The sequence below is a fragment of the Nocardia fodinahabitans genome (assembly GCF_052983615.1).
Genome location: NZ_JBRJJC010000001.1, coordinates 4,630,221 through 4,744,953, shown reverse-complemented (window position 1 = coordinate 4,744,953; position 114,733 = coordinate 4,630,221). Strand labels below are relative to the sequence as shown.

Sequence of the window (114,733 nt, the reverse complement as noted above, 5' to 3'; positions counted from 1 at the left end):
GTACCTGGCCAGCGCGGCGCGCACGGCACTCTCACAGTCCAGTGCCGAACGTAGGTCACCGGCCACCACCAGGGCTGATCCGCCCACCGCCCGGCACTGGTCGGCGGTGGATTCCAATTGACTGCTGGTGCCGAGCGCGTAGGGCACGCCGTCGATGTCCGCGCAGACATCCATGACCGTGAGGTCGGCGCCCTCGGCCGCGCACGCGATCGCGCAGGCCCGGCCGAGACCGCGCGCGGCTCCGGTGACGAGGACCGACTTTCCCGCCAGCAGCATCTACGCCACCGTCTCGGTCGCGGTCTGTTCGCTGACCAGCCGCACCACCTCGACACCGCGGTCCGCGAGATACATGTGGCCGCCGTCGATTTCCTCGAACGACACCGACGACGAGGTCGCACCCGACCAGCCCGCGACGGCCGCTCGCGAGACCAGCTCGTCCTTCTTCCCCCGCAGCACGGTGATCGGGGCGCGGACCGATCGGGAGCCCTCGGCCCGGTAGGACTCGTGCATGGTGACGTCGGCACGCAGGACCGGCAGGATCAGGTCGCGCAACTGCGGATCCGCCAGCGCCGGGTGGTCATATCCCGCGAATTGCTTGACTCTGTCGATGAATTCGGTGTCGGACGCGGCCAGCGCCGAGGTCTCGCGGACCTCGAAAGGGGCGGGCGAGCCGCTGACGAAGAGCCGGTGCACCGTCGCGCCCGTCTGCTCGATCGCGATGGCGAGTTCGAAAGCCAGGACCGCGCCGAGGCTGTGACCGAACAGGGCTACCCGCCGCTGCCCGATATCGGCGGGCAGCTGCCGGACCAGATCGGGCACCGCCGCGGCCACCGAGGTCTGCGGCGCCTCCGCGAATCTGCGCTCCCGACCGGGCAATTGCAGCGCGACGACCTCGACGGTATCGGCGCAGATCCGCCGCCACGGGTGGAAGAAGCTGGCTCCGCCGCCGGCGAACGGGACGCACAGCAACAGGGTTTGTGACATGTCGAACTCCATCTCGAACGGGTTGGGCCGGTCGGTTCCCGAGTCAGCCCTGGTGGCTGTCGGCACCGAGGCCGTCAGCTAGCTGCCGCAGCGAACGCGCACGCAGCAACTGGGTGGTGGTGATGTCGACGCCGTAGTGGGCCGAGAGCCGGTTCTTCAGTTCGATGACGCTCAGCGAATCGAAACCGTTGGCGAGCAGGCCCGATTCGGGGGTCAGGTCCGCGTGGGCGGGGCCACCGCCGGTCAGGTACGGCATCGTTCGATCCACGATCGTGGTCGAGCTGCTGACCGTGCGGCCGGCGAGCTCGCGTCGCAGGATCTTGCCCGCGGGGCTCTTGGGTACGCGGTCGATGAACTCGACGGCGCCGAGCCGCTTGTATTCCGCGACGTGCTCGGCAACGAAGGCGCGGACATCGGCCGCGGTGAGGTCTTCGCCGGTGGTGACCACCCAGGCGCAGGGCAGCTCGCCACCATTGCCGTCCGGCACCCCGGTCACCGCCGCGTCGGCGATCCTGTCGTGTGACAACAGCAGCGCCTCCAGCTCGGCCGGGGCGACCTGGTAGCCGCGAACCTTGATCAGCTCCTTGCGGCGACCGACGATCGTCACGACACCCCGCGGGCCGATCGTCGCGAGGTCGCCGGTGTGCAGAAAGCCGTCGGCGTCGACGATCGCCGCGGTCGCCTCGGCGTTGCCAAGGTAGCCGACCATCCTGTTGGGCCCGGCCACCAACAGTTCGCCGGGTCGGCTCGCCTCGTCGACCGGCGGCGCGATCTCGGCTCCGGTGTCGATGTCGATCAGCTTCTGGCGGGCGTTCGGAACCAGGATTCCGACGCTGCCGGCCGGCAGGTCGGGCTGGTCGGCGGGAACGAGATGGCTGACCGGACTCAATTCGGTCATGCCGTAGCCCTGCCGCACCACACAGTTCAGCCGGCGTTCCAGCGCCGTCGCCAGGTCGCCGTCCAACGGCGCCGCACCCGAGAAGATCGTGTGCACACTGCTCAGGTCGTATCGATCGACGGACGGATCCTTGGCGAGAATGATCGCGATCGGGGGCGAAACGAAAAGGAAGGTGCAGCGGTACTTCTCGATGGCCGACAGGTATTCGGCCAGGTCGAACCGTGCCATGGGCACCAGCCGCGCGCGGTTGCGCAGCGTTGTACACAGCACCAGGGACAGGCCGTAGATGTGGGCGAACGGAACGACGGCGAGCACCGTGTCCGTCGCGTCCACGCCGAGCAGATGCTCGGTCTGCGCCACATTGGCCACGATGTTGCGATGGGTGAGCATGACGCCCTTGGGGCCACCGGTCGTCCCGGAGGAGTACGGCAGCAGCGCGACCTGGGTGGGGTCGGGCTCGCGTCGCGGCCTTCCCGGCGGAGGCTCCGTCGCGCCGGGTGCGTCCAGGTCCGGGACGGACAGCACCTCGGTCGAGGCGATCCCGGCTCGGGCCGCCGCCGCTACCGCGACGCTGTGCGAGGCGGCGTCCGCCACGAGGTACCCGGCTCCGGCATCGATGAGCTGGTGGGTGACCTCGGCCGCCGTGTAGGCCGCGTTCACGGTGGTGACGGTCGCCCCGGACTCCAGAATCGCGTACAGCACAACGGGATACGCCCAGGAGTTCGAGAGGAATACCGCGACGGTGTCACCGGGACCGATGCCCCTGGCCGACAGCAGTGCGCCGTAGTCCGCGATCCGCGCCAGCAGCTCGCGGTAGGTCAGCTCGGTTTCCGTCGGGTGGTCCACCAGCGCCACGCGGTCGAGTGAATCCGGCCGGAGATCGCCCAGGATGTACTGGTGCAACAGCTGGTCGGGAATCTCGACATCGGGAAAGCTGCTGCGCATCACTTCACCTCTTCGAACGCGCCGGCGTCGATCAACGCGGCGACGGCCTCGATGTCGCCGTCGAGCGGCCGGTCGGAGTCGACGAACGACGACACCTCCCGTACCAGCGTGTAGACCTTGCGCGTCGGCGTGGTGAGCACGTCGACGCCCCGGATGTCCGCGGCCTGGCACAGCGCCAGCAGATGGATGGCGGCGACCTTGGTGACGAGGTCGATCACGGTGCGGGCGTCGCGGGCCGCGATCGTGCCCATGCTGACCTTGTCCTGGTTGTGGGCTTCGGTCGAGCGGGAGAACGAGGTGGCGGGCATCGTCGCCTTCAGCGCCTCGGCGGTCAGTGCCGACGCGGTGATCTGCATCCCCTTGAAGCCATGGACCACCCCCGCTCGAGGGTCCGAAGGATCCAGGCGTGGAATGAGATTCGGCGTCAAGCCGTTGTTGAACTTCTCGTCCACGACGAGCTCGAGCTGCCGGTCGAGCATGTCACCGACGCTGGCGACCGCGGTCTTGAGGGAATCCATGGCGACGCCGACATGACCACCGTAGAAGTTGCCACCGTTCCAGATCCGGCGGGATTCGGTGTCGAACAACGGATTGTCGTTCGACGAATTGATCTCGATGGTCAGCCATTCGGTGTTCCAGGCCAGGGTGTCCAGGAGAACGCCGACGATCTGCGGTGTACAGCGCACCGAGTACCGATCCTGGAGTGGATGTTCCAGCTGGCGGACCTCCGCCGGATGATCGATGCGATCCAGCTGTGGTGAACGGGCATCGGCCCGTTCGAGGAGCGCCCGCATGTGGGCAGCGCATTCCACCGATCCGCGGTGCGGCTTCTGATCGACCAGGAACTCGGAATAGTGATCGGGATTGCCTCGCAGCACTTGGCTCGCCAGCGCACCGCAGATGGTGGATACCGTCGCCAGACGCCGAGCCGACCGCACCGCGAGCGCGGCGAACGCGGCCATGAAGGAGGTGCCGTTGACGATCGCCAGCCCCTCCTTCGCGTCCATGGTGAGCGGCTCCAGCCCGCTCTCGGCCAGCGCGCTCGCCGCCGAGCGTCGAACTCCCCGGTGCAGCACGTCGCCGCGACCGGTGAGCATGGCGCCGATGTAGCTGAGCGGCACCAGATCGCCACTGGCGCCGACAGATCCGAGTTCCGGGATCAGGGGCAGGATGTCGCTGTTCAAGCAGTCGATCAGCAGCTCGATCAGATCCGGGCGCACCCCTGACCACCCGCGCGCGAGGCAATTCGCGCGGATCAGCAAGGTAGCTCTGGTCACCTCGGGTGTGGCGATGGGGCCGACGCCCGTCGTGAGAAAGCTGATGAGATTCTGCTGGAGCGCCTCCGCTTTGCGACCCGGTATCTGCCGGGCGCTGCTGTCGCCGAAACCCGAGGTCACGCCGTAGATCGGGACTCCCGCGGCGACATAGTCCGCTTTCATCGCGTTCGACGCGGTGGATCGCTTGTTCGCGGATTCGGCGAGTTCGACCCTTCCGGTGGTCTGCTGTGCCACCCCGGCGACCTGTTCGAGAGTGAGATTGTGTCCGTCGAGAAATACTTCTGGCACTCGATGTTCCTTTGGATCTAGTTTTCGGTAGCGAATGTTCGCGGCTGCGCGGAGGTCGCTTCGGCGGCCCGGAGTCGTCGTTCCACCGACTTCCCCACGGCGGCGAGCGCCAGTGGCCGGTCGAATTCGTCGTGGGTGCAGGCGATCACTTCGGAATCGAGACGGCCGAGGATGTTCTTGACCCAGTGGTCACGCAGGATGTCGACCGACTGCCGGTCACCGTCGCGATCCAGGCCGGCGTGGAAGAGCACCGCGTCGCCGCGATACGACGGCACCGTGAAGTCCGCGAGCATGCGGACGTTGTTCCGGCTCACCCCACCGATCCGGTCGACCAGGTCGGTGATCTCGTGTCGCGTCCCGATGACGTCGTACTTCGACCACAACGCCGCGGCGAGTTCTTCGTGCACCCGTTCCTGCGCCCCGGCGGCGGCCAGCTCACGGACGACCGGCCAGCTGTCCAGCAGGACCAGCAGCCCCACCTCATGACCGAGCTCGCCGAGCCGCACCGCCACGGCCTGGGCGACGACGCCGCCGAACGACCAGCCGAGCAGGTGGAACGGGCCACCGGCCTGCTTGTCCAGCAGCCGTTCGGCGTAGTCCTGGACCATCGTCTCGAAGTCGGCCGCCCACGGACCCGCGTCGAGTCCGTCGGACTGCAACGCGTAGATCGGTCGATCGGTGACATGGCGTTCCAGGCCGAAGTACGGCCAGCCGACACCGCCCGCGGGATGGATACACCACAGCGGCGCACGGGTTCCCGCGTCGCGAATGGTCAGGATCGGCGCGAACGGCGATTCGACCTCAGGCAGCCCGTCGGCGATCCGGGCCGCCAGCGCTGCCACCGTCGAACATTCGAAGATCACCCGGATCGGCAGTTCCACGCCGAGCGACCCGCGCACCAGCGCGACCACGCGTGTCGCCAGCAGGGAATGGCCGCCCGATTCGAAGAAGTCGTCGTCGGCCCCCACGCGAGCTACGCCGAGCACCTCGGCGAAAATCGCCGCCAGCAACTCTTCGGTCTCGCCAGTGGGAGCACGGAACGCTCTCCTGGACACGAGATCCACCGCCGGGAGCGCCGACCGATCCACCTTCCCGTTCGCCGACAACGCGAATCCATCGACCACCACGACCACCGGGACCATGAACTCCGGCAAGCGTCCTGACACGAACCGCCGGACATCGGCCGACAATTCGGCGGGCACCGAGCCGAACCCCTTGTCGGCCACGACGTACGCCACCAGCCGCCGATCACCGGCGTGCTCTCGTGTCACGACCACCGCCTGGGTGACACCGGGGTGGGCCGCGACGGCCGCCTCTACCTCGCCGGGCTCGACCCGGAAGCCGCGGATCTTCACCTGATCGTCGGCGCGACCGACGAACTCCAGTGTCCCGTCGGATCGGCGGCGGACCAGGTCGCCGGTGCAGAACATCAGGCGGCCGGAGCCCTCGAGGTCGGCCACGTACCTGGTGGCGGTGGTCGCGGGTTGTCCGCGGTAGCCGCGATTCACCTGGGCTCCGACCAGGTAGAGCACACCGGCCACCCCGGCCGGGACCGGGCGGAGCCGGGCATCCAGTACGCGCACCCCGACATTCGGCACGGGACGGCCGATCGGGATGTCGCCGCGGCAGCGGGTCACGTTCGCGTGCACGGCGTCGCTGACCTCGGTCGAACCGTAGAAGTTCCAGATGTCCGCGGTCTTGGTGGCAGCGCGGAGCGAGTCGAGAACCGGCCGCGTGACGGGCTCACCGGACAGAATCCATCGTTCCAGCACCGACGAGCCGGGGAACTGCCGCGCCGCGAGCACCGAGGCCAGTGCCGGAATGGTCATCACCTCGGTGACCCGGTACCGGTCGATCGCGTCGATCATCGCGCGCGGGTCGCCCACGGTATCCGCGTCCACGACCACGACCGTCCCGCCACGGGTGAGCAGCGAGAAGATGTGGAAGCTCGAGTCGATGAAGCCCGGCGCGGTGTTCGTCATGCCCACCGGTGTCGGCCCCAGCAGCTCGGCGCACCAGGTGAGCCGGTTGACCAGCAGCCGATGTTCGCCGGCGACGCCTTTGGGCACACCGGTCGAGCCGGAGGTGTAGATGACGTAGGCCAGCCCGCCGGGGTGAGCGCTCGGCCTTCGGTCGACGCTCGCGGGCTCCGCGCTTCCGGCATCGCTGCCGGAAAGCCGCAGGCAGGGCAGAGAATTCGGTACCGGTGCGCCAGGAGCCGCCAGCCCGAGCACCGGTTTCGCGTCGGCGAGGATGTAGGAAATCCGTTCCTGCGGATAATCGGGATCGATCGGCAGGAAGGCGCCACCGGACTTCGCGACGGCGAGCAGGGCGACCACCAGCTCGATGGACCGTGGAAGAATCAGCGCGACAACCGATTCCGGCCGGACGCCGCGTTCCACGAGGCGCCGGGCCAGTCGATGTGCGCGCCGATCCAGTTCGGCGAAGGTGAGCTGTTCCTCGCCTGCCACCAGCGCTATCGCGTCGGGCCGGGCGGACACGACCGACTCGAACATCTCCGCCACAGAGCCCGCGGTAGTGGCCAGTTCGCCGCCATCGGCCCAGGCGAGCATGGCGGCCCGGTCGTCAGGAGTCAGGATGTCGATGTCGCCGACGGGTGCGGCCGGGTCGGCCAGGACCCGTTCCAGCAGGAGCACGAACCGGTCCGCGAGCTGTCGCGCGGTGGATCGGTCGAAGAGCTCGGTCGCGTACTCCAGGGTGCAGGAGAATCCGTTCGATCCCGGATCCGCCACGACATTGACCAGCAGGTCGAAGCGCGCGGAGCTGGTGGGAACGGACACCATCGTGGTCTCGACACCGGGGAGGTCGAGAGTCGGTGTCTCGTTGTTCTGGAAGGCCAGCGACACCTGGAACAGCGGATGATGCGCGGTCGACCGCACCGGATTGAGTTCCTCGACCAACCGCTCGAAGGGCACATCCTGATGCTCGTAAGCGGCCAGTGCCCGGTCCTGCACGCGTTCGAGGAGATCCGCGAACGACATACCCGGGTCGATGCGGACACGCAGCACCCACGTATTGATGAAGAAGCCGACGAGATCTGCCAGCTTGTCGTCCAACCGCCCCGCGATCGGGGAACCGATCGGAATGTCGTCGCCGGCGCCGAGCCGATGCAGCAACACCGCCAGCGTCGTCTGCAGGAGCACCGACGTCGTGCTGTTGTGGCTCAGCGCGAGGGACTCCAGGCGTCGGCGCAGGTCCTCCGAGATCCCGAATCCGATGGTCTCGCCCCGGTAGTCGGCGACGGCGGGGCGTGGTCGATCGAATGGGAGGATCAGCTGATCCGGCAGATCGGCCAATTCCGCTCGCCAGTACGACATCTGATCGGACAGCACGCTGGCGGGGTCGGCCGCGTCGCCGAGGTATTCCCGCTGCCACAGCGCGTAGTCGGCGTACTGGACCGGCAAGGCATTCCAGGTAGGAGCGTCGCCGACAACCCGTGCCCGGTATGCCGCGCCCCAGTCCCGCAGCAGCGGCACCAGGGACCAGCCGTCACCGGCGATGTGATGCAGTGCGACAGCGACGATCAGCTCGTCGCCATCGGAGCGGAATACCCGGCACCGCAACGGGATATCGCGGCTCAGCTCGAATATCCCGCTCGCGAATTCCCGCACCGCCGCGGCCACGTCGACGTCGCTGCCGTCGACCACCTCCACCGCAGGCGACACCCCTTCCAGCACGCGCTGGGCAGGCACGCCCGCCACCTCGTCGAAGACCGTGCGCAGGGCCTCGTGCCGCTCGACGACGTCGCCCAATGCCGTTGCCAAGGCGGCCACGTCGACCGAGCCGCGCAGGCGCAGGCCGAACGCGATGTTGTAGGTCGCGGATCCGCCTTCGAATCTGTCCACGAACCACAGGCGCTGCTGGGCGAACGACAGCGGAATCGATGCCGGCCGTTCCATGATGCGCACGTCACCGCGAGCTCGTGTGCCCTCGGCCAATCGCGGTGCGAGCAAGGCCACCGTGGGACATTCGAAGACGATCCGGATCGGTAGCTCGATACCGAGCGACGCCCGGACGCGCGAGACGACCCGGGTCGCCAAGAGCGAATGACCACCCAATTCGAAGAAGTCGTCGTCCGCGCCCACCCGCTGCGCGCCGAGTACCTCGGCGAAGATCCCCGCCAGCAGCTCCTCGGATTCGCCGACCGGCGCCCGATACGCCACGCCCGAGACGAGATCGACCGCGGGCAGGGCGGACCGATCGACCTTCCCGTTCACCGTGAGTGCGAATCCGTCGACGACCACGACGGTGACCGGGACCATGAACTCCGGCAAACGGCCCGCCACGAACCGGCGCACCTCGGCCGGGTCCAGGCTCGACGCGGTCCTGTTCGAGTAGCGCCCGCCGGTTGTCGATCGAAGGGGCCGGTCGAGGACGAGAGTGGGCCCGCTCGCCCGATCCTGTGCGACGAAGACGGCATCCATGTACCCGGCGGTGGGTGCCCAGGTGACCATCACGCGGTAGCCGAATCCGGCGGCGAGCTCATGACAATCCTCGGGCAGCAGACCCGAGGGAATCGGCCGGGGCGCGTCGCCGGTGATGCGGTGGACCACCGAAAGATCGTCGGCGAGGCCGCCGTGCGGAATGTCGATGATCTCGATGATCGGCGCGGCACCAGATCTCAGCAGTTCGGTCATGGCGTCGACGTCGACGAATTCGACGACCGGACGATCGCCGACCGGCACGACATCGGTCGCCGCCTTGAACAGCGTCACGTCGTAGCGATATCGGGTGAGCTCGTTCATCTTGCGCCCGCGCCGCAGCGCCACGTCGACGGCGGCGAATTGTGGCAGCGCGCCAGGATCGGCGAAGAAGTCCGGCGACAGCAGCAGTTCGTTCTCGCGACGCCGGACCTCGTCGGCGACCGCGGCCACGTAGGCATCGTCGGAGTGCCTGGCCGCCAGCGTCGCGATCGTGAACTCGCGGTGCAACGCCAGATTCCTGATGTCGCCGAGGAACAGCGATCCGCCGGGTGCGAGCAGCTCGGCCGCGAGGGCGAGCACCTCCCGGAGGTACTCGACGCTCGGGAAGTACTGGATGACCGAATTCAGGACGACGGTGTCGAAGTATGCCTTCGGGTAGTCGGCGAGCTCGTGGGCGGCGCAGGATTCCAGGCGAATGCGATTCCGCCACGGTGCCCCGGCCTGATCCAGCCCCCTGCGGACGCGGGTGATGATCTCCTGGGAGATATCCGTGCCCCAGTATTCGGCGCAGGAGGGGGCGATCTCGGACAGCAACAGGCCGGAGCCGACGCCGATCTCGAGCACCCGGGTGGGTTGGAGGGCACGAATCCGGTCGACCGTGGATCCGCGCAGCTCGCGCATGTCCTCGACGGGGATGGGGAGCCCGGTATAGCTGCTGTTCCAGCCGTCGAAGTCCGCGGCGGATTCCGCACCGGCCGCCACGGTCTTCGCGTCCTGCTGGACATACAGGTCGTCGTAGAAGGCTTGCCAGTCGTCCAGCTCGGCGTGTTCGGCCGGCCGGTCACGGTCGGTGCCCGCGGTGTCGGCGACGACGAAGGCGACCAGTTGCCGCTCGCCACCCACGCCGTTGAGTTCGCGTGGCACCACCACCGCCTGGGCGACCCCGGGGTGCGCGGCCAGCGCCGCTTCCACCTCGCCGGGCTCCACCCGGAAACCCCGGATCTTCACTTGATCGTCGGATCGGCCGACGTAGTCCAGGATTCCGCCATCGCGCCAGCACGCGATGTCACCGGTGCGATACATCCGCCTGCCGCCGCCTGCCGGGTCGGCGACGTACCGGGCCGCGGTCGCGGCGGGGTGGCCGCGGTACCCGCGTCCGAGCTGAGCTCCGGTCAGGTACAGCTCGCCGGGCACCCCGACGGGGACGGGACGCAGGCGCCGGTCGAGGACCCGGACGCCGAGATTCGGTACCGGGACGCCGATGGGAACGGACCGGTTGTCAGCGGTCACGGAGCTCGTATCGAAGCGGCTCGCGCAGACCGTCGACTCGGCCGGACCGTAGCCGTTGACCACCGTGGTGGCCGGATAGTGACGCTGGAAGCGAAGACAATCGGCGACCGGGAGGGCTGCCCCGCCGACGATGATCCGGTCCACTGCGGTCAGCCGGTGCTCGAGGAAGGCCGGGTGTTCGGTCAGCGGTCCGAGCAGTGGCGTTGTCAGGAACATCGCCGCGACGCGGTGCCGCGCGATCAAGTCGGTGATCTCGGTCAGGTCGGTTCGCGGGGCGGTCGCCACCACGACCGTGCCGCCGCCGAGCAACGTCGGCCACAGTTCGAGGATGGAGGCGTCGAATGCCGTCGACGCGTGCATGAGCGTCACCTCGCCCGCACCGATCGGCCAGACGACCGAGGCCAGGTTCACGATGTTCGCGTGCGTCACCGCGACGCCCTTCGGCGCTCCGGTCGAACCCGAGGTGTAGATGGTGCACGCCAGAGCCGCACCGTGTCGCCGGGACCGGTCGGACGCGGTCGTGTCCGATCTCGCCGCATCGGCGCTGCCCGCCACGGAATCGACCTCGTCGAGGAACAGCAGCCGCCGGGAATCAGGGAGCGCGAGGGTTTCCGCGGTGGCGTGGTCGGTGAGCACGAGGGCCGGATTCGCGTCGGCGAGAATGTGCGCGATCCGGTCGCTCGGATAGGCGGGGTCGACCGGGACATAGGCGGCCCCTGCCCGCAATACGGCGAGCAGCGCCACGATCAGGTCCGCCGAGCGCGGCAGCGCGACGGCTACCGTCGCCTCTGCGGGGAGGCCGAGATCGATCAGTAGGTCGGTCAGCGCTGCCGCTCGCAGCCGCAGCGCGCGATAACCGATCCGGTCGGCACCCGCGATGACGGCGATCGCGTCGGGGTACGCCGCGGCGATCTCGTCGAATCGCTCGACGACCGTTCGATCGGGGACCTCGATGCGTTCGCCGGTCCCCCAGGTGCGCAGTCGCGCGTATTCGTCGTCGGCCATCAGGTCGAGGTCGTCCACGCGGATCGTCGGATCGGCGGCGAATTGTTCGAGGAGGCCGACGAATCGCCGAGCGAAGGACGCCACGGTGGCTCGGTCGAAAAGGTCCGTCGCGTACTCGATGAAGCAGGAGAATCCACCCGTCGCGGGGTCGTTCGCCACGTCGAAGAGCAGATCGAAGCGGGACGCGATATGCGCGATCGTCGCGACGGTGGTCTCGATGCCGGGTAGCTCGAGCGTCGGTGTCTCGTTGTTCTGGAACGCCAGCGACACCTGGAACAGCGGATGATGCGCGGTCGAGCGCACCGGATTGAGTTCCTCGACCAACCGCTCGAAGGGAACGTCCTGGTGCTCATACGCCGCCAGGGCCTTGTCGCGAACACGCGCGAGAACATCGGCGACCGACTGCCCCGGCGCGAAGCGGACGCGCAGAATCCAGCTGTTGACGAACAGGCCGACCAGATCCCGCAGTGACTCGTCGACCCGTCCCGCGAGCGCCGAGCCGATCGGGATGTCGTCCCCGGCGCCCAGCCGGTGCAACATGACCGCCAGCGCGGTCTGCATGACCATCGACATCGTCGTCGCGGCCGGGCGGTGGCCGCCGCGACTCGAGTCGGACGAATCCGCGGACAGCATTCGCTCCAGGCTTTGCCTGAGCTCTGGAGAGATATCGAAGGAGACCGCATCGCCGCGATAGCTGGCGACGGCGGGGCGAGGCCGATCGAACGGAAGGACCAATTGATCCGGCAAGTCGGCCAATTCAGCACGCCAGTACGCCATTTGGCCGGACAGCACGCTTTCGGGGTCTTCGTCGTCGCCGAGGTACTCCCGCTGCCACAACGCGTAGTCGGCGTATTGGACCGGCAATGCCTCCCAGATCGGGACGTCGCCGATGATCCGCGCCCGATACGCCAGGCCCCAGTCCCGCAGCAGCGGCACCAACGACCGGCCGTCTCCGGCGATGTGGTGCAGTGCGACGGCGGCGACCAGCTCGTCGTCGTCGATCCGGAATACCTTGCACCGCAACGGGATATCGCTGCGCAGATCGAACACGCCCCGCGCGAATTCGCGCACCGTGGCGGTCACGTCGACGCCCGTGCCGTCGACGACCGTCACCGCGGGCGACACGCCCACCAGCACCCGCTGGGCCGGTACCCCGGCCACCTCGTCGAAGACCGTGCGCAAGGCCTCGTGCCGCTCGACGACATCGCCCAGTGCCGTCGCCAAGGCGGCCACGTCGACCGGACCACGCAGGCGCAGACCGAACGCGATGTTGTAGGTCGCGGATCCGCCTTCGAATCTGTCCACGAACCACAAACGCTGCTGGGCGAACGACAGCGGAATCGATGCCGGCCGTTCCATGATGCGCACTTCACCCCGGGCCTGTGGCCCTTCGGACAATCGCGGTGCGAGCAAGGCGACGGTGGGATGTTCGAACAGCGTCCGGATCGGTAGTTCCACGCCGAGCGACGCGCGGACGCGGGAGACGACCCGGGTCGCCAAGAGCGAATGCCCACCCAATTCGAAGAAGTCGTCGTCGGCGCCCACCCGCTGCGCGCCGAGCACTTCGGCGAAGATGTCCGCGACCAGCTCTTCGGATCGGCCGACCGGTGCCCGGTATGCCACCCCCGAGACGAGATCGATGGTGGGGAGGGCGGTTCGATCCACCTTCCCGTGCACCGTCAGGGCGAATCCGTCGACGACTGCGACAGCCACCGGGACCATGAACTCCGGCAAACGATCCGCCACGAACCGGCGGACATCCGCCGACAGCTCGTCGGCCGATCCCGAGTATCGCGCTTCGGCGACGATGAATCCGACCAGCTGCTGGCCTCGCTCGCCGAATTCGCGTGCCACCACCGCGGATTGGGCAACCCAGCGATGGGCCGCGATCGCCGCTTCGACCTCGCCCGGCTCCACCCGGAAGCCGCGGATCTTCACCTGATTGTCGGCACGCCCGATGAATTCGAGCAATCCGTCGGCGCGCCGACGCACGATGTCACCGGTGCGATACAGGCGAGTACCGCTCCCACTCGGGTCGGCGACGAAACGCGACGCCGTCTGCGCGGCTCGGCCTCGATAGCCGCGACCGACCTGGGGACCGGCGAGATAGAGCTCGCCGGGAACGCCCACCGGTACCGGACGCAGCCGTGCGTCCAGAACCGACAGGCTCGTGTTCGCGACGGGTTTGCCGATCGGCACGGAGACGTCGGTCGGAGTGAACCCCGCGGGCGTCGACGTGGCGAAGGTCGTCGTTTCGGTCGGTCCATAGACGTTGGCGAAGGTGAGCTCCGGATAGATCCGCTCGGCCGCGGCGAACAGCATCGGTGACATGACCTCCCCGCCGGCCAGCAGGGTCCGCAGGCTGCCGAGCCGCCCGTCACGGAAGGCGGGGTGCTCGACGAAGTCGCGCAGCAGCGGGGTCGTCAGGAACAAGGTGGTGACGGCGTGCTCGGTGATCAGGCCGGTCAGTTCGGCGAGATCCGAGCGTGGTTCCGAGGCGATCACGACGGCACCGCCACCGACCAGGGCGGACCACACCTCGTAGGTGGAGGCGTCGAACGCGGTGGACGAGTGCATCAGTACCCGGTCCGCGGGCCCGGCCGGCCACACGCCGACCGCCAGATTGGCGATGTTGCGATGCGTGACCGCAACGCCTTTGGGCGTTCCGGTCGAGCCCGACGTGTAGATGACGTAGGCGAGGTCGTCGATACGGGACGGGTCGGTGAGCGTCGGCGCAAGTCCGGCGGTCGGCGCGCCGTCGATGTCGTCCATCAGGACGCGGTCTACCGTCGGCGGAACGATCCCCGCGGTCGCGTGATCTGTCACCGCGACTGCCGGCGCGCGTCGGCCAGGATGTAGGTGATCCGGTCGCTCGGATAATTCGGATCGATCGGTAGATAGGCGCCGCCCACGCGCAGCACCGCGAGCCACGCGACGATCAGCTCCGACGAGCGCGAAAGCGCTACCGCAACCACTGATTCCGGCCCTACCCCGGCGGCCGCGAGCACCCCGGCCAGCCGCTCGGCCCGTGCGAGGAGTTGCCCATAGGTCAGCCGGCGTTCGCCGTGGATGACCGCGATCGCCTCGGGATGCCGAGCGGCCCGCGCCGCGACCATCCTGTCGACCCGCGTGGCGGGGACAGCACAGACGTCACCGTGCGACCACTCCAGCGCACGGTGCTGGTCGGCCTCGATCAGAATCCCGAATTCGTCCGCGCGCGTGGTCGGGTCGGCCACTGCCTGCTCGAGCACTCCGACCAGCCGTCGGCCGATATCCCGGACCGTCGATCGGTCGAAGAGGTCGGTCGCGAACTCCAGCGAGCAGGTGAATCCGGCATCGGCTGCGTCGCCACCCACATGGAGCAGCAGATCGAAGCGTGACGACCGCACCGGCACCGTCATCATCGATACGTCGACGCCGGGCAGATCGAGGGTCGGTGTCTCGTTGTTCTGGAAGGCCAGCGACACCTGGAACAGCGGATGATGCGCGGTCGACCGCACCGGATTGAGTTCCTCGACCAACCGCTCGAACGGCACATCCTGATGCTCGTAAGCGGCCAGCGCCCGGTCCTGCACACGTTCGAGGAGATCCGCGAACGACATACCCGCATCGATGCGGACACGCAGCACCCACGTATTGACGAAGAAGCCGACGAGGTCGTGCAGCGATTCGTCGAGACGCCCGGCGATCGGCGATCCCAGCGGAATGTCGTCCCCGGCACCGAGTCGATGCAGGGTGATGGCGAGCGCGGTCTGCCAGAGGACCGGCATGGTCACGCCGTGCGCGGACGCGAGCCGCTCGAGATCTCGACGCAGCGGCCCACCGACCTCGAACGCGACCTCGTCACCGGCGAAACTCGCCACCGCGGGGCGCGGGCGATCGAACGGCAGCACGAGTTGGTCGGGCGCTCCGGCCAATTCCTCGCGCCAGTACCGGATCTGAGCGGCGGACAGGCTGTGTGCGTCCGTGTCGTCACCGAGGAACTCGCGTTGCCACAGCGCGTAGTCCGCGTATTGCACCGGGAGCGGTTCCCACTGCGGTTCCGCTCCGCGGCAACGCGCGGCATAGGCCGTGCCCAGGTCCCGCAACAGCGGACCGAGCGACCACCCGTCACCGGCGATGTGATGCGCCACCAGGATCAGGACGTGCTGGTCAGGGTGCGGATCTCCGGCCGGGCGAGACCAACGTCGCCCGCAGCGGTATCTCCGACGACAGGTCGAACAGATGGTCCCCGGCGGCGCGCACCGCGCTGTCCACCGCGTCGGAGCTGAAGTCGAGGGGCACCGAAGTCGCCGAGGACGCGAGCACGCGCTGGACGGGGGACCCATCGATCTCGCCGAATACCGTGCGCAGCGACTCGTGCCGATCGACCAGGTCGTTCAGCGCGCCGGCCAGCGCGTCGGTGTCCAGCGCGCCGCGCAGTCGCAGCGCGAAGGTCATGTTGTACGTCGTCGACGGGCCCTCGAACCGGTACACGAACCACATTCGGCGCTGGGCGTAGGACAGGGGCAGCTGCTCGGGCCGTTCCATCGCCCGAACCGGCGCTCGCACAGCCACTTCGGTGTCCAGTCGCGCGGACAACGTCGCGACAGTCTGGGTTTCGAACAACGTCCGGATCGGGACCTCGATGCCGAGCACGTCGCGAATCCGGTTCGCGATCTTGGTCGCCAGCAGCGAGTTTCCGCCGAGATCGAAGAAGTTGTCGTCGACGCCGACCGAATCCGTGCCGAGCGCTGCGGCGAAGATCTCGGTCAGGGTCCGCTCGCGGTCATCGGTCGGTGCCCGGTATTCCACGATGTCCGGGCGCGGGGTCTGCGCGGGTTGCCACAGTTCGAGCGGATCGGCCTGCGCCTTCGGCACCGAGTCCAGTAATGCGCGTGGATCAATGGCCAGATCCGGTAGCCACACCAACTGTTCGAGGATCGCGGTGATCGTGTCGGCGTATCGCCGCAGATCCACGACGTCGAAGTATCGCCCGTCGGCTTCCAGATGCAGGACCGTCGGGGCGCCGTCGTGTACCAGGAACGTGATCGACAGATAGTCGAAGGGGCCGATCGTGACCGGCCGCAATGTCGCGGGACCGCCCAGCTCGATGGCATCGAGGAAGGGGACGACATTGACGATCGGGCCGAAGAAGTCGCCGGACTCCGCCAGGATTCCCGCTGCCCACCGTATTCTCGGAATCTGCAGTCTGCCGTGCTCGATGACGGTGAGCATCTCGGAGAAGACATCCCCGACCCAGTCACCGAACGACCGGTCCGGGGACAGGTCGATCGCCATCGGCACCTTGTTGGCCTGCAGATTGGGGCGGTTTCCTGCGGCGTTGTCGCGGTTGGCGGTCGGCAATTGCAGATAGAACCGCTGCCGGCCGGCGCTGTGGTGCACCGTCAACGCGCTCACCGCGGTGAGCAGACAGGGCAGCGTCACCGCCGCCGACGCCGCGATCTTGCGGGCGGCGCCGACCAGATCGGCAGGCAGCTGTACCTCGTAGCGCAGTTCCTGCGGCTCGGTCGCCGGGCTCGCCACCGTGCCGGATCCCGCCCAGCGCCCGGTCGACGTACCCGCTCCAGAACCTCTCGTCCACACCTATCGCGGGCGAGGTTGTGTACTGCTCCTCAGCTCGCACCGTGACTTCGAGGTCATCCCCTGCTGCGAGATCGTCGAGCTCGTCGCCGGCGTACCGCCGCGCGACCCGATGCAGCAGGATCCCGAGCCCGGCGGCGTCGAGGACGACGTGACTGAAAGCGACCGCGATGAAGTAGCGGTCCTCGGCCACCTTGATCACGGCTATCCGGAACAGCCGGACCGCGGTCGGCGCGATCGGAGCCTCGCATACCTGGCGCACCAATTCCGTGGCGGAGCCCAACGGATCGTCCGCGCCGGAGCAGTCGTGGTAGTCCGGCGTCCAGTCGCCGATCGGCTGTCGGGTCTGGACCGGCCCATCGGCGCCCGTTTCGATCCGGACCAGCAGGGCGTCGCTGCGCACCAGGGTCTCGCGCAATGCCGTTCGCAGACAAGGGATATCGATCGCGGCTGGGATGTCCAGGTATGCCGAGAGGTTCCGAATCGCGGCGGTCTTCACCTGCTGTGCGAACCACACAGCCTCTTGGGGTGAAGTCAGCGGGATCTCGCCGTTCGTCCTGGACACTCGACCTCCTGGGCTGGCAATTCTCGGCCGCTGTCCGCGAAATCGTGACGGTGGCCGAAGAGTCGCCTGGATGTCCGAAGAACCCACTGAATCCGGGTTCGATCCGGCTGTCGACGCGGCGGCGGTCCGGAGACGCGCAGCGCGGCCCTTCGGCCGGACACCGACCCCATCGGGTCACAGCGACCGTACATTGCAGTAACACGTTCTAGTTTTTTTAGTTAACCACAAGATCGATTCGGACGCTCGGGTTGGATGTTGCATCACGTTGGGGCCCAAGCACATCCGCGATGTGAGTCACGCGAGTGCGGTGGCACACACGCGATAACGTGTTCCACTCAGCTACAGGAGTGTGTGCGCGGCGAGGCGGGCCAGACAGGAGTCGACGACGTCGGCGGCCGAGTCGGACCCTGCTTCGGCGGCCCACCGTTCGGTACCCAGACGCACGGCCGTATTGGCCATGGCGGCGGCGAGCGCGACGTCCAAGTCGTCGGGCGAGCGGCCGGTACGGGCCGCGATGATGGGGATCAGGCTGATTTCACAGTCGTGCTGGACGCGCAACCAGGTCGCCCGCAGGGCGGGGAGTTCGGTGACGGCACGCAGCAGGGGGTGCAGAAGCTTGCCCGCGATACCCCCGTCGGCCAGGGCGGCGGCGGTGGCGGTGCGGTAGGAGCGGCTCAGCGCCTCGCGCAGCGGGAGCTCCGGCGGGCAGGCGGCGAGTTCGTCGGCCCAGGCCTGGGTGCCGATGGCCAGTAGCGGGGCGACGACGTCTTCCTTACCGGCGAAGTACCGATAGAAGGTCCGCAACCCCATCCCCGCGGATGCGGCGATGTCCTCGACCGTCGTTGCGGCATAACCATTTTCGGCAAACAGGTGGGCAGCCACCATGGCCACCTCCCTGCGGGTGGCGGCACGGCGGATCTCGCTGAGCGCCGGTCGCCCAGGGCTGGTCGCCGCCCGGTTTCGCTGCCTGGTCACGGGCGCACTATACCCACCTCGATCTGATTCATTGCACGTCCTGCCATTTATGGCATATCGTGTCAGAAACACCCTGCACGACGAGGAAGAGATCCCATGAACCGTCTCGAACAGCGCCGCATCCTGGTTACCGGAGCCGGATCCGGAATCGGCCAGGCCACCGTCCTCCGTCTGCTGTCCGAAGGCGCGGTCGTCGTCGGCGCGGATGTCAACGCCGACGGCCTGCAGATGACCCGCAAGCACGCCGCCGAAGCGGGCACCGATACCAGGCTCACCACCCTCGAGATGAACATCGGCGACGAGTCCGACGTCATCGCCGGGGTCGAGAGCGCCGTCGATTCGCTCGGTGGCCTGGATGCCCTCGTCAACGCCGCGGGCATCCTGCGCGCCGCCCATACCCACGAGACGTCCCTGGATCTCTGGAACCAGATCATCAACGTCAACCTCACCGGCACGTTCCTGGTGATCCGCGAGGCCCTGCCCGCCCTGCTCGCCAACGCCAGCAGCACCATCGTCAACTTCAGCTCCACCTCGGCGACCTTCGCCCATCCGTACATGGCCGCGTACTCCGCCAGCAAGGGCGGCATCCAGTCGCTCACCCACGTCCTGGCCCTGGAGTACGCCAAGCAGGGCCTGCGCGCGGTCAGCGTCGCCCCCGGCGGCATCAAGTCCGGCCTCACCGACGCCACACCCGGCTACCTCCCGCAGGACTCGGACTGGTCGCTCTTCGGCCGCCTGGTCGCCGTTCTTCCGCAGGACAACCCGGCGGAGCTGGCGGGTCCCGAGAATGTCGCCGGCGTCATCGCGATGCTCGTCTCCGACGACGGCCGCTTCATCAGCGGTACCGAAATCCGCATCGACGGCGCCGCCCACACCTGACCACCGGCGAACGGCGACCTGGTGTCGCCAGGACCCCCGGAAGCCACCTCGGCTCCGGGGGTTTCGTCGTTTCTAGGAACCGCCGAGGCGCAGTGTCCAGTTGCCGCGGTAGTGCAGCCGGGTAACGCTCGCGGGCGGAACATCCATGCGCCAGAACGACTTCGGCGGCGCGTCGAGCACCACCAGCAGCATCGCCCTGACCACCGCGGGATGGGTCACCGCGACCGTGTCGCGCCCGGCCGAGGCGATCTCGGCCAGCCAGAACCGCGCCCGGTCGACCAGGTCGGTCACCGATTCGCCACCGTGCCCACGGAATTCGGGATCGGTGAGCCACGCGAACAGCTGATCCTGCGCCAGACTGCCCATCTCGGTCCCGCGCCACGATCCCGCGTCGAGATCCCGTAATCGCACATCCAGCTCCCCGACCACCCCGAGCGCCTCGGCCGTGTCCCGAACCCGTCGTTCCGGCCCGGTCCGTACCTGCGCGTCGGCGGGCACCGAGTACGCGCGCAGCGCACCCCTACCCGACTCGTCCAGTGGTTCGTCGACAGGGAATCGCGTCTTACGTACCGCCTCGGTCAGGCCGTGGCCGACGAGGTCGACTCTGAGCACCGTTTGCACGAGAGCCCAGAGTAGCGTTGGCGCGATCGACAGTGTGACGCAGGTCATCGGCCGACGGCTCCTCGACCATCCCTGTCGAGCCACGCACCGGTGATGGGCTGACGGGTCCAGCCTTCGAACTCGGTGCACACACCGGCGTTGTTCCCGGTCCAGGTCTCGATCGTGGCCAACGTAGCCGCGCGGCTCGCATCGAGGGGATTGTCGGTGGGCCGGTGCACACTGAATGCTATGGACCGGTTCTCTCCCGCTACCGCGCAGTGGTTCGACGGGGCCTTCGCCGGGCCCACGTCGGCCCAGCTCGGGGCGTGGCAGGCGATCGCGGACGGGGAGCACACGCTGGTCGTCGCGCCGACCGGGTCGGGGAAGACGCTGTCGGCGTTCCTGTGGGCCATCGACCAGCTGGCGACGCGGCCCGCGCCGGAACCGGGGACTCCCCGGGGGACGTCGGTGCTGTACGTCTCCCCGCTCAAGGCGCTGGCGGTGGATGTGGAGCGTAATCTCCGGGCGCCGCTGGTGGGGGTGACGCAGACCGCGAAGCGGCTGGGGCTGGACCCGCCGGAGATCTCGGTGGGGGTGCGCTCCGGTGACACCACCCCCGCGCAGCGGCGGGCGATGCAGCGCACGCCACCGGACATTCTCATCACCACGCCGGAGTCGCTGTTCCTGGTGCTCACCTCGGCGGCCAGGGAGAGTCTGGCCCAGGTCGGCACGGTGATCGTCGACGAGGTGCACGCCATCGCGGGGACCAAGCGCGGCGCGCATCTGGCGTTGTCGCTGGCCCGGCTGGATCAGCTGACCGCACGGCCCGCGCAGCGGATCGGCCTGTCGGCGACGGTGCGCCCGCCCGAGGAGATCGGCCGGTTCCTGGTGGGGTCGGCGCCGATCACCATCGTGCGCCCGCCCGCGCCGAAGACCTTCGACCTGTCGGTGCGTGTCCCGGTGGCCGATATGACCGATCCTGGTGATTCCGAACAGCCGGGATCGATCTGGCCGCACGTCGACGAGGCCATCGTCGATCTGGTGCTCGAGCACCGGTCCTCCATCGTGTTCGCGAACTCGCGCAGGCTCGCCGAACGGCTGACCGCGCGGCTCAACGAGGCCTACGCGGCCCGGCTCGGCGAGCCGGTGGACACCGAGCACGCGCCACCCGCCCAGCTCGGCCCGTCCACCGAGGTGATCCACGGTGCCGATCAGCTGCTGGCCAGGGCGCATCACGGCTCGGTCAGCAAGGAGCAGCGCGCGATCATCGAGGACGACCTCAAGAGCGGGCGATTGCGCTGCGTGGTCGCCACCAGCAGCCTCGAGCTCGGCATCGATATGGGCGCGGTCGACCTGGTGGTGCAGGTGGAGGCACCGCCGTCGGTGGCCAGCGGGCTGCAGCGGGTCGGCCGGGCCGGGCACCAGGTCGGCGAGGTCTCGCGCGGCGTGCTGTTCCCGAAGCACCGCACCGATGTCATCCACTGCACCGTTGCGGCGCAGCGCATGCTGGCCGGCGAGATCGAGCTGCTGCAGATCCCCACGCATCCGCTCGACATCCTGGCCCAGCAGACGGTGGCCGCCTGCGCGCTCGAACCGATCGATGTCGACGGCTGGTTCGATATCGTCCGCGCCACCGGCAGTTACGCGAACCTGCCCCGCTCGGCCTACGAATCCGTGCTGGACCTGCTCGCGGGCCGCTACCCGTCCGACGAGTTCGCCGAACTGCGCCCCCGCGTGGTCTGGGACCGCGACGCGGGCACCCTCACCGGTCGCCCCGGCGCACAACGCCTCGCCGTCACCTCCGGCGGTGCCATCCCCGACCGCGGCATGTTCGCGGTGTTCATGGTGGGCGAAAAAGCCTCCCGGGTAGGCGAACTCGACGAGGAGATGGTTTACGAGTCGCGGGTGGGCGATGTCTTCGCGCTCGGTGCGACCAGCTGGCGGATCGAGGAGATCACCTTCGATCGGGTGCTGGTCTCGCCCGCCTTCGGGCTGCCCGGCCGGCTGCCGTTCTGGCACGGCGACAGCCTGGGGCGTCCGGCCGAATTGGGCACCGCACTGGGCGAATTCGTGCGGACGGCGGGTCAGGTGTCCGCCGACGAAATGTCGCGGATCGTCGCGGATATGGGCACCCGGCCACTCGGAACCACTGCGTCACAGGACAATTCGACAGCACCGGCCAACCCTGTCGAGCCCGCGAAGAAGACCGCCCACGCACGCTCGACGAAACGCGCCGAGAACCCCGACACCGCGTCCGCACGCCTGGAACAGCTGGTCCGCACCGCCGGACTCGACCAGAACGCGACGGCGAACATGGTCGGGTTACTCGAGGAACAGCGCGCCGCCACCGGCCAGCTGCCCACCGACCGCACCTTGATCGTCGAGCGGTTCCGCGACGAGCTCGGTGACTGGCGCCTGGTCCTGCACTCCCCCTACGGCACCCCGGTGCACGCGCCGTGGGCACTGGCCGTCGGCGCCCGGCTCCAGGAACGGTTCGGCATCGACGCGGCGCCGACCGCGTCCGACGACGGCATCGTGGTGCGTCTGCCCGACACCACCGACGACCCGCCCGGCGCCGAACTGTTCGCCTTCGAACCCGACGAGATCGACGACATCGTCACCGAACAGGTCGGCGGTTCGGCGCTGTTCGCCTCCCGGTTCCGCGAGTGCGCGGCCAGGGCCCTGCTGCTGCCGCGGCGCGACCCGGGCAAGCGCGCACCGCTGTGGCAGCAGCGCCAGCGCTCGGCCCAATTGCTGGATGTGGCACGCAAATTCCCGGACTTCCCGATCCTGCTGGAGACCGTGCGCGAATGTCTGCGCGATGTCTACGATCTGCCGTCCCTGCGCGACCTGCTGACCAGGGTGGCCCGCCGCGAGGTGCGGCTGATCGACGTCGAGACCGCCAGCCCGTCCCCGTTCGCCAACGCCCTGCTGTTCTCCTATATCGGCCAGTTCCTCTACGACGGCGACAGCCCGCTGGCCGAACGCCGCGCCGCCGCCCTGGCACTGGACTCGAGCCTGCTCGCCGAACTGCTCGGCCGCGTCGAACTGCGCGAACTGCTCGACCCGGCCGTCATCGCCCTGACCGAGCGCGAACTCCAGCGCCGCACCCCCGAACGCTGGGCCCGCGACGCCGAGGGCCTGGCCGACCTGCTTCGTCTCCTCGGCCCGCTCACCCCCGCCGAGGCCGCCGCCCGCTGCGTGCGGCGCGGTGGCGCTGACGGCCCGGGTACGCCGGGCACCGGGCCGACCGATGCTGCTCCGAGCGGCCTGGCCGACGCCGACCGCCGGCCGCCGATCACGGATGCCCCCGGCGAAGGCGACACGGCCGAGAACGCGGACGACGTGCTCGCCGACTCCGACGCGCCCACGTGGTTCGCCGCACTGCGCGATGCCCATCGGGCACTGGAGGTTTCGTTCGCGGGCCGCACCTGGTGGGTGGCGATCGAGGATGCCGCGCGCCTGCGGGACGCGCTGGGCGTGCCACTGCCGATCGGTGTACCCGCCGCGTTCATCGAGCCCGTCCCCGACCCGCTCGGCGACCTCGTCGGACGCTATGCCCGCACCCACGCACCGTTCAGCACCGCCGATGTGGCCGCCCGTTTCGGTCTCGGCTCGGCGGTCGCCGCCACCGCCCTGCATCGGCTGCTGGCCGAGAAACGCGTGGTGGAAGGCGAATTCACCCCCGCGACGGCGGGCACCGAATGGTGCGACGCGCAGGTGCTGCGCCGCTTGCGCCGACGCTCGCTGGCCGCCGCCCGGCACGAGGTGGAGCCGGTGCCGACGGCCGCCCTCGGCCGCTTCCTGCCCGCCTGGCAGCACATCGGTTCCGGCGAGCTGCGCGGCATCGACGGCGTCGCCACGGTGGTGGAACAGCTTGCGGGCGTACCCATTCCGGCGTCGGCGTGGGAGTCGCTGATCCTGCCGATGCGCGTGCGCGACTACTCCCCCGCGATGCTGGACGAGCTGATGGCCGGCGGCGAGGTGATCTGGTCAGGCCATGGCGCGATCACCGCCCGCGACGGCTGGATCGCCTTGCATCTGGCCGATCAGGCCCCCTTCACCCTGCCGCCCCCCGACGACATCGACCCCACCGACATCCAGCTCGGCCTGCTGGCCGCCCTCGGCGCTCCGCTGGAGCCCTGGCCCCCGCGCGCCGCGCAGCCACCGACGGTCGACCTGGACGCACCAGCGGCATCCGGACCCGAGGCCGCGCCGACCAGCAGCGCCACCGCCCACCTCGCCACCGATACCGACACCACCCGAAAGGCCCACGGAAACGGCAGCTCCGCGGGCGATTCATCCGCGACCGCAGGCCCGGACAACCCCCGCCGGCTACCACCCACCCTGCACGGCGGCGGCGCCTACTTCTTCCGCCAGCTCTCCGACGCCACCGGCCTGCTCGACGACAAGGCCGTGGGCGACGCGCTCTGGCAACTGGTGTGGGCCGGTTACGTCTCCGGTGACACCTTCGCCCCCGTGCGCGCCCTGCTCTCCGGCACCGCGCGCAGCACCACCGCCCACCGCACCCCGCGCCGGGCCCCACGCGGCCGCGCCTACCTCCCGCGCCCATCGATGCCGACCCGCAGCGGGCCACCGACCCTGGCCGGGCGCTGGTCGATCCTGCCGGAACGGGTGCGGGACAACACGCTTCGCGCCCACGCCACCGCCGACCAGCTCCTCGAACGCTACGGCGTGCTGACCCGCGGCTCGGTCCAGAACGAGGGCGTGCCCGGCGGTTTCGCGCTGATGTACCGGGTGCTCACCGAGTTCGAGGACCGTGGTCGTTGTCGCCGTGGGTATTTCGTCGATACGCTCGGCGGCGCCCAGTTCTCCACCACCGACACCGTCGACCGGCTGCGTTCCTTCGACACCGATCGCGATACCGCCCAGCCGGGCGTCGCGCTGGCCCTGGCCTCCTGCGATCCGGCCAATCCGTACGGCGCCGCGCTGCCGTGGCCGAAGGGCGATGCCGAGGGCGGCCACCGACCCGGCCGCAAGGCGGGCGCCCTGGTGGTGCTGGTCGGCGGCGAGCTGGTGCTCTACGTGGAGCGCGGCGGCAAGACCCTGCTCAGCTTCACCGAGGACCCCGGCCTGCGGCGGATGGCCGCGACCGCGCTGGCGGGGCTGGTGCACGACCGCCGGGTCGACGGCCTGGTGATCGACAAGATCAACGGGGAGACCGTGCACGGCAACACCTTCGCCGATGTCCTGGTCGAGTCGGGCTTCTCGATGACCCCGCGCGGCCTGCGGCTGCGCAGGCAGGTGTAGCCGAATGCCAGAGGGCGACACCGTCTTCCGCACGGCCGCGCGCCTGCGCACGGCGCTGGCCGGGAAGACCCTCACCCGCAGCGACTTCCGCGTCCCCCGGTACGCGACGGTCGACCTGGTCGGTGATCTGGTGACCGAGGTCGGCAGCTACGGCAAGCACCTGTTCATCCGCACCGACCGCGTGAGCGTCCACACCCACCTGAAGATGGAAGGCGAGTGGCGGGTGTTCCACCGCGGCCAGCGCTGGACGAAGCCGCCGGTCACCGCCCGGCTGGTGCTCGCCAACGACGAATTCGAGGCCGTCGGCTTCGCCCTCGGCAAGGTGCAGGTGCTCCCGCTCGCCGACGAGCACACCGTCGTCGATCACCTCGGTCCCGACCTGCTGGGCCCGAACTGGGACGCGGCCGAGGTCCTGCGCAGGCTCACCGCCTACCCCCGGCGCCCCGTCGGCCTGGCCCTGCTCGATCAGCGCAATCTGGCGGGCATCGGCAATATCTACCGCAGCGAGATCTGCTTCCTGCGCCGCGTCCACCCCGCGACCCCGGTCGGTGCCATCGGCGACCTGCCCGCCCTGGTCGACGAGGCCCATCGTGTGCTCGGTAAAGCCGCGCACCAGCCGCCCTGGCGCCCGATGGCCTACGGCCGTACCCGCCGCCCCTGCCCGCGCTGCGGAACCGCGATCGTCTCGCGTCTGCTCGGCGAGGACGACCCCGCCGATCGCATCACCCAGCGCGAACGCGGCATCTACTTCTGTCCCCGCTGCCAACCCGAGCCAACTAACTAGACCGGTCGTCATACTCGAGCTACGCTGAGGCGGTGACCCCACGCACGGACTCCCGGCAGCGTTTCCTCGACGCCGCCGCCGACCTGTTCCACACCCAGGGCTACCACGCCACCGGCGTCAACCAGCTGGTCAGCGCGGGCGGCGCGCCCAAGGGCTCGTTCTACTTCCACTTCCCCGGCGGCAAGGAACAGCTCGCCGCCGAGGCGATCGTCCAGTCGGCCGACGCGCTGCGGGACGTGCTCGCCGCCGCGCTCGACGCCGGCGATATCGACGGCGTCTTCGCCGCCCTCGGCGCGATGCTCACCGACTCGGACTTCCACCGCGGCTGCCCGATCGCCACCATCGCCCTCGACGCGGGCGGCGACAGCGAACCGATCCGCGAAGCCTGCGTCACCGGTTTCGACTCCTGGCGCACCGCCATCGACGAATTCCTGCGCGCCAAGGGAATTCCCGACGAGCGCGCCGACCAGTTGGCCACCGTGGCGCTGGCCATGATCGAGGGCGGGCTCCTGCTCGCCCGCACCCGACGTGACCTCACTCCCCTGCGCGCGGTGGCCGACCACCTGCGCGCCACCCTCGAACAGGAGCTCTCCTGATGCGTCTGCACCACCTCGACGGCGGCACCATGCGTCCCTTCGGCGGCCGTCTGCTCGACGGCGTCGGCGGCCTGACCCGCCGAGCCGAAATGGTCTGCCACTGTGTCCTCGTCGAACTCGACGACCGGCTGGTCCTGATCGAAACCGGCATCGGCGAAGGCTCGGTGCGGCGACCCGACGAATGGCTCGGCCGCCGCTTCATCCGGATGACCCGCCCCGTCCTCGACCTCGAGGGCACCATCGCGCGCCGGATCGAGGCACTGGGCTACCGCCGCGAGGACGTCACCGACATCGTCCTCACCCACCTCGATCTCGACCACGCGGGCGGGCTCGCCGAATTCCCCCAGGCCACCGTGCACGTCTACGGCGAGGAACTGCGCGCGCTCGAGGGTCATTTCGGCCCGCGCGAGAAGTTCCGGTATCGCATGGCGCAGTTCGCGCACAAGCCGCGCTGGGAGAGCTACGACGAACTCGGTGAGCCGTGGTTCGGTTTCGGCGCGGTGCGTCAATTGCGTGGCCTGCCCGCGGAACTGCTGATCATCCCGCTGGCCGGGCACACCCGCGGCCACGCGGGCATCGCGATCGACACCGGCGCGGGCTGGAAGTTCGCGGTCGGCGACGCCTACTTCCATCCCGGTCAGCTCGATCTCGAGCACCCGCATCAGCCACCCGGCGCCGCGCTGTTCGAACGGCTCGTGCAGACCGTCGGGCCCGCCCGGATCGACAATCAGGAGCGCCTGCGCGAACTGCTGCGCGGTCACGCCGACGAGGTCGAGGTGTTCTGCGCGCACAATGCCGTCGAGCTGCGCGCCTTGCAGGGGGCCGCCGTCTAGCGTCCGCTCACCGGTCCTGCGGTACCGGCTCCAGTAGCTGCGGCCGCGGTTCCGGCGCCGCCGCCCGCAGCGCGTCGGCGGAGATGTCGTCGGGCTGGGTCTGTGATTCGATCTCGGCCCGCACCCGCGCCTGATACATGGTCACCTCGCGGTCGATATCGTCCGCGTCCCAGCCCAGGACGGGCGCGACCAGATGCGCGACCTGTTCGGCGCAGTGCGCGCCGCGATCGGCGTACTCGATCGAGATGCGGGTGCGGCGGGCCAGGATGTCGTCGAGGTGCAGCGCGCCCTCGGCGGCGGCCGCGTACACCGCCTCCACCTGGAGGTAGGCGGGCGCGTCGGTGATCGGTTGCAGCAGTTCGGGTCTGCCCGTCGCCAGGGACAGCACCTCGTCCACGACCGAGCCGTAGCGGTCGAGCAGGTGCGTCATCCGGTAGGGGTGCACGCCATAGTGTTCGGCCAGCTGCACGGTCTGGTTCACCAGGGCGAAGTAGCCGTCGGCGCCGATCAGCGCGACCTTCTCGGTGATCGATGGCGACACCCGGGCCGGGATGTCCTGTGCCGCTTCGTCCATCGCGTCGGCGGCCATCACCCGATAGGTGGTGTACTTGCCGCCGGCGATGCTCACCAGACCGGGCGCCACCCGGGCCACCGCGTGTTCGCGCGAGAGCTTGGAGGTCTCGTCGCTCTCGCCGGCCAGCAGCGGCCGCAGGCCCGCGTAGACGCCGTCGATGTCGGCAGGGGTGAGCGGGGTGACCAGCACCTCGTTCACCCGGTCGAGCAGGTAGTCGATATCGGCCTTGGTGGCGGCGGGGTGGGCGAGGTCGAGGTTCCAGTCGGTGTCGGTGGTGCCGATGATCCAGTGCGCGCCCCACGGGATGACGAACAGCACCGAGGTGGTGGTGCGCAGGATGATCGCGGCATCGCTGACGATGCGGTCACGCGGCACCACGATGTGCACGCCCTTGGACGCGCGCACATGGAACCGGCCGCGTTGCCGCGACAGGCCCTGCACCTCGTCGGTCCACACCCCGGTCGCGTTGATCACCACATTCGCGCGCGCCTCACCGATGCGGCCGTCCTCGGTGTCGCGCAGCTTCACCCCGACGACCCGATCGGCTTCCCGCAGGAACCCCACCACCTGGGTGGAGGTGCGGATCACCGCGCCGTAGTGGGCGGCGGTGCGGGCCACGGTCATGGTGTGCCTGGCATCGTCGACGACGGTGTCGTAGTAGGTGACGCCGCCGATCAGCGAATCCCGGCGTAAGCCCGGAGCCAGCCGCATCGCGCCGTGCCTGGTCAGATGATGCTGTCCCGGAACCGATTTCGCGCCACCCATGGTGTCGTAGAGAGTCAGGCCCGCGGCCACGTACGGCCGCTCCCACACTCTGCGGGTCAGCGGGTACAGGAAGCGCAGCGGCTTCACCAGGTGCGGTGCCAGCGTCGACAGCGCCAGCTCGCGTTCCTTCAGCGCCTCCCTGACCAGTCCGAACTCGAGCTGTTCGAGGTAGCGCAGGCCGCCGTGGAACATCTTCGACGACCGGCTCGAGGTCCCCGAGGCCAGATCGCGGGCCTCGACGAGCGCGACCGACAGGCCACGGGTGGCCGCGTCCAGCGCGATGCCGGCGCCGACCACGCCGCCGCCGACGACCAGCACGTCGAACTGGTCCTTGCCGAGCCGCTCCCAGGCGGCGCGCCGCTGGTCGGGGCCGAGCTGACCGGGTCCGAGCCGTTGACCGCCCGCGACCAGCTCCCCCGGGTGCAGGAACGGAAACTCCGGTGTCTGCGACATGCTCGACTCCTCGCCGCCGACCGAGGACGGTCGGAATCTCCCGACAGTGGGTCGACGCCGTCCACGGTCCCGGCGCCGCTGCGTACAGGCTAAACGTAGTGCCTTCGCGGCGCGCGGGACGCTCGCGGCGGGGTGTGGCAGCGAATTCGGCGCGGGAAAACGAGCGAGAGCGGGCGCGGTGGTGTCATCGGACGAAGCGGGCGCAAGGCCGGTCCCGGGTTCGGTAACCTGCATCAATGCGTCGCTATGTGGCCGCCATCGATCAGGGCACGACTTCGAGTCGCTGCATCGTCTTCGACCGGCAGGGCCGGATCGTCGGGACCGCGCAGCGGGAGCATCGCCAGATCTTCCCGAAGCCGGGCTGGGTCGAGCACGATCCGGCGGAGGTGTGGCGCAATACCGAATGGGTGCTCGGCGCGGCACTGGGACACGCCGGGTGCTCGGCGGGCGATCTGGCCGCCATCGGCATCACCAACCAGCGCGAGACCACCGTCGTCTGGGATCGCGCCACCGGCGAGCCGGTGCACAACGCCATCGTCTGGCAGGACACCCGCACCGATCAGCTGTGCGCCGAACTCGCGGGCGATCAGGGCCCGCAGCGCTACGCCGAGCGCACCGGGTTGCCGCTGTCGACCTACTTCGCCGGGCCGAAGCTGCGCTGGATCCTCGACAACGTCGCGGGTGTGCGCGCCCGCGCCGAGGCCGGTGACCTCTGTTTCGGCACCATGGACAGCTGGGTGCTGTGGAAGCTGACCGGTGAGCACCTCACCGACGTCACCAACGCCTCACGCACCATGCTGATGGATCTGCGGACGCTGCAGTGGGATTCGGGGATCTGCGCCGAGTTCGACATCCCGATGTCGTTGCTCCCGCGGATCCGCAGCTCCTCGGAGGTCTACGCCGAGATCACCGCCGGACCGTTCGCGGGCGTGCCGGTGGCGGGCATCCTCGGCGATCAGCAGGCCGCCACCTTCGGCCAGGCGTGCCTGTCGCCGGGCGAGGCCAAGAACACCTACGGCACCGGCAATTTCATGCTCCTCAACACCGGAACCACCGCGGTGATCAGCAAGCACGGGCTGCTCACCACCGCGTGTTATCAGCTCGGCGACCAGCCCGCCGTCTACGCGCTGGAGGGGTCCATCGCCGTCACCGGCTCGCTGGTGCAGTGGTTGCGCGACAATCTCGGCATCATCTCCTCTGCCGAGGAGGTGGAACCGCTGGCCCGCAGCGTCGAGGACAACGGCGGCGCCCACTTCGTCCCGGCCTTCTCCGGACTGTTCGCCCCGCGCTGGCGGCCCGACGCCCGCGGTGTCATCGCGGGCCTGACCCGCTTCGTCACCAAGGCCCATCTGGCCAGGGCCGCGCTGGAATCCACCGCGTTCCAGACCCGCGAGGTCGTCGACGCCATGCGCGCCGACGCCGCCGCCGGGCACCTCGACCTGGAACTGACCACCCTCAAGGTCGACGGCGGCATGACCGGCAACGACCTGCTCATGCAGTTCCAGTCCGACATCCTCGACGTCCCCGTGGTCCGCCCGGTGGTCCGCGAGACCACCGCTCTTGGCGCCGCCTACGCGGCGGGCCTGGCCGTCGGCTACTGGTCCGGCCTCGACGATCTGCGCGCCAACTGGACCGCGGACCACACCTGGTCGCCCACCATGCCCGACGACGAACGCCTCCTGCGCTACACCGAATGGAACAAGGCGGTCGAACGCACCTACGGCTGGGTCTGACGACTCAGAGCGCGCGACCCAGCCTGGCCACGGCCTCGGCGAGGGTCGCCTCGTCGGAGGTGGTGAAACACAGACGCATCGACGAACGGTAGGCGTCGGAGACGGCGAAGGCCGAGCCCGGGACGTAGGCCACGCCGGCATCGAGGGCCTTGGGGAGCAGGTCCGTGGTGTCGGTGCCGTCGGTGAAATCGACCCAGACGAACATGCCGCCCGTCGCGTCGGTGCTGTGGACCCGATCGCCGAAGGTAGCGCGGACCGCCGAGACCAGGGCGCGGGCGCGGCTGCCGTAGGCGGCACGGACGGAGTCGACGTGGGCGGCAAGCCAATCGGTATCGGTCAGCAGGTCGGTGGCGATCTGGTGGGTGAGGGCGGAGCCGCAGAGATCGGCGCCCTGCTTGAGCAGTTCGACAGCGCGACAGACGTGTTCGGGCGCGACCAGCCAGCCGACCCGGAGGGCGGGAGCCAGGATCTTGGAGGTGCTGGAGAGCCGGATCACCTGGGGCGAGTAACTCGCGACCGGGTCCGGTGCGGGCCGGTCGAACCACAGCTCGCCGTACGGGTCGTCCTCGATCACCCAGAAGCCGTGTGCCTCAGCGAGTTCGGCGAGGCGGCGGCGCCGTTCGGGGGCCAGGGTGACCCCGCCCGGGTTGTGGAAGTTGGAGACGGTGTGCACGACGGCGGGCCGCTCCCCGGCGGCGAGCAGGTCTTCCAGCACGTCGACGCGCATGCCGTCACCGTCCAGCGGCACCGCGACGATCCGCGCACCCGCGGCCCGGAACACTTGCAGCGCACCGACATACGCGGGATCCTCGACGATCACCAGGGCACCGGGATCGAGCAGCACCTCGGCCAGCAGCGACAGCGCCTGCTGCGATCCGTGGGTGATGAACACGTCCGCGAGCGGCACCGGGCGCCCGATCCGCGCCGACTCCCGCTCCGCGATCACCGCACGCAGCGCGGGCCAGCCGGGCGACTCGGTGTATTGCAGGACCGTGGCGTCCGCGAGCGCGGACTGCGCGGCGACGGCGATGCGCTCGCGCGGCATCAGCGCCGCGTCGGGCAGCCCGCCCGCGAGGCTGATGATGTCGGCGCGCGCGGTGAGCTTGAGCAGGTCCCGGATCGCCGAGCTCTGCAGGCCCGCGAGCTTGCTCGCCAATGCTGGAGTTGTCGACAACATGGAAACCTCCCGGGAACGCCAAGGGACCGCAATCATCCCATGATTGCACGTCGTTCGCCAGAATGTGAAATAGGCGTCTCAAATAATGAGACTCCTATCGGGCCGTGATCGACTTGACCTGCCATTTCCCGTCGGTATTGGTGGTGACGATCTCCTGCTTGTAGACGATCGCCGAACCATCGGGATGCCATTCGCGCAGTTCCACGTCGTACCGGCCGGTGGCGGTCTCGCGCATCTTCACGCAGTGCTTGGAACCGGTGGGGATGAGCTCGTCGATCGCCTTCTGGATCGTCTCCGCCGTGGAGATGTTCTCGGCATCCGGCGCCACGTAGTCGCGCACCTTCACCCCGGATCGGTCGACGTAGAAGGCGTACTGGAAGCCCAGGATGGCCTTCGCGCCGGACGAGGTGTCGCCGGGGCCGTTGCCGACGGTGACGGCCTGTTCGGACACCGCCTTGCACTCGGTGGGCGAGGCGATCGACGGAATCGGGGCGGCGGTCACCCCGGGGTCGCTGCCACCACCGCGCTTGACCAGGGCGATCGTCAGGATCAGGGCGACCACGAGCAGCACGGCGGCCGCCGCGCCGCCGATGATCCAGCGCAGGCGGCGCTTATCGGCGTCCTGCTTCTCACTGACCGGCGTCACCGGGGTCTTCGGGGCGAGGCGACGGGCGATCGGGTCGTCGGCCCAGGACAGTCCGGGTTCCGACGGCGGCTTCGGGACCGCACCGCCCTCGTCGGGGCTGTTCCACCAGGCCTTGTCGTCGGCCTTGGGGTCCTCGGCGATCGGCGCGCGCACGGTCTCCGGCGCGGGCACCCGCACGGTCTCGGGCACGGGGGTGTCGACGGGCGCCTGGGCACGGGGCGTCGGCCGCTCGCGCCGGATCACCTCGGTGTGCTCGCGACCCGAGTTCACCGGCACCGAGTCGCCGAACGGCGATCCGTCCCGGCGCGGCGGTTCACCGGTGAAGCGGACCGTCTGATCTTCCGAGGGTGCGCTCATCCGCGGATCGGGGGCGCCGAACGGCGAGGGCGCCTGCGGCGGAGCGGGCGGCGGGGTGGCCACGGCGTCACCGAAGACGGAGGTGGGCGCGGCGGGCTGGACCGGCGGGCGAGGGGGCATCGTCGGCGGACCTGGCGGCGGCGGCACGGGCGGCTGTCCGGCGATCGGCGCACCGAACGGACCGGGCGCGGCCGAGGGCGCCGCGGCCGGGCGCCAGCCCATCTCCGGGTGCCCGCCGGGCGGCGCGGGCGGCGGCACGGCGAGCGGGCCACCGAAACCGATGGTCGCGTCGTCGACGGGCGGCCCGAAATCGCCTACGGGAGGACCGAATCCGGCGGCGGGTTGCTTGTCGCCGCGCTCGTTGTCGTCACCGTCGGTGCCCAAATCCAATCCTTTCCCCAGGACACACGTGTGGGGCGGTCGCCAACCGACCGCCCCACACGACGTACTGCGTGTCAGTACTGGAGCGAGCCACCCCACTGGGTGGTGACACCTGCGACGTTCACCGTCTGAAGCAGCTCCCCCGGCACCGGAAGTGTAGCCTTCGCGGCCGCTTCCATCGCGGCGGCGCCACCCGGCTGTGCCTTGATCCAGTTCTCGACCGCCGCCTTGGCCAGATTGGCCTGGGTGGTGTCGAGGACGGTCACCGTGGTGTTGTCGGCCTGCCCGGCGCCACCGTTGAAGGTGGTGACCTTGACCGAGTTCTCGCCGATGTACTCGACCGAGACGCCCGCGTCACCGAAACCGGTCGGCGTGCGATAGCCGACGGTGCCGACGTAGCCGGAGGCGTTGTTGTAGTGGTGGGTGTTGATCACACCGGGCAGCACGTCGCCGCCGTCGACCGAGAGGCCGACTTCCTGGTGCGGGCCTTCCATCTCGACGACCGGCGCGGCCGGAGCGTCGGTGAAGTGCGGCGCCTGCCAGGTGGGCGTCTGCACGAGCTGGTCGGAGCCCTCGCCCTCGGTGGCCGTGCCCTGATCGGACGGCACGCTCGGCTGGGTCTGCGACGGCTGACCCTGCGACTGCTGGCCGGGCGTGGTGCCCGGCTGACCCGGGGTGGTGCCCTGCTGGCCGGGAGTGGTCTCCTGCTGCGGGGTGGTGCCCGCCTGCTCCGGCTGCACGGCCGGCTGCGCCTGGCTGCCCTGGCTGCCCTGGCCGGTCTGACCCGGCACCGGCAGCGGCGCGACGCGCGGGCTGGTGACGCCCGGCTGGCTCGGGGTGGGGGTGGCAGGCGTGGCCTGACCCGGCTGACCCGGCGCGGGGCTGGTGACGCCCGGCTGGGCCGGCGTCGGCTTGGTCTGACCGGGCTTGTTCTCGCCCGGCTTCACGTTCTCCGGCGTCTCCGGCTGCGTCTGCTCGGGGCCGCCGGTCTCCGGCGCCTCCTCCGAGGGCTGCTGGGTGCCCGGCTGCGCAGGCGCCGGAGTCGCGGGGGTGGTCGGCTGGTCGCTGGGGACCGCGCCGGCCGGCGCCGCGAGGATGGTTGCCACGGCTGCCGCAGCGGCCAGGGGCAACGACGTGCTGGCCATCGCTCGCTGCGCCCGACTCGGCTTACGATGCTTCACTTTTCGTATCCCTTTCCCGGAGGGAATCCCCCACTGCTCCACCACGCGATCACATCTGATCGCGCCTCGGCCGTGAGTCAACCACATGAGCGCGGGACAGGCAACGCAGCAGTAAGTTTCGCACCACCGCCGCTCCGCCTGCGGAAACGTGCTCCGGGATCACCGTGCGGAATCGACGACCACCGTTGTCGAACAAGACAATTCGAAACCTTGCCGATCAGTGATCCGACTCACATTTTCGGCGCGGGTGCTCAGTCCAGGTCGTCGTGACGCATCAGCAAACGTCCGGCTTCGGTGACCGAACCGGTCAGCGACGGATACACCGAGAAGGTCTGCGCGAGATCGGTGACGGTGAGGTTGTTCTGCACCGCCAGCGCGATCGGCAGGATCAGCTCCGAGGCGATCGGCGCGACGACGACACCGCCGATCACCACCCCGGTCGCCGGGCGGCAGAAGATCTTGACGAAACCACGCCGCAGCCCCGACATCTTCGCGCGCGGATTGGTGTTCAGCGGCAGCATCACCGTGCGGGCGGGCACCTCGCCGTTGTCGATGGCGGTCTGGCTGACCCCGACGGTCGCGATCTCCGGGCGGGTGAACACCGCCGAGGCCACCGTCTTCAAGCGGATCGGGCTCACGCCCTCACCCAGCGCGTGATACATCGCGATGCGGCCCTGCATGGCGGCCACCGAGGCCAGCGGCAGCAGACCGGTGCAGTCGCCCGCGGCGTAGATGCCGGGCACCGAGGTGCGCGAAACCCGGTCGACACGAAGGTATCCACCGCGATCGAGCTCGATGCCGACCCGGTCGAGGCCGAGGCTGTCGGTGTTCGGCGTGGAACCCACGGTCATCAGCGCGTGCGAACCCGTCACGGTGCGGCCGTCGGACAGCTTCACCACGATGCCGTCGGCGGTGCGCTCCACCGCGTCGGCGCGGGCGTGCTTGACCAGCTCCACGCCGCGCTCGGCCAGCGCGTCCTCCAGCACGAGCGCCGCGTCGGCGTCCTCGCCCGGCAGCACGCGGTCGCGGCTGGAGACCAGCTTCACCCGCACACCCATCTCGGTGTAGGCGGAGACGAACTCGGCACCGGTGACACCGGAACCGACCACCACCAGCGTCTCGGGCAGTTCCTGCAGGTCGTAGAGCTGGCGCCAGTTCAGGATGCGCTCACCGTCGGGCTCGGCGCCCGGCAGCACGCGCGGGCTGGCACCGGTCGCGATCAGCACGACCTCGGCCTCGAACTCCTCGGTGCTGCCGTCGGCCAGCGTCGCTTTGATCCGATGTGCCAAACCGGCCGCGGGACCGACCAATTCGCCCCGGCCCGCCAGCAGTTGCACCCCGGCGGCCTGCAGCTTCGCGCGGATGTCGGCGGACTGGGCCAGCGCGAGCGCCTTGACGCGGCCGTTCACCTCGGGCAGGTGCACCTGCGCCTGACTGGCGTCGAGAGTGATGCCGAGATCCCGGGCCCGGCGCAGATCGGTGCGCAAGCCGGTGGAGGCGATGAAGGTCTTGGACGGGACGCAGTCCCACAGCACGCACGCGCCACCGATGCCGTCGGCGTCGACCAGGGTTACCGAGGCCCCGTGCTGGGCGGCCACCAGCGCCGCCTCGTATCCCGCCGGTCCGCCACCGATGATCGCAATCCGTGCCACAGCCACGCTCCCTGTGTTCGCCTGATCAGCCGCGTCCCTTGTGAGGACCCGTCCGTACTGTCGCCCCATCATTTCAGGTGCGCTGTGACGGTCCGGGGTCGGATCGGTGAACAAGTTCGGCGTGTCGAGGCCCGCCACGACTGTGACCGTCAGCCGATCTGGGTGGGAGACAGGAATTCCACTGCTGTTATTGGCTACAGTTCGTCAGGTGCCGATCTATGCCGCTTACGGGTCCAACATGGACTCGACGCAGATGCTGGAACGCTGCCCGCATTCGCCCATGTCCGGGACCGGGTGGCTGGAAGGTTGGCGCCTGACCTTCGCCGGTGACGACATCGGCTGGGAAGGGCCGTTGGCCACCGTCGTCGAGGATCCGGGCTCCCGGGTATTCGTCGTCCTCTACGACGTCTCCCCCGAGGACGAGGAACGCCTCGACCGCTGGGAAGGCTCGGACTTCGGTATCCACAAGAAGATCAGGATCCGGGTCACCGGCACCCAGGGCGAGTCCCGGCTGGCGTGGCTGTACGTCCTCGACGCCTACGAGGGTGGGCTGCCGTCGGCGCGCTACATCGGCGTCATCGCCGATGCGGCCGAAAAGGCCGGTGCCCCTGAGGATTACGTCCACGCCCTGCGCACCCGCAACAGCAAGAACGTCGGCCCCGGCGCGTGACAGGAGTGCCTGGGTAACTCACCGGGTACGGGCCGACGCACCGCTCGCGTTACCGGTAGCCGCCATCGCTACCGGTAACGCACTCGAGTCCGGCCAGAAATCCCGGAGCGGCGGTCACGCCTGGAGGATGATGTTCGTCAGGGTGCGGACGCCGACAGCCAGTGCGCGTTCGTCGATGTCGAACGTCGGTTGGTGCAGGTCGAGCTGGTCGCCGGTGCCGGACCAGACGCCCAGGCGGGCCATCGCGCCGGGGACTTCCTCGAGGTACCAGGAGAAGTCCTCGCCGCCGCCGGACTGCGGGGTGTCGGCCAGGGCGTCGGGACCCATGGCCAGGACCGCGTTCTCGAACATCAGGACCGAGGTCGGGTCGTTGACCACCGGGGGGACGCCGCGCTTGTAGTTGAGCTGGTAGCGCACACCGGTCGGCGCCAGCAGGCCGTCGACGATCTCGCGGACCAGCGGTTCCAGCAGCAGCCAGGTGGCGTGGTCGCCGGTGCGGACGGTGCCGGTGAGCATGCCGGTCTGCGGGATCGCGTTCGGCGCCTTGCCCGCGCTGACCGCGCCCCACACCATCACGGTGCTGGTGCGCGGATCGACCCGGCGGCTCAGCAGCCCGGGCAGGCCGGTGATGATCGTGCCGATCGCGTAGACCAGATCGCTGGTCAGGTGCGGGCGCGAGGTGTGCCCGCCCGGCGAGTCCAGGACCAGCTCGACGGTGTCGGCGGCCGAGGTGATCGCCCCGGTCCGCAGCCCCACCTTGCCGACCTCCAGCCGGGGATCGCAATGCAGCGCGAAGATCCGTTCGACACCCCGCATCGCACCCGCGGCGACGGCGTCGAGCGCACCGCCGGGCATCACTTCCTCGGCAGGCTGGAACACCAGCCGCACCCCGACCGGCAGCGTGTGCTCGGCCTCGGCCAGCGCGAGCGCGGTACCGAGCAGCACCGTGGTGTGCGCGTCGTGCCCGCAGGCGTGCGAGACGCCGGGCACCGTCGAGGCGAAGCTCAGGCCGGTGAACTCCTGCATCGGCAGCGCGTCCATGTCGGCGCGCAGGGCGATCCGCCGGGTGTCGGTCGGCCCGAGGTCACAGGTCAGGCCGGTGCCGCCGGGCAGCACTTCCCAGCTCAACCCGGCCTTGGTCAGCCAACCCGACACGAACTCGGTGGTGGCGAACTCCGCGCGCGACAACTCGGGATTGGCGTGGATGTGCCTGCGCCATTGCACGAGGTCGGCGGTGTGCTCGGCCAGCCACGCGTCGACGATCTCCGCTCCTGGCATATCGGTTCGTTCGGTGTCCGGCATCGTCGGACAGACCGCGTTCTCACGCATCATCGAGTGGGCTCCCACGCCCATCGATAGCGCGTCGGCGCCTGCGCGCGCGGTGCCCGAATAGCCGGAAATGCTCACCGAATGTCCTCCTGTCGTTCGACCAGCCGTTGCAACAACCTGTCCCTGTGTACTTCATCGCGCGCGATCGCGACAGCGGTACGCGCCAGGGCGCGGGCACCGTCGAGTACCGCACGATCGGCCGAGGCGTTCACCGCGGCGGCGGCGAAGTCCGGCTGATGGGTCACCGCGCCACCGGCGTCGATGCCGATCACCGGGTGGATACCGGGGATCACGTTGGTGACGTTGCCCATATCGGTGCTCCCGAGCGGACGTAGCACCTCGAGCTCGGGCGCGATCGGCACCCTGCCCAATCCGGTGATCTGCGCGCGGTAGACAGCCGAAAGAACCGGATCGGGGGTGAGCTCGGTATAGGTGGGCGCGAGCGTCCGTATGTCGTGAGTGCAGCCTGTTGCCAGGGCGCCCGCCTCGAAACACGCCTTCGCTCGTCGCATCAGGTCGTCGAGTGACGCGGAATCGGCCGCGCGGAGGTAGTACAGCAACTCCGCCCGTCCGGGCACGATGTTGGGGGCTACGCCACCGTCCGCGACTATACCGTGAAGTTGCTGGCCAGGGCGCAAATGCTGGCGCAGCAAGCCGAGGGCAACCTGGGTGAGAGTCACCGCGTCGCCGGCGTTGCGGCCGAGCTCCGGCGCGGCGCTGGCATGCGCCTCGCGGCCGTGGAAGACGATCGACAGGTCGGCCAGGGCCAGCGAACGCGCGCCGACGATGTCGGCGGGGCCGGGGTGGACCATCATCGCCATCGCGATGTCGTCGAAGGCGCCCGCCTCGAGCATGAGCACCTTGCCGCCGCCGCTCTCCTCGGCGGGCGTGCCGAGCACGACGACGGTCAGGCCGAGCTGATCGGCGACTTCGGCCAGACCGATCGCGGCCCCGACCGCCGACGCGGCGATGATGTTGTGCCCGCACGCGTGCCCGATCTCGGGCAGGGCGTCGTATTCGGCGCAGATGCCGACGGTCAGCGGGCCGCTGCCGTAGACGGCGCGAAACGCCGTCGGCAGGCCCGCGATACCGGTGGTGACGAGAAAACCGCGCTCGGCCAGCGGCGCGAGGATCTTGGCGACGCTGCGCGTCTCGGCGAACGCGAGCTCGGGTTCGGCGTGGATCGCGTGCGAGAGTCCGATCAGCTCCTCCGATGCCGCGCTGATCGCGGCATCGGAGGCGGTGGCCGAGAATTCGCCGGTGCGCGAGGGTGCCATACCCCCCAGTCTCGCATCAGCGGGTGTCAGGGGCGCACCGGCGCGGGACTCAGTTGCCGAACGGCAGGTTCTCGGCGGTGACCGGGGTGGCCAGCGCGGCGAGGGTCTCGGCGTGCAGCGCGGTCTTGATGATCGGGGTGATCGGCTTGCGCAGGCTGGTCAGCGCGGCAGCGCGCCCGATCGCGGCGGGCAGCACCTCCTCGGCGTCGGCCTTCGCGTCCACGATGCCCGCGGCGATCGCCTCGTCGGCGGCGAAACGGTGGCCGGTGGTCATCGCCTGCACGCACACCTGGTTGCTCAGCCGACCCTTGAGCAGGCCGTTCATGCCGATGGTGAAGGGCATGCCGAGGTGCACCTCGGGCAGCGACCAGAAGCCGCGGTCGCCGCGCATCACCCGGAAGTCGTGCGAGGAGGCCAGCATCGCGCCCGCGCCGAACGCGTGGCCGTTGATCGCGGCGACGGTGGGCATCGGGAAGGTCAGCAGCCGGGTGTAGAGGGTGTGCACGCGGTCGAGATAGCCGTGGATCTTGTCCAGGTTGCCGAACAGCCAGTCGGTGTCGAGGCCGTTGCTGTAGTACTTGCCGGTCGCGACGGTGACCAGCGCGGCAGCACCCTCGGACGCCTCGACCTCGTCGAGGGCGGCGTGGAAGGCATCGATCCAGCCCGGCGAGAAACGGTTCTCGTTATCGGTCTCCCCCTCGTTCCCGAGGTAGAGGACGAACACATCACCGGAGCGCTCCAAATACGGCATGACGGGAAGAATAAACCGCAGCTGGGCAGCTACCTACTTGCGGGTAGGCACGGCCAGGCCCCGCACCCCCGACCCCGAGGAGGGGCGGCCGCGCAGCGGCCGGTTCGCGGCCGGGTCGCCGGTCAGGTGCCGGGGCGCAGGCGACGAAGGAGCAAGCCCCGGCACCTGACCGGCGGCCCCTCGGGCCGCGAACACGCGGCGCCCGCGCCGCCTACACTTCAGCCCATGCTTGCCGAACAGGCCGCTCAGGCGATCGCCGAACGTACGGGAGTGCCGCGTCATCGCGTGGCCGTGGTGCTGGGATCGGGGTGGCAGGAGGCAGCCGCCGAGATCGGCGCACCGCACGCCTCGATCGCCATGCCGGAGTTACCCGGCTTCGGTAAACCCAGCGCGCAGGGCCACGGCGGCATGGTGCATTCGGTCACCGTCAACGACAACCACGTGCTGCTGCTGATGGGCCGTCAGCACCTGTACGAGGGCTACTCGCCGCAGCAGGTGGTGCACCCGGTGACGGCGGCGATCGCGGCGGGTGCCGAGATCGTGCTGCTCACCAATGCCGCGGGCGGGATCCGGCCCGGCCTGCAGGTCGGCGAGCCGGTGCTCATCGCCGATCACCTCAACCTCACCGCGCGCACGCCGCTGGAAGGCGCCCGTTTCGTCGACCTGGTCGACGCCTGGGACCCCGAACTGCGCGCCCTCGCCAGGGAGATCGACCCCAGCCTGACCGAGGGCGTCTACGCCGGGCTCACCGGCCCGCAGTACGAGACGCCCGCCGAGATCCGCATGCTGGCCACGATCGGCGCCGACCTGGTCGGCATGTCGACGGTGCTCGAGGCGATCGAGGCGCGCTCGCGCGGCGCGAAGGTGCTCGGCATCTCGCTGGTCACCAACCTCGCGGCCGGTGTCACCGGTCAGCACCTGTCGCACGCGGAGGTGCTCGCCGAGGGGCAGGCCGCCGCGCCCCGGCTCGGCAAGCTGCTGCGCGGGATCCTGGAGCGCGTGTAGATGCTGCGCTTCGGAACCGCGGGCCTGCGTGGACCGCTGCGCGAGGGCCCGGACGGCATGAACGTGACCACGGTGTCGCGGGCGAGCGCCGGTGTCGCGGCCTGGCTGCGCGAGCGGTGCCTGGGTGGCGGCGCCGTTGTCGTCGGGCGCGATGCCCGGCACGGGTCGGCCGAGTTCGCCACCGCGACCGCCGAGATCTTCACGGCGGCGGGCTTTCCGGTGACGCTGCTGCCCGAGCCGGTGCCGACACCGGTGGTGGCGTTCGCGGTCCGGCAGCTGGGTGCGGTGGCCGGGGTGCAGATCACCGCGTCGCACAATCCGCCCGCCGACAACGGCTACAAGGTGTACCTCGACGGCGGATCCCAGTTGATCGCGCCTGCCGACACCGAGATCGAGCGGTGCATCGAGGCGGTCGCCGAACCTGTTGCGCGGGAGTCTGTTTCCCCGTCCGGCGCGGAACTGGTCGACCGCTATCTGGCGCGGGTCGCCGAGCTGCCCGGCGTGCTCGGCGGCGCGGGCGAGCGGGCTCCGGTGCGGATCGCGCTGACCGCGCTGCACGGCGTCGGTGGTGAGCTCGCGGTGCGGGCGCTGGCCGCCGCCGGGTTCACCGATGTGCACGTCGTCGACGAGCAGTTCGCCCCCGACCCCGACTTCCCCACCGTCGCGTTCCCGAATCCCGAGGAGCCCGGCGCGGCCGATCTGCTGCTTGCGCTGGCCGAGCGGGTGGACGCCGACCTGGCCATAGCCCTCGACCCCGACGCGGATCGGTGCGCCCTCGGGGTGCCGGGCGCCGATGGCTGGCACATGCTACGCGGCGACGAAACCGGTGTCCTGCTGGCCGATTATGTCCTGCGCACCGCAACCGGCGACCCCTTGGTCGCCACCACCATCGTCTCCTCACGGCTGCTCTCGAAGCTGGCTCCGGCCCGCTCCGCCCGCTACGCCGAGACCCTCACCGGCTTCAAATGGCTGGCCAGGGCGGGCGAAGGACTCGTCTACGCCTACGAGGAAGCCATCGGCCACTGCGTCGACCCGGCCACCGTCCGCGACAAGGACGGCATCTCCGCCGCCGTCGCGGCCGCCGACCTCGTCGCCCTGCTGAAGGCCGACGGCCGCACCCTCCAGGACGAACTCGATTCCTACGCGGTCGAATTCGGCCTGCACGCGGGTGACCAGGTCTCCCTGCGCCTCCCCGACCAGGCCGCGGCGAGCATGCTCACCGCCGCTTTGCGCGCCGACCCGCCCAGCGAGATCGCGGGCACGCCGGTGAAATTCACCGACCAGGCTCAGGTCCGCGGCCGGATGCGCACCGACGCCCTGATCTTCGACGCCGACGATTTCCGCATCGTCGTCCGCCCGTCGGGCACCGAACCGAAACTCAAGTGCTACCTGGAGGTCTTCGCACCCGTAGCGGAGCGCGATCGCCTCCCCGAGGCGAAACGCCGAGCCGAGCATCGCCTCTCGGAGCTGGGCGTGTTTTGCCGGACTCTGGCACAGTAGCCGTGGTGCGATGCTCGCAGTGCGGTGAAACGAAGCTCTACCCCGGCTTTCTCGAGGACTCCGGCGAGTCCTCGCGCGGTGACACCCGATGGATCGAAGGCCCGCTGGAGCACGGGGTGTTCGGCGGCGCGAAACGCATGGGCCGGACCCGGTGGTATGTCGAAGCCTTCCGGTGCGGCAACTGCAACCATCTGGAGTTGTTCGCGCGCCCGCGCTCGTGATCACCGGTCAGCGCGGCCCGAACCAGCGGCCGCCCACGTCACCGGGTGCCGTGCACCGTCGGATCCTCGAAGACTCCCCGATCCGCCGGTGACATCTCGGCGATCGGCAGTGGCGATGTGGAGCGGTGGCCGCGCTCGATCGAGCACTGCCGGAACGGCCCCGACGACGAGAGCAGTACGCGGACATGCGGATCCGCGTGATCGAGGAACCACACGCTGAGGCCGAACCCGCCGCCGAGCCGCAGTTCCTCCCATGCCTGCCACAACGCATCGAGCCGGACCACCGCACCGGCGTGCCGCCACCATTCGGGGCACCAGTGCACCTGCTCGCCCGGCCGGTATCCCACGGTGTCACCGACCAGCCAGGCAAAGTACCCCGAGACCCACTCCAGCACATTGGCGTAGACCCGATCGACCGGTTCGTCCCCGCTGCTGTCCGCACTCCCCATAGCGGCAGAATGACACAGATCGCCGGTCAGCGACAGGATTTCAGCGCGGTCCGAATTGGCGGTCGCCCGCGTCGCCGAGGCCGGGGACGATGTAGGCGTTCTCGTTGAGTTTCTCGTCGACGGCGGCGGTGACGAGGCGGACCGGCAGGCCGGAGCCGGCCAGGGCGGCAACGCCTTCGGGGGCGGAGACGACGCAGACGGCGGTGATGTCGGTGGCGCCGCGGGCGACGAGGAGTTCGAGGGTGTGGCGCATCGAGCCGCCGGTGGCGAGCATCGGGTCGAGGACGAAGACGGGCAGACCGGTCAGGTCGGCGGGCAGCGATTCCAGGTAGGGCACCGGCTGGTGGGTGTCCTCGTCGCGGGCGATGCCGACGAAACCGACCCGGGCCTGGGGCACGAGATCGGCGGCGGCGTAGACCATGCCGAGGCCGGCGCGCAGCACCGGAACCAGCAGCGGCGGCGCGGCCAGCCGGACGCCCTCGGTGACCGCCACCGGCGTGTCGATCGGCTCACGCACGACCGGCGCGTCGCGCAGCGCCTCGTACATGAGAATGCCGGTGAGGTCGCGCAATGCCGTGCGGAACGCGGCGTTGTCGGTACGGGCGTCCCGCATGGTGCTCAGCAGGGTCGCGGCCAGCGGGTGATCGACGGTGTCGGTGCGCATGAAAAAACGATAGGGTCACCAGGCGCTCCGGGTACGGCTGCTGGGGAAATTTTCGCGGTCGAGGGAACCGAATGCGGCCTCGGTGCGTCCAAGCAATGGAGTGACGTACTCTGCCCGGGAACTCGAGGATTGGGGGAAGTTCGATGACTAAGATGTCGGCCGATGCGGAGGGCATCGTCGCCTACAGCGCGACCGCGGGGGTCATGTCCACCGACCTGGCGACGGCGGTCGCCGGATCGATCGCCTCGGCTCCCGGCCTGCTCGGCCCGATCATGGGCCTGATCGGCGGCGATTTCGTCGCCGCGTACTCGGCGGCGCACGCCGGTCATGTCGCCGCGATCGGTCAGCTCTCCGCGGTCATGGCGAGCATGAGCGCGGCGACCGCGAGCGCGGCCACCACCCTTGTCGACACCGACGCCGACTTCGCGGGCGGGCTCGGCTCGGCCGCGGGCGAGATCGGCACCGAGGCATGATCGACCTCAGCGGACTGGCCCAGCCCCTGCTCGATCTGCTGTCCAGCTTCGGCACCGGCGTACTCGGCACCGACGGCGCCTCCGACGGCCTGCGCTCCACCTCGACCAATCTCGACCAGATCTACGAGCTCGGTCGCAACAGCATCAACAACGTGAACACCGCCTGGGACGGCATGGCCGTCGACGCCGCCACCTCCAAGGCGCTGCGCGTGCAGACCTCCTCGGCGACCCTGTCCGACACCGGCAACGAGATGGCAACGGTCGTCGACCAGGCGGCGGCCTACGTGGAGACCGGGCAGAAGGATCTCGACACCATCGTCAATTCGTTCCTCGCCGATGTCTCGGCGCTGAGCCCCACCCTGGCCACCCCCGTGGGCCTGGCCGCCGTGGTCAGCTCGGCGATCGACCACATCGGTCAGGGTCTCGGCGTCGTCAGCCGGGTGGAGGAGGAGCTGGGCACGCAGACCGCGGCGATCCAGGAGCTCACCCCGGCGCCGTCGAGCACGTCGCTGGCGAGCTCGTCCTCGGGTATCTCCAGCCTCGCGTCCTCGGCGTCGAGCCTGCTGTCGGGTACCGGCGGTTCGGTGCTCAGCGCCGTCTCCTCGGGCCTGTCGAGCGCGCTGAGCGGCACCTCGAGCAGCTCGAAGTCGACCACCACCGGCACCACGAACAACGGCAGCAAGACCTCGACCGGGTCGTCGTCGGGATCCTCGACCGGATCGACCGGCACCGGCGTCAAGATCACCCTGCCCGACGGCAGCACCGTGGAAGCGCCCAACGAGGAGGCCGCGACCGCGGTCCGCTCGGCGATCAGCGCCGTCGGCACCCCGTACGTGTGGGGCGGCAACAGTCCGGGCTCCGGCATCGACTGCAGTGGCCTGACCCAGTACGCCTACGGCGAGGCCGGGGTCGATCTGCCCCGGCTCGCGCAGGAACAGCACATCGGACATCCTCAGGTATCCCCCGGTGATCTGATGCCGGGCGACCTGGCCGTCTGGGACGGCCACGTCGCCATGGTGGTCGGCAACGGGCAGCTCGTCGAGGCGGGCGATCCCGTCTCGATCAGTTCCATCCGAACGGAGAACAGTGGCATGGAGTTCTACGGCTTCTACAGGCCGACCGCATGACCGGCACGCCGATCCCCGAGGTTCCCAATGTGGAATCCGCGGTCAGCACCAACCGGTCCGGCACGATCTCGGTCCGCGCGACCAGCATGGGCCTGCCGATCGCGATCAAGTTCGAACGCAGCGAGTACCAGTACGGTGCCCAGGCGCTCGCCGATGAGATCCTGCGCCTGACCAGGCGCTCGACCATCGCCGCCGCGGCCCGCCTGCGCGAGATCTACAGCGAGCAGGCCGAGATCCCGGATCACCTGCTGGACCGGATGAACCTGCCCACCCGGCGCCAGGCGGTCGACGAGCTCGATCGCATCGATGACGCCGACACCGGTCAGACGAGTTGGATGAGGCCACTGTGAGCGCGGAAATGGATGCCCTGGTCGCCGGGGTGACCGGAAAACTCGAGGCGCTGGAGGCGGCGCTGTACGGGTTGAAGCAGGTCAACGGGCGCTTCACCACCGAAGACGGACTCGTCACGGCCGAGGTCAACAGCGACGGCGCACTGGTCGCGCTGTCACTGGACGAGGGGATCACCGCGCTGGCGCCCACCGAGGCCGCGCAGCTGATCCTGACGGCGTGCAAACAGGCCACCGAGACCGCCGGCGCGGCCCGTTCCAACATCATTGCGACACTGAACGAATCGCTCACCGGGTCCGCGCCGCAGGGGTCGGAGCAATTTGCACCCGGGCCGGATAGTGCCCGGCGCTGAAGGTCGATAGGCTTCGCGTCATGGCTTCTGGAGACATCGTCCCGATCGAGCTCGGTCTGACCGATGGCGATCTCGTCACCCTGTGGGCACCGCGCTGGCGCGACGGTGACGACGAGTGGGAGGCGTTCCTCGGTCACGAGGACGACCTCTACGGATTCGAGTCCGTTGCGGAGCTGGCGGCGTTCATCCGCACCAACTCCGACAACGACCTCGTCGACCACCCGTCCTGGGCGATCATCGCCGCTCTCTCGGCCGCCGAGCTGGAGCCGGAGGAGAACTTCAGCTTCGATCTGGTCGCCGTGCCCGAGCTGGCCGCGGGCGACCCGGATGTCGATGTCGTCGGCGAGCTCGAGGACACCCTGGCGATGGTGCGCAACATCGGCGAGGTGTGCGAGCTCGACGTGGTGACCAAGTTCTTCGGGTCCAACCCGGTGCTGGGCGCGCTGGCCAGCGGGGCGAGCACCTTCGTCGGTCGCGACGGCGAGGAGCTGTGGGACCAGGTCGGCGCGGCCATCGTCAAGGGCTGGGACGACGTGCTCGACGCGATCGACAGTGTCGTCAGCACGCCCGAGGTCGACGCGGCAGCGGTCGCCGTCGCCGAGGCCGAGCTGCTGGCCGCCGAGGAGAACGAGGTCGACGCCGACGACGTCGCCGAGGAGGACGAGGAGTTCGAGAGCGTCGACCTCGACGCCGAGGACGACGAAGAGGATGACTCCTTCTGGCACGAGGTCGGCATCGACCCGGTCAAGATCGTCACCTCCGACGGCGAGCACTTCACCCTGCGCTGCTACCTCGACGACGAGCCGATCTTCCTCGGCGACGGCCGCACCATCACGGTCTTCGGTTCCGAGCGCGCGCTGGCCCGCTACCTGGCCGACGATCACGAGCACGAGCTGTCCCGGGTCTCCACCTTCGCCGAGGTGCAGACCGCGGCGGTGGACGGTTCGCTCGAGGTCGAGGTGACCGACGAGAACGTCTACGTGCTGACCGGCCTGGTCGACGATCTGGCCGAGGGCCCGGAGGCGGTCGACATCGAACAGCTCGACCTGGCCGTCGAACTGTTCAGCGACGCCGCCGACTACGCCGACGACGACAGCGTGGAACAGGCGCTGGCACAGTCGAACCCGCTCGGCTGGTATGTCTCCTACCTGCTGAATCCGGACCCCAACCGGATGGCACCCAACCCGCCGTTCGCCGCGGAGGCGCAGCAGTTCCGCGACCTGCAGCGTGCGTTCGAAGCGCGGCTCACCCAGGAATAACGCCCGGCGAAACAGGGGCGGTGCCGATCCGGCACCGTCCCTGTTCGCGTTTCACCCGAGCAATACGGCGTAGCCCGGCTTGATCACCTCGTCGATGATCTTCAGCCGGTCGGGGAACGGGATGAACGCCGACTTCATCGCGTTGATGGTGAAGCGCTCCAGGTCGCTCCAGCCGTAGCCGAAGGTCTCCACCAGTTTGAGCATCTCCGCGCTCATGGTGGTGTCGCTCATCAGCCGGTTGTCGGTGTTGACGGTGACCCGGAAGCGCAGGCGCGCGAGCAGGTCGAACGGGTGCTTGTCCAGCGAAGGCACCGCGCCGGTCTGCACATTCGACGACGGACACAGTTCCAGCGGCACGCGCATGTCACGCACATAGCTGGCGACCAGGCCGAGCTGGGCATCCTCGATATTGCCCGGCACGGTGATGTCGTCGGTGATGCGCACGCCGTGGCCGAGCCGATCACAGACGCAGAACGCCAGCGCCTCGTGGATCGACGGCAAGCCGAACGCCTCACCCGCGTGAATCGTGAAGTGCGCGTGATTGGCTCGCAGGTATTCGAAGGCGTCGAGATGGCGGGTGGGCGGGAAGCCCGCCTCGGCGCCCGCGATGTCGAAGCCGCCGACGCCGCGATCGCGGAAGCGCACCGTGAGCTCGGCGATCTCCCTGGATCTGGCGGCGTGCCGCATCGCGGTGAGCAGACACGTCACCCGGATGACATTGCCCTGTTCGGCCGCGATCGCCTCGCCCTCGCGGAAGCCGGCGATGGTGTGCTCGACGACCTCGTCGAGGGTCAGGCCCTTCTCCAGGTGCTGTTCGGGCGCGAATCGCACCTCGGCATAGACCACGCCGTCGGCGGCGAGGTCGATCGCGCATTCGCGGGCCACGCGCCGCAACCCCTCGGGGGTCTGCATCACGGCGACCGTGTGGGCGAAGGTTTCCAGATACCGCTCCAGCGATCCGCTGTCGGCGGCGTCGCGGAACCACGCCCCCAGACTCTGCGCATCGTGGGCGGGTAATTCGTCGTAGCCGCAGTCGGCGGCGAGTTCCAGCACCGTCGCGGGCCGCAGACCACCGTCGAGGTGATCGTGCAGCAAAGCCTTCGGTGCGCGTCGGATCGAAGCAAGGTCCAGGGGCGCCGGTCCAGTCATGTTTAGACGGTAGCCGCTCCGCCGCTCCGCGTCTCCCAGCCAGATCAAGAGCCGCTATCGATTCGTCGGCGGCCACCGGTACGGGAGGTGAACAGGCACGCCCGTCCCCGACAAATGCCTGTGAAACCTGTCGTTGCCGGGGGTCGGCTTGGCTCGGTCGCCGATGCCGCCGTTGTTTCAGCCGATCCGGCCGAGGACCAGTTCCCCCGGCTTCGCCTCGGAGTCCGGTTCGACCGTCACGGCGTCCACGAGAGCCGCCAGAGCTCCGTCGAAGGCCTCCGGGGTATCGGTGTGCAGGGTGAGCAGCGACTGCCCGGCCACCACGGCGTCGCCGGGCTTGGCGTGCATCTCGATCCCCGCCCCCGCCTGCACCTGTTCACCCTGACGGGCACGACCGGCGCCGAGTCGCCAGGCGGCGATGCCGACGCCCATCGCGTCGAGCCGGGTGAGCACCCCGGTGGACCCGGCCCGCACGACCTCGGTATGCCGCGCCACCGGCAGCGGCGCGTCGGGGTCGCCGCCCTGGGCCTGGATCATCGCGCGCCAGTGGTCCATGGCCCGGCCGTCGGCCAGCACCTCGGCGGGGTCGACATGCAGCCCGGCCTGGGCGACCATCTCGCGGGCCAGCGTCAGCGTCAGCTCGACCACGTCAGCTGGTCCACCACCGGCGAGCACCTCCACCGATTCCGCCACCTCGAGCGCGTTGCCCGCGGTCCGGCCCAGCGGGGTGTCCATCGCGGTGAGCAGCGCGACGGTGTTCACCCCCGCGTCCCGACCCAGCTCGACCATCGCGGTCGCCAGCTCGCGCGCGCCGTCGATGGTCTTGAGGAAGGCGCCGGAGCCCACCTTCACGTCCAGAACGAGCGCCGCCGTGCCCTCGGCGATCTTCTTGCTCATGATCGAACTCGCGATCAGCGGGATCGACTCGACCGTGCCGGTGACATCGCGCAGCGCGTAGAGGCGCTTGTCGGCCGGGGCCAGGTCGGCGCCCGCCGCGCACACCACCGCGCCGATCGCGGGGTCGGCCAGGATCTCGCGCATCCGCGGCACGGTGACGTCGGCCTGCCAGCCCGGGATCGACTCGAGTTTGTCCAGCGTGCCGCCGGTGTGCCCGAGCCCACGACCCGACAGCTGCGGTACCGCGGCGCCACAGGCCGCCACCAGCGGGGCGAGCGGCAGCGTGATCTTGTCGCCGACCCCGCCGGTCGAATGCTTGTCGACGGTGGGCCGGGGCAGGTCGGTGAAATCCATCCGGCTGCCCGAGCCGATCATCGCCGCCGTCCAGCGGGCGGTCTCGCGCCGGGTCATCCCCCGCCACAGAATCGCCATGGCCAGCGCCGACATCTGCTCGTCGGCGACGATCCCCCGGGTGAAGCCATCCACCACCCAGTCGATCTGCGCGTCGGACAGCTCACCGCCATCTCGTTTGGTGGTAATGACCGATATCGCGCTGTGGCCACCTCCCCGCGCCTCCTGGCCGGACACCCGCGCGGACGGACTTCCGTCGGCGGCAGGCGGCAGGTGGGTGGAGCGGTCGTTCGTCCCCGACGAGTTACCCATGTGCCCACTAAATCAGTGGTTACGGGGCTTTGCCACTCCGCCCGGCCGCGAGATCGTCGGGCCCGAACGCGTACGGCAGCAGCTCGCTCAGCGCCTTGGGCCCCGCGGCGTGGTCGACGAGCAACTCCGCGCCGCCGTGCTCGAACAACAGCTGACGACAGCGCCCGCACGGCATCAGGATTTCGCCCCGGGAATCGGTCACCGAGACGGCCACAAGACGTCCCCCACCCGAAGCGAATAAGTTACCGACGAGTACACATTCGGCACACAGGGTTAGCCCATATGAGACATTTTCCACATTGCATCCGCTCACAATTCGGCCGTCCGCCGTGAGAGCTGCGGCACCGACCGGGAAACCCGAGTACGGGGCATACGCGGACCCCATAGCGCGAATTGCCATGTCATGCAAGGTATTCCAGTCGATTTCGGTCATCGCGAACCTCCAGCCGATCCCGCCGAACGCGTCGACAAACGGGCCTTCGCACCAGTATCCGGCAAGGAGAAAGGTAAACCTAACTCGGCCGATTCGCACGCAACGCACGGCACGCCGAATTAGTTCCGCGAAACAGAGAGGATTAGAGTCAGCCGAAGATCGGTTCAGGTTCCCGGCGGCGGGCCAGCGCTCGCGAACACAGCGCAGCCACCTGGGCATTTGCCTCTCCACGCACGCCGGCGTCGGATCTGTGACCGGGTCCATCAACGACGTTGGAGGCACCGCACTCTATGACCACGATAGAAGCTCCGGCTCCGGCCCAGCCGAAGCGGAAGACGCTGTACCGCGGCGACCCTGGCATGTGGTCGTGGGCGCTGCACCGGATCACCGGTGTCACGATCTTCTTCTTCCTCTTCGTGCACGTGCTGGACACGGCATTGGTCCGGGTCGACCCCGATACCTATGACCACGCGATCGAGCTGTACAAGAATCCGCTGGTCGCGCTCATGGAGATGGGCCTGGTCGTCTGCGTGCTGTTCCACGCGCTCAACGGCGTCCGCGTGATCCTGGTCGACTTCTGGTCGCAGGGTCCGCGCTTCCAGAAGCAGATGCTGTGGATCGTGCTGACCATCTGGGTTCTGGTCTCCGCCGCCGGCGTCGGCCGCCAGTTCTTCTACCTGCTGACGGAGCACTGATATGTCTGCACCTGTCCTCGGCAAGTCCTACGACCGCCCGGCCAGCCTCGACGCTCCCCGCTCCCCCCGGGCCAGGTCGAGCAGCAACTTCGAGAAGTACGCGTGGCTGTTCATGCGCTTCTCCGGCCTGCTGCTGATCGTGCTGGTGCTCGGCCACATGTTCATCATGCTGATGATCGACGGTGGCGTGAACCGCCTGAACTTCGCCTTCGTGGCCGGTCGCTGGTCCAGCCCGTTCTGGCAGTTCTGGGACCTGACCATGCTCTGGCTGGCACAGCTGCACGGCGGCAACGGTCTGCGGACCGTCATCGATGACTACTCCCGCAAGGACTCCACCCGGTTCTGGCTCAAGACCATCCTCGTGGTCTCGATGATCCTGGTGATGAGCGTCGGCACGTACGTCATCTTCACCTTCGACCCCAACATCACCGGTTAGGAACAGGCCACCTCGCATGAGTGAATCCCGTCCGATTCAGGAGCATCGCTACGACGTCGTCATCGTCGGCGCCGGTGGCGCGGGTATGCGCGCGGCGATCGAGGCCGGTCCCCGGGCTCGCACCGCGGTCCTGACCAAGCTGTACCCGACCCGCAGCCACACCGGCGCGGCCCAGGGCGGCATGTGCGCCGCGCTGGCCAACGTCGAAGAAGACAACTGGGAATGGCACACCTTCGACACCGTCAAGGGTGGTGACTACCTGGTCGACCAGGACGCCGCGGAGATCATGGCCAAGGAGGCCATCGACGCGGTCATGGACCTGGAGAAGATGGGCCTGCCGTTCAACCGCACGCCCGAGGGCAAGATCGACCAGCGTCGTTTCGGTGGCCACACCCGTGACCACGGCAAGGCGCCCGTGCGTCGCGCGTGTTATGCCGCCGACCGCACCGGTCACATGATCCTGCAGACGCTGTACCAGAACTGCGTCAAGCACGACGTCGAGTTCTACAACGAGTTCTACGTGCTCGACCTGGTGATGACCGATACCGAGCGGGGCCCCGTCGCCACCGGCGTCGTCGCCTACGAGCTGGCCACCGGCGAGATCCACGTCTTCCACGCGAAGTCGATCGTGTTCGCCACCGGCGGCTCGGGCCGGATGTACAAGACCACCTCGAACGCGCACACGCTGACCGGTGACGGCATGGCGATCGTGTTCCGCAAGGGCCTGCCGCTCGAGGACATGGAGTTCCACCAGTTCCACCCGACAGGCCTCGCCGGCCTGGGCATTCTCATCTCCGAGGCGGTCCGTGGTGAGGGTGGCATCCTGCGCAACGCCTCCGGTGAGCGCTTCATGGAGCGCTACGCCCCCACCATCAAGGACCTCGCGCCGCGTGACATCGTCGCCCGCTCGATGGTGCTCGAGGTGCTGGAAGGCCGGGGCGCCGGGCCGAACAAGGACTACGTCTACATCGACGTGACCCACCTCGGCGAGGACGTGCTCGAGGAGAAGCTCCCCGACATCACCGAGTTCGCGCGCACCTACCTGGGCGTCGACCCGGTCAAGGAGCTCGTGCCGGTCATGCCGACCTGCCACTACGTGATGGGCGGCATCCCCACCCGCATCCGTGGCGAGGTGCTGCGCAACAACACCGACGTGGTCCCCGGCCTGTACGCCGCCGGTGAGTGCGCCTGTGTCTCCGTGCACGGCGCGAACCGCCTCGGCACCAACTCGCTGCTCGACATCAACGTCTTCGGTCGGCGCGCCGGCATCGCCGCCGCCGAGTACGCCCAGCGCACCGAGTTCGTCGAGATGCCGGAGGATCCGGCGCAGATGGTGCAGGACTGGCTGACGCTGATCCTGTCCGACAACGGCAACGAGCGCGTTGCCGACATCCGCACCGAGCTGCAGTACACGATGGACATGAACGCCGCCGTGTTCCGCACCGAGGACACCCTCAAGCAGGCCCTCACCGATATCCACTCGCTCAAGGAGCGTTACACCCGGATCACGGTGCAGGACAAGGGCAAGCGCTACAACAGCGACCTGCTCGAGGCCGTCGAGCTGGGCTTCCTGCTCGAGCTGGCCGAGGTCACCGTCGTCGGCGCGCTCAACCGCAAGGAATCGCGTGGCGGCCACGCCCGCGAGGACTACCCGGACCGCGACGACGTCAACTTCATGCGGCACACGATGGCTTACAAGGAGGGTCCGGAGCTCATCTCCGAGATCCGCCTCGACTTCAAGCCGGTGGTGCAGACCCGCTACGAGCCGATGGAGCGTAAGTACTGATGACTGCTGTAGCCGAACCCACCACGCAGAAGCCGGCTCCCGTTCCCGAGGGCTCGGTCATGGTCACCGTCAAGGTGGCCCGGTTCAGCACCGAGAACGACAAGGGCGCGTACTGGGATTCGTTCCAGGTGCCGGTCCTGCCGACCGACCGCTTCCTCAACGTGCTGATCTACATCAAGTCCTACCTGGACGGCACCCTCACCTTCCGGCGTTCCTGCGCCCACGGCGTGTGCGGTTCGGACGCGATGCGGATCAACGGTGTGAACCGGCTGGCCTGCAAGGTGCTGATGAAGGACATGCTGCCCAAGGGCGACAAGACCCTCACCATGACCGTCGAGCCGATCCGCGGCCTGCCCGTGGAGAAGGACCTCGTGGTCGACATGGAGCCGTTCTTCGACGCGTTCCGTGCCGTCAAGCCGTACCTGATCACCTCGGGTAACGAGCCCACCCGCGAGCGCATCCAGAGCCAGCACGACCGCGCCCGCTTCGACGACACCACCAAGTGCATCCTGTGCGCCTGCTGCACCACCTCCTGCCCCGTGTACTGGAGCGATGGCAGCTACTTCGGCCCGGCCGCGATCGTGAACGCCCACCGCTTCATCTTCGACAGCCGTGACGAAGCCGCCCGCGAGCGCCTCGACATCCTCAACGACGTCGAGGGTGTGTGGCGCTGCCGCACCACCTTCAACTGCACCGACGCGTGCCCCCGTGGCATCGAAGTCACCAAGGCCATCCAGGAAGTCAAGCGGGCCCTGCTCTTCACCCGCTGACCTTTCTACCGCTCAGGCCGCCCGCACCGAAAGGTGCGGGCGGCCTTTGTCGTCGACTACCGGGGCCGCGCCGACTGGTCCGGGGGGTTGGCGCGTGGCGCTGACCCGCTAGCGCAGAGTTCGAAGGCGTGGCGAATTGTGCGGTTAGCGCTGAGGGGTTAGTATCTACTCAATAGTTCGGCCCGCCCTGTTCGTCAGGAGCGGGCCGGATTTGTATGGTCTGGGGATGCCAACGGTCCGAGCGCCCAAGCCGTTCCTGTCCATCGAGGATCAGATCGCGTTGCTGTTGGCGCGAGGAATGACGATCGAATCGCCCGACCTAGCCGATCGATGGCTCCGAGCAGTTGGCTACTACCGGCTCAGCGGTTACGCCTATCCGTTCCGCACCCCAGATCCCGCAGACCCTGCGAGGCTCACCGACAACTTCGTTCCCGGAACATCGTTCGCCGAGGTGATCGGACTGTACGAGTTCGATCGACATCTGAAGAACCTGATGCTGAGCGGGTTGGAGCGCATCGAGGTCGCCATGCGAAGCCAGATCGGCTACACCCTGGGCGGCCACGGCCCCCTCGCCTACGAGCAATCGCATATATTCCGACCACAATTCTGCGGATCAATCGGCCACACCACATGGCTCTCGGTAGCCCGTGGGCGAGTCAATCGCGCCAAGGGCCACGATGCCGCTGTCGATCATCACATCGCCAACTACGGCGGTGACATGCCGATCTGGGTTCTTACCGATGTCCTCGACTTCGGCGATCTGAGCAAACTGTTCGCCGGAATGACCAGCATCGACCAACAACAGATCATGCAATGGTTCTCCATCACACCACCACCACTGGCACCCAACCTCACCGTCAACCAGCGGCGAAAGGAGCGCAAGCGGTGGAAGCAGAACCCACCGCTGGCGAACTGGCTCCTGCACCTGACGATCGTCCGCAACACCTGCGCCCATCACAGTCGACTGTGGAACCGTCGTCTGACCCCCGTCGGCACTCCCGCTCTTGCGGGGCTACCGGGGTTCGAAGGCCTGCCACCTGATCAATTCGAGAGCGTTTACGGCACGATCTGCTTGGTCGCGTTTCTCCTGGCAACGACCTCGCCCGGCAACACCTGGACACGCAAGATCGCGCGACTGGTCGACAGCAGTTTCACGGCGTTCGGTATCAGAACTGTTCAGGAGATGGGGTTCCCCAGTAACTGGAAAGAACTCCCCCTCTGGACTGACGCGTTCTGAGCAGTGTCGTCTCAGACCTCGGCGGCTCCCCGAAGCCCCGCTGAAGGCCGCCTCCATCAAGAGATGCAGGCGGCCTTCACGTTTCGCAAATGGCACTGAGGTGAGAAGCATTTCGGGAGCATTTGTGGGGTATTCATTGGCACGCCGCGGGATGGTAGGTCGGTGTTCTGTCCCTCCGGGGACAGCGGGACCCCGGGCTGCCCGTATCCCGGCGCCGCAGGCGGGTACGGCTGAACGTGGTGCAGGTCGCCGTCAGGCGCCGACGACCGCTCGTAGGTTGGAACCTCGCTCCGCAGCCGGATGGGCTGCGCGCCTGGCGATATCGACGCAGATTGCGGTGTAGGCGGATGGAGGCGCCCGCGACTCTCGCGGCGATCGCGTGAGTTCGTTCCGACGACTTAGCGGTAGTGGCTCACGGCGTCCAGAACGGCGGTTCGATAAGAGCGCCCGAAAAGGACGGCGTGGGCCAGCCAGAGGTGGAGTTGGTGGAGGGGGATGCGGGTGCGCCAATCAGGGGCCAAGGGGTAGTTCTCGTTGTAGGCGCCGATGATTCGGGGGAGGTGGGGCGTGCCGCTGAAGAGGTGGAGGGTGGCGAGGTCGGTTTCGCGGTGGCCACCGTGGGCGGCGGGGTCGATGAGGTACGGGGTGTCGGCGGGGCCCCACAGGATGTTGCCGGGCCAGAGGTCGCCATGGATGCGGGACGGGGGTTCGGTGGGGGCTTCGATGTGGATGGATTCGACGACCGTAGCGTCGGCGGGGTCGAGGGCTCCCGCGTCGACGGCGAGTTTCAGGTACGGCAGAAGGCGGTGTTCGCGGTACCAGCTCGGCCAGTCGTCGCCGGGAGTGTTGTCCAGGGACAGGCCGGGCGAGGAAGCTGTCGGTGGCGGCGCCGAAGGTCGGCGCGCCCGCCCGGTGGGTGTGTGCCAGGCCGGCACCGAAGCGTTCGGCGGCGGCGCGGGTCGGCTCGGCGTGCTCGATCCATTCCAGGAGCAGCAGTTCCTCGGTGACCGCGTACACCTCGGGCACCGCGACCCCATCCGCCTCGCACAGCCAGCGCAGACCGTCCGCTTCGGCCGCGAAGAGACCGGCGGGCGCGGCGGTGGCCGCCTCCGTCGGCGCGGCCGACGCGCCACCCGGCCAGGTCTTGAGGAACAGATGGGTCCCGTCGTCGAGCACGATCCGCTCGGCGACGCTGATGGAGCCGCCCGGTACGGGCGTCGTGCGCAGGCGCTGGTGCGCGAGGAAGGTCGGCAGCAGATGCGGGTTCGCGCGCAGAAACGGCAGGTCCACGCGGCCATCTTGCCCAGCCGGCGGTGATCGCGGTCGGCAAACCGCTCGAATCTCCTCGGCACATTTTGTAAACAGGTATTACTAAACGCTGTTCATAAACGTGCGATTCGTGGTTTCATCGTCAGGAACGTGTTCCACATCACGTTGTGACGTCCGCGCACCGGACCGGAGGAGATAGCCGTGACCAGCACCAACATCCCCGCGGGGTTCGATTTCACCGATCCCGACCTGCTCGCCAGCCGACTGCCCATCGAAGAGTTCGCCGAGTTGCGGCGCACCGCGCCGGTCTGGTGGTGCGCCCAGCCGGACCGCGCCAGCGGGTTCGACGACGGCGGCTACTGGGTGGTGTCCAAGCTGGCCGACATCAAGGAGATCTCGAAGAACCCCGACGACTTCTCCTCGCACGAGAACACCGCGATCATCCGGTTCAACGAGGAGACCACCCGCGAGCAGATCGACATGCTCGGCAACATGCTGATGCTGAACCTGGATCCGCCGCAGCACACCAAGATCCGCCGCATCGTGTCCAAGGGCTTCACCCCGCGCGCGGTGGAGAACCTGCGCGCCGCGCTCACCGAGCGGGCCGAGCGGATCGTGTGGGAGGCCAAGAAGTCGGGCCGGGGCGATTTCGTCGAGCAGGTCGCGTGCGAGCTGCCACTGCAGGCCATCGCCGAGCTGATCGGGGTGCCGCAGGAGGACCGGATGAAGCTGTTCGACTGGACCAACCAGATGATCTCCTACGACGATCCGGAGTTCGAGGGCAACCATCACGTGGCCACCGCCGAGGTGATGGGCTACGCCTGGAACATGGCCGAACAACGCCGCGGCTGTCCCGCGTCCGACATCGTCACCCAGCTGGTGAACGCCGACGTCGACGGTGAGCATCTCGGCTCGGACGAGTTCGCCTTCTTCGTCATCCTGCTCGCCGTCGCGGGCAACGAGACCACCCGCAACTCGATCACCCACGGTATGAAGGCCTTCGTCGACAACCCCGCCCAGTGGGAGCTCTACAAGGAGCAGCGCCCGCGCACCGCGCCGGACGAGATCGTGCGCTGGGCGACCCCGGTGACCGCGTTCCAGCGCACCGCCACCCGCGACCTGGAACTGGGCGGGCAGCAGATCAAGAAGGGCCAGCGGATCGGGCTGTTCTACAGCTCGGCCAACTTCGACGAGGAGGCCTTCGCCAACCCGTTCGAGTTCGACGTGCTGCGCAACCCCAATCCGCACGTCGGTTTCGGCGGCACCGGCACGCACTACTGCGTCGGCGCGAATCTGGCCCGCCTGGAGATCGATCTGATGTTCAATGCCATTGCCGACGCGATGCCGAACCTGCGCCAGGTCTCCGAACCGGTGCGGCTGCGCAGCGGCTGGCTCAACGGCATCAAGCGCTGGGAAGTCGAATACGCTTGAACCCGAAGACGATCGAGGGGGTGGCCGGGTGACGGGCAAGGCGCGCGGCCGGGCGCCGGTGGTGACCGACGGCGATATCCGGCGGGTCGCCAGGGCGCTGCTGGCCGCCCAGGGCCCGGACGCGGTCACCCTGCGCGCGATCGCGCGCGAACTCGGCGTCACCGCGCCCGCGCTCTATCGGCACTACGCCTCACGCGACGAGCTGATCGAGCGGTTGCGGGTGGAGTTCTGCACCGATCTGGCCGCGTTCCTGTCGGCGGAGATCGCCGTGCTGTCCGACGACGGCGCGGTGCAGTTCCTGGCCATCTGCCGCGGTTTCCGGCGGTGGGCGCTGGCGAATCCCCGGGAATTCACCCTGGTCTTCGCCTCGCCCACCTCGGGCCGATCGATGATGCGCCGCTTCGACGAGCCCTTCGGCCGGATCTTCCTCGCCGCGGCGGGCAGGCTGCTGGTGGGCTTCGAGATCGCCACCCCGCCCGGCGAGACCATCCCGGTCGAGCTGCGCGAGGATCTCGTCGCCTTCCAGACCGAGCTGCTGGCCATGCTCTCGGAGTCCGGCCAGAAGTTCCCGGCCGAGAAGCTGGACCTGGGTGTCACCTATCTGATGGTGCAGATCTGGGCCCGGCTGTTCGGCCACGTCACCCTCGAGGTGTTCGGCAACTACCCGATCCCGCTGGCCGACCCGGAGATCATGTTCGACGCCATGCTCGCCGACCTGGCCCGCACCACCGGTTTCGCCGACTGAGCAACCGACGTCTCGACAGTGTCGCCTGCGGTGGGTGAAGATCGACGGTAACCGACAGGGACGGGGAGTGACGCGGCGATGGAACGCGAGCAATTCGTGGAAACCGTGATGACGAGCGTGCGGGCGCACGGGATCGGCGATGCCGAGTACTCGGCCGACGACTTCAGCGTGCATCACAGTGACGGCCGGGTGATCTTCCTGGACAACATCTTTCGCGAGTGCCGAAACCTCGGCCCCGCGGAGCGCGAAGAACGCATCACCGCCTTCGTCGCCGCGATGACCAGCTCCGACGATGTGCCGGGTGACTGGAATTCGGTCCGTCCGATGCTGCGTTCGGTGCTGCGGCCGGTGACGCTGGGACAGGACGGCCCGCGGCCGCTGCACCGCGCGGCGTTCCCGTTCATCGACGAGGTCGTCGTCGTCGATCTGCCGCGGACCAGGTCGTTCGTGTCCGTCGAGCAGGTCGAGTCCTGGGGGGTCGACGCCGAGCAGGTCTTCGCCGCGGCGCGCGACAATCTGATGGCGCTGAGCAAGCCCGGCTCCCCTGCGGAACTACAGATCCTGCGCTTCGTCGACGACGGCGATTCCTACTTCGCCTCCTGGCTGCTGGTGCCGGGCTGGCTGGCCGGATACGCGGGCGGTACGGCCCGCCCGGTCGCGTTCATCGCCGAGAACGATTCCCTGCTGGTCGTTCCCGACGATCCGGAGCTGCTGGTCGAGGTGTTCGAGATGATCGAGCAGCAGTACCGCGACGCGGCCCGCCCGGTGTCGCCGCAGGGCTACACGGTCGACGAGCACGGCACCGTCGTCCCCTTCGACGAGGCGGGCCCGCACCCGTCGATGCCGCTGGCGCTGCGGGCGCGCGCCGGCCTGGCCGCGACCGAATACAGCATCCAGACAGACCATTTGAACGACATGTTCGAGAGTTGCCGCGACCTGCCCGACCTCGACATCGCCCCCGCCTACGCGGCCACGGTCAACTATGAGGAGACCACCGACGGCGCCTTCACCTCGGTGGTCTGGGGCGAGGGCGTGGAATACCTGCTCCCGGAGACCGACGTCGTTCGCTTCCTGCGCCGCGACGACAACGACGAGGTCGATCTGGTCTGCACCGTCCCCTTCCCCACCGTCGTCGAAATCCTCGGCCTCACCCCCCTGCCCACCCTCGAACCCACCCGCTTCGAAGCCCGCCACTGGCCCGACCCCACCGCCATGTCCCGCCTCCGCGCCGCCGACATCGAGCAGTAGGGCTTCAGTCCAGCGGTGGGGCGGTGGACCAGGATTCGCCGTAGCGATGACGAGGTGGTCGAGGTAACGCAGGCCGACGATGTCGGCGGCGCGGGACAGGAGGGTGCCCGCGCGGCGGTCGTCGGTGCTGGGGGTGGGGTCGCCGGAGGGGTGGTTGTGCACGACGGCGAAGGCGCGGCCGTCGTGGCGCAGGACGGTGTTGAGGACTTCCCGGACCGGGACGGCGACGTGGTCGATGGCGCCCTCGGCGACGAAGGCGCGGTGGCGCAAGCGATGCTGGGTGTCGCAGATCAGGACGAGCAGGCGTTCGACCCTGGCGCCGGCGAACAGCGGCACCGCGACGCGGGCGATGTCGGCGGGTGTGCTCAGCCGCGGCACCGATCCGGTGGTGCGCGAGCGGGTGCCGAGGTGGAAGGCGGCGATCACCGTCGCTGCTTTTGCTGGGCCGATGCCCGTTCTGCGCGCCAGTTCCTCCGGGCGGGCGGCGGCGAGCTCGGCCAATCCGCCGTACTCGCCGAGCAGGTGCGCCGCGAGCTCGAGCGTGGACTGTCCGCGTGTGCCCTGCCCGAGCAGCAGCGCGAGCAGCTCGACATCGCTGAGCGCGTGCGGGCCGAGCAGCAGCAAGCGCTCACGCGGGCGTTGGGCTACGGGCAGATTCGCGATCGGTACCGACATCGTTCCCCCTGCGGATCGGTGACGAGACCGATGATGCCAGCGGGTACCGACACATTCGTGCCCGAGCTATCCTTCGGCCACCGCGTCCGCGCCGACGATCACCGCCCGCTCGTCCTCCCGTGGCGTGCTGAAGATCGAATCGGCCATCAGCCGTTCGAGATTGCGTAGTTGACGCTCGTGCACGACGATGCGCCGCAACGCCTCGTTGACGGTCGCGTTGCTGTCGGCGGTGCCCATGATGTCGGCTGCCGCGGCCAGCAGGTGCTGATCGAGATCTATCCGCAGGGATCGCAATCGTCCTCCTTCGTCGATCGCAATCTTGCGTTATTCGCGCCGGACGCGTCCGCCGATTCACCGCGTCGTTACCGAATACCCGCGTTCGCAAGTCCGCACAGCAACCGATCGGGAACATCGCGAGCGCTCGCCAGCAAGCGCACAGAAAACGCTGATGGTCGCCGGAATCAGCGCCTCTTCGCCACGAGAACTGTGCAGTTTGCGCAGTTGTGCGCGTCGTTGTTGTCGATGTGCACGCGCGGTGCTTGCCTGGAGGCATGTTCACCGAGGCACAGCTGTACTCCCCGGTCACGCGCGAGCGCGACGGCGATGTCACTGTGCATCTGAGCGCGGATCATCCCGGCGTCGACGACAAGGACTATCGCGCGCGCCGCAACGCCATCGCAGCCATGGCGCTGGACTACCGGCCGGGCTCCCCCGTTCCGCAGATCGACTACACCGAGGACGAGCAGCAGGTGTGGCGGATCGCCTCGGCCGAACTGGCCCGCAAGCACGAGATCTACGCGTGCGGCGAGGTGCGCGAGGCAGCGGCGGCGCTGGCTCTGCCGCGCGATCACATCCCGCAGCTGGACGAGGTGTCGAGGCTGCTCGCACCGCTGACCGGCTTCAGCTACGTGCCTGCCGCCGGTCTCGTCCCGCTGCGCGAGTTCTTCGGCTCCTTCGCCGAGCGCACCTTCCACTCCACCCAGTACATCCGCCACCACTCGGCCCCGCTCTACACCCCGGAGCCCGACGCGATCCACGAGATCATCGGCCACGCGAATCAGATCGCGAGCCCGAAATTCGCCGCGCTCTACGAGACGGTCGGCGCCGCGGTCGCTCGCTTGGAGACCGAGACGGCACTGAAATTCCTGGCCGATGTGTTCTGGTTCTCGATGGAGTTCGGTGTCGTCCGTGAGGGCGGCGAGATCCGCTGTTACGGCGCCGGTTTGCTGTCCTCGTACGGCGAGATCGACGAATTCCGGCACGCCCGGCTACGCCCGCTCGACGTCGCCGCGATGGGCACCATCGACTACGACATCACCCACTACCAGCCGGAGTTGTTTTGCGCGGAATCGGTGGATCAGATCGTCGGCGTGCTCGGCGAATTCTTCGCGACCATGGACGACGAGACACCCGCCAGACTCGGACACCATCCGCACGCTGTCTCATAGCGGTTCCGAAAACGTTGTCACAGAACACAGTTCAGTATTTCGTAATTCTCACCTGCTGAGACGCGGCGGGCGCGGCGGAGCGGTCACTGTTACCTTCGACCGGTTCTACGAGCTTTTCCGAAAGGGTCGGGTAGACCGAAAATGACTGTGGATGTGACAGATACGCACGCCGAGCAGAATCCCGAGCCGGAGGCCCCGCTGTGGCTGCAGGGCCGCGAAGCGGTGATCGCCGCGGCGGCGCCGACCGAATGGCGTGGCAACGTCCCGGACTACGAACTCAGCCATGAGGTGATCCCGCGCGAGCGCACGACCGAGCACGCCCCCGGCTCGCTCGAGGCGATCGTCGAGGACCTGGTGAAGGTCTTCGAGATGGAGGTCTCACACAAGGGCGATCCGGCCACCTGGCTGTCGGTGGTCGCCGAGCAGTACCGCGGCCGGGTCAACGGCGGCGAGTGGCAGGATGCCGAGGAATTCGCGCGGATCGGCAGCTACAACATCCTGATCGGCGACAACCCGTACTACGAGGCGGCGAACGAGACCTTCGAGTCCTCGCACCACGTCTTCCACACCGCGTTTCCCGGCGGCTTCTTCTGGGAGGTCATCGAGGTGCTGTCCGGCCCGCCGACGGTGAGCTTCCGCTGGCGGCACTGGGGCCGGTACGAGGGCGAGTACAAGGGCCACCAGCCCACCGGTGAGCAGATCGAGATGTTCGGCGTCACCATCGCCCGGGTCAGCGAAGACCTGCGCATCCTCGAGCTCGAGCACTTCTACGACAACAACAAGCTGCTCGGCCCGCTGGCCCACGGCTGCCCCGTGCAGCACGGCAAGTCGGAGTGATCAAGCCAGATCGTCGAACGGCAGGCCTGCCTGCAGGAATGTCAGGGCGTCGCTGACGTTGGTGACATTCATCGGAGTGGCGGGCGCGATGGCGAGCATGGAGCCGATCATCGCGCCCGCGGCTACCCGCACATCGAAATCGTCCGCGGACCGACCTGTGTAGTCGGCCAGCATCTGGGCGGCGAGTTCGATACTGCGCAGAAATTCCAATCCGATCGCCGAGCGTAGTTCCGGCACGTGGAACAGCAGCGCCTGCCGTTCCTGCTCGAAGGCGAGGTCGGCGGGCGACATCCTCCCGAACACCGCCGCGGTCGCGGTGCGGATGGCGGTGATCGGATTCAGGCCGCGCGGAAGCGTGGCCAGCTCCTCGATCATCACCTGGTCCTGGTCGTCGGCGATGACCAGCTGTTCCTTGGTCGGAAAGTAGCGGAAGAAGGTACTCGGGGACACCTCGGCCGCCGCCGCGATCTGCTCCACCGTCGTCTCGGTGTAGCCCTGTTCCCGGAACAGCCGGAACGCCTCGACCCGGATGGTTCGGCGGGTCCGCTCCTTCTTCCGCTCGCGTAGCGACATCTCAACCGGCATGTATCGATTCTGCCGCATCCGAGTCGGTAACCGGTGCCGCCGGTCGCCGCAGCCCCAGCGCGGTCACGAGTCCGGCGACCAGACACAGCGCCGCGCACAGCCCGAGCATCGTGTCCATGCCCGCGACGAAGGCCTGCTGCACCTGCCCCAGCATCGCCGGATCGCCGGTCTCGCGCGCGACCGCGACGCCTGCGTTGACACCGTCCGAGATCGGCGCACGGTCGAGCGCGCCGAGGTCGGCCCGGTACCGGGTGGACAGCACGGTGCCGAGTACAGCCACACCGATGGTGCCGCCCGCCTGCCGAAGCGCTTGCAGCAGTGCCGAACCCGAGCCCGAACGTTCGGCGGTCAGCTCGCCCATCGCCAGGCCGACCGCGGCGGGCATGACCAGGCCCATCCCTGCGCCGAGCACCGTCGTCCACAGCGCTGTCAGCCCGAAACCGCTCTCGACCGTGGTGAACGCGCCGAGTCCGAGGCCACCGGCGAGCACGAGCAGTCCGGCGGTGATCACCACCCGCACGCCGAGCCTGGGCAGCAGCAGGTCGACCAGTCTGCTGCCGATGACGAGTCCGCCGATCAACGGCAGCAGCCGCAGCCCGCTGCCGAGCGCGTCGACGCCGAGCACGGCCTGCAAGTACTGCGGGACGGTGAAGAACATGCCGAACATCGCGAAGCTGACCAGGATCGAGATCGCGGTGCCCCACCGGAAGCCGGGCGCGGCGAACAGCGCGAGGTCGATCAGCGGATACTCGGTGCGGCGCTGCCACCACCCGAACACGGCGAGCGTCGCCGCCCCGGCCGCGACGACGAGCCAGCCGGCCAGGTCGTCCCAGCCGCGTTCACCGATCCGGATGAAACCGTAGGTCAGCCCGAGCATGCCTGCCGCCGAAAGCAGTGCGCCGAAGAGATCGACGCGAAAAATGTGGTCGCTCTGCGATTCCGGCACCAGGGTGGCGACGGCCAGCGCGCCGACGACGACCAGCGGCACGTTGATCAGGAACACCGAACCCCACCAGAAGTGCTGCAGCAGCCAGCCGCCGAGGATCGGGCCGAGCGGCAGGCCGATGGCGGTCGAGGTGACCCAGATCGTCAGCGCGCGCTGCCGCTCGACGGGGTCGGTGAACAGCACCGGCAGCACCGACATCGACAGCGGCACCAGCGCGGCGGCGGCGATGCCGAGCACCACCCGCGCCACGATCAGCTGGCCGGCCGATGCGGCGAACGCGCAGGCCACCGAGGCCACACCGAACAGCACGAGCGCCGCGAGCAGGACCTTCTTGCGCCCGTACCGGTCGCCGAGCGCGCCGGCGGGCAGCATCAGCGCGGCCAGCGCGAGCGTGTAGGCGCTGCTGAACCATTGCAGCGCAGCGGTATTCGCGTGCAGGTCGACCGCGAGGGTCGGCAGCGCGACAGTGAGCACCGTGACGTCGAGCCCGATCGTGAGCATGGCCAGGGCGAGCGCGCCGAGAGCCAGCCAGCGGCGGGTGGATTCCGTCCGCATATCTCCTCCAATAATGAGAGTTACAGTCTTTTGCTAGTAACTCTCATTTGATTGTCTATGTCAAGAGCTCGCCCCCGGCCGACGCGCCGCCGCCGCGAGGGCTCGCTACTCTCTGATGCGATGAAGATCCGCGAACTCGGCGTGCGCGCCGCCTGCACCCTCGGCGCCGCCGCGATCGCCGCGGTCATGGCCTGCACTTCCACCGCCACCGCCGTGCCGCCGACCGACGCACTACCGAACAGCGGCTCGGGCACGACGACCACGCCCCCGTTCACCACCCCGAACACCGACAGCTGCCCGCAGAAGACGCAGCCGCCGCCCCCGGTCGACACCTCCGAGGTGCCCGCGCCGGGCGAGCCGACGCCGAGCGCGCTGCCGGTACCGTCGCCCGCCATCGGCGGCGACCGGCTGAGCGAGTGCGGCGTCGTCCTGCCCACGGGCGCGCCCCCGCTGCCCGCCGACATCTCGGCCACCTCGTGGATGGTGTCGGACCTCGACACCGGCCGGGTACTGGCAGCCAAGGACCCGCACGGCCGCTACCGGCCCGCCAGCACCATCAAGGTCGCGCTCGCCATCGTCGCGCTGCGCACCTTGGACTTGGACACGGTCGTCATCGGCACCCAGGACGACGCCGACGTCGACGGCACCAGGGTCGGCATCGGACCAGGTGGGCAGTACACCAACCGCCAGCTCATGCAGGCGCTGATCATGTGCTCGGGCAACGACGCCGCGCACGCGATCGCCACCCAGCTCGGCGGCGACAAGGCGACCGTGGCGAAGATGAACGACGTGGCGAAGTCGTTGCGCGCGTTGGATACTCGCGCGGCCACGCCGTCCGGGCTGGACGGCCCCGGCATGAGCACCTCGGCCTACGATCTCTCGGTGCTGTTCCGCGAGGCGATGAGCATCCCGCTGTTCGCCGAACTCATCCACACCGAGCAGGCCGACTTCCCCGGCTATCCGGCCGATCCGAAGATCCCCGACGACAAGGACCATCCGGGATTCCCGATCGCCAACGACAACCAGCTGCTCTACAACTACGCGGGCGCGATCGGCGGCAAGACCGGCTTCACCGACGACGCCAGGCAGACTTTCGTCGCCGCCGCCGAACGCGATGGGCACCGGTTGGTCGTCACCCTGCTCAAGGCCGACGTGCGCCCCATCCGGCCGTGGGAGCAGGCGGCCCGGCTGCTGGACTACGGTTTCGCGCTCGACGCCGACGCCCGGATCGGCAAGCTGCCCGAATCAGGCAGTGCGGCAGTGCAACCCAGCGTCCCGCTGGCCACGCCGCCGCCGCGCGCCGACGGCACCCAGGCCCAACCGGAACAGCAGCCCCATCAGGCCGCGCGGGTGGCGACCCTGATCGGCGGGCCGGTGCTGGTGATGGCGCTGCTGCTGTGGGCGCGGCGGGCGTACCGGCACAGGCGCTGAATCACACAGCGCCTGGTCAGCGGCGCTTGCCGAACACCAGCAGCGCCAGCGCGGCGATCGCGCCGGCGCCGAAGTAGGCGGCACCCGCACCGGTCGACATGCCGCGATCGACCACCCGCGGCCGGATGACCACCGCGTTCGGCGGCGCGATCTCGGCCTCGCGTTCGTTGTCGGAGGAGGTCGCCGCCCAGGCGGTGGCGAACAGCAGGATGCGATAGGAGATGTAGCTGAACACCATCAGACCGATGATCGAGCCGAACGTCGCGCCCGCCGGACTCCGCAGCACCACCTGCAGGTAGATGGCGGCGATCTGCTTGAAGATCTCGAACGCGATCGCCGCCAGCGCCGCCGCGCGCGCCGCGCTGCGCAGCGAGACCGGTTCGCGCGGGAGGCGGGCAATCATCCAGGCGAACACCGCCCACGAGGCCAGCAGACCGAGCGCGATCGACACCACCGCGAGCACCGCCGGCGCGCCGGGCAGATGCTCGACCCCGATCGCCGAGAGCACCTGCGCGCCGAGCCCGCTCGACGCGATCGCCGACAGCCCGAGCGAGACCACGAACGCCAGGCCGAGGCCGACCAGCGCGCCCAGATCCGACAGCTTGCTGCGCCACCACGGGCTTTCGGGACTCTGCACCTCCCACTGCTCGGTGAGCGCCGCCCGCAGATTCGCGATCCAGCCGAGCCCGGTGTACAGACCGACGAGCAGACCGAGCAGACCGACCGTGCCGCGCGAGCTGATCGCCTGGTCGATCAGGTCGTTGATCTGGGTACCGAAGGAACCCGGCATGTTCTCCACGACGCTGTCCTGGAGCCGGGTGAGCAACTCGGGCTGCCCGGCCAGGATGAAACCGGCCACCGAGAACGCCACCATCAGTAGCGGAAACAGCGACAGCACAGTGAAATACGTGATGCCCGCGGCGTAGTAGTCACCGCGCTGCTGCTGGAATCGGCCGCCCGCCCTGACCAGATGATCCAGCCAGGGCCTGCGCCCGATCTGCTTCTCGACCGCGGCCGAGATATTGTCGACGAGCTGCATGGCACGCGCCCTTTCGGCCGAAACCGCAGGCGCACACCGGGTCAGCGAGCCAGGAAGCCCACCCGGTCGTACACCTGCGCCAGTGTGTTACCTGCGATCTCGCGCGCCCGCTCGGCACCCGAGGCCAGGATCCGGTCCAGTTCGGCCTGATCCGAGAGGTATTCCTGCACCTTCTGCTGGACGGGAGTGACGAATTCGACCAGCGCGTCGGCCACGTCGGCCTTGAGATCACCGTAGCCCTTGCCCGCGAAATTCTCCTCCAGGGTGACGATCGGGGTTTCGGTGAGCGAGCTCAGGATCACCAGCAGGTTGCTCACGCCCGCCTTGTGCTCCGGGTCGTAGCGGATCTCGCGCTCGGTGTCGGTGACCGCCGACTTGACCTTCTTCGCGGTGACCTTGGGATCGTCGAGCAGGTTGATCAGACCCGCGTCGGTGACGGCCGACTTGCTCATCTTCGCGGTCGGATCCTGCAGGTCGAAGATCTTGGCCGTGCCCTTGACGATGTGCGGCTCCGGTACGACGAAGGTCTTCTTGAATCGGGTGTTGAAGCGCTGGGCCAGGTTTCGGGTCAGCTCCAGGTGCTGGCGCTGATCCTCGCCGACCGGCACCTGGTGCGGGCGGTAGAGCAGGATGTCGGCGGCCATCAGCACCGGATAGGTGAACAGACCGACGGTCGCGTTGTCCGCGCCCTGCTTGACCGACTTGTCCTTGAACTGGGTCATCCGGCTGGCCTCACCGAAACCGGTGATGCAGCTCAGGACCCAGGCCAGTTCGGCGTGCTCGGGCACCTGGCTCTGCACGAACAGGGTGGACTTCTTCGGGTCGATGCCGAGCGCGAGCAGCTGCGCGGCGGCGGCCTTGGTGCGGGCCCGCAGCGCCTTGGGGTCCTGGCTGACGGTGATCGCGTGCATGTCCGGGATGAAGTACAGCGCGTCGTAGTCGTCCTGCATGGTCACCCAGTACTGCAGCGCACCCAGGTAGTTGCCGAGGTGGAAGGAGTCGCTGGTGGGCTGGATGCCCGACAGCACCCGCTGCTTGCGTTCGGCCGTCGCGGCCGGGGCAGGACTGGACATGCCCCCGATCTTTCCATGACACTCAAACTGTTTTGTCGGGCGGTGCGCCCCGAGGGCCCTGCGTGGTTACACTGCGCTACCGCCTCCGGGCCCGCCGGTCACACCGCGGCATTTCGCTGCACCCAGTTGCGCGGATCGACGCCGGGCATGCTCGGCTTGCCCGCCTTGACCATTCGCTGTTCGCGGCGGGCCAGCAGCTGGTAGGAGGGTGTGCTCGGCCCGGCGAGCGCGCCGGCCAGGACCCGGGGTGCCAGCGGCGGCGCGACGTGCGCGGCCCGGAGGCTACGACACAGCGTGGCGTAGGCCAGCTGATCGGCGATCCCCCATTCGATGCCGTACATGTTCCGGATCCGCGTCGGCAGACTGCCCTGCACCAGCAGATACAGCGCCGTCCCGACCTGCTCGGCGGGCGGCCGCAGGCGATAGGCCTTGCGGTGGCCGGCCAGATACGAGCCGACCAGATCGGCCTCTTCGGTGAGGAACAGTTCGGCCGAGTTCAGGTAGTTGTCGAAGTACCGGCGGAAGGCCGGATAGTCGGCGGGCGCGGCATCGCGCGGCATGCCGAACAGCTCGCCCCAGCGGAGGTAGTCCTGGTAGAGGTCCTCGCGCTCGGTGGCGGTGAGTTCGCGCACCAGCCGGTCGTACATCGCCTCGGCGGAGTCGAAGGTGAAGGCCATGGTCATGAACATCAGGTGCGGATCGTGGGCCGCGTAGGCGGTGCCCGCCGGATAGTGCGCGCCCGCGTCCTCGGGCAGGGTGCCGACCACCTTCTCGTGCTTGCGCCGGGTGAAGGCCAGGGCGCGATCGGCCTCGGTCCTGCTGCCGAGGAAGACCGCCTCGAACAGGGCGCCGGTGACGGCCAGCCGGGTGTAGGGCGTCGCGCGATGCGCGGTGTGCTCGCTGGTGCCGACGAACAGCAGCGGATGCACCGCGCCGATCACCAGCGCCCGGACACCATAGGTCAGCCCTACCGCCCGCTTGCTCATCACCCGTCGGATCATCGAATCGTCGGCGAAATATCCGGGTTCGCCCTGCCGTGCGGCCATGCTGCGCCTCCTCGTCGAGTGCATCTGGCAATAGAATCCACCAGATTTGATAATCTGGCAAGAGTCTCTACCAGAAAACCTCCCCGCGACGGCAGGACGCAGAATGGGAGCTGTGGCAGCACAACGCACCTACGGTGGCGTCTCGGCCGAACAACGACAGGCCCAACGCCGGACCGCCCTCCTCGACGCGGCGCTCGACATCGTCGCCGAGGACGGGCAGACCAAGCTCACCGTCGCCGGGCTCTGCGCCCGCGCCGGCCTGAACGAGCGCTACTACTACGAGAATTTCGAGCATCGCGACGGCGTACTGGAGGCCCTGCTCGATCGCATCGCCGAGGAGCTGACCGCCGCGATCGTGACGGCGCTGACCACGGCCGATCCCGACAGCCGGTCCCAGTCGCGCGCGGCGATCGACGCGGGCATCTCGGTGCTCATCGACGATCCGCGCAAGGCCAAGGCCGCGCTGATCGCGGGCATGGCGACCCCGGAACTACGGGCGCGCACCGCCCGTACGGTGCGGGCGTTCTCCCGGCTGGTCGCCGCCGAGGGCACCGGTTTCTACGGGGTAGAGGTACCGCAGAAGCTCGTCGACTTCCGCGCGATCTACCTCATCGGCGGGTTGACCCAGACCCTCACCACCTGGCTGGCCGGCGACCTGGACCTGACCCGCGAGGAACTGATCGACCAGGTCACCGAGGTGTTCGTCCTCCTCGGCGACGACCTGGCCGAACGGCACCGCTGACGACCCGCGTCACCGCGCGGGCGGAAACCGGTGGGAGGCGACCGAATCAGACACCGGCAGCCGTCAATTCCCGTGGCAGCGGCAACCGGATCACGCCGTGAGGGCGATGGCGCCGAAGGTTTCCGGGTCGCCCTGCAGGACGACCCGGAAGGCGACATCGCGGCGGGCCCAGTAGGCCGCGCAGTCCCGCATGGCGCTGTCGAACCAGGCGCGTTCGGTGGGTTGCTCGGCCAGCAGGTCGGCCGAATCGCGCACCACCACGACGTAGCCGGGCGCGTCGCCGACGAAATCGTCCAGATCACGCAGGCATTCGTCGAAGGCGTCCTTGTTCGCGCCGAAGTAGTACGGGAATTGGCAGGCCGCGGCGAACTCGTCGAAGAGTTCGGCGGTGGTGCGCATCTTGGGGCCGCGCAGTTCGCGGACCCGGTAGTCGGCGGGCGCGTCGTAGCGAACTCCGCTGAACTGGTTGGCATCCACCGGCAAGGCGCCGAGAACCGGCGGTGCGGTCACGGTGGGCGACTCGGTACCGGGACGAGCAAGGAACTGCGACAGCGTCATTCGCGTCGTCATCAGCGCATCCTCGTGAAGGTCTCGTAGTGGTCGCCGGTGTACCAGGCGGTGCCGTCGCTGCCGGTGACGATGCGTTCGGCATCGCGCGACCGGTTGCGCTGCTTGGGGTTGACGTCCCACTCCTGGTAGGTCACCGCCTTACCCGCCGGATCCTTCGGCGGAAGTTTGGTCCCCCGGTTCATCCACTGCTCGCCACCCTTGGTGCCGGGCGCGTTCGCCGAATCCGGCCAGCGTCCCGCATCGATCTCCACGAGCGTGGCGTAAGCGCGATCGGGCACGCCCGCCGCCTTGGTGACCGGCGCCGCGCCGGCATCCCCGGCGGGCGGGCCCGGCTTGGGCGCGGCCTTGGTGGTGGTGACCCCGGCGACCGCGCGGGTGGTGGTGGTCGCCGCGGTGGTGTCGTTGCCGCCGCGACCGGTGAGCAGCGTGAAGCCCACCGCGAGCACGATGAGGACGAGCCCGCCGAGCAGGCCGAGCGTCTTGCGCGAGAGAGTCACCGGTACTGCACCGTCACGGGAGCGTGGTCGGACCAGCGCTGATCGTAGGCGTCGGCGCGTTCGACGACGGCCTGCTTGGCACGGCCGGGCAGCTCGCCCAGGGCCAGCTGGTAATCGATGCGCCAGCCGGAGTCGTTGTCGAAGGCGCGGCCACGGTAGGACCACCAGCTGTAGGGGCCCGCGACGTCGGGGTGCAGTGCGCGCACCACGTCGACGTAGCCGGCCGCCAGCAGCTCGGCGATCCAGGCGCGTTCCTCGGGCAGGAAGCCCGCCGACTTCTGGTTGCCCTTCCAGTTCTTCAGGTCGACCTCGGCGGGCGCGATGTTCCAGTCGCCGCTGACCACGAAGTCGCCGGTCCGCGCCTTCAGGTACGCGCCGAGTTCGGCCATGAACCGGTACTTCTCGTCCTGCTTCGGGGTGTTCTCCTCCCCCGAGTGCACATACACGCTGGCCACGGTGACCTCGTCGAAGTCGGCCTCGAGGTAGCGGCCCGACTCGGCGAACTCGCTGCTGCCGAAGCCGATCCGCACGGCGTCGGGCGGCCGGCGCGACAGGATGCCGACCCCGGCGCGCCCCTTCGATTCCGGTTCGGCGTGCGAGAGCACCCACCCCGCCTCGAGCGCGGGCGCCAGCGCGGCGGCGACCTGGGCATCGGTCGCCCTGGTCTCCTGCAAGCACACGATGTCGGCTTCGGTCGCGTCGAGCCAGGGCACCATGCCCTTGGTCGCCGCGGCGCGCACGCCGTTGACGTTCACGGTTGAAAGGATGAGAGCCACCGGACGACCGTACAATGACAGGTCAGGAATGCTCCCCCGGACACCGTCGTCCAGGAAGGGGTGATTGACGATGACGTCACGCACCGCCAAGTCCACTGCCCGGCCGTCGCCTGTCGCGGCGCTGCACCTCGGGTCCGGTGATCCGGTCCTGTTGCTGCACGGGTTCATGTTGTCGCCGCACTGCTGGGAGCAGGTGGCGCGGCGGATGTCGGCCCACTGTGAGGTGTACGCGCCCGCGTTCGCCGGACACTGGGGTGGGCCGAAGGTCGAGGGCTGGTCACTGGATGTGTACGCGCTGGCCGATCAGATCGAGGACCAGCTCGACGAGCTGGGCTGGCGGACTTGCCACATCGCGGGGAACTCGCTGGGCGGCTGGGTCGGGCTGGAGCTGGCCCGGCGCGGGCGGGCCCGCACGCTCACCGCGATCGCACCCGCGGGCGGCTGGAATACGCCCTCGTTCACTCAGCTGCGGGTCGGCGCCAAGTTCGCCTCGATGGTCCCGTTCGTCGAGGCCGGCAAGCGGCTCGGCGGCCTGGTGATCAACAACCCGGTGGTGCAGCAGGTCGCCGCGCTGATGCTGTGCAAGCACACCAGCGCGGTGGCCAAGCGCGACCTCGCGACCATCATCGCGGCCGTGCTGCACTGCGACGCGATCATCCCGATGCTGCTCGGCAGCCTGCGCGCACCCGCGATGGACGATCTGAACGAGCTGTCCACCCCGGTCCGCATACTGCTCGCCGAGTACGACCGGATCATCCCCAATCACGTCTACGCCACCCGCCACCTGCGCGAACTCCCCGAATCCGCGGACCGCATCCTGGTCAACGGCGTGGGTCACGTGCCGATGCTGGAGGCGCCGGACCGGATCGCCACGCTCATCGCCGAGCACATCTACGCCAGCCGCGGGCACCTGCGCGCGGTCTGAACACGCGAGAACCCGGCCGCGCGAAGCACTCTCGCGGCCGGGTTCCCCAGTGCCTACTTTTCGAGCAGCCCCTTGGCGATGTGGGTCACCTGGATCTCATTGCTGCCCGCGTAGATCATCAGCGACTTCGCGTCGCGCGCGAGCTGCTCCACGCGGTACTCGCTCATGTACCCGTTGCCGCCGAACAGCTGCACCGCCTCCATCGCGACCTCGGTGGCCGCCTCGGAGCAGTAGAGCTTCATCGCCGACGCTTCGGCCAGGCTCGGCGGCTTGCCAGCCTTGCCCCGCTCGAGCACGTTGAACACCATGTTCTGCACATTGATCCGGGCGACCTCCATCTTCGCCAGCTTGAGCTGGATCAGCTGGAACTTCCCGATCTCCTGCCCCCACAGCGTGCGGGTGCGCGCGTAGTCGACGCAGAGCCGGTGGCATTCCTCGATGATGCCCAGCGCCATGAAGCCGACGCCGACCCGTTCGGCGGTGAAACTGGCTCTGGCGCTTTCGCGTCCGTCGCCACCGCGATGCTCCTCGGTCTCGCCGAGCAGCCGGTCGCGGCCGAGCCGGACATTGTCGAAGAACAGCTCACCGGTCGGCGAGGAATGCAGGCCCATCTTCTTGAACGGCTTGCCCTGGGTGAGCCCCGCCATGCCCTTGTCCAGCACGAAGGTCAGCACCTTGCGGTGCCGCTTGTCGGCGCCGTCGCCCTCGTCGAGCTTGGCGTAGACGATCATCACATCGGCGCACGGGCCGTTGGTGATGAAGGTCTTCTGACCGTTGAGGATGTAGTCGTCGCCGTCGCGCTCGACGCGAGTCTTCATGCCGCCGAAGGCATCCGAGCCGGAGTCGGGCTCGGTGATCGCCCAGGACGCCACCTTGCGCAGGGTGACGATGTCGGCGAGCCAGCGTTCCTTCTGCGCGAGAGTACCCCGCGACATGATGGTGGTGGCGCCCAGCCCGATGCTGACACCCAGCGCCGACACCAATCCCATACAGACACCGGACAGTTCGCTGATCAGCACCGCCATCATCGACTGCTGCCCGGCGAACGGCGACCCACCGCCGCCACCGGACCGCTCGCCGGGACCGGTCGCTTCCTTGGCGAGCATCTTGGCGACCGCGTCCTCGCCCATCGCGTCGATCCCGAACTGGCTGAACAGTTTCCGCAGGATCGGGTACGGCAGCAGCTCACCGCTGTCGAGGGCGTCCAGATGCGGACGGACCTCCTTGTCGATGAAGGTCCGCACGGCATCGCGGATCATCAGATCGGTTTCGGACCATTCGATCATCGTCGTCTCCTCCCCGCTCAGGGCAGCCGCACAGCGATGTCGTCGATCGCCCACGGCCCTTCGGTCTCGATGGTCTTCACATCGTGCCAGCCGGCCAGCTCGGAGATGGCGCCTCCTTGCACGGCGAACACCTTGCCGGTGATCGGGCACTTGTCCGAGGCCAGATAGGCGACCAGCGGGGAGATATTGGCCGGGCTGAACGCGTCGAACCTGCCGGATTCCTCGGCCGCGGCGGCCTCGGCGGCGAACATCGCACCCATGCCGGGGGTGGCCAGGGTGAGCCGGGTGCGGGCGATCGGCGCGATCGCGTTGACCCGCACGCCGTAGCGCCCCAGTTCCTCGGCGGCGACCTGGGTGAGCGCGGCGATCCCCGCCTTGGCCGCCCCGTAGTTGGCCTGGCCCGCGTTGGGCAGGGTGACGCCCGAGGCCGACGCGGTGTTCACGACCGCGGCGTTGGGCTGGTTGCCCGCCTTGCTCTGCGCCTTCCAGTAGGCGGCGGCGTGGTGCAGCACGGCGGCATGGCCCTTGAGGTGCACGGCGATCACCGCGTCCCACTGGGCCTCGTCCATCGCGGCGACGAAGACATCGCGCAGGATGCCCGCGTTGTTGATGACGATGTCGAGCCCGCCGAGCTCACCGACCGCCTGGGCGATCAGGTTCCGCGCGCCGTCCCAGGTCGCGATGTTGTCGGTATTGGCGACGGCGACGCCGCCCGCCGCGACGATCTCGTCGACGACCTGCTGCGCCGGACCGGTATCGGCGCCCTCACCGGCATTGCTGCCGCCGAGATCGTTGACCACGACCTTCGCGCCCTCGCGCGCGAACAACAGCGCGTGTTCACGGCCGATGCCGCGACCCGCGCCGGTGATCACGGCGACCTTGCCTGCCAGGGAACTCATGACTGACTCCTTATCTCCGCGAGACCGTCGCTGAGGACGACATCCTCGCCGCGCACCGTCTCGAACGCGTAGGTGGTGACGCCGTCGGCGCTGGTGACAGGCCAGATCCGGGTCTGCAGATCGTCGCCGGGGAACACGAGCTTGGCGAAACGCACCGCGAACCGCCGCAGCCGATGCACATCCGAGCCCGCCGTCGCGGTGAGCACACCCCAGGACGCCATCGCCATGGTGCACAGCCCGTGCGCGATGATGCCGGGCAATCCGGCATCCTTGGCCACCTGCTCATCCAGGTGCAGCGGCATCGGATCGCCCGAGGCGGGCGAGTACCGGAAGGTCTGGTCGTCGTCTACGTGATGCTCGACGACCGCGAACGGCGCGCTCGCGCGCAGACTTTCGTCGAAGCGATGCGCCGGCGCCTGCTCGCCCACCGACTTGCCCGCGTCGATATTGCGGAAGAAGGCGGTGAGGTACTGCTCGTTCACCAGTTCGCCTGTCGTGTCCCGGCATTCGACCAAGATGGTGACGGTCGTCCCGGTCGACTTGCTGGTGTAGCCCACCGACTTGGCCCGCGACACCAGTTCCTCGCCCGGCCGGATCGGCCGGTGGAAGTGGAAGTCCTGCTCGCCGTGTACGACCCGGCCGAAGATGTCCATCGGCGCCACGTCGATGATCGGCATCATCATGGATTCGAACACCGGGACGATGGCGAAGACCGGCGGCGCGACGCTGCCGTCGCGGTGCGCCTGGATCGGATCGTTGGTCGCGGCGGCGTAGTCCGCGATCCGGTCCGCGGTGACCGCGAATTCCTCGGCGTCACTCCACTTTTCCAGGCCGGCGTCGTCGAACTCGACGATGCGGCCCGATGCGTGCGCAGTCATCGGGCGGCCCCTACGCCGAGGCCAGCGCGTCGAGCTGGTCGAGCGATCTGTCCAGCTGGATGCGGCCGTCCTTCTCCACCGCCTTGCCCAGCGCGCCCTTGATCAGCGCACCCTCGAAGTCGCCGGAGACCAGGATGGTGCTGCCGGAACCCGCGGGCTGGATGTCGAAGGTGAACTCGGTACGGACACCGGCCATTCCGGCGCCCGCGAGGGTCAGCCGGTTGGGCACCTCCACCGCTTTCACGGTCCATTCCATCTTGTTGGCCATGCCGAGCATGACGATCTTGGCGACCAGTTCGGCGCCCTCGGCCAGCACGGTGGGCGGTTCCTCCATGAACCTCTCGTGGATGGTGAACCACTTGTCCCAGGTCTGCGGGTCGGCGACGACCGCCCACAGCGCCGCCGGGGTGGCGGTGACGGTCTTGGTGGCTTCGATGTGTCCCATTGCGGTACTCCTCGTGCTGGTCAGCGCACCGCGCGCTGGTAGGCGGTGACCACGGCGGCGCCGCCGAGGCCGATGTTGTGCTGCAGGGCGGCGGTGACGTCGTCGACCTGGCGTTTACCCGCGGTGCCGCGCAGCTGCCAGGTGAGCTCGGAGCACTGGGCCAGGCCGGTCGCGCCGAGCGGATGCCCCTTGGAGATCAGGCCGCCCGACGGGTTCACCACCCACTTGCCGCCGTAGGTGGTCTGGCCCGCGTCGATCAGCTTCCCGGCCTCGCCCGCACCGCAGAGTCCGAGCGCCTCGTAGAGCAGCAGTTCGTTGGCGGAGAAGCAGTCGTGCAGCTCGATCACCTGGAAGTCGTCGGCACCGAGGCCCGCCTGCTCGTAGACCTTGCGAGCGGCGGCGACATTCATGTCGTAGCCGATGAGGTTCTTGGCGGTGCCGTCGAAGGTCGAGGCGAAATCGGTGGTCATCGCCTGGCCCACGATCTCGACCGCCTGCGCCGACAGATCGTGCCGGTCGACGAACGCCTCGCTCGCCAGGATCGCCGCGCCGGAACCGTCCGAGGTCGGCGAGCACTGGAGCTTGGTGAGCGGGTCGTAGATCATCCGCGAGCCCAGGATGTCGTCGAGCGAATACTCGTCCTGGAACTGCGAATACGGGTTGTTCACCGAGTGCTTGTGGTTCTTGTGACCGATCTTGGCGAAGTGCTCGGCGGTGGTGCCGTAGCGCTTCATGTGCTCACGCCCGGCCGCGCCGAACATCCACGGCGCCACCGGGAACAGCACCTCGGAGATCTCCGCCAGTGCCATCACGTGCTTGCCCATCGGCTGTTCGCGGTCGTCCCAGGTGGAGCCGAGCGAACCGGGCTGCATCTTCTCGAAGCCCAGCGCCAGCGTGCACTCGGCCAGCCCGCCCCGGATCGCCTGCGCCGCAAGGTAGAGCGCGGTGGAGCCGGTCGAGCAGTTGTTGTTGACATTGACCACCGGGATGCCGGTCATCCCGAGCTCGTAGACCGCCCGCTGCCCGGAGGTCGACTCGCCGTAGACGTAGCCGACATAGGCCTGCTCGACCTCGCGGTAGTCGATGCCCGCGTCGGCCAGGGCCTTGGTGCCCGACTCCCGCGCCATGTCCGGATAGTCCCAGGCCCGGGTGGTCCCGTCGGCCTCCTCGACCTGCTTGCGGCCCGGCTTCTCGAACTTCGTCATCCCTACGCCGACCACGTAGACCTTGTTCGTCATCGAACTCCCATCCTCAGGCTTGCGCACAAACATACAGCTCTGCATGTATCTTCACAACACTTTCCGTGACGCCGGTCACCATCGGACCGCGTAACAGCGGCGTAACGGTTCAGAAAATTGGTGTCTACATCCATCGAGCACGGTCGGTGAGCCGCCGAATTCGACGGCCGCGTGGATGAGGGAGAGAGGGAAATGGCCGGAGCAGATACCGCTGCCAGAGAAACACTCGAGGACTACACGCTGCGTTTCGCCCCGCGGAGCTACCGAAAATGGAGCCCGGCGGTGGTCGGCATCTCCGCTCTCGGCGGCATCGCCTATCTCGCCGATTTCGCGATCGGCGCGAATATCGGCATCGCGCACGGCACCGGAAACGCGCTGATCGGCATCGGTATCTTCGCCGTCGTCGTGATGCTGACCGGATTTCCGCTCGCCTATTACGCGGCGCGCTACAACATCGATCTGGATTTGATCACGCGCGGTAGCGGATTCGGCTACTACGGCTCGGTGATCACCAATATCGTGTTCGCCTCGTTCACCTTCATCTTCTTCGCGCTCGAAGGTTCGATCATGGCCCAGGGCCTGGAATTGGGCCTCGGAATTCCGCTCTGGATGGGCTATCTGGCCTCGACGGTGATCATCTTCCCGCTGGTCATCTACGGCATGAACACCCTGGCCAAGCTGCAGGTGTGGACCACTCCGCTGTGGCTGCTGCTGATGGTGGCGCCGTTCGGTTTCCTGCTGGTGCGCCATCCCGATTCGGTGGGTTCGTTCTTCGCCTACGGCGGCGAGAACGGTGGCGGTGTGAGCGTGTCCGGCGCGCTGCTGGCCGCCGGCGTGTGTCTGTCGCTGATCGCCCAGATCGCCGAGCAGATCGACTACCTGCGGTTCATGCCGCCGCGCACGCCGGACAACCGCGCCAAGTGGTGGGGCTGGATGCTGCTGGCGGGACCCGGCTGGGTGCTCTTCGGCGCGGCCAAGCAGGTCGTCGGCCTGTTCCTCGCGGTCTATCTGATCGCCAATCTGCCCGCCGCGCAGGGCATCGCGAACCAGCCGGTGCACCAGTTCCTGGAGATCTACCGCGACATGGTGCCGGGCTGGCTGGCCATGACGCTGGCCGTGGTGCTGGTGGTCATCAGCCAGATCAAGATCAACGTCACCAACGCGTACTCCGGCTCGCTGGCCTGGACCAACTCCTACACCCGCGTCACCAAGACCTACCCCGGTCGCCTGGTGTTCCTGGTGGTGAACCTCGGCGTCGCGCTGGTGCTGATGGAAGCGAACATGTTCGACTTCCTCAACAACATCCTGGGCTTCTACGCCAACTGCGGCATCGCCTGGATCGTCACCGTGGCCACCGACATCGCGGTGAACAAGTACCTGCTGAAGATCTCGCCGAAGGTGCCGGAGTTCCGGCGCGGCATGCTCTACGACTTCAACCCGGTCGGCCTGGTCGGCTTCGGCCTGTCGGCGGTGCTGTCGATCATGACCTTCTTCGGGCTCTTCGGTGACCTGCTGAAGCCGTACTCGCCGCTGGTCGCGGTGCTGGTCGCCTTCGTCGCGACCCCGCTCACCGCGATCGCCACCAAGGGCAAGTACTATCTGCGCCGCACCGACGACGGCATCGAACTGCCGATGTTCGACGAGCACGGCAACCCGTCGGGCGACCTGCTGCCCTGCCACGTCACCGGCATGGAGTTCGAGCGACCGGACATGATCGCCTCGGCGGTGCCCGGCCCCGAGGGCGAGATCCAGTACATCAGCTCGCTGGCCCTGTCCACGGATCGCGAGGGCAAGCACCTGCTGCCGCGGGAGTGATTTCGGAGCGCCGGCGGGCGGGTCGGGTTGTCAGAGGAGTTTGCGGACCAGCGGGAGTGGCAGGGTGCGCAGGGCGAAGGCGATGGGGATCCAGGGCCAGTCGGGGACGTAGGCCTTGGCGCGGCGCTTCTCGATCGCGGCGACCATGGCGCGCACGCCGGTTTCGGTGTCCACCATGAACTTCGGCTCGTGCTTGATCCGGTCGTTCATCTCCGAGCGGATGTAGCCGGGGTAGATCACCGAGACGTCCACACCGGGTACCGCTTCCGCGCGCAGGCCCTCGGCCAGCGCCGCGACGCCCGCTTTGGTGGCGGCGTAGGTGGTCAGCGTCTTTGGCATGCCACGCAGGCCGGAGATCGAGGAGATCATCACCAGGTGCCCGTGGCCCTGCGCGCGGAAGATCCCCATCGCGGCCTCGGTCTGGGCCAGGGCGGCGAGGAAGTTCACGACGGCGGTCTCGCGGTTGGCGGCGTGCTTGCCGGTGCCCAGCGGCGCGCCCTTGCCGAGGCCGGCGTTCACGACGACGCGGTCGATGGTGCCGAACTCGGCGGCGAACGCGTCGAAGACGGCGAACACGGCGGCGTCGTCGGTGACGTCGAGCTGCTTCACCGAGACGACGCGATCGGGCTGCGCGGCGAGGATCTCGGCGCGCAGTTCGTCGAGCCGTTCGGTGCGCCGGGCGCACAGGCCCAGGTCATAGCCGAGGGCGGCGAACTGGCGGGCCATCTCCGCGCCGAGGCCGGAGCTGGCGCCGGTGATCAGGATGGTGCCGCGGCTCACGAGAGCGCGTCCGGTGCCGGCGCCCGTCGGGGCTCGATGTGCGAGTGCATGTGCTCACGCTAGTCATCCGGACCTGCCGGTGGAACCGATCGCCGCCGATGTGGTGTCGTCGCGGCATGTCCGGAGCACTCGGACTATCCGCCACCCCGGGCATGGGCACCGACCGACCGCTGCGCCCACGACATGTCGGCCCCGAACGGTCGGACTATCCCGCCGCATCCAGGCATCGGCACCGACCGACCCGCTGTGCCCGCGCTCACTGGGGACCGGCCGCGATCACGGCGGACGCCGCGGCACGCAGGTCCGCCGTGGCGCGACGCCAGCGGCGATGGGCGCGTTCGGGGTCGGGGACGACGAAATTGGCGACGAGGATGCCGCGCAGCGCGTCCATCGCGGTGTAGGCGAAATCGCGGGCGCCCTTGCGGCGCAGATCATCCGGGATCAGTTCGGCCACCGCCCGCAGGACCGCGGTGTTGACCAGCGGTTCGACCTCTTCCATGGCGGCGGCCAGCACCGGATCGGTCCGGCCCGCCACCCACAGCTCCACCGTGGCGATGAACAGCGGTCCCTGATGCAGGTCCCAGAGGAACTCGAGGGCGGTGCCGACCGGATCGTCACCGACCGGGACCTGGGTCATCTCGCTCATCGCCGCCGCCACCCGCCGCTCGGCCAGATGCTTGATCGCGGCGACCACCAGGTCGTGCTTCGAGCCGAAATGGTGCACCTGCGCGCCGCGGGTCACGCCCGCCCGCTCGGCGACCCGCGGCGTGGTGGTGCCCGCGTAGCCGTATTCGACCAGGCAGTCGATGGTCGCGTCGAGCAGGCGCGTACGCATCTCGGTGCTGCGCTGTTCCTGCGTCCGCCGCTGCGGCTTGTCGGCTGCGGTGCTGGTCATCGGCCGATCCTACCGCTTACATACAGACCTGTTGGTAAGCGGCAGGTCGCGGTCGCACCGAAATACCGCGCCACGCGCGTTCGGCGCCGACCCGCGTGGCGCCGACGAGCGGGCCGCTCGACGTCGAGCGCGCGCCGAATACACGCGCCCGGCGCGTCACCGCACGGCGACCAGGCGGGCGGAATTCGCCGATTCGTCGTCGCCCGCCTCGTTGGCGGCCAGTTCGGCGTGCACGCGGTCGTAGTAGCGGTTGATCTCGGCATTGGCCGTCTCGTCGTCCCAGCCCAGCAGCGGCGCGATCAGCCGGGCGATCTCCGGCGCGGCGGCCAGGCCGCGGTCGGGGACCTCGATGGAGATGCGGGTGCGCCGGGTGAGCAGGTCGTCGAGGTGCAGCGCGCCCTCGTGGGTGACCGCGTAGACGGCCTCGGCGGCCAGGTAGTCGGGTGCGCCCGGAATCGGCTGACGCAGCGCCGGATCGGTGGCGACGAGGTCGAAGATGTCGGTGGCCAGCGCGCCGTAGCGGCCGAGCAGGTGCTCGACGACCTCGACCGGCAGACCCACCGAGGCGGCCAGTTCGGCGACGTCGGCGAGCATGTCGCGATAGCCCTGCGCGCCGACGATCGGCAGCTGCGCGGTCGTCGAGGCGGGGATGTCACCGCCGAGGCGCGCGGTGACGGCGTCGACCACGTCGGCGGCCATCACCCGGTAGGTGGTGTACTTGCCGCCCGCGATCACGAACAGTCCGGGCGCCGGCTCGGCGACGGCGTGCTCGCGCGAGAGCTTGGCGGTCTCCTTCGACGCGCCGGTCATCAGCGGACGCAGCCCGGCGTAGGTGCCGACGATGTCGGCCCTGGTCAGCGGCTCGCGCAGCAGCGCGTTGACGTGGTCGAGGATGTACTGCACGTCGGCGGCGGTGGCGGTGGGGTGGTTCTTGTCCAGTGCCCACGCGGTGTCGGTGGTGCCGATGATCCAGTGCTCGGCCCACGGGATCACGAACAGCACGGACTTCTCGGTGCGCATGATCAGGCCGGTGTGCAGGTCCAGCCGGTCGCGCGGGACCAGGATGTGCACGCCCTTGGACATCTGGACGTGGAACGGGAAGTCGACGCCGGTCATCTTGATCATGTCGTCGGTCCAGACGCCGGTCGCGCTGATCACGCTGCGGGCCCGGATCGTGTGGGCGACACCGGTTTCCAGGTCGAGCACCCGCGCGCCGACGACGCGTTCGCCGTCGCGCACGAGCCCGGTGACCTTGGTGCGGGTCAGCACGGTCGCGCCGTGGTCGGCGGCGGTCCTGGCGATCATCATGGTGTGCCTGGCATCGTCGACCTGGGCGTCGTAGTAGCGGATCGCGCCGGTCATCGCGTCCGAGCGCAGGGCGGGCGCGAGTTCCAGTGCGCCGGACCGGGTCAGGTGCTTGTGCATGGGGACGGCGCGGGCGCCGCCGAGGGTGTCGTAGAGGGCGACGCCGGCACCGATATAGGCGCGCTCCCAGACCCGGTGCTGCAGCGGGAACAGGAACGGCACCGGATGCACCAGGTGCGGCGCGAGCGTATTCAGCAGCAGCCCACGCTCTTTCAGCGCCTCCCGGACCAGCGCGAAGTCCAGCTGCTCCAGGTAGCGCAGGCCGCCGTGGATGAGCTTGGACGACCGGCTCGAGGTACCGGCGGCGAAATCGCGAGCCTCGACGAGGGTGACCGAGAGACCGCGTGCGGCGGCATCGAGCGCGGCGCCGGCACCGGTCACGCCGCCGCCGATCACCAGCACGTCGATCTCGCGGTCACCGAGCGCCGCGATCGCCTTGTCGCGGTAGAGGGAGTCCAGGGGAACGGACACGGCTTGCTCCTTGTCGAGGTGGTCGTTCATCAGTCGAGTTCGGCCCAGTCGAGGGTGCGTTCGACGGCCTTGAGCCAGCGGCCGTAGCCGCGTTCGCGCTGCTCGTCGGACCAGGAGGGGAACCAGCGGACGTCCTCGTGCCAGTTCGCGAGCAGTTCGTCGGTGGAGTTCCAGACCCCGACCGCCAGGCCGGCCGCGTAGGCGGCGCCGAGCGCGGTGGTCTCGGCGACGACCGGCCGGGAGACCGGGACGCCGAGCAGGTCGGCCTGGATCTGCATGGCCAGCTTGTTCATGGTGACGCCGCCGTCGACCCGCAGCGTCGCCAGCCGCACCCCGGAATCGCGTTGCATCGCCTCGACCACATCGCGGGTCTGATAGGCGATGGATTCCAGTGTCGCCCTGGCCAGGTGGGCGTTGTTGCTGTAGCGCGAGAGGCCGACGACCGCGCCGCGCGCGTCGGGTCGCCAGTACGGTGCGAACAGCCCGGAGAACGCGGGCACGAAATACACACCGCCCGCGTCGGCGACCTGGCCGGCCAGGTCCTCGATCTGCGCGGCGCCCGCGATGATGCCGAGCTGATCGCGCAGCCACTGCACGGCCGAGCCGGTGACCGCGATCGAACCCTCCAGCGCGTAGACGGGTTCGTCGCCGCCGAACTGGTAGGCGACGGTGGTGAGCAGGCCGTGCGCCGAGCGCACGATGTCGGCGCCGGTGTTGAGCATCAGGAAGTTGCCGGTGCCGTAGGTGTTCTTGGCCTCGCCCGGCTGGAAACACACCTGCCCGACGCTGGCGGCCTGCTGGTCGCCGAGAACCCCGGCGATCGGCACCACGCTCTTGAACGGCCCGTCGGGGTGGGTGGTGCCGAATCCGGCCGGGTTCGACGACGGCGCGATGGCGGGCAGCATGGCGCGCGGGATGTCGAAGATCCGCAGGAGTTCGTCGTCCCAGCGCAGCGTCTCGAGGTCCATCAGCATGGTGCGCGAGGCGTTGGTGGGATCGGTGACGTGCACGCCGCCGCGAATGCCACCGGTGAGGTTCCAGATCAGCCAGGTGTCCAGGGTGCCGAACAGGGCGTCACCGCGTTCGGCGTCGGCCCGCACGCCCTCGACGTTGTCGAGGATCCAGCGCAGCTTGCCGCCCGAGAAGTACGGCGCGGGCGGGAGTCCGGTGCGCTCGCGGATCAGGTCGCTGTGCCCGGCGGCGTCGAGCGCGGCGATGATCCGGTCGGTGCGGGTGTCCTGCCAGACGATGGCGTTGTAGTACGGGCGGCCGGTGTGCCGGTTCCACACGACGGTGGTCTCGCGCTGGTTGGTGACGCCGATCGCGGCGAGGTCGGCGGCGGTGAGGTCGGCCGAGGCGAGCGCGGTCTTGACGACGGTGCGGGTGCGTTCCCAGATCTCGTCGGGATTGTGTTCGACCCAGCCGGGTCGCGGCATGATCTGCTCGTGTTCGAGCTGATGCCGGGCGACGACGGCACCGCCGCGGTCGAAAACCATGAAACGCGTCGAGGTCGTGCCCTGGTCGATCGCGCCCACATACCGATTCATCGTGGTCCTTTCGAGCGGGCTCACCGTCGAGCCCGACACCCACGCTAGGAACGGCCCGGCCCCGCCGCCACGACTGCCGTTCGACAATGCTGAACGCTCGGGCTGATAGGTTCGGGCGGTGCCGGGTCCGATCCAGTCGATCGAGCGAGCCGCCGCCGTGCTGCGGCTACTCGCGCGCGGGTCGGGGCCGATGGCGGTGGGCGAGGTCGCCGCCGCGCTCGACCTGGCCAAACCCACCGCGCACGGCATCCTGCGGACCCTGCTCGGGGTGGGGTTCGTCGACCAGGATCCGGCGACGGGGCGGTATCTGCTCGGGCCCGCGCTGGGTGAGCTGGGCACCGATCACCTCGATGTCAACGAACTGCGCTCGCGGGCGATCCACCGGGCCGACGCGCTCGCCTCGCGGACCGGGGAATCGGTGCGGATGGCGGTGTCGCGACCGGCGGGGGTGACGGTGGTGCACCACGTGTTCCGGCCCGACAACACCGAGCAGGTGCTCGCCGTCGGCGAGGTGCTGCCCGCCCACGCCACCGCGCTGGGCAAGGTACTGCTCGCCTATGACGCGGCATCGAATCCCGGTGCGCTGCACTCCTTCACACGTCGCACTATCGTCGACCCGACAGCGCTGGACCGCGCGATCGCCGAGGTCAGGCGGACCGGCTGGGCCGGCGAGGTCGAGGAGTATCGCTCCGGCGAGGCGGGCATCGCCGCGCCGATCCGCGCCAGAGGAGGACTGGTGGTGGCCGCCATCGGCATCTCGGGACCGACCGATCGGCTGTGCGACAACCGGTTACAGATCCGGCCCGCCGCCGTCGAGCAGGTGCGCGCCGCCGCCCAGGCCGTGCACCGCGATCTCGGAGCGGCGCGATGAACGGGAGAATCCGGTGACGCAACGGTATGTCCTCGCCCTCGATCAGGGCACCACCTCCACCCGCTGCATCGTGTTCGATCGGCATGCCAGGCTGGCCGGGCTGGCCCAGCGGACCCACCGCCAGCGCTACCCGCGTTCGGGCTGGGTCGAGCAGGACGCGATGGAGATCTGGCGGACGGTCGAGCGGATCGTGCCCGCCGCGCTGCGCGACGCCGGGATCACCGTCGAGCAGGTGGCGGCGATCGGGATCGCCAATCAGCGCGAGACGACCGTGGTGTGGGATCGCGAGACCGGGGTGCCGGTGCGGCCCGCCATCGTCTGGCAGGACATCCGCACCGAGGAACTCGTCGAGCAGTTCCGGGAAATGCCCGGCGCGCACCGGATCACCGAGCTGAGCGGGTTGCCGCTGGCCACCTACTTCGCCGCGCCCCGGCTGCGCTGGCTACTCGACCACGTCGACGGCTTGCGGGCGCGCGCCGAACGCGGCGAGGTGCTGTTCGGGACCATGGAGTCCTGGCTGATCTGGAATCTCACCGGAGTGCACGTCACCGATGTCACCAACGCGGGCCGCACCCTGCTGATGAACCTGGCCACCCGGCAGTGGGATGAGGAACTGTTGCGGTTCTTCGATATTCCGCGCGCGATGCTGCCCCGCATCGAACCCTCGACCGGCGACTTCGGGACCGCCCGCACGGTCGCGCCCGGTGTCCGGATCGGCGCCGCCCTCGGCGACCAGCACGCCGCACTGTTCGGCCAGACCTGCTTCGCGCCCGGCGAGACCGAATGCACCTACGGCACCGGCGGATTCCTGATGATGAACACCGGCGCCGACCTGATCCGGTCCGAACACGGACTGCTCACCACCATCGGTTACCAGGTCGGCCCCGAACCGGTGTACGCGCTGGAAGGCCCCATCGCGGTCACCGGATCACTGGTGCAGTGGCTGCGCGACATCGTCGGCCTGATCGCCACCGCGCCCGAGATCGAAACCCTCGCGAGCACCGTCGACGACAACGGCGGCTGCTATCTGGTCCCCGCGTTCTCCGGGCTCTACGCACCGCATTGGCGCAGCGACGCCCGTGGGCTGTTGATCGGGCTGACCTCGTATGTCACCAAGGGCCATCTGGCGCGGGCGGTGCTGGAGGCCACCGCCTGGCAGACCCGCGATGTCGTCGAGGCGATGAACGCCGACGCGGGGCTGCGGGCGCGGTCGTTGCGGGTCGCGGGCGGGATGGCGGCGAACAACCTGCTCATGCAGATCATCGCCGATGTGCTCGGGGTTCCGGTGATGCGTCCGCTGGTGACCGAGACGGTCTCGCTCGGCGCGGCCTACGCGGCCGGACTGGCCGTGGGGTACTGGCCGGATCTGCAAGGGTTGCGGAGCAATTGGCGAGTCGCGGCGCAGTGGGTGCCCCAGGCCGACCGATCCGTTCGCGACGAGGAGTACGAGCGGTGGCAGCGGGCGGTGCAGCTCAGCATCGGCTGGGCGCGGCCCGCGGGCGGGGCGACGACCGAGCGATAGCCCCCACGATCCAGACCGATCGTTCACGAATGAGGACCGCCGGATGCGGCGGGACTCAGCCCAGGATCGAGGCGGCCACCCGGCCCGCGTCGCGCAGGCGGGTGGCGGCATTGGGCGCGCGTTCGAGCACCCAGACACCCTGGAGGAAGACGAGCAGGAAGCGGGCCATGGCGCGGGTATCCGCGTCGAGCGGCAGTTCCTCCTGCGCGCGGGCGCGCGAGAGCGCGGAGAACAGCGCCGTCTCCGTACGCGCCCAGCTGGATTCGACCAGCCGGGCCACCTCGGCGTCGCGGGCGGCGAGCTCGACCGCGGCGGTCGTCACCAGGCAACCGAGGAATCGGTTCTCCGCACAGGATTCGTTCACGAACTGGTCGATCAGCCCTCTGATCGCGGGCAGTGCCGGGCCGGGCCGCGCCAATTCCGCGGTGACCCGCGCGTCGACGATCTCCAGGTGCCGTTGCAGCGCTTTCATGAACAGTTCGTGCTTGCTGCCGAAGGTCGCGTAGATGCAGCCCCTGGCGATCCCGAGATGCTCGATCAGATCCGCGATCGAGGTCGTCTCGTAGCCGCGCTGCCAGAACAGATCCAGCGCGCGGTCGAGCACGACATCGGGATCGAATTCCTTGGTACGCGCCACTTTCCGAGCATACCAATGCTATTGCGACCGATCGGTCAGGTATGCAACACTTCGAGCCGCCATTCACACAGAATTGAACAAAGGATTCACCATGGCGTTCACCAAGCTGCTCGGCGCAGGCATCGCGGCGCTGGCTTTCGGAGCGGCCCTCACCGCGGGCCCGGCCACCGCCGCCCCGCTCTCCCCCGCCCCGGTCGTCGCCCCCGGCGAACCCGCCCCCGGCGGTGTGTCCACGGGTAGCGCCTTCATCGACGAACTCGGTTCGTTCCTGCGCCAGCTGCAGTGCGGCTCGGCGTACTCCTGCAACCCGCCCGCCTAGTCCGCGGCGGGTGTGCCGCGCACTCGCCGCCGGGGCGGTCGGCGAGTGCGTGGCGTTCGCGTCAGCCCAGCGCCGCGAGCGCGTCCACCTCGAACAACATGCCCGGCAGGGCCAGCGCCGCGACACCGAGCAACGTCTGCGCGGGCGGACGATCACCCCAGATCTCGGCGATCTTGGCGCCGAGCACCGTCAGCTTCTCCAGGTCGTGGTCGACGATGAACGTCCGCAGCTGCGCGACGTCGGCGTAGTCCGCCCCGGCCGACCGCAACGCGATCCCGAGATTGGCGAACGCCCTCTCCACCTGCGCACCGAAATCGGTACCGGTGGTGTGCCCTTCGGCATCGGAGTCGTACTGCCCCGCGATGACGACCAGTTCACCGGTCACCCGCGCGACATGGCTGTACCCGAACCCGGTCGGATCGTGCAGCTCGGGCGGGTTGCTGATCACTACTGACATGACACCTCTCCTGTTGCCGATTTGTCCTGCACAGCGGAGACGACGCAGCAAGCCGAAGTGTGACACCCGCCCGCGGCGGGTCAGCTCGCGATCGCGGACGCGCCGCGGCGGGCGGCCCAGACGGTGACGGTGAAGAGTCCGACGCCGAGGATCGCGAGCACGGCACCGACGGTGGCCGGGGCGGTGTAGCCCAGGCCCGCGGCGATGACGAGGCCGCCGAGCCAGGCGCCCGCCGCGTTGGCGATGTTGAGGGCGGCGTGGTTGAGGGCGGCGGCGAGGGTCTGGGCGTCGGCGGCCACGTCCATCAGGCGGGTTTGCAGACCGGGGGCCAGGGCGGCGCCGGACGCGCCGACCAGGAAGGCGCCGATCGACGCCGTGATCGGATTGTGCGCGGCGAGCACGAAGCCGGCCAGGATGACCACCATCGCGATCATGGCGACGAAGATCGAGCGATCGACGCCGCGGTCGGCCAGGACGCCGCCGAGGATGTTGCCCGCGATCATGCCGAGGCCGAACATGGCCAGCACGATCGGGACCGCGCCGATCGGCATGCCGGCGACGTCGGTCATGGTGGTGGCGATGTAGGTGTAGACGGCGAACATGCCACCGAAGCCGATCGCGCCGACGGCCAGCGTCAGCAGCACCTGCGGGCGACGCAGCGCACCGAGTTCGGTCAGCGGGTTGGTGATCTTCATGCCGGTCAGGCTCGGCACGAAGCGCCACAGCGCGGCCACGGTCGCCACCCCGATCGCCGCGACCACGACATAGGCGTCCCGCCAGCCCAGATGCTGACCCAGCCAGGTCGCGCCCGGTACGCCGATCACATTCGCCACGCTCAGCCCGAGCATCACCGCGGCCACCGCCTTGGCCCGCTGCCCCACCGGGGCGAGGGTGGCCGCCGCCAGCGAGGCGACCCCGAAGTACGCGCCGTGCGGCAGCCCGGAAACGAATCGGGCCGCCACCAGCGTGCCGAAGGTCGGGGCCAGCACCGTCGCGGCATTGCCGACGGTGAACGCGGCCATCAACGCGATCAGCAGCTTCTTGCGCGGCACCCGGGCGCACAGCGCGGCGATCAGCGGCGCGCCGACGACGACGCCCAGCGCGTAGGCCGACACCGCGTGCCCGGCCGTCGGCTCGGAGATGTCGAAGTCGGCCGCGATATCGGGCAGCAGCCCCATCGTCACGAACTCGGTGGTGCCGATGCCGAACCCGCCCAGCGCCAGCGCCAGCATCGCCGGGAGGTGCCAGCTCGTGCGTGGCGCCTCGACGTGGTCGGTGGCCGCGAGGGAAGAAGTCACGCCTCCATGCAACGGGCCACCGGGCCCGGCCGCTACCCGGGGTGAGCGTGAGTTCGCCCACGCCGACCGCCCGTGCGGGGTCGAAGGTCCCGCGGATGCCGGGGCTTCCGGCTCTACTCACCCGGATGCGTCCGCGCGCAGTATTCGTGCTGATCCACCGAACGCCGAAAGCGAGTCCATGGCGGTGCACCCTTCCGAGCTGGGTATCGACCCGGTTCCCGCGGCCGAAGCCGATCGACAGGTACCAGCCGGCGGCGGACCGCCGCGAGTCGCCCGATGGCAGGCGGCAGTGCTCGTCGGCACCGCGGGCATCGGCTGGATCGCGTCGGTGCTGTTGAGCGTCGAGCAGTTCACGATGCAGCACCGGCCAGGCTATCGCCCAGCCTGCAGCATCAGCTCGGTCCTGTCGTGCGTCTCGGTGATGAACAGCGGTCAGGCGGCGGTATTCGGCTTCGCCAATTCGATCATCGGGGTAGTCGGCTTCGCCGTGGTGGTCGCGGCCGGGCTGCTCGCGGCGGCCGGCCGGAACGTGCCGGTGCGGGTGTGGCGGGTCCTGTGGCTCGGTGTCGCGACCGGCACGGTGTTCGCCGGGCTGGCTCATCTTCCAAGCGCTCTACCGGATCGGCTCGCTGTGCCCGTACTGCATGGTGGTCTGGGCGATGATGCCCGCGCTGCTCGCGCTCCTCACCCGTCCGGCGTCGGGCCGCGCACCCGGCCCGATCGCCACGATCGTCGGGTGGCGATGGACCGTCGCGGTGCTGATGTACGCGGTCGTGATCCTGCTGGTCTTCCTGCGGTTCCAGGACTATTGGCTGTCGCTGTGGTGACCGAGCGGGATATCGCCGACACCGCGGATCTGGAGCCGCTGCTGCGCGACTTCTACGCCGTTGCCTTCGCCGACCCGCTCATCGGGCCCTATTTCACCGAGGTCGCGGCCATGGAGCTGGACACACATCTGCCCAGGATCACGAATTTCTGGGCCCGCGCGCTCTTCCGCGACGCCGAGTATCAGGGCAACATGTTCACCCCGCATGCCGCGCTGCACGCGGCCAGGCCCTTCACCGCCGAGCATTTCGACCGCTGGGTCCGGCTCTGGCACGCCGCGGTGGACAGCAGATACCGCGGACCCAACGCCGACCGGGCCAAAATCCAGGGCGAGCGCATCGCGACCGCGATGCGCCGCCGGCTGGGCTGCCGGCGTGGCAACGAGCTGTAGACGGCACGACGTTCGTGTGCCGTCGTCGCCCGGGTCCTGCACGCTGCGCTCACCGCGACTTCTCGGGCAAGAGTGCCGCTTCGACCAAATCCTCGACCGTGACGAACTTCACGCGTGGCCGCCCGGCGGCCTTGCCCGCCGTCTGCTCCGCCGCGTCGATGGCCCGCCAGCCGTCGCGGCCGACCTGGTAGGGCGCGCGCTCGGCCAGCAGCGCCGCCAGGTCGGCGCGGGTGCGCTGGGGCGCGGCCAGTGCGCCGTTCACGAAGTCCTCGATCAGCTGATCGACGGTCTGCTCCGCATCGACCCGGTTGGAGCCGATGACACCCCGGGCCCCGCGCTTGATCCAGCCGCACACATACACGCCCGGCACCGGATTGCCATCACGGACAACCCGGCCACCTGCATTGGGGACGATGCCGGCGCGCTCGTCGAACGGCAGGTCTTCGATCGGCGCACCGCGGTAGCCCACCGAACGCAAGACCAGCGACGCCGCCAGCGTGCCGGTACGGTCGCCGGCCCGGGCGACAGTGCGCCCGTCGATCGCGACCAGTTCGTTGTGCACGTACTCGATGCCGTCGACCCGCCCGTCGCCGGTGACGGCGGTCGGGGAAGCCGAGTAGCGGAAGACGATCCGCTTGTTTCCCGGGGTGCGCGGACCGTGCGCGTATTCCTGCGCGATGGTGTGCTTGAGCCGCAGCGCGAACTCGGCGCCGGGATCGTCGAGCTCGGCCCGCGAGATCGGATCCAGTTCCAGATCACCGGGATCGACGATGATGTCGACGCCGTTGAGGTACCCCAGCGCCAGGAATTCCGGTGAGGTGTAAGCGGCCTGCAACGGCCCGCGGCGGCCGAGCACAACCACCTCGGTGATTGTGCTGCGGCGCAACGCGGCCAAGGCGTGATCGGCGATATCGGTGTGCGCCAGCTCATCCGGGTCCACCGTCAGCACCCGGGCAACATCGAGGGCCACATTGCCGTTGCCGATGATGACGGCCCGCTCGCCGGAGAGATCGAATGCCCGGTCCGCGTACTCGGGATGCCCGTTGTACCAGGCCACGAATTCGGTGGCCGAGTGGCTGCCCGGCAGGTCCTCTCCGGGCACGCCGAGGCGCCGGTCGGTGGCCGCGCCGACGGCATAGATGACCGCGTGGTGGTGGGCCATCAGCTCCTCGTGCGAGATATCCTTGCCGACCTCCACATTCAGCCGGTACTGCAGCGCGTCACGCCGGAAGGCCGATTCGAACTGGTCCACCACTGCTTTGGTGCCGGGATGGTCGGGCGCGACCCCGGAGCGGATCAACCCGTAGGGCGTTGGCAGCCGATCGAACAACTCGACCTCGACGTCCGCGCGACGCAGCAGTTCCGCGGCGGCGTAGCAGGCAGCCGGTCCCGCGCCGACGACAGCGACCCGCAGGGTGCCCAGCGCCCTGGGTACGCGCCCTGGCTCGGTCAGGGGTTCGGTGGTCGATTCCAGCGGATATCGCTGGAACCAGGCCGCATTGATGTCGCGGAACCGCTCCAGCGACGCGCTGAGCTCGTCCGCGGGGAAGATGGCGCCGACCGGGCAGGCATCGGCGCAGGCCCCGCAGTCGACACAGGCCACGGGGTCGATGTAGAGCTGCTCGGTGGTGGCGAATTCGGGTTGATCGGCGGTGGGACGGATGCAATCCACCGGACATTCGGGGATGCAGCCGGCGTCGTTGCAGCACCGCTGCGTGATCACATAGGCCATCGGGAGTCGATCCTCACGCGTTCGTCGGATGGGGTGCGGGGCCGGCTTTGCGGAGGTTCTCGGCGACTTCGGCTTCCCAGACCGCGTTGGCGGTGGTGGTGTCGACCTCGAACTCGAAGCGCTGCGAGGACTTCGGGTCCACGTCGGCGACATCGACGAAGAACTGGTCGTACCAGCGGCGCAATTGGTAGACCGGGCCGTCCTCGGCGCAGAGCAGCGGATTCTCGACCTTGGACTTGTGCTTCCAGATCTCCACGTCCTGCAGGAAGCCGACGGCGATGCCCTCGGTCATTTTCGTGGCCAGCCGCTCGGCCTGCTCGTCCGGCAGACCTTTCGGCTTCTCCAGCGTGATCCCGTACTGCAGCACGAACGAGTCCTGGGTGACCGGGTAGTGGCAATTGACCAGGACGCTGTTGACCTCGTAGCCGCTGTAGATGTTGGTCAGCGGGTTGATCATGTACGAGGGCCCGAAGTACGAGGCCTCCGATTTCAGCAGTGTGTCACCGCCGTACTTGTTCACGATCCCGACATCGGGGCGGCCCTTGGTCTCCAGGAACTGGGTGGCGATATGGCCCTCGAAGACGTTCTTGAAGTACGTCGGGAAGGCGTAGTGGATGTAGAAGAAGTGGGCCATGTCGACGATGTTGTCGATGATCTCGCGGCAGTTGGCGCCCTCGATCAGGATCGTGTTCCAGGTCCACGGCGTCCAGGCGGCGCTGTGGGTGTCGACGGGGCCGCCGTTGCCGTCGCTGTACGGTCCCTCGATATGGGGGATGGTCACCTCGGGTGCGGGCGCGTTGCCCTCGTGGTCGTGCCAGACGAAGAGCTGACCGTTGCGCTCGAGGCTGGTCCAGGTCCGGGTGCGGGCAAGCGGCGGGACCCGCCGCGCGTACGGGATGTCCCGGCATCTGCCGTCGCCACCCCAGCGCCAGTCATGGAACGGACAGGCCACCTCGTCGCCCTTGATCGTGCCCATGGACAGGTCACCACCCAGGTGCCTGCAATACGCGTCGAGCACCTGCAGGCGGCCGCTGGTGTCGGCCCAGACCACGAGCTTGGTGCCGAACGCCCTGATCGAGTGCGGTCTGCCGTCGCGGAAGGTCTCGGCGAGGCCGAGGCAATGCCAGCCCCTGGCGTAGCGGGTGGGCGCCGAGCCCACGTCGATCTCCCGGACCTGTCGGCCGCTGTCCTGGGCGTTCGTGGCCATCACCCACTCCTCGAGATGCTAGAACGAGTTACAGAATCGACACATTTTCGGGCGCCGGCCGTCGGCGAACCAATGGCCGAAAGTCCTAGATTTCAGGGACTTATTCCGTCCCGAACCAAGCCTTTTGGGTGCTCGACACTTTTTGTAACCGGTTCTAGTTTTGTGGCGCAGCAATCGCCCCTACCAGCCCGGAGTTTCGCGACAATGACCCAGGACATCATCGACCGAGTAGCCGCCGTGCTGCCGCGTCTACGTGCGCGCGCCCAGCAGACCGAAGACCTGCGCCGGATTCCGGACGAATCCATCGCGGACCTGCGCGACACCGGGTTCTTCACGCTCCTGCAACCGCGACAGTGGGGTGGCCACGCCGCCGACCCGGTCGTCTTCTACGACACCGTCCGCACGCTCGCGAGCGCGTGCGGGTCCACCGGTTGGGTGGCCGGCATCCTCGGCATCCACAACTGGCACCTGGCCCTGTTCGACCAGCGGGCACAGCAGGATGTCTGGGGCGCCGATACCGACGCGCGCGTCGCGTCCTCGTATGCACCCATGGGCGCCGCCACCAAGGTCGACGGCGGCTACCTGGTGAACGGCGCCTGGGCGTGGTCGTCCGGCTGCGACCACGCCGACTGGGTCTTCGTCGGCGGCCCGGTGCTCGCCGACGGCAAGCCGGTCGACTTCGGCAGCTACCTCATTCCGCGCAGCGACTACCGCGTCGACGATGTCTGGAACGTGGTCGGCTTGCGCGGCACCGGATCCAATACGGTCGTCGTCGACAACGTGCTGGTGCCGGAACACCGCTTCCTCAGCTTCCGGACGATGGCCGAATCGACGTCGCCGGGCCTGCGGACCAATGCCGATCCGGTCTACCGGATGCCCTGGGGCACAATCCATCCCACCACCATCTCCACCCCGATCGTCGGCATGGCCTATGGCGCGCTCGCGGCGCACATCGAGCACCAGGGCACCCGGGTGCGGGCCGCCTACGCGGGTGAGCACGCCAACGCCGACCCGTTCGGCAAAGTCCGCATCGCCGAGGCCGCCAGCGATATCGACGCGGCGTGGCGGCAGCTGTCCGGGAATGTCGCCGACGAGTACGCCTGCTTGTTGGCCGGCCGGGAGATCCCGTTCGAACTGCGCGCCCGGGCCCGCCGCGACCAGGTGCGCGCCACCGGCCGCGCCGTCGCATCGATCGACCGGCTCTTCGAGGCGGCCGGCGCCACCGCACTGACGAACAGCACAGCACTGCAACGGTTCTGGCGCGACGCGCATGCCGGTCGGGTGCACGCCGCCAACGATCCCGAGCGCGCCTACGCCATGTACGGCACACACGCCTTCGGCCTGCCGGTCGTGGACACGATGGTGTAACCCACGAGCCGGCTCCGGCCGCACGCGACGCAGCGCGCACAACGGCCCGGTGGGTGCCCCGGTTCTCGCGAGAACTGGGGTACCTACCGGGCCGGGCGAACTCCGCCCCCGCTGATCCGCCGGTCGCCGACGCGGGTCTCGCGCCGCCTGAGTCCGAATCGCCCAGCGGCGGGATCGCTACCTCACTTGAGGGCGCGCGCCAGGTTGACGTCGAGCGCGCCGAGGAACTCCTCGGTGCTCAGGTAGCCCTGGTCGCCGCCGACGAGCAGCGCCAGATCCTTGGTCATCTGGCCGCCTTCGACGGTCTTGATGACGACGTCCTCGAGCGCCTGCGCGAAGCCGATCACCTCGGGGGTGTTGTCCAGCTTGCCCCGGTGCTCCAGGCCACGGGTCCAGGCGAAGATCGACGCGATCGGGTTGGTCGAGGTCGGCTTGCCCTGCTGGTGCTGGCGGTAGTGCCGGGTGACGGTGCCGTGCGCGGCCTCGGCCTCACAGGTCTTGCCGTCCGGGGTGAGCAGCACCGAGGTCATCAGGCCCAGCGAGCCGAAGCCCTGCGCCACGGTGTCGGACTGCACGTCGCCGTCGTAGTTCTTGCAGGCCCAGACGTAGCCGCCCTCCCACTTCATGGAGGACGCGACCATGTCGTCGATCAGGCGGTGCTCGTAGGTCAGGCCCGCGGCGTCGAACTCGGCCTTGAACTCGGCGTCGAAGACTTCCTGGAAGGTGTCCTTGAACATGCCGTCGTAGGCCTTGAGGATGGTGTTCTTCGTGGAGAGGTACACCGGGTAGTTCTGCTGCAGGCCGTAGTTGAACGAGGCCCGCGCGAAGTCCTCGATGGACTTCTTGAAGTTGTACATACCCATGACGACGCCGCCGTCCTCGGGCATCTTCACGACCTCGTGCACGATCGGCTCGCTGCCGTCCTCCGGGGTGAAGGTCAGCGTGACGGTGCCCGCCTCGTAGACCTTGAAGTCGGTGGCGCGGTACTGGTCGCCGAAGGCGTGGCGGCCGATGATGATCGGCTTGGTCCAGCCGGGCACCAGGCGGGGCACGTTGGAGATGATGATCGGCGCGCGGAAGATGGTGCCACCCAGAATGTTACGGATGGTGCCGTTGGGCGAGCGCCACATCTTCTTGAGGCCGAACTCCTTCACCCGCGCTTCGTCCGGGGTGATGGTGGCGCACTTCACGCCGACGCCGTGCTTCTTGATGGCATTCGCGGCATCGACGGTGACCTGGTCATCTGTCTTGTCGCGATACTCGATGCCGAGGTCGTAGTACTCGAGGTTCACGTCGAGATACGGGTGGATCAGCTTGTCCTTGATGAACTGCCAGATGATCCGGGTCATCTCGTCGCCGTCGAGTTCTACGACGGTGCCTTCAACCTTGATCTTGGACATGGATCTTCGTGTCCTCCTCGGTGGGTGCCCTTATTGCACGGCCAGGCGAACACGCTTGTGAGCGGACCCCAGCAGTTCCAACAGACAACGTATATGCCCCGCGTTGTCTGCGGGACGTGTGGTGCAAACAAGACGAGCGTACTGCTGCCCCCCACCTCACCGCGATGGGAGGGCCCGCTGTGCGGGACTCCGCTCGCCGCGACGCCGATCAGGGCGCGAGTGACCGAAGACACTGCCGGCCGGTGCCCGGCATACGCTCGCCTCCCAACCTACTCGGCGGGCGCCTCGCCAAGTGCGCTGTTCGCCGTTACCGCCCGGTACGCAGCGCCGATCCGAGTCCGGGGCCAGCGGCTGAATCCGAAGACGATCGGCACCGGGCCGAGCGTCACCGTGACGGCACCGGGCACGCCGTAGCCGCCGAGGCACGGCGAACGCACCCCGCAGACCGCGGCCGAGGAACAGCTGCGACCCGTCCTGCGCGGCTCCGCCGCAGCTGCGGCGCCCCGCCGGAACTCGACACGCCAGGGCCCGGCACACCGGCGACAGAGTGATCCAGGCGACGAAACCGGGGGAAGTTTCCGCGCGGACGCAATGGCCGGTTAACATGACGGCCAAGGTCATGAGTACCAGTGCCAAGCCCCGGCTCGCTGGTCGGCAACCCTCCAGCTGCGGTGGGGTGCTCCGGGTGATGACCGGGCTCTCGAAGGCCGAGAGCAAGCGCGCATCGCAGGAGGCCCCCATGTGTTGTTGTCCGTCGATCCAACCCATCTGACGCGATATACCGGCGAACAACCCTGGAGCTTTACATGACCGACTCCACCCTGCCCGAGAACTGGTCCTTCGAGACCAAGCAGGTCCACGCGGGCCAGGCCCCCGACGCGGCCACCAACGCGCGGGCCCTGCCGATCTACCAGACCACCTCATACACCTTCCGCGACACCGATCACGCCGCCGCGCTGTTCGGTCTCGCCGAGCCGGGCAACATCTACACCCGGATCATGAACCCCACCCAGGACGCGGTCGAGCAGCGCATCGCCGCGCTCGAGGGTGGCGTCGCGGCGCTGCTGCTGGCCTCGGGCCAGGCCGCCGAGACCTACGCGATCCTGAATCTGGCCAACGCGGGCGACCACATCGTGTCCAGTCCGCATCTCTACGGCGGCACCTACAACCTGTTCCACTACTCGCTGCCCAAGCTGGGCATCGAGGTCTCCTTCGTCGAGGATCCCGACGATCTGGCGCAGTGGCAGGCCGCCATCCGGCCCAACACCAAGGCCTTCTACGGCGAGACCATCGCCAACCCGAGCAGCGCCGTGTTCGACATCCCCGGTATCGCCGAGATCGCGCACAAGGCGGGCATCCCGCTGATCGTCGACAACACCGTCGCGACCCCGTACCTGATCCAGCCGCTGGCCCACGGCGCCGACATCGTCGTGCACTCGGCGACGAAGTACCTGGGCGGGCACGGCGCGGCGGTGGCCGGCGTGATCGTCGACGGCGGCACCTTCGACTGGACCGTGCGCGACGCCGACGGCAACGCCCGCTTCCCCGGTTTCACCGTGCCCGATCCCAGCTACCACGGTGCGGTCTTCGCCGACCTGGGCGCGCCCGCCTTCGCGCTCAAGGCGCGCGTGCAGCTGCTGCGCGACCTGGGTGCGGCGGTGTCGCCGTTCAACGCGTTCCTCATCGCCCAGGGCATCGAGACGCTGAGCCTGCGGGTCGAGCGGCACGTGGCCAACGCCGAGGCCGTGGCGAAGTTCGTCGCCGAGCAGCCGGGCGTCGAGGCCGTCCACTACGCGGGGCTCGAGACCTCGCCGTGGCACGCGCGGGCCAAGCAGCTGGCGCCCAAGGGCGCTGGCGCGATCGTCGCGTTCGAGCTGCGCGGCGGTGTCGACGCGGGCAAGAAGTTCGTGGACGCGCTCAGCCTGCACAGCCATGTCGCTAACATCGGTGATGTGCGTTCTCTCGTGATTCACCCGGCGTCCACCACGCACTCGCAGTTGACGCCCGAAGAGCAACTGGCCTCCGGCGTCACCCCGGGGCTGGTCCGGCTCGCCGTGGGCATCGAGGGGATCGACGACATCCTGGCGGATCTGCGCGCCGGTTTCGCGGCGGCGAACACGTGACTGTGAGCACCGAATCGCCGATCGCCCGTCCCGCGACCGGGGTGGCCCTGCTGCCACCGCCGGACGGGCGACTCGGCGTGGTCGCCATCGGGGATGTGGTGCTGGAGAACGGCGCCGTGGTCCCCGATGTGCGGCTGTCGGTGCAGCGCTGGGGTGAGCTCTCGCCCACGCTCGACAATGTCGTGCTGGTCGAACACGCCCTCACCGGCGACTCCCACGTCATCGCCAGCGCCGACAATGCCCAGCCCGGCTGGTGGGAGGGCATGGTCGGCCCCGGCGCGCCGATCGACACCGACGAGTGGTGTGTGATCGCGACGAACGTGCTCGGCGGCTGCAAGGGCAGCACCGGGCCGTCCTCGCTCGCGCCCGACGGCGCGCCGTGGGGTTCGCGTTTTCCCGACCTGACCATCCGTGACCAGGTCACCGCCGAGGCACAGCTGCTCGATCTGTTCGGGATCGAGCGGCTGGCCGCCGTCGTCGGTGGGTCGATGGGCGGCATGCGGGTGCTGGAGTGGATCGTCGGACAGCCGGGACGGACGGCGGCCGCGCTGGTGCTGGCCGTCGGCGCCCGCGCCACCGCCGACCAGATCGGCACCCAGACCACGCAGATGGCCGTCATCAAGGCCGACCCCGACTGGCAGGACGGCGATTACCACGGCACCGGCCGCGCGCCGATGACCGGCATGGGCCTGGCCCGGCGCATCGCGCACCTGACCTACCGCACCGAGGGCGAACTCGACCACCGCTTCACCAATCGTCCCCAGGGCGACGAGGATCCGTGGACGGGCGGGCGCTACGCGGTGCAGAGCTATCTCGAGCACCAGGCCGAGAAGCTGTGTCAGCGGTTCGACCCGGCCACCTACGTGCTGCTCAGCGAGGCCATGAACCGCCACGACATCGGTCGCGGCCGGGGCGGGATCGCCGCGGCGCTGGCCGCGACGACGGTTCCGGTCGTGGTGGGCGGCGTCGACTCCGATCGGCTCTACCCGCTGCACACCCAGGCCGAGCTGGCCGAGGGGCTGCCGGGCTGCGCCGGGCTCGAGATCGTGCACTCGCGCGACGGACACGACGGCTTCCTCACCGAGGCCGCCGCGGTGTCCAAGCTGCTCACCGAAACCATGCGGCTGGCCCGCGAGAACCGCTGACGCCCAGGCTGTTTCAGTCCCGCGTCGTCCCGGCCAGCAGGGTCATGATCGAGCGCACGTAGTCCTGGAGCCGTTCGCGCGGATACTCCTCGGGCTCGCTGACCGCGAGCCTGCCGAGCATCTCGGCGACGGTGAGGGTCGAGTTCGCGAGCAGGCCCGCGTCCATCGCCGACCAGCGCGGTGACATGGCGATGCCAACGCGGACAAGGGCTTCCGCACGGGCCAGGATCTCCGCCCTGGCCGTCGTCAGCGCCGCGCGATACTCGTCCGGCGCGCTCGCCGGGGTCGCCAGGATCAGCCGCCAGCGGGTCGGATTCGCCAGCGCCACACCGACGAACGCCTCGACCGTCGCCGAGGCGGCGGCGAGCGGATCGGTGTCGAGCAGGTTCTCCGGCAGGGTCTCGGCGATCTGCTCGAGGCCGCGTTCGCGTTCGCGTGCCAGCAGGGCCTCGACGAGTTCGGCGCGGGTCTTGAACACGGTGTAGAGCACCGGTTTGCCGACGCCCGCCTCCTGCGCGACGGCCTCCATGCTCAGTTCGTGCAGTTCCATCCGGCCGAGTACGGCGAACGCGGCGTCTAGGAGCTGAGCCCGGCGTTCGTGCGGTGGCAGGCGCGGGGCATAGCGGCGCCGCGGTCGTTGTTCCTGCGTCGCGGTCACGCGCTCCTCCTGTCGTTGCCCAGACGATACCCCGGTGGCGGCCACTCGGCATCAATCCTACGCAATCGTTGTATTCACTTCGGGCAATTGCTACGATGGTGTTGTATTCATTGGCGAGGGGCGTCCTCGGCAACTGCAAAGGAGCAGGTGCAATGGCATTCGATGCGTCGACTCTGCGTCGCGACGACTACGGCTTCTTCGGGCCGGACTCCCCCACCTGGAAGGTGTGGGCGGCGCCGACCGCGCTGATCGGCTTCCAGCGCGCGGTCACCCTCGAGCACTTCGACCCGTTCCTGACCGCCGCGGTGGCCGATTCGCACGGGATCTACGACAATCCCGCCACCCGCCTGGACCACACGCTGTCCTACTTCCTGCTGGTCGCGCTCGGCGACGGCCGCACCGCCATCCAGGCCGCCGAGCACCTGATGAAGGTGCACGCACCGATGACGGGCATCGAACCGATCAGCGGCAAGCGCTACAGCGCCAACAACCCCGACTCCCAGCTGTGGATTCACGTCACCGGCTGGCATTCGGTCCTCAAGGCCTACGAGATGTTCGGCCACGGCCCGCTGAGCCCCGCCGAGGAGGACCGGTACTGGGCCGAGTGCGTGATCGCGGCCGAACTGCAGACCTGCAAACCCGCGGACGTGCCACGCAATCGCGACGAGGTGCGCGCCTACTTCGCGCGGGTCCGGCCGCAGTTGTGCGTCAGCGAGCGGGCCGTAGCGGCGATGCACTTCCTGCTGTGGCCGTCGGCGAACAAGGGCATGACGTTCGCGGTCGGCGGCCGGGTGCTGTCGCTGGCGACGATCGCGACGCTGCCCACCTGGATGCGCAAACTCGGCCGGTTCGATCTGCCGGGCATCGTCGACGCGTCGGCGCGGGTCCCGTGGAAGGCGCTCGTGTGGGCCACCTCGCGCCGCGACAATCGCGGACTGATCCTGGCCAGCCCGTACGTCGCGAAGATGACCGGGCAGATCCTGGCCGCCCACGCCGCCGCCGGCACACCGCACACCCGGTCGACGATCAGTCCGGGCGAAGCCCGCGAGCGCTACGGCAACACCGGCACCCACAGCCTGTGGGAGCAGCGGGTCGCCGAGTCCGCCTGATCGAGACGGCGCTACGGCGGGCCCGGCGCGGTCAGGACGACGCCACCCGCCTGGCCTGCTCGATGCGATTGATATTCGTCTCGACCCACTCCCGCAGCGCGGCGATCGGTTCACGCAGGCTGTGGCCGAGGTCGGTGAGGGTGTACTCGACGCGCGGCGGGACCGTGGGATACACCGTGCGCGCGACGAATCCGTCGTGCTCGAGCTGCCGCAGGGTCTGGGTGAGCATCTTCTGGGAGATGCCGTCGATGCGTCTGCGCAGATCGGTGTAGCGCAGGGTGCCGCCGGCGAGGGCGTCCACGATCAGCACCGTCCACTTGCCCGCGATGTGGTCGAGGACCTCGCGGGTGGGGCATTTGGCGGAGTAGACGTCGGCGGGCAGGCCGGTGGCCTCGTGAATCGTGCGCACCTCGCCGAGTCTAACGCACAAAAAGGTGCCTACTTCCCAAAGGAGAGTGACTCTCCGATAGTAGGAATCATGATCACACAGACACTTTCGGTCACCGAGGCCATCCGCACCCGCCGCACCGTCCGCCACTACCGGCCCGAGCCGCTCGAGCCCGCACTGCTCGACGAATTGCTCGACCTGGCGGTGCAGGCGCCGAGTGCCTGGAACATGCAGGATCGCTCGATCGTCGTCGTCACCAGTGCCGAGGGCCGCAAGGCGCTGTCGGAGGCGGCGTTCGGTCAGCCGCAGCCACTGGAGGCGCCCGCGGTGCTGGTGTTCGTCGCCGATCCGACGGCGTGGACCGGGGCCAACACCGATATCGCCGAGCAGGCGACGCGCAACGGGGCGTGGAACGAGCAGTTCCTGGCGAAGTTCGACTCGCGCGCCGACTATCACTCGATGCGCGAGCGTGGGCTGCTGCGCGAGAACGCCGTGAAGAACGCGATGATCGCCGCCACCTATGTGATGCTCGCCGCGACCGGGCTCGGACTCGATTCGGCCCCGATGAACGGATGGGACGAAGCGCTGGTGAAGCAGGCGATCGGCATCGACCCGGACGCCGAGCCGGCGATCGCGGTCATGGTCGCCGTCGGCTACGGCGCGGGCACGCCGCCGCACCCCGGCCGCAGGCCGCGCGAGCGCGCGGTGTTCACCGAGCGCTATCTCAGCTGACGCCGAGGGTGTTGATGGTGGCGGCGAGGAAGACGATCGCGCTGCCGAGAGCGGTCAGGGTGGCCACGTCGAACGGACGGCTGCGGACGGCGAGCAGGCCGACCTGCACCGTCGGCAGGCACAGCCGGAAGGCGGCGGCCACCAGGGCCGCGCTGCCGAAGATGATCGCGCCGCGCCGCCACCGATCCCAGGCGACGAACACGACCGCGACCAGGATCAGCGCACTCACCACGGTCATCGGCAGGTGACTGCGCAGGTACTGCTCTCCCGCACTCAACCGCACGACCCGATGCTTCCCGGTCGTCTCCGCCTTGTTCACGGCCCCGATTGTTCCAGACGCGGCCGCCGGGCGGGCGCGCCGAGCCCGATCGGTGGGGCGAACCGAGCGCGCGAGCCCGGCATGACAGAGTGATGCGCTGTGCTGCACCTGATCTTTCACAACCCCGTGATCCCGCCCAACACCGGCAATGCGATCCGGCTGGCCGCGGGGACCGGTTGCGCGCTGCATCTGATCGAACCACTCGGCTTCGACCTCTCGGAGTCGAAACTGCGCCGGGCCGGGCTGGACTATCACGACCTCGCGGTGGTGACGGTGCATCCCGACCTGGCGACGGCATGGGCGGCCATCGAGCCGGACCGGGTCTTCGCCTTCACCACCCAGGCCACCACCCGCTTCACCGAGGTCGCCTACCGCGACAACGACGCCCTGCTGTTCGGCACCGAACCGACCGGCCTGCCCGCCGAGGTCCTCGCCGACCCCCACATCACCGACCAGGTCCGCATCCCGATGCTGCCCGGCCGCCGCTCGATGAACCTGTCCAACGCCGCGGCGGTCTCGGTCTACGAGGCCTGGCGCCAACTGGGCTTCCCCGGCGCCGTATAGCAGTCGGCGCTATTTCAGCGCTAAAATAGCGCTATGGCTACCATTCAGGTCCGGGACATTCCCGACGAGGACGCCGAGGTGTTCCGCCGACGTGCCGAAGCAGAGGGTATGTCGTTGCAGGCATACATGCGACGAGAGTTGATCGCCGCCGCCCGTCGCCGTTCGAAGACGGAGGCGATGGCGGCCATCCGCGAAGCGCTCGAGCGCGACACGAGCGAGGGAGCCGATCGCGAGTCGATCCTGAGCGCGCTGGACGACGCCCGTGGCGAGTGACGAGTACGTGCTCGACGCCTCGGCCGCCTCGACCGCGCTGCTGCGCAAGGATGCCGTCGGGACCGCCGTCGCACGGCTGATCGAGACCAGCACCTGCCACGCACCACATCTCATCGATGCCGAAGTCGGCAATGTGCTGCGCCGCCATGAGCGCAAGGGCCTGATCGACCCCGATACCGCCACGATCGGCCTGCGCATGCTGGCGACGATGGTCGATCGGCGCTATGCCCACCAGGGATGGCTCAGCGAGCAGGCCTGGCTGCTCCGTCACACGATCACCTTCTACGACGGCCTCTATGCCGCGTTGGCGGCACGACTCGATGTTCCACTGCTCACCAGTGACGCACGGCTCAGCAAAGCACCCGGATTGCCATGCCGGGTCGAGGTTGTCGACTGAGCTCCGGCGTCAGGCGTCGATGTCGAAACGCTTGAAACGGGAGGTGGCGCCGCCGGTCAAGCGCACCGCGGATTTGGCGACGCCGAAGTGGTCGGCGAGGAGTTCGATGGCGGCCTTGTTGGCCTTGCCCTCGACCGCGGGGGCGCGGACGTAGAGGGTGAGGGTGCCGTCGTCGGCGACTTCGACCAGCGGGCCTTTACGGCTGTTCGGTTTGATCGTCGCCCGTACGGTCGGCATCGGTCGGTTCCTCCTTGTGTCCCCCGGTCGGGGCGGCCGCAGGGGTGTGCGCGACGGGTGGCACGGGGCGGCGACGGCGCAGCACGGTCCGCAACACCAGCCAGATCACGCCGCCGAGGACGGCGACGAAGCCGAGCCACGGCACCGCCTTGCCCACGAAGACGATGGCGTCCTGGAGCCAGTCGATCAGCGAGTTCCAGCCGGAGACGATGCCATCCCAGAAGTTGTCCGGATCGCCGGGGGCGTCCTTGTCATCGGCGGTGAAGGTGAGGGTGAGCGTGGACAGCGCCACCTGGTCGTCGAGCGAACGCTTCTGCGCGGTGAGGCTGTCGAGTTCGCCCTGCCTGCTCGCCAGCGCTTCCTCCGCGGCGATCAGATCGGCGGTGTTGGTCGCGCCGGCCATGAGCGCGCGCAACCGGTCGACCGAGGCGCGCAGGGCGCTGATGCGGGCGTCGAGGTCCTGCCACTGCATGGTGACGTCGTCGCGGTTGGTGCTCACCCTGGTGACGGTGCCGACCCCGTCGAGTCCGGTGATGAAGGTGTCGGTCTTGTCCGCGGGCACCCGCACGCTGAGGACGGCGCGCGGGGTGCGATCGTCGGTCCCCGGCTGTTCGGTGCGGCTGTCGATCCGCCCGCCGAGGACGCGCACCTGCTCGGTGACCTCCGCCGCCGCGCCGATCGGATCACCCGAGGTGACATCGACCGACCCGGTGATCACCTCTTTCCGGTCCGAATCCGGCGGCGCCGGACTCTCTTTCGCCGGCGCCCCCTCCCGGTACCCCGGCGCCACCGCCGCGGCCGGCCCCGAGATCGTCGGCGAGGACGCGTGATCGGCCGGACTCTCGCTCGCATCGTCCCCGCACCCGGCCAGGAACACCAGCCCGAGCACCCCGATCATCACCACGGCAAGCTTGCGCATGATCGCAGCGTAGTGCGCCGACCGCCCGAGCGGGCGCACCCGCGGATCTACAGATCCGCGGGCAGGATGCGGAACGCGTGGACGCCGGGGGTGAGTGGTTCGATCGCGCGGAAGTCCCGCTGGTCCAGGGTGAAGATGCAATTCGTCCGGTATTTGTCCGCCAGCGCGACACCGACCGCGTCGGCGAGGTCGAGCCGAAGGCCCTCGTACTTGGCCCGGATGAGCTGGGCCGCAGCGAGATCGACGTGTTTGAGCTCGGCGAGCCGGTAGCGTCCGGCGAGCATGCGGGCCATCAGCGCTTCGGTGACCTGCATCGCCGCCTCGAAACCGAGATCGCGGTGCACGAGATGGTCCAGCTCGGTGAGGACCAGCGGTGAGATCACCAGAGTCTCGGATGCCATGACCGCGAGCGCCTGTTCGTGCTCGGGCTGATCGGCGTCGAACGCCGCGAACAGTGCCGAGGTGTCGGCGACGATGATCATCGACGAGCCGACCGCGACTTGATGTGGTCGTAGATCGCCTGATCCATCTCGTCGGCGGTACGGGCACGACCGCTGCGGAACACCGGCAACGGCGAGTCGTTCTTCGGCACTTCGGAAGCATCGAGCAACATGGCGATCCCCCGGCGAATGAGTTCAGCCTTGCTGACCCCGGTCGCGGCAGCTTCGGCATCGAGCCGGACCTCCAACTCCTCGGGGAGGTACACGGTCGTCTTGATCATGCCACATATGGTACCACCCGTAAACCAGGAAATCGCAGGTCAGCGGGTTCGGTGGGCGTAGCGGTCGAGTTCGGCGAGGCGGTCGTCCAGGCGGGGGTGGGTGGCGAGCAGGGTGGGGACCTCGGTGGGGTGGGCGGAGCCGGGAACCGTCGAACGGTCGTACACGAGTTGCAGGACGTAGCGGAAGTCGTCGAGGTAGCCGAGGTCGACGACAACGCGGTCGGCCAGGTATTCGAGGCGCTGCGACAGCCGGGGCCGGATCACCAGCTGGGTAGCGGCCAGGGCCAGGGCGAGTGCGGCGCCCCAGGGGCCGAGCAGCAGGGCGAGTGCCGCGAAGAGCAGGCAGGCGGCGGTGCCGTAGACCAGGACGGCCGGGGCGGCGAGCAGCGTGGTCGCGGCGGCCACGCCGAGAGAGGAATAGCGCAGGGCGGCGATCACACGGTTCGACAATCGCAACAGGCGCGGATGCAACGGGACCATCAACCAGTCCGCCGGCGCGAAAACAGCGCGTACCAGCCACTCGAAGGGCCACCGATACCAGCGGATCACCGACCGCCAGGTGCTGGTGCCCTGCAGGCGATGTCCGAGCTCGTGGGCGACCAGCGCTTCGAGCTGACGCTCGGTGAACGCCTCGACGGCAGCCCGCGTGACACTGACGTAGCCGCTGGCGTTGACGGCTCCGTTGACGGCATCGGAATGCATGACCCACACCGTGGTCGTGGCGGCGGGCACACCGGCGGTCTCGGCGACCCTCGCCCACGCGCGATTCACCCGGTCGTGTTCGTCCGGCAGGTTCCGTTCCGACGACAACGCCATCGCCCCCAGCATGAGCCGGCCGGCGCCAGCCCAGCACCACCGGACCCGACGCCGCCCACAGCACGGCGACCAGCACCGCAACCCAGTTCGCCGGCAGCGCCGCGGTTCCCACCAGCAGCCAACCGCTCAGCACGATCGATGGCAGCGATGCCAGCAGATCCACCACGGCCCAGTGGTAGCCCTGCCGGTAGGTCACCGACAGGGTGTTCAGTTCGGAGTGCGACATGTGGCCCCCACGATTCGATGCTCCACTTCCTTGATACCGCAGCGACTCCCGGATGTCCGGCATCGATTCAGCAGTGGTTCAACGGAAGTCGCGGGAGCGGGCGGCGATGGTGAGGTCGAGGTGTTCGAGGTGGTCGGCGAGGACACTGGCCGCGCCCTCGGCGTTCTGGACCCGGCCGCGGATCAGCAGGGCGGTCGCGTTCTGGGCCAGTCGGCGGTAGCGGGCCCAGAGACCCACCGAACAAACGACATTGACCATGCCGGTCTCGTCTTCCAGATTGAGGAAGGTGACGCCCGCCGCGGTGGCGGGACGCTGCCGATGGGTGACCGCGCCCGCGACCAGGATGCGGGTGCCGTCTTCGACGAGCAGCAGGTCGGCGGCCGGGACGACACCGAGCGAGTTCAGGTGCGCGCGCAGGAATTCGGTGGGATAGCTGCCGGGTGAGATGCCGCTGGCCCAGACGTCGGCGGCGGCGAGTTCGAGTGCGCTCATGCCGGGTAGGGACGGGGCGACGGTCGCCGGGCCGGTACCGGGCAGGAGGTGCGGACGCTCACCCGCCGCGGCACCGGCGGCCCACAGCGCGGCCCGGCGCACGCTGCTGCCACGCCCGGTGACCGGGCGCTCATCCGCCCGAGCGGCCGAATCCGGCGGTACGCGCACCGTCTCACCCGCTCGCTCCACCGGCGTGGCATCGTCGACCGCGGCGGCCCGACTCGCCCCGGCCGGGGCACGCCGCGCCGCGGCACTGCGGAGTCGCTGCTCGTCGGACCCGGATATCGTGTCGACCAGGCGGTCCAGCGCACCCGCGGTGGCGAGTGACTCCGCCTGGGCGACAGTCAGTTCCACGCGTCCGGTGAGGTCGAGCATCGACGTGTACTGGCCCGCCTCGGTGCGCTGGGCGACGATGCGGTCGGCGAGGGCGGCGCCGATGTGGCGGACGCCGGCCAAGCCGAGCCGGATCTCGGTGCCCATGTTCTCCAGGGTGGCCTCGGCCAGGCTGGCGTTGATGTCGGGCCCGTGCACGCGCACACCGTGGCGGCGGGCGTCGGCGACCAGCGACTGCGGGGAGTAGAAGCCCATCGGCTGGGCGCGCAGCAGTCCGGCGCAGAACGCGGCCGGATGGTGCAGCTTGAACCAGGACGAATAGAACACGATCGAGGCGAAGCTCTGCGAATGACTTTCCGGGAAGCCGAAATTGGCGAAGGCGTAGAGCTTCTCGTAGATGCGGTCGGCGGTGTCGCCGGTGATGCCGTGCAGGTCGCGCATGCCCTGGTAGAGGCGGTCCTTGAGCCGTTCCATCTTCTCCGGTGAGCGCTTGGAGCCCATGGCGCGGCGCAGCTGGTCGGCTTCGGCGGCGCTGAACCCGGCGACATCGACCGCCATCTGCATCAGCTGCTCCTGGAACAGCGGAACGCCCAGCGTGCGCTCGAGTGAATTCTTCAGCGCCGGATGGTCGTAGACGACCCTCTCCAGCTTGTTCCGCCTGCGGATGTACGGGTGCACCGACCCGCCCTGGATGGGGCCGGGCCGGATCAGCGCCACCTCCACCACCAGATCGTAGAAGGTGCGCGGCTTCAGCCGGGGCAGCGTCGCCATCTGCGCGCGCGACTCCACCTGGAACACCCCGATCGAGTCGGCGCGCTGCAGCATCTCGTAGACGGCGGGTTCGGCGAGATCGAGCGCGTGCAGTTCGACCGTCTCGCCCTTGTGCTCGCGCACCAGGTCGATCATGTAGTGCAGCGCCGAGAGCATGCCGAGACCGAGCAGGTCGAACTTCACCAAACCGACGGCGGCGCAATCGTCCTTGTCCCACTGCAAGACGCTGCGCCCGGCCATGCGCGCCCACTCCACCGGGCACACGTCGGCGATCGGCCGATCGCAGATCACCATGCCGCCGGAGTGGATGCCCAGATGCCGGGGCAGGCCGTCGAGTTCGCCGGCGAGCTCGAGCACCGGCGCCGGGATATCGGTGCCCCGCTCCGCCGACACCCCCGACCAGCGGCTCACCTGTTTGCTCCAGGCGTCCTGCTGACCCGGCGAGAAGCCCAGCGCCCGTGCGGCATCGCGCACCGAGGACTTGCCGCGATAGGTGATCACGTTGGCAACCTGGGCGGCGTAGTCGCGGCCGTACTTGGCGTAGACGTGCTGAATGGCCTCCTCGCGCCGATCGGATTCGATGTCGACGTCGATGTCGGGCGGGCCGTCGCGCTCGGTGGACAGGAAGCGTTCGAACAGCAGGTCGTTACCCACCGGATCGACATTGGTGATGCCGATGGCGTAGCAGACCGCGGAGTTGGCGGCCGAGCCCCGGCCCTGGCACAGGATGTCGTTGTCCTTGCAGAAGTCGACGATGTCGTGCACCACCAGGAAGTACCCGGGGAAGGTCATCTTCTCGATCACCGCGAGCTCGTGCTCGATCTGCGCGTACGCCTTCGGATTCCGCTCCGGCGGACCATAGCGCCGCGCCGCGCCGCGATAGCTCAGCTCGCGCAGCCACGAGTCCTCGTCGTACCCGGCGGGAACGTCGAACGGCGGCAGTTTCGGGGCGATCAGGCGCAGGTCGAAGGCGCACTCGCGGGCCAGTTCCACCGCGTTGGCCACCGCGTGTGGATACTCGGCGAACAGCGCGGCCATCTCCGCGCCGGACCGCAGATGCGCGCCGCCGGTGGACGGGAGCCAGCCCGCCATCGCGTCGAGGCTGCTCCTGGACCGGATCGCGGCCAGCGCCATGGCCCGGCGACGCTGCGCGGGCGAGGCGAAATGCGCGCCGGTGGACGCCAGGACCGGCAGCCCGAGACGGTCGGCGAGCGCGACCAGGTACTCGTTGCGCTCGTCGTCGGTGGCGATGCCGTGGTGAGTGAGTTCGACGCTCACCCGGTCGGCGCCGAAGCGCTCGATCAGCTCGCGCAACGCCGCTTCGGCTTTCGGCAGCCGCGTGGCGCCCGCGCGCAGGTCCTGTTCCATGGCCAGGCGCAGATGCCCCTTCCGGCATCCGGTCAGGATGTGCCAGTGCCCGGCCGCCGCGGCGGTGAGCGTATCGAGGTCGTAGCGCAGGACGCCCTTCTCCCCGGCCGCCATGTGCGCCGCCGACATCTGCCGCGACAGCAGGCGATACCCCTCTTGCCCGCGCGCCAGCACCAGCAGGTGCGGTCCGTTCGGGTCGGGAGTTCCCGTGCGCGGCAGCGCGTCCGGGGCGTTCTCGTGCCCGCCGGCCGCACCCCGGGGATCGCCGATGGGCCGTAAGCCACCCCGGGGAACAGAACGGCGCCTGACCGCATCCCCTCGGCCAGGCGCCGCCTCCGCATCGGTTCCCAGTGACAGTTCGGCACCGAAAACCGTTGGCATTCCCCATTCTCTGGCCGCCTCGGCGAACCGGACGGTCCCGTAGAACCCGTTGTGATCGGTGAGCGCGAGCGCCTCCAGCCCTAACCGCACCGCCTCCTCCACCAGCTCCTCCGGCTGACTCGCGCCGTCGAGGAAGCTGTAGGCGGAGTGGGCGTGCAGCTCGGCGAAGGGCACCGTCGGCGCGGTGGGCCTGGCGATCGAGTCCGCCTCGTACGCACCGCGTTTGCGCGACCAGGCGGGGCTGTCACCGCCGTCGCCGGGATGCATCTGCGCGGCGGGACGGCGCGACGGCTTGCCCGACAGCACCCGTTCCAGCTCCGACCAGGTCGGCGGACCGTTGCTCCAGCCCACGCACCCACTCCTCTCACGGCCCCCGCATCACCTTCACCTCCCACTCGAGCGCGGTTGCCCGACCCCTCAACTCGCGGGCAAACGCTCCATCGATCGCGATTCCAGCGCGGCCTCCACATGCCCCAGACCCGACCGGATCACCGCGCCGTAGGCATCGTTGGCGAGCACGTCCAGGTGCCCGCGCGCGATGGCCAGCTGCATGCGCGCCATCTCGAAATCACCGACGCGGCGGTGACTGTCGGCCAGATTCAGATACAGCGAGGGCAGGAACCCGCGCAGCCCCTCGTCCAGCGGGATGCCCGGCCCGAACACCGCGGCCAGGGCCCGCTGATCCCAGAGCAGCGCGCCCTCCGGCAACTCCTGCACATCCGCCAGGTGATGTGCGATCACGCAGCGATGCAACGGGTCGCCGCCTTCCCCTACCTCGTCCCAGAGCCTGGTCAGCGCCGCGCGCGCCGCATCCGGGTCGCCACCGCCGAGCCGCACCGCGGCATAGATATCCGCCATCCGATCGTCCGCCATGCGACCCAGTATCGCACATACGTTCGAATATTGGCGAGAGGGGTTCGAACATATTTTCGAGTTTTCCGCCAGACCTGGTACCGGAACTTACTTTGGAGTAAGTTCGAGGGAACGAGCTGCAAAGGAGCAGTGATGTCACAGGTTTCTTCCGGCGCCCAGGGTCGGCGCGGTCGGCGGCGGCACGATCTGACCGGCAGCCATGTCGTGATCACAGGCGCGTCGTCCGGGATCGGGCGGGCCGCCGCGCTGGCGGTCGCCGACAAGGGCGCCGTCGTCTTCCTCCTCGCCCGCCGCGGCGACGAACTGGGCGCCGTGGTCGCCGAGATCGTCGCCGCGGGCGGCCGGGCCTACGGCTATCAGTGCGATGTCACCGACGCCGAGTCCGTCGAGTCGACCGTCAAGGCGATCCTCGACCAGCACGGCCACGTCGACATGCTGGTGAACAACGCGGGCCGCTCCATCCGGCGCGCCATCCACCGCTCCACCGACCGCATGCACGACTTCGAACGCACCATGGCGGTCAACTACTTCGGCGCGCTGCGGATGACGCTGGCGCTGCTGCCGCAGATGCGCGAACGCGGCTTCGGCCACATCGTCAACATCTCCAGCGCCGGCGTGCAGGTCGCCACCCCGCGCTTCTCCGCCTACCTCGCCAGCAAGGCCGCGCTGGACAAGTTCACCGAGGTCGCCGCCATCGAAACCCTCGCCGACGGCGTCACTTTCACCACCATCCACATGCCGCTGGTGCGCACCCCGATGATCGCCCCGAGCGGCGACCAGGGCCCCTCCGAGTCACCGGAGTGGGCCGCCGCCACCATCGTCCGCGCCCTCACCGAGCGCCCCAAGCGCATCGATGTCCCACTCGGCACCTTCGCCGAATACGGCGCCCTGCTCACCCCCAAACTCCGCGACCGCATCCTGCACCGCTACTACCGCGCCCTGCCCGACTCCCCCGCCGCCAAGGGCGAATCGGTCGACCCGACCGAACCGGCCGACGAACCGGCGGCACCCCGTCCCGCGCCGAAACCGAAGTCACCGGCGCGCAAGGCCACCGGCAGCGCCCTGCGACGCGCCGCGCGCTGGGTGCCGGGTACGCACTGGTGAGTCGCGCCGAACCTATTGTGTCCCAATAGAATTCGTTCGATTGCTCGGTTCCGCGGCCGCGGTGGCGGCGTAACCTGGGAGTATGGCGGCGAAGCACTCGGGCCCTGCGACGGTCGAGACCATCGGTAGCGATTTCTACGACGATCCGCATTCCTACTATCGGCGGTGGCGGGCGCGCGGGATCGCGCATCGGGTTCGGTTTCGGGACAACATCGTCCGGTGGGTGGTGGTCGACTACGCGGTGGGGCGGGCGCTGCTGGCGGACCCTCGGCTGCACAAGGGCATCGAGGAACTCGCGGCGATCATGGCGAACCGGACCGGCACGCTGGTCGACAGCCGGGCGCTGGTGCTGTCCGATCACATGCTCAATACCGACGAGCCGGGTCACACCCGGCTACGCAAACTGGTGAACAAGGCCTTCACCACCCGGCAGGTGGCGGGGCTGCGGCCGCGCATCCAGGAGATCACCGACGCGCTGCTCGACGGGTTCGCCGCCGAGGACGAAGTGGATCTGATGGCCGTCTTCGCCAATCCGCTTCCCGTGGCGGTGATCTGCGAGCTGCTCGGCGTGCCGTTCGCGGACCGCGACCGTTTCCAGGCCTGGACCAGGCTGCTCGTCGGCGTGCACCGGCTCACCCAGGACGGCGCCACCGCCGCGATCGAGATGCACGCCTATCTGTCGGAGCTGGTGCGCGCCAAGCAGGAGCGGCCCGCCGACGATCTGCTCTCGCGGCTGGTCCTGGCCGACGACGACGGCGACCGGCTCACCGACCAGGAGCTGGTGGCGATGGCGTTCCTGCTGCTCGTCGCCGGGCACGAGACCACCGTCAACCTGATCGGCAACGGCACGCTCGCGCTCCTGCGCGCACCCGAGCAGTGGCGGGCGCTGCGCGACGATCCCGCCGGCGTGCCCGCCGCGATCGAGGAGTTCCTGCGCTTCGACGGTCCGGTGAACATGTCGACCGAGCGGGTGACAGCCGAGCCGATCACGGTGGGCGACATCGAGATTCCCGCGGGCGAGTTCGTGCACGTCGCGCTCGTCGGCGCCAACCGCGACCCACAGCGTTTCCCCGACCCCGACGCTCTCCGGGTCGACGGCGCGGCGAGCGGCCACCTGGCCTTCGGCCACGGCATCCATTTCTGCGTCGGCGCGCCGCTGGCCCGCCTGGAGGCCGAGATCGCGTTCACCACGCTGCTGGCCCGCTGCCCCGGCTTGACCCTCGCCCCCGGCGCGAAAGATCCGCGGTATCAGGCGAGCACGCTCATCCGCGGGCTGACCGAGCTACCGGTTCGCCTGCACTGACAGTTCTTCCACCGCGGCGGTTTCCAGGGAGGTGGCCGGTTTCGGCGCGCCGCCACAGCTGGCCTGGCGGGGCGGGGCGGGCACCGTGCGGGCGGTGACGCGCCAGCGGCGGCCGTCGCGGTGGGTGACGATGGCGGCGCCGGCCAGGGT

General features: G+C 69.0%; 102 protein-coding genes, 8 pseudogenes and 1 riboswitch (2 of these 111 only partly in view). Of the genes and pseudogenes, 47 read left to right on the top strand and 63 right to left on the bottom strand.

The genetic code is table 11. The features are described from left to right. The 10 genes and pseudogenes from NV348_RS21995 to NV348_RS21950 form a co-directional block, all read right to left on the bottom strand. On the bottom strand, nt 1-276 hold the beginning of the coding sequence (locus tag NV348_RS21995; protein WP_447148581.1) for an SDR family oxidoreductase. Its footprint begins 549 nt before the window's first position; 276 of the gene's 825 nt are visible here — the first part of the coding sequence; its start codon is at nt 274-276; its stop codon lies off the left edge, out of view. Further along, complete coding sequence (locus NV348_RS21990; RefSeq protein WP_447148580.1) at nt 277-984, bottom strand: thioesterase II family protein; 708 nt, start codon at nt 982-984, stop codon at nt 277-279. A gap of 43 nt (nt 985-1,027) precedes the next feature. Next, nucleotides 1,028-1,195: pseudogene (locus NV348_RS21985) on the bottom strand (acyl carrier protein); the annotation flags it as partial. An 81-nt stretch (nt 1,196-1,276) separates the two neighbouring features. Continuing rightward, a pseudogene (locus NV348_RS21980) lies at nt 1,277-2,827 on the bottom strand (AMP-binding protein); the annotation flags it as partial. Continuing rightward, complete coding sequence (locus NV348_RS21975; RefSeq protein WP_447148579.1) at nt 2,827-4,392, bottom strand: HAL/PAL/TAL family ammonia-lyase; 1,566 nt, start codon at nt 4,390-4,392, stop codon at nt 2,827-2,829. The gene NV348_RS21975 and the pseudogene NV348_RS21980, both read right to left, overlap by 1 nt. A 17-nt stretch (nt 4,393-4,409) precedes the next feature. Beyond that, entirely contained in the window at nt 4,410-14,123 is a 9,714-nt protein-coding gene (locus NV348_RS21970; RefSeq protein ID WP_447148578.1) for a non-ribosomal peptide synthetase, read from the bottom strand. 50 nt (nt 14,124-14,173) lie between these two features. Further along, on the bottom strand, nt 14,174-15,493 hold the full coding sequence (locus NV348_RS21965) for a condensation domain-containing protein (protein WP_447151117.1): 1,320 nt from the start codon (nt 15,491-15,493) through the stop codon (nt 14,174-14,176). Between the two features lie 10 nt (nt 15,494-15,503). Then, nucleotides 15,504-16,877 carry a condensation domain-containing protein gene (locus NV348_RS21960; protein WP_447148577.1) on the bottom strand — a complete coding sequence of 458 codons (1,374 nt, stop codon included), beginning with the start codon at nt 16,875-16,877 and terminating at the stop codon, nt 15,504-15,506. A gap of 82 nt (nt 16,878-16,959) precedes the next feature. Further along, a pseudogene (locus tag NV348_RS21955) lies at nt 16,960-17,433 on the bottom strand (condensation domain-containing protein); the annotation flags it as partial. A 405-nt stretch (nt 17,434-17,838) separates the two neighbouring features. Then, on the bottom strand, nt 17,839-18,474 hold the full coding sequence (locus NV348_RS21950) for a TetR family transcriptional regulator (RefSeq protein ID WP_447148576.1): 636 nt from the start codon (nt 18,472-18,474) through the stop codon (nt 17,839-17,841). 96 nt (nt 18,475-18,570) lie between these two features. Here NV348_RS21950 and NV348_RS21945 point away from each other — a divergent pair, with 96 nt between their 5' ends. After that, on the top strand, nt 18,571-19,353 hold the full coding sequence (locus tag NV348_RS21945; protein ID WP_447148575.1) for an SDR family NAD(P)-dependent oxidoreductase: 783 nt from the start codon (nt 18,571-18,573) through the stop codon (nt 19,351-19,353). A gap of 72 nt (nt 19,354-19,425) precedes the next feature. Here the strand turns inward: NV348_RS21945 and NV348_RS21940 are convergent, their stop codons facing one another. Next, nucleotides 19,426-19,965, bottom strand: coding sequence for a histidine phosphatase family protein (locus NV348_RS21940; protein WP_447148574.1), 540 nt, complete (start codon nt 19,963-19,965; stop codon nt 19,426-19,428). Between the two features lie 237 nt (nt 19,966-20,202). Between NV348_RS21940 and NV348_RS21935 the strand changes: the two are divergent. The 6 genes and pseudogenes from NV348_RS21935 to NV348_RS21910 form a co-directional block, all read left to right on the top strand. After that, nucleotides 20,203-22,030: pseudogene (locus tag NV348_RS21935) on the top strand (DEAD/DEAH box helicase); the annotation flags it as partial. Between the two features lie 26 nt (nt 22,031-22,056). Further along, a pseudogene (locus NV348_RS21930) lies at nt 22,057-22,815 on the top strand (ATP-dependent helicase); the annotation flags it as partial. Further along, entirely contained in the window at nt 22,816-25,224 is a 2,409-nt protein-coding gene (locus NV348_RS21925; RefSeq protein WP_447151116.1) for an Lhr family ATP-dependent helicase, read from the top strand. A gap of 4 nt (nt 25,225-25,228) precedes the next feature. Next, nucleotides 25,229-26,008, top strand: a complete 780-nt coding sequence (locus tag NV348_RS21920; RefSeq protein ID WP_447148573.1) for an Fpg/Nei family DNA glycosylase — start codon at nt 25,229-25,231, stop codon at nt 26,006-26,008. Nucleotides 26,009-26,040: 32 nt separating this feature from the next. Next, on the top strand, nt 26,041-26,604 hold the full coding sequence (locus tag NV348_RS21915; RefSeq protein ID WP_447148572.1) for a TetR/AcrR family transcriptional regulator: 564 nt from the start codon (nt 26,041-26,043) through the stop codon (nt 26,602-26,604). Further along, nucleotides 26,604-27,437, top strand: coding sequence for an MBL fold metallo-hydrolase (locus tag NV348_RS21910; RefSeq protein ID WP_447148571.1), 834 nt, complete (start codon nt 26,604-26,606; stop codon nt 27,435-27,437). Before NV348_RS21915 ends, NV348_RS21910 begins: the two co-directional genes overlap by 1 nt. A 7-nt stretch (nt 27,438-27,444) precedes the next feature. Here the strand turns inward: NV348_RS21910 and glpD are convergent, their stop codons facing one another. Further along, the gene (glpD, locus tag NV348_RS21905; protein ID WP_447148570.1) at nt 27,445-29,229 is read right to left on the bottom strand and encodes a glycerol-3-phosphate dehydrogenase; all 1,785 of its coding nucleotides are present in this window, start codon (nt 29,227-29,229) and stop codon (nt 27,445-27,447) included. A 236-nt stretch (nt 29,230-29,465) separates the two neighbouring features. On the opposite strand from glpD, the gene glpK (NV348_RS21900) reads away from it, so the two are divergent. Continuing rightward, complete coding sequence (gene glpK, locus NV348_RS21900; protein ID WP_447148569.1) at nt 29,466-30,962, top strand: glycerol kinase GlpK; 1,497 nt, start codon at nt 29,466-29,468, stop codon at nt 30,960-30,962. 4 nt (nt 30,963-30,966) lie between these two features. Here the strand turns inward: glpK (NV348_RS21900) and NV348_RS21895 are convergent, their stop codons facing one another. From NV348_RS21895 to NV348_RS21880, 4 genes are all read right to left on the bottom strand, one after another. Further along, nucleotides 30,967-32,139: an aminotransferase-like domain-containing protein gene (locus NV348_RS21895; RefSeq protein WP_447148568.1), complete on the bottom strand. Its 1,173-nt coding sequence runs from the start codon at nt 32,137-32,139 to the stop codon at nt 30,967-30,969. Nucleotides 32,140-32,233: 94 nt separating this feature from the next. After that, nucleotides 32,234-33,526 (bottom strand): DUF8176 domain-containing protein, encoded by a 1,293-nt coding sequence (locus NV348_RS21890; protein WP_447148567.1) that lies wholly within the window; start codon nt 33,524-33,526, stop codon nt 32,234-32,236. 71 nt (nt 33,527-33,597) lie between these two features. Beyond that, the gene (locus tag NV348_RS21885) at nt 33,598-34,668 is read right to left on the bottom strand and encodes a hypothetical protein (protein ID WP_447148566.1); all 1,071 of its coding nucleotides are present in this window, start codon (nt 34,666-34,668) and stop codon (nt 33,598-33,600) included. Between the two features lie 287 nt (nt 34,669-34,955). Then, nucleotides 34,956-36,356 carry an NAD(P)H-quinone dehydrogenase gene (locus tag NV348_RS21880; protein WP_447148565.1) on the bottom strand — a complete coding sequence of 467 codons (1,401 nt, stop codon included), beginning with the start codon at nt 36,354-36,356 and terminating at the stop codon, nt 34,956-34,958. A gap of 208 nt (nt 36,357-36,564) precedes the next feature. On the opposite strand from NV348_RS21880, the gene NV348_RS21875 reads away from it, so the two are divergent. Beyond that, complete coding sequence (locus NV348_RS21875; protein ID WP_218717701.1) at nt 36,565-37,026, top strand: gamma-glutamylcyclotransferase family protein; 462 nt, start codon at nt 36,565-36,567, stop codon at nt 37,024-37,026. Between the two features lie 114 nt (nt 37,027-37,140). Here the strand turns inward: NV348_RS21875 and NV348_RS21870 are convergent, their stop codons facing one another. From NV348_RS21870 to NV348_RS21860, 3 genes are all read right to left on the bottom strand, one after another. Beyond that, entirely contained in the window at nt 37,141-38,304 is a 1,164-nt protein-coding gene (locus tag NV348_RS21870; protein WP_447151115.1) for a M20 family metallopeptidase, read from the bottom strand. Between the two features lie 125 nt (nt 38,305-38,429). Further along, the gene (locus tag NV348_RS21865) at nt 38,430-39,632 is read right to left on the bottom strand and encodes a M20 family metallopeptidase (protein ID WP_447148564.1); all 1,203 of its coding nucleotides are present in this window, start codon (nt 39,630-39,632) and stop codon (nt 38,430-38,432) included. 49 nt (nt 39,633-39,681) lie between these two features. After that, the gene (locus NV348_RS21860) at nt 39,682-40,383 is read right to left on the bottom strand and encodes an enoyl-CoA hydratase-related protein (protein ID WP_447148563.1); all 702 of its coding nucleotides are present in this window, start codon (nt 40,381-40,383) and stop codon (nt 39,682-39,684) included. 225 nt (nt 40,384-40,608) lie between these two features. Between NV348_RS21860 and NV348_RS21855 the strand changes: the two genes are divergently transcribed. From NV348_RS21855 to NV348_RS21845, 3 genes are read left to right on the top strand one after another with little or no spacing between them, the layout of a single operon-like run. Further along, nucleotides 40,609-41,388: a purine-nucleoside phosphorylase gene (locus tag NV348_RS21855; protein ID WP_447148562.1), complete on the top strand. Its 780-nt coding sequence runs from the start codon at nt 40,609-40,611 to the stop codon at nt 41,386-41,388. Then, a complete protein-coding gene (locus NV348_RS21850; protein WP_447148561.1) occupies nt 41,389-42,888 on the top strand; it encodes a phospho-sugar mutase in 1,500 nt (499 codons plus the stop codon). Nucleotides 42,889-42,893: 5 nt separating this feature from the next. Further along, nucleotides 42,894-43,109, top strand: a complete 216-nt coding sequence (locus tag NV348_RS21845; protein ID WP_447148560.1) for a hypothetical protein — start codon at nt 42,894-42,896, stop codon at nt 43,107-43,109. A 38-nt stretch (nt 43,110-43,147) separates the two neighbouring features. Here NV348_RS21845 and NV348_RS21840 read toward each other — a convergent pair whose 3' ends face one another. Then, nucleotides 43,148-43,558 (bottom strand): DUF4913 domain-containing protein, encoded by a 411-nt coding sequence (locus NV348_RS21840; protein WP_447148559.1) that lies wholly within the window; start codon nt 43,556-43,558, stop codon nt 43,148-43,150. A gap of 40 nt (nt 43,559-43,598) precedes the next feature. Next, complete coding sequence (upp, locus tag NV348_RS21835; protein WP_447148558.1) at nt 43,599-44,222, bottom strand: uracil phosphoribosyltransferase; 624 nt, start codon at nt 44,220-44,222, stop codon at nt 43,599-43,601. A gap of 143 nt (nt 44,223-44,365) precedes the next feature. On the opposite strand from upp, the gene NV348_RS21830 reads away from it, so the two are divergent. The 5 genes from NV348_RS21830 to NV348_RS21810 are packed head-to-tail and all read left to right on the top strand — an operon-like array spanning nt 44,366 to nt 47,781. Further along, nucleotides 44,366-44,695, top strand: a complete 330-nt coding sequence (locus NV348_RS21830) for a type VII secretion target (RefSeq protein ID WP_447148557.1) — start codon at nt 44,366-44,368, stop codon at nt 44,693-44,695. Beyond that, nucleotides 44,692-45,822 carry a C40 family peptidase gene (locus NV348_RS21825; protein WP_447148556.1) on the top strand — a complete coding sequence of 377 codons (1,131 nt, stop codon included), beginning with the start codon at nt 44,692-44,694 and terminating at the stop codon, nt 45,820-45,822. Before NV348_RS21830 ends, NV348_RS21825 begins: the two co-directional genes overlap by 4 nt. Then, the gene (locus NV348_RS21820) at nt 45,819-46,172 is read left to right on the top strand and encodes a hypothetical protein (RefSeq protein ID WP_218717692.1); all 354 of its coding nucleotides are present in this window, start codon (nt 45,819-45,821) and stop codon (nt 46,170-46,172) included. Before NV348_RS21825 ends, NV348_RS21820 begins: the two co-directional genes overlap by 4 nt. After that, on the top strand, nt 46,169-46,522 hold the full coding sequence (locus NV348_RS21815) for a YbaB/EbfC family nucleoid-associated protein (protein WP_447148555.1): 354 nt from the start codon (nt 46,169-46,171) through the stop codon (nt 46,520-46,522). Before NV348_RS21820 ends, NV348_RS21815 begins: the two co-directional genes overlap by 4 nt. A gap of 20 nt (nt 46,523-46,542) precedes the next feature. Further along, the gene (locus NV348_RS21810; RefSeq protein WP_447148554.1) at nt 46,543-47,781 is read left to right on the top strand and encodes a SatS C-terminal domain-containing protein; all 1,239 of its coding nucleotides are present in this window, start codon (nt 46,543-46,545) and stop codon (nt 47,779-47,781) included. A 51-nt stretch (nt 47,782-47,832) separates the two neighbouring features. On the opposite strand, the gene NV348_RS21805 is transcribed toward NV348_RS21810, so the two are convergent. The 3 genes from NV348_RS21805 to NV348_RS21795 form a co-directional block, all read right to left on the bottom strand. Continuing rightward, complete coding sequence (locus NV348_RS21805; RefSeq protein WP_447148553.1) at nt 47,833-48,930, bottom strand: adenosine deaminase; 1,098 nt, start codon at nt 48,928-48,930, stop codon at nt 47,833-47,835. A 177-nt stretch (nt 48,931-49,107) separates the two neighbouring features. Continuing rightward, nucleotides 49,108-50,490, bottom strand: coding sequence for a thymidine phosphorylase (locus NV348_RS21800; RefSeq protein ID WP_447148552.1), 1,383 nt, complete (start codon nt 50,488-50,490; stop codon nt 49,108-49,110). 19 nt (nt 50,491-50,509) lie between these two features. Further along, nucleotides 50,510-50,923, bottom strand: a complete 414-nt coding sequence (locus NV348_RS21795; RefSeq protein WP_447148551.1) for a cytidine deaminase — start codon at nt 50,921-50,923, stop codon at nt 50,510-50,512. 290 nt (nt 50,924-51,213) lie between these two features. Here NV348_RS21795 and sdhC point away from each other — a divergent pair, with 290 nt between their 5' ends. The 5 genes from sdhC (at nt 51,214) to NV348_RS21770 (ending at nt 55,847) form a co-directional block, all read left to right on the top strand. Then, on the top strand, nt 51,214-51,618 hold the full coding sequence (sdhC, locus tag NV348_RS21790) for a succinate dehydrogenase, cytochrome b556 subunit (RefSeq protein ID WP_447148550.1): 405 nt from the start codon (nt 51,214-51,216) through the stop codon (nt 51,616-51,618). Nucleotide 51,619: 1 nt separating this feature from the next. Continuing rightward, entirely contained in the window at nt 51,620-52,054 is a 435-nt protein-coding gene (locus NV348_RS21785) for a succinate dehydrogenase hydrophobic membrane anchor subunit (RefSeq protein ID WP_447148549.1), read from the top strand. Between the two features lie 16 nt (nt 52,055-52,070). Further along, complete coding sequence (gene sdhA / locus NV348_RS21780; protein WP_447148548.1) at nt 52,071-53,840, top strand: succinate dehydrogenase flavoprotein subunit; 1,770 nt, start codon at nt 52,071-52,073, stop codon at nt 53,838-53,840. Continuing rightward, entirely contained in the window at nt 53,840-54,610 is a 771-nt protein-coding gene (locus NV348_RS21775; protein ID WP_189030851.1) for a succinate dehydrogenase iron-sulfur subunit, read from the top strand. Before sdhA ends, NV348_RS21775 begins: the two co-directional genes overlap by 1 nt. Before the next feature lie 226 nt (nt 54,611-54,836). After that, nucleotides 54,837-55,847, top strand: coding sequence for an Abi family protein (locus NV348_RS21770; protein WP_447148547.1), 1,011 nt, complete (start codon nt 54,837-54,839; stop codon nt 55,845-55,847). A 398-nt stretch (nt 55,848-56,245) separates the two neighbouring features. On the opposite strand, the gene NV348_RS21765 is transcribed toward NV348_RS21770, so the two are convergent. Both NV348_RS21765 and NV348_RS21760 read right to left on the bottom strand, forming a co-directional pair. Further along, on the bottom strand, nt 56,246-56,884 hold the full coding sequence (locus tag NV348_RS21765) for a fructosamine kinase family protein (RefSeq protein ID WP_447148546.1): 639 nt from the start codon (nt 56,882-56,884) through the stop codon (nt 56,246-56,248). Next, a pseudogene (locus NV348_RS21760) lies at nt 56,772-57,023 on the bottom strand (fructosamine kinase family protein); the annotation flags it as partial. The pseudogene NV348_RS21760 and the gene NV348_RS21765, both read right to left, overlap by 113 nt. On the opposite strand from NV348_RS21760, the gene NV348_RS21755 reads away from it, so the two are divergent. The 4 genes from NV348_RS21755 to NV348_RS21740 all read left to right on the top strand — a co-directional run bounded on the left by NV348_RS21755 (nt 57,003) and on the right by NV348_RS21740 (nt 60,540). Next, complete coding sequence (locus NV348_RS21755; RefSeq protein WP_447148545.1) at nt 57,003-57,164, top strand: hypothetical protein; 162 nt, start codon at nt 57,003-57,005, stop codon at nt 57,162-57,164. The pseudogene NV348_RS21760 and the gene NV348_RS21755 overlap by 21 nt on opposite strands. 153 nt (nt 57,165-57,317) lie before the next feature. Continuing rightward, entirely contained in the window at nt 57,318-58,547 is a 1,230-nt protein-coding gene (locus NV348_RS21750) for a cytochrome P450 (protein ID WP_447148544.1), read from the top strand. 28 nt (nt 58,548-58,575) lie between these two features. Next, nucleotides 58,576-59,292 carry a TetR/AcrR family transcriptional regulator gene (locus NV348_RS21745; protein WP_447148543.1) on the top strand — a complete coding sequence of 239 codons (717 nt, stop codon included), beginning with the start codon at nt 58,576-58,578 and terminating at the stop codon, nt 59,290-59,292. 78 nt (nt 59,293-59,370) lie between these two features. Beyond that, nucleotides 59,371-60,540 carry a DUF1444 domain-containing protein gene (locus tag NV348_RS21740; RefSeq protein ID WP_447151229.1) on the top strand — a complete coding sequence of 390 codons (1,170 nt, stop codon included), beginning with the start codon at nt 59,371-59,373 and terminating at the stop codon, nt 60,538-60,540. Between the two features lie 99 nt (nt 60,541-60,639). On the opposite strand, the pseudogene NV348_RS21735 reads toward NV348_RS21740, so the two are convergent. Together NV348_RS21735 and NV348_RS21730 are read right to left on the bottom strand one after the other, a co-directional pair. After that, a pseudogene (locus NV348_RS21735) lies at nt 60,640-61,215 on the bottom strand (JAB domain-containing protein); the annotation flags it as partial. Between the two features lie 66 nt (nt 61,216-61,281). Further along, complete coding sequence (locus NV348_RS21730) at nt 61,282-61,509, bottom strand: type II toxin-antitoxin system VapB family antitoxin (protein WP_447148542.1); 228 nt, start codon at nt 61,507-61,509, stop codon at nt 61,282-61,284. Nucleotides 61,510-61,766: 257 nt separating this feature from the next. Here NV348_RS21730 and NV348_RS21725 point away from each other — a divergent pair, with 257 nt between their 5' ends. Then, nucleotides 61,767-62,663 (top strand): phenylalanine 4-monooxygenase, encoded by an 897-nt coding sequence (locus NV348_RS21725; RefSeq protein ID WP_447148541.1) that lies wholly within the window; start codon nt 61,767-61,769, stop codon nt 62,661-62,663. 153 nt (nt 62,664-62,816) lie between these two features. Further along, nucleotides 62,817-63,500, top strand: a complete 684-nt coding sequence (locus tag NV348_RS21720) for a SnoaL-like polyketide cyclase (protein WP_447148540.1) — start codon at nt 62,817-62,819, stop codon at nt 63,498-63,500. On the opposite strand, the gene NV348_RS21715 is transcribed toward NV348_RS21720, so the two are convergent. Continuing rightward, nucleotides 63,501-64,085 (bottom strand): TetR family transcriptional regulator, encoded by a 585-nt coding sequence (locus tag NV348_RS21715; protein WP_447148539.1) that lies wholly within the window; start codon nt 64,083-64,085, stop codon nt 63,501-63,503. Then, nucleotides 64,075-65,586 carry an MFS transporter gene (locus tag NV348_RS21710; protein ID WP_447148538.1) on the bottom strand — a complete coding sequence of 504 codons (1,512 nt, stop codon included), beginning with the start codon at nt 65,584-65,586 and terminating at the stop codon, nt 64,075-64,077. Before NV348_RS21710 ends, NV348_RS21715 begins: the two co-directional genes overlap by 11 nt. Before the next feature lie 120 nt (nt 65,587-65,706). Between NV348_RS21710 and NV348_RS21705 the strand changes: the two genes are divergently transcribed. Then, complete coding sequence (locus NV348_RS21705) at nt 65,707-67,017, top strand: D-alanyl-D-alanine carboxypeptidase family protein (protein ID WP_447148537.1); 1,311 nt, start codon at nt 65,707-65,709, stop codon at nt 67,015-67,017. 16 nt (nt 67,018-67,033) lie between these two features. On the opposite strand, the gene yhjD is transcribed toward NV348_RS21705, so the two are convergent. The 3 genes from yhjD to NV348_RS21690 form a co-directional block, all read right to left on the bottom strand. Beyond that, the gene (gene yhjD / locus NV348_RS21700) at nt 67,034-68,056 is read right to left on the bottom strand and encodes an inner membrane protein YhjD (RefSeq protein ID WP_447148536.1); all 1,023 of its coding nucleotides are present in this window, start codon (nt 68,054-68,056) and stop codon (nt 67,034-67,036) included. A gap of 41 nt (nt 68,057-68,097) precedes the next feature. Beyond that, on the bottom strand, nt 68,098-69,129 hold the full coding sequence (gene trpS, locus NV348_RS21695; RefSeq protein ID WP_447148535.1) for a tryptophan--tRNA ligase: 1,032 nt from the start codon (nt 69,127-69,129) through the stop codon (nt 68,098-68,100). Between the two features lie 98 nt (nt 69,130-69,227). Then, nucleotides 69,228-70,175 (bottom strand): oxygenase MpaB family protein, encoded by a 948-nt coding sequence (locus NV348_RS21690; RefSeq protein ID WP_447148534.1) that lies wholly within the window; start codon nt 70,173-70,175, stop codon nt 69,228-69,230. Between the two features lie 103 nt (nt 70,176-70,278). Here NV348_RS21690 and NV348_RS21685 point away from each other — a divergent pair, with 103 nt between their 5' ends. Beyond that, the gene (locus NV348_RS21685; RefSeq protein WP_447148533.1) at nt 70,279-70,917 is read left to right on the top strand and encodes a TetR/AcrR family transcriptional regulator; all 639 of its coding nucleotides are present in this window, start codon (nt 70,279-70,281) and stop codon (nt 70,915-70,917) included. Nucleotides 70,918-71,007: 90 nt separating this feature from the next. Here NV348_RS21685 and NV348_RS21680 read toward each other — a convergent pair whose 3' ends face one another. The 3 genes from NV348_RS21680 to NV348_RS21670 are packed head-to-tail and all read right to left on the bottom strand — an operon-like array spanning nt 71,008 to nt 72,760. Then, complete coding sequence (locus tag NV348_RS21680; RefSeq protein ID WP_447148532.1) at nt 71,008-71,487, bottom strand: barstar family protein; 480 nt, start codon at nt 71,485-71,487, stop codon at nt 71,008-71,010. After that, entirely contained in the window at nt 71,487-71,984 is a 498-nt protein-coding gene (locus NV348_RS21675; protein ID WP_447148531.1) for a guanyl-specific ribonuclease, read from the bottom strand. The genes NV348_RS21680 and NV348_RS21675 overlap by 1 nt, the downstream gene beginning before the upstream one ends. Then, entirely contained in the window at nt 71,981-72,760 is a 780-nt protein-coding gene (locus NV348_RS21670) for an exodeoxyribonuclease III (RefSeq protein ID WP_447148530.1), read from the bottom strand. The genes NV348_RS21675 and NV348_RS21670 overlap by 4 nt, the downstream gene beginning before the upstream one ends. A 70-nt stretch (nt 72,761-72,830) precedes the next feature. Here NV348_RS21670 and NV348_RS21665 point away from each other — a divergent pair, with 70 nt between their 5' ends. Then, nucleotides 72,831-73,685: an epoxide hydrolase EphH gene (locus NV348_RS21665; RefSeq protein ID WP_447148529.1), complete on the top strand. Its 855-nt coding sequence runs from the start codon at nt 72,831-72,833 to the stop codon at nt 73,683-73,685. Nucleotides 73,686-73,738: 53 nt separating this feature from the next. Here the strand turns inward: NV348_RS21665 and NV348_RS21660 are convergent, their stop codons facing one another. The 5 genes from NV348_RS21660 to NV348_RS21640 are packed head-to-tail and all read right to left on the bottom strand — an operon-like array spanning nt 73,739 to nt 78,431. Then, nucleotides 73,739-74,971, bottom strand: coding sequence for an acyl-CoA dehydrogenase family protein (locus NV348_RS21660; protein ID WP_447148528.1), 1,233 nt, complete (start codon nt 74,969-74,971; stop codon nt 73,739-73,741). 17 nt (nt 74,972-74,988) lie between these two features. Next, nucleotides 74,989-75,870 carry an SDR family oxidoreductase gene (locus NV348_RS21655; RefSeq protein WP_447148527.1) on the bottom strand — a complete coding sequence of 294 codons (882 nt, stop codon included), beginning with the start codon at nt 75,868-75,870 and terminating at the stop codon, nt 74,989-74,991. Continuing rightward, nucleotides 75,867-76,748 (bottom strand): MaoC/PaaZ C-terminal domain-containing protein, encoded by an 882-nt coding sequence (locus NV348_RS21650; protein ID WP_447148526.1) that lies wholly within the window; start codon nt 76,746-76,748, stop codon nt 75,867-75,869. The genes NV348_RS21655 and NV348_RS21650 overlap by 4 nt, the downstream gene beginning before the upstream one ends. A gap of 10 nt (nt 76,749-76,758) precedes the next feature. After that, nucleotides 76,759-77,193, bottom strand: a complete 435-nt coding sequence (locus NV348_RS21645) for a type II toxin-antitoxin system Rv0910 family toxin (RefSeq protein WP_447148525.1) — start codon at nt 77,191-77,193, stop codon at nt 76,759-76,761. A gap of 20 nt (nt 77,194-77,213) precedes the next feature. Then, nucleotides 77,214-78,431 carry a lipid-transfer protein gene (locus tag NV348_RS21640; protein WP_447148524.1) on the bottom strand — a complete coding sequence of 406 codons (1,218 nt, stop codon included), beginning with the start codon at nt 78,429-78,431 and terminating at the stop codon, nt 77,214-77,216. A 192-nt stretch (nt 78,432-78,623) separates the two neighbouring features. Between NV348_RS21640 and NV348_RS21635 the strand changes: the two genes are divergently transcribed. Beyond that, nucleotides 78,624-80,246 (top strand): purine-cytosine permease family protein, encoded by a 1,623-nt coding sequence (locus NV348_RS21635; protein WP_447148523.1) that lies wholly within the window; start codon nt 78,624-78,626, stop codon nt 80,244-80,246. 30 nt (nt 80,247-80,276) lie between these two features. Here the strand turns inward: NV348_RS21635 and NV348_RS21630 are convergent, their stop codons facing one another. The 4 genes from NV348_RS21630 to glpK (NV348_RS21615) form a co-directional block, all read right to left on the bottom strand. Further along, a complete protein-coding gene (locus NV348_RS21630; RefSeq protein ID WP_447148522.1) occupies nt 80,277-81,026 on the bottom strand; it encodes an SDR family oxidoreductase in 750 nt (249 codons plus the stop codon). Between the two features lie 256 nt (nt 81,027-81,282). Next, the gene (locus NV348_RS21625; protein WP_447148521.1) at nt 81,283-81,921 is read right to left on the bottom strand and encodes a TetR/AcrR family transcriptional regulator; all 639 of its coding nucleotides are present in this window, start codon (nt 81,919-81,921) and stop codon (nt 81,283-81,285) included. 156 nt (nt 81,922-82,077) lie between these two features. Further along, nucleotides 82,078-83,787, bottom strand: a complete 1,710-nt coding sequence (locus NV348_RS21620) for a glycerol-3-phosphate dehydrogenase/oxidase (RefSeq protein WP_447148520.1) — start codon at nt 83,785-83,787, stop codon at nt 82,078-82,080. Further along, a complete protein-coding gene (gene glpK, locus NV348_RS21615; RefSeq protein WP_447148519.1) occupies nt 83,787-85,304 on the bottom strand; it encodes a glycerol kinase GlpK in 1,518 nt (505 codons plus the stop codon). The genes NV348_RS21620 and glpK (NV348_RS21615) overlap by 1 nt, the downstream gene beginning before the upstream one ends. 118 nt (nt 85,305-85,422) lie before the next feature. Between glpK (NV348_RS21615) and NV348_RS21610 the strand changes: the two genes are divergently transcribed. Further along, complete coding sequence (locus NV348_RS21610; RefSeq protein WP_447148518.1) at nt 85,423-86,175, top strand: IclR family transcriptional regulator; 753 nt, start codon at nt 85,423-85,425, stop codon at nt 86,173-86,175. A 13-nt stretch (nt 86,176-86,188) separates the two neighbouring features. Next, on the top strand, nt 86,189-87,697 hold the full coding sequence (gene glpK, locus NV348_RS21605) for a glycerol kinase GlpK (RefSeq protein ID WP_447148517.1): 1,509 nt from the start codon (nt 86,189-86,191) through the stop codon (nt 87,695-87,697). A 55-nt stretch (nt 87,698-87,752) separates the two neighbouring features. Here glpK (NV348_RS21605) and NV348_RS21600 read toward each other — a convergent pair whose 3' ends face one another. Continuing rightward, complete coding sequence (locus tag NV348_RS21600; protein ID WP_447148516.1) at nt 87,753-88,334, bottom strand: TetR/AcrR family transcriptional regulator; 582 nt, start codon at nt 88,332-88,334, stop codon at nt 87,753-87,755. Nucleotides 88,335-88,425: 91 nt separating this feature from the next. Here NV348_RS21600 and NV348_RS21595 point away from each other — a divergent pair, with 91 nt between their 5' ends. Further along, complete coding sequence (locus NV348_RS21595; protein WP_447148515.1) at nt 88,426-88,653, top strand: hypothetical protein; 228 nt, start codon at nt 88,426-88,428, stop codon at nt 88,651-88,653. Between the two features lie 61 nt (nt 88,654-88,714). On the opposite strand, the gene NV348_RS21590 is transcribed toward NV348_RS21595, so the two are convergent. Both NV348_RS21590 and NV348_RS21585 read right to left on the bottom strand, forming a co-directional pair. Further along, the gene (locus tag NV348_RS21590; RefSeq protein WP_447148514.1) at nt 88,715-89,110 is read right to left on the bottom strand and encodes a RidA family protein; all 396 of its coding nucleotides are present in this window, start codon (nt 89,108-89,110) and stop codon (nt 88,715-88,717) included. Between the two features lie 80 nt (nt 89,111-89,190). Further along, nucleotides 89,191-90,342: an MFS transporter gene (locus tag NV348_RS21585; RefSeq protein WP_447151114.1), complete on the bottom strand. Its 1,152-nt coding sequence runs from the start codon at nt 90,340-90,342 to the stop codon at nt 89,191-89,193. On the opposite strand from NV348_RS21585, the pseudogene NV348_RS21580 reads away from it, so the two are divergent. Together NV348_RS21580 and NV348_RS21575 are read left to right on the top strand one after the other, a co-directional pair. After that, nucleotides 90,251-90,940: pseudogene (locus NV348_RS21580) on the top strand (vitamin K epoxide reductase family protein); the annotation flags it as partial. The gene NV348_RS21585 and the pseudogene NV348_RS21580 sit on opposite strands and share 92 nt — an antisense overlap. A 31-nt stretch (nt 90,941-90,971) precedes the next feature. Next, a complete protein-coding gene (locus tag NV348_RS21575; protein WP_447148513.1) occupies nt 90,972-91,235 on the top strand; it encodes a vitamin K epoxide reductase family protein in 264 nt (87 codons plus the stop codon). On the opposite strand, the gene NV348_RS21570 is transcribed toward NV348_RS21575, so the two are convergent. From NV348_RS21570 to NV348_RS21560, 3 genes are read right to left on the bottom strand one after another with little or no spacing between them, the layout of a single operon-like run. Continuing rightward, nucleotides 91,214-91,666 carry a hypothetical protein gene (locus tag NV348_RS21570; RefSeq protein WP_447148512.1) on the bottom strand — a complete coding sequence of 151 codons (453 nt, stop codon included), beginning with the start codon at nt 91,664-91,666 and terminating at the stop codon, nt 91,214-91,216. The genes NV348_RS21575 and NV348_RS21570 overlap by 22 nt on opposite strands. Before the next feature lie 7 nt (nt 91,667-91,673). Next, the gene (locus NV348_RS21565) at nt 91,674-93,356 is read right to left on the bottom strand and encodes an FAD-dependent oxidoreductase (RefSeq protein WP_447148511.1); all 1,683 of its coding nucleotides are present in this window, start codon (nt 93,354-93,356) and stop codon (nt 91,674-91,676) included. A gap of 13 nt (nt 93,357-93,369) precedes the next feature. Further along, on the bottom strand, nt 93,370-94,563 hold the full coding sequence (locus NV348_RS21560) for a 3-ketosteroid-9-alpha-monooxygenase, oxygenase component (protein WP_447148510.1): 1,194 nt from the start codon (nt 94,561-94,563) through the stop codon (nt 93,370-93,372). 204 nt (nt 94,564-94,767) lie between these two features. Here NV348_RS21560 and hsaA point away from each other — a divergent pair, with 204 nt between their 5' ends. Then, nucleotides 94,768-95,931, top strand: a complete 1,164-nt coding sequence (gene hsaA, locus NV348_RS21555) for a 3-hydroxy-9,10-secoandrosta-1,3,5(10)-triene-9,17-dione monooxygenase oxygenase subunit (RefSeq protein WP_447148509.1) — start codon at nt 94,768-94,770, stop codon at nt 95,929-95,931. Between the two features lie 182 nt (nt 95,932-96,113). Here hsaA and NV348_RS21550 read toward each other — a convergent pair whose 3' ends face one another. After that, the gene (locus tag NV348_RS21550) at nt 96,114-97,331 is read right to left on the bottom strand and encodes an NADP-dependent isocitrate dehydrogenase (RefSeq protein WP_342801192.1); all 1,218 of its coding nucleotides are present in this window, start codon (nt 97,329-97,331) and stop codon (nt 96,114-96,116) included. 615 nt (nt 97,332-97,946) lie between these two features. Then, nucleotides 97,947-98,057: riboswitch (SAM riboswitch) on the top strand. 80 nt (nt 98,058-98,137) lie between these two features. On the opposite strand from NV348_RS21550, the gene NV348_RS21545 reads away from it, so the two are divergent. Continuing rightward, nucleotides 98,138-99,454 (top strand): bifunctional o-acetylhomoserine/o-acetylserine sulfhydrylase, encoded by a 1,317-nt coding sequence (locus NV348_RS21545; protein WP_447148508.1) that lies wholly within the window; start codon nt 98,138-98,140, stop codon nt 99,452-99,454. Next, a complete protein-coding gene (gene metX / locus NV348_RS21540) occupies nt 99,451-100,599 on the top strand; it encodes a homoserine O-acetyltransferase MetX (protein WP_447148507.1) in 1,149 nt (382 codons plus the stop codon). The genes NV348_RS21545 and metX overlap by 4 nt, the downstream gene beginning before the upstream one ends. 13 nt (nt 100,600-100,612) lie before the next feature. Here metX and NV348_RS21535 read toward each other — a convergent pair whose 3' ends face one another. Further along, nucleotides 100,613-101,257, bottom strand: a complete 645-nt coding sequence (locus NV348_RS21535; protein WP_447148506.1) for a TetR/AcrR family transcriptional regulator — start codon at nt 101,255-101,257, stop codon at nt 100,613-100,615. Between the two features lie 152 nt (nt 101,258-101,409). On the opposite strand from NV348_RS21535, the gene NV348_RS21530 reads away from it, so the two are divergent. Then, nucleotides 101,410-102,366 carry an oxygenase MpaB family protein gene (locus NV348_RS21530; RefSeq protein WP_447148505.1) on the top strand — a complete coding sequence of 319 codons (957 nt, stop codon included), beginning with the start codon at nt 101,410-101,412 and terminating at the stop codon, nt 102,364-102,366. Between the two features lie 31 nt (nt 102,367-102,397). Here NV348_RS21530 and NV348_RS21525 read toward each other — a convergent pair whose 3' ends face one another. Beyond that, nucleotides 102,398-102,775, bottom strand: a complete 378-nt coding sequence (locus NV348_RS21525; protein ID WP_447148504.1) for a winged helix-turn-helix transcriptional regulator — start codon at nt 102,773-102,775, stop codon at nt 102,398-102,400. A 69-nt stretch (nt 102,776-102,844) separates the two neighbouring features. Between NV348_RS21525 and NV348_RS21520 the strand changes: the two genes are divergently transcribed. Further along, nucleotides 102,845-103,486 (top strand): nitroreductase family protein, encoded by a 642-nt coding sequence (locus NV348_RS21520; protein ID WP_447148503.1) that lies wholly within the window; start codon nt 102,845-102,847, stop codon nt 103,484-103,486. On the opposite strand, the gene NV348_RS21515 is transcribed toward NV348_RS21520, so the two are convergent. After that, nucleotides 103,479-103,805 carry a DUF3017 domain-containing protein gene (locus tag NV348_RS21515; RefSeq protein WP_019045205.1) on the bottom strand — a complete coding sequence of 109 codons (327 nt, stop codon included), beginning with the start codon at nt 103,803-103,805 and terminating at the stop codon, nt 103,479-103,481. The two genes, NV348_RS21520 and NV348_RS21515, sit on opposite strands and share 8 nt — an antisense overlap. A gap of 99 nt (nt 103,806-103,904) precedes the next feature. Here NV348_RS21515 and NV348_RS21510 point away from each other — a divergent pair, with 99 nt between their 5' ends. The 3 genes from NV348_RS21510 to NV348_RS21500 are packed head-to-tail and all read left to right on the top strand — an operon-like array spanning nt 103,905 to nt 105,039. After that, on the top strand, nt 103,905-104,369 hold the full coding sequence (locus tag NV348_RS21510) for a tRNA (cytidine(34)-2'-O)-methyltransferase (protein WP_447148502.1): 465 nt from the start codon (nt 103,905-103,907) through the stop codon (nt 104,367-104,369). Between the two features lie 33 nt (nt 104,370-104,402). After that, on the top strand, nt 104,403-104,642 hold the full coding sequence (locus tag NV348_RS21505; RefSeq protein WP_447148501.1) for a FitA-like ribbon-helix-helix domain-containing protein: 240 nt from the start codon (nt 104,403-104,405) through the stop codon (nt 104,640-104,642). After that, nucleotides 104,632-105,039: a type II toxin-antitoxin system VapC family toxin gene (locus tag NV348_RS21500; protein WP_447148500.1), complete on the top strand. Its 408-nt coding sequence runs from the start codon at nt 104,632-104,634 to the stop codon at nt 105,037-105,039. The genes NV348_RS21505 and NV348_RS21500 overlap by 11 nt, the downstream gene beginning before the upstream one ends. 9 nt (nt 105,040-105,048) lie before the next feature. On the opposite strand, the gene NV348_RS21495 is transcribed toward NV348_RS21500, so the two are convergent. From NV348_RS21495 to NV348_RS21465, 7 genes are all read right to left on the bottom strand, one after another. Then, a complete protein-coding gene (locus tag NV348_RS21495) occupies nt 105,049-105,276 on the bottom strand; it encodes a DUF167 domain-containing protein (RefSeq protein WP_447148499.1) in 228 nt (75 codons plus the stop codon). Next, the gene (locus tag NV348_RS21490; protein ID WP_447148498.1) at nt 105,236-106,195 is read right to left on the bottom strand and encodes a DUF4349 domain-containing protein; all 960 of its coding nucleotides are present in this window, start codon (nt 106,193-106,195) and stop codon (nt 105,236-105,238) included. Before NV348_RS21490 ends, NV348_RS21495 begins: the two co-directional genes overlap by 41 nt. Nucleotides 106,196-106,242: 47 nt before the next feature. Further along, nucleotides 106,243-106,677: a type II toxin-antitoxin system VapC family toxin gene (locus tag NV348_RS21485; RefSeq protein ID WP_447148497.1), complete on the bottom strand. Its 435-nt coding sequence runs from the start codon at nt 106,675-106,677 to the stop codon at nt 106,243-106,245. Next, nucleotides 106,674-106,916 (bottom strand): ribbon-helix-helix protein, CopG family, encoded by a 243-nt coding sequence (locus tag NV348_RS21480; protein ID WP_447148496.1) that lies wholly within the window; start codon nt 106,914-106,916, stop codon nt 106,674-106,676. The genes NV348_RS21485 and NV348_RS21480 overlap by 4 nt, the downstream gene beginning before the upstream one ends. A gap of 39 nt (nt 106,917-106,955) precedes the next feature. Then, on the bottom strand, nt 106,956-107,732 hold the full coding sequence (locus NV348_RS21475; RefSeq protein ID WP_447148495.1) for a M48 family metalloprotease: 777 nt from the start codon (nt 107,730-107,732) through the stop codon (nt 106,956-106,958). Nucleotides 107,733-108,036: 304 nt separating this feature from the next. Next, nucleotides 108,037-111,654 (bottom strand): error-prone DNA polymerase, encoded by a 3,618-nt coding sequence (locus NV348_RS21470; RefSeq protein WP_447148494.1) that lies wholly within the window; start codon nt 111,652-111,654, stop codon nt 108,037-108,039. A gap of 66 nt (nt 111,655-111,720) precedes the next feature. Next, nucleotides 111,721-112,176 carry a hypothetical protein gene (locus NV348_RS21465; protein ID WP_447148493.1) on the bottom strand — a complete coding sequence of 152 codons (456 nt, stop codon included), beginning with the start codon at nt 112,174-112,176 and terminating at the stop codon, nt 111,721-111,723. Between the two features lie 132 nt (nt 112,177-112,308). On the opposite strand from NV348_RS21465, the gene NV348_RS21460 reads away from it, so the two are divergent. Both NV348_RS21460 and NV348_RS21455 read left to right on the top strand, forming a co-directional pair. Further along, on the top strand, nt 112,309-113,280 hold the full coding sequence (locus NV348_RS21460; RefSeq protein WP_447148492.1) for an SDR family NAD(P)-dependent oxidoreductase: 972 nt from the start codon (nt 112,309-112,311) through the stop codon (nt 113,278-113,280). Between the two features lie 82 nt (nt 113,281-113,362). Continuing rightward, nucleotides 113,363-114,583: a cytochrome P450 family protein gene (locus tag NV348_RS21455; RefSeq protein WP_447148491.1), complete on the top strand. Its 1,221-nt coding sequence runs from the start codon at nt 113,363-113,365 to the stop codon at nt 114,581-114,583. Here NV348_RS21455 and NV348_RS21450 read toward each other — a convergent pair. Continuing rightward, a protein-coding gene (locus tag NV348_RS21450; protein ID WP_447148490.1) for a ferredoxin family protein crosses the window boundary here: on the bottom strand, nt 114,563-114,733 show its 3' portion. 753 nt of this gene lie beyond the right edge of the window; 171 of the gene's 924 nt are visible here — the last part of the coding sequence; its start codon lies off the right edge, out of view — the gene reads right to left on this strand; it ends in the stop codon at nt 114,563-114,565. The two genes, NV348_RS21455 and NV348_RS21450, sit on opposite strands and share 21 nt — an antisense overlap.

Coding starts and splice junctions, on each gene's coding strand:
- NV348_RS21990 (WP_447148580.1), bottom strand. CDS start 984: ATGTCACAAACCCTGTTGCTGTGCGTCCCGTTCGCCGGCGGCGGAGCC.
- NV348_RS21970 (WP_447148578.1), bottom strand. CDS start 14,123: ATGGACGACATCGACGGCGCGCCGACCGCCGGACTTGCGCCGACGCTC.
- NV348_RS21945 (WP_447148575.1), top strand. CDS start 18,571: ATGAACCGTCTCGAACAGCGCCGCATCCTGGTTACCGGAGCCGGATCC.
- NV348_RS21920 (WP_447148573.1), top strand. CDS start 25,229: ATGCCAGAGGGCGACACCGTCTTCCGCACGGCCGCGCGCCTGCGCACG.
- NV348_RS21910 (WP_447148571.1), top strand. CDS start 26,604: ATGCGTCTGCACCACCTCGACGGCGGCACCATGCGTCCCTTCGGCGGC.
- glpD (WP_447148570.1), bottom strand. CDS start 29,229: ATGTCGCAGACACCGGAGTTTCCGTTCCTGCACCCGGGGGAGCTGGTC.
- glpK (WP_447148569.1), top strand. CDS start 29,466: ATGCGTCGCTATGTGGCCGCCATCGATCAGGGCACGACTTCGAGTCGC.
- NV348_RS21895 (WP_447148568.1), bottom strand. CDS start 32,139: ATGTTGTCGACAACTCCAGCATTGGCGAGCAAGCTCGCGGGCCTGCAG.
- NV348_RS21885 (WP_447148566.1), bottom strand. CDS start 34,668: ATGGCCAGCACGTCGTTGCCCCTGGCCGCTGCGGCAGCCGTGGCAACC.
- NV348_RS21870 (WP_447151115.1), bottom strand. CDS start 38,304: ATGCCAGGAGCGGAGATCGTCGACGCGTGGCTGGCCGAGCACACCGCC.
- NV348_RS21865 (WP_447148564.1), bottom strand. CDS start 39,632: ATGGCACCCTCGCGCACCGGCGAATTCTCGGCCACCGCCTCCGATGCC.
- NV348_RS21860 (WP_447148563.1), bottom strand. CDS start 40,383: ATGCCGTATTTGGAGCGCTCCGGTGATGTGTTCGTCCTCTACCTCGGG.
- NV348_RS21855 (WP_447148562.1), top strand. CDS start 40,609: ATGCTTGCCGAACAGGCCGCTCAGGCGATCGCCGAACGTACGGGAGTG.
- NV348_RS21850 (WP_447148561.1), top strand. CDS start 41,389: ATGCTGCGCTTCGGAACCGCGGGCCTGCGTGGACCGCTGCGCGAGGGC.
- NV348_RS21840 (WP_447148559.1), bottom strand. CDS start 43,558: ATGGGGAGTGCGGACAGCAGCGGGGACGAACCGGTCGATCGGGTCTAC.
- upp (WP_447148558.1), bottom strand. CDS start 44,222: ATGCGCACCGACACCGTCGATCACCCGCTGGCCGCGACCCTGCTGAGC.
- NV348_RS21830 (WP_447148557.1), top strand. CDS start 44,366: ATGACTAAGATGTCGGCCGATGCGGAGGGCATCGTCGCCTACAGCGCG.
- NV348_RS21825 (WP_447148556.1), top strand. CDS start 44,692: ATGATCGACCTCAGCGGACTGGCCCAGCCCCTGCTCGATCTGCTGTCC.
- NV348_RS21820 (WP_218717692.1), top strand. CDS start 45,819: ATGACCGGCACGCCGATCCCCGAGGTTCCCAATGTGGAATCCGCGGTC.
- NV348_RS21810 (WP_447148554.1), top strand. CDS start 46,543: ATGGCTTCTGGAGACATCGTCCCGATCGAGCTCGGTCTGACCGATGGC.
- NV348_RS21805 (WP_447148553.1), bottom strand. CDS start 48,930: ATGACTGGACCGGCGCCCCTGGACCTTGCTTCGATCCGACGCGCACCG.
- NV348_RS21800 (WP_447148552.1), bottom strand. CDS start 50,490: ATGGGTAACTCGTCGGGGACGAACGACCGCTCCACCCACCTGCCGCCT.
- NV348_RS21795 (WP_447148551.1), bottom strand. CDS start 50,923: ATGACCGAAATCGACTGGAATACCTTGCATGACATGGCAATTCGCGCT.
- sdhC (WP_447148550.1), top strand. CDS start 51,214: ATGACCACGATAGAAGCTCCGGCTCCGGCCCAGCCGAAGCGGAAGACG.
- NV348_RS21785 (WP_447148549.1), top strand. CDS start 51,620: ATGTCTGCACCTGTCCTCGGCAAGTCCTACGACCGCCCGGCCAGCCTC.
- sdhA (WP_447148548.1), top strand. CDS start 52,071: ATGAGTGAATCCCGTCCGATTCAGGAGCATCGCTACGACGTCGTCATC.
- NV348_RS21775 (WP_189030851.1), top strand. CDS start 53,840: ATGACTGCTGTAGCCGAACCCACCACGCAGAAGCCGGCTCCCGTTCCC.
- NV348_RS21770 (WP_447148547.1), top strand. CDS start 54,837: ATGCCAACGGTCCGAGCGCCCAAGCCGTTCCTGTCCATCGAGGATCAG.
- NV348_RS21765 (WP_447148546.1), bottom strand. CDS start 56,884: ATGGGGTCGCGGTGCCCGAGGTGTACGCGGTCACCGAGGAACTGCTGC.
- NV348_RS21755 (WP_447148545.1), top strand. CDS start 57,003: ATGGGTCCCGTCGTCGAGCACGATCCGCTCGGCGACGCTGATGGAGCC.
- NV348_RS21740 (WP_447151229.1), top strand. CDS start 59,371: ATGGAACGCGAGCAATTCGTGGAAACCGTGATGACGAGCGTGCGGGCG.
- NV348_RS21725 (WP_447148541.1), top strand. CDS start 61,767: ATGTTCACCGAGGCACAGCTGTACTCCCCGGTCACGCGCGAGCGCGAC.
- NV348_RS21715 (WP_447148539.1), bottom strand. CDS start 64,085: ATGCCGGTTGAGATGTCGCTACGCGAGCGGAAGAAGGAGCGGACCCGC.
- NV348_RS21710 (WP_447148538.1), bottom strand. CDS start 65,586: ATGCGGACGGAATCCACCCGCCGCTGGCTGGCTCTCGGCGCGCTCGCC.
- NV348_RS21705 (WP_447148537.1), top strand. CDS start 65,707: ATGAAGATCCGCGAACTCGGCGTGCGCGCCGCCTGCACCCTCGGCGCC.
- yhjD (WP_447148536.1), bottom strand. CDS start 68,056: ATGCAGCTCGTCGACAATATCTCGGCCGCGGTCGAGAAGCAGATCGGG.
- trpS (WP_447148535.1), bottom strand. CDS start 69,129: ATGTCCAGTCCTGCCCCGGCCGCGACGGCCGAACGCAAGCAGCGGGTG.
- NV348_RS21690 (WP_447148534.1), bottom strand. CDS start 70,175: ATGGCCGCACGGCAGGGCGAACCCGGATATTTCGCCGACGATTCGATG.
- NV348_RS21685 (WP_447148533.1), top strand. CDS start 70,279: ATGGGAGCTGTGGCAGCACAACGCACCTACGGTGGCGTCTCGGCCGAA.
- NV348_RS21680 (WP_447148532.1), bottom strand. CDS start 71,487: ATGACGACGCGAATGACGCTGTCGCAGTTCCTTGCTCGTCCCGGTACC.
- NV348_RS21665 (WP_447148529.1), top strand. CDS start 72,831: ATGACGTCACGCACCGCCAAGTCCACTGCCCGGCCGTCGCCTGTCGCG.
- NV348_RS21660 (WP_447148528.1), bottom strand. CDS start 74,971: ATGATCGAATGGTCCGAAACCGATCTGATGATCCGCGATGCCGTGCGG.
- NV348_RS21655 (WP_447148527.1), bottom strand. CDS start 75,870: ATGAGTTCCCTGGCAGGCAAGGTCGCCGTGATCACCGGCGCGGGTCGC.
- NV348_RS21650 (WP_447148526.1), bottom strand. CDS start 76,748: ATGACTGCGCACGCATCGGGCCGCATCGTCGAGTTCGACGACGCCGGC.
- NV348_RS21645 (WP_447148525.1), bottom strand. CDS start 77,193: ATGGGACACATCGAAGCCACCAAGACCGTCACCGCCACCCCGGCGGCG.
- NV348_RS21640 (WP_447148524.1), bottom strand. CDS start 78,431: ATGACGAACAAGGTCTACGTGGTCGGCGTAGGGATGACGAAGTTCGAG.
- NV348_RS21635 (WP_447148523.1), top strand. CDS start 78,624: ATGGCCGGAGCAGATACCGCTGCCAGAGAAACACTCGAGGACTACACG.
- NV348_RS21625 (WP_447148521.1), bottom strand. CDS start 81,921: ATGACCAGCACCGCAGCCGACAAGCCGCAGCGGCGGACGCAGGAACAG.
- NV348_RS21620 (WP_447148520.1), bottom strand. CDS start 83,787: ATGAACGACCACCTCGACAAGGAGCAAGCCGTGTCCGTTCCCCTGGAC.
- glpK (WP_447148519.1), bottom strand. CDS start 85,304: ATGAATCGGTATGTGGGCGCGATCGACCAGGGCACGACCTCGACGCGT.
- NV348_RS21595 (WP_447148515.1), top strand. CDS start 88,426: ATGGCGTTCACCAAGCTGCTCGGCGCAGGCATCGCGGCGCTGGCTTTC.
- NV348_RS21590 (WP_447148514.1), bottom strand. CDS start 89,110: ATGTCAGTAGTGATCAGCAACCCGCCCGAGCTGCACGATCCGACCGGG.
- NV348_RS21585 (WP_447151114.1), bottom strand. CDS start 90,342: ATGCTGGCGCTGGCGCTGGGCGGGTTCGGCATCGGCACCACCGAGTTC.
- NV348_RS21565 (WP_447148511.1), bottom strand. CDS start 93,356: ATGGCCTATGTGATCACGCAGCGGTGCTGCAACGACGCCGGCTGCATC.
- NV348_RS21560 (WP_447148510.1), bottom strand. CDS start 94,563: ATGGCCACGAACGCCCAGGACAGCGGCCGACAGGTCCGGGAGATCGAC.
- hsaA (WP_447148509.1), top strand. CDS start 94,768: ATGACCCAGGACATCATCGACCGAGTAGCCGCCGTGCTGCCGCGTCTA.
- NV348_RS21550 (WP_342801192.1), bottom strand. CDS start 97,331: ATGTCCAAGATCAAGGTTGAAGGCACCGTCGTAGAACTCGACGGCGAC.
- NV348_RS21545 (WP_447148508.1), top strand. CDS start 98,138: ATGACCGACTCCACCCTGCCCGAGAACTGGTCCTTCGAGACCAAGCAG.
- NV348_RS21530 (WP_447148505.1), top strand. CDS start 101,410: ATGGCATTCGATGCGTCGACTCTGCGTCGCGACGACTACGGCTTCTTC.
- NV348_RS21520 (WP_447148503.1), top strand. CDS start 102,845: ATGATCACACAGACACTTTCGGTCACCGAGGCCATCCGCACCCGCCGC.
- NV348_RS21505 (WP_447148501.1), top strand. CDS start 104,403: ATGGCTACCATTCAGGTCCGGGACATTCCCGACGAGGACGCCGAGGTG.
- NV348_RS21495 (WP_447148499.1), bottom strand. CDS start 105,276: ATGCCGACCGTACGGGCGACGATCAAACCGAACAGCCGTAAAGGCCCG.
- NV348_RS21490 (WP_447148498.1), bottom strand. CDS start 106,195: ATGCGCAAGCTTGCCGTGGTGATGATCGGGGTGCTCGGGCTGGTGTTC.
- NV348_RS21485 (WP_447148497.1), bottom strand. CDS start 106,677: ATGATCATCGTCGCCGACACCTCGGCACTGTTCGCGGCGTTCGACGCC.
- NV348_RS21480 (WP_447148496.1), bottom strand. CDS start 106,916: ATGATCAAGACGACCGTGTACCTCCCCGAGGAGTTGGAGGTCCGGCTC.
- NV348_RS21475 (WP_447148495.1), bottom strand. CDS start 107,732: ATGGCGTTGTCGTCGGAACGGAACCTGCCGGACGAACACGACCGGGTG.
- NV348_RS21465 (WP_447148493.1), bottom strand. CDS start 112,176: ATGGCGGACGATCGGATGGCGGATATCTATGCCGCGGTGCGGCTCGGC.
- NV348_RS21460 (WP_447148492.1), top strand. CDS start 112,309: ATGTCACAGGTTTCTTCCGGCGCCCAGGGTCGGCGCGGTCGGCGGCGG.
- NV348_RS21455 (WP_447148491.1), top strand. CDS start 113,363: ATGGCGGCGAAGCACTCGGGCCCTGCGACGGTCGAGACCATCGGTAGC.